The sequence below is a fragment of the Bradyrhizobium sp. 2TAF36 genome, assembly GCF_052114925.1.
In the GTDB taxonomy this organism is placed as follows: domain Bacteria; phylum Pseudomonadota; class Alphaproteobacteria; order Rhizobiales; family Xanthobacteraceae; genus Bradyrhizobium; species Bradyrhizobium barranii.
Window position 1 is genome coordinate 112,680 of the sequence record NZ_JBFRFR010000001.1, and the last position, 112,641, is coordinate 225,320.

Consider the following 112,641-nt stretch of genomic DNA (forward strand, 5'->3'; position numbering starts at 1 on the left):
GCGCAACATCGAGATCGCCTTCGCCCCCATTGCGGGCACGCGCATCCTGGTCCCGTTCTGGCTCAAAGTGCCGACGCCGCTCGGCCCGGCCATGCTGGAAGCCACCAGCTTCATCACCTCGGCCCAGCCGCCAAAGGTCGCCAAGACGCAGTAGGGGCTTTAGCCGCGTACTCCCTCCTTAGACCGTCACCCTGAGGTGGCCGCTTCTTCAGCGGCCCTCGAAGGGCGACAGCCCGCCTGTTTCCGCAGGGGCATGCCCGCCGCATCCGGGCCGTCCATCCTTCGAGGCTCCCGGCGCGATGCTGCGCACCGCGCCACTCGCACCTCAGGATGACGGGGAGGCAGTTTGGCTGGAAAAAAATGTAATTCTTTCAACGGCATGTCTACTGTGCATGGGGTTGTTTTCGCGAAAATGAGTTTGGGGGGGCGTGATCCCGGGAATCCATTTGACTCCTGCCCGATTCTGATTCGACTCCGCGTCGTCCCCAATTTTAAGGAACCGGTCATCGAAACGCTGCTTGTGCGGCAGGGTAAAACTCCATCTAGTGCACAACCAATAAGAGTCCCGCGACATGTGGCGTGAACGGAACAGGCTTCAGCGGGAGTCAGCGATTCGGCCGCGATTCGTTCTAGAGTCGTTCCGAAGCTTAAAGCCAACGGGAAAAGCGTCGCAAAGTGAGACAGTTGCGCGAGGTTTGGGGAGTGCGCTCCCACACGCTCGGTGTCATCGCCCGGCTTGACCGGGCGATCCAGTACGCCGAGGCCGTTGTGGTTGAGCGGACAGGCCGCGGCRTACTGGATGCCCCGGGCAAGCCGGGGCATGACAGCGGAATGCTTGGCTGCAGCGTAGCGTTCGGAGACATGGCCGACACCTCCCAGCCCTCAACACACCCCAAAACAGCACTGACATTCGCCCAAATCGCCACTACCTAATCCCCAGACATGGCCTTCTCCTCTTCCCCCTTCGCCTCCGAGCGCGCACCTGGCGCGGGCGTCACCGCGGTGCTCGGGCCGACCAACACCGGCAAGACCCATCTCGCCATCGAGCGGATGCTCGCGCATCCCTCTGGCGTGATCGGGCTGCCGCTGCGGCTGCTCGCGCGCGAGGTCTATAACAAGATCGCCGCACGGGTCGGCAGCGAGGCCGTCGCGCTGATCACGGGCGAGGAGAAGATCAAGCCGAAGAACCCGCGCTATTGGGTCTCCACCGTCGAGGCGATGCCGCGCGACCTCGACGTCTCCTTCCTCGCCGTCGACGAGGTCCAGATCGCGTCTGACCTGGAGCGCGGCCACGTCTTCACCGACCGCATCCTCAACCGCCGCGGCCGCGACGAGACGCTGCTGTTGGGCGCGGCCACGATGCGCCCGATCATCGAGCGGCTGCTGCCCGGCGTGTCTATGATCACGCGGCCGCGCCTGTCGCAGCTGGAATTCGCCGGCGACCGCAAGATCACACGCCAGCCGCGCCGCACCGCCATCGTCGCCTTCTCCGCCGATGAGGTCTACGCCATCGCCGAGCTGATCCGCCGCCAGCATGGCGGCGCGGCCGTGGTGCTGGGATCGCTGTCGCCCCGCACGCGCAATGCGCAGGTGGAGATGTTCCAGAACGGCGACGTCGATTACCTCGTCGCCACCGACGCTGTCGGCATGGGCCTCAATCTCGACGTCGACCACGTCGCCTTCGCCTCGGACCGCAAGTTCGACGGCTACCAGTTCCGCCGCCTGACGCCGGCCGAATTCGCGCAGATCGCCGGGCGTGCGGGCCGCGCCACCCGCAACGGTACTTTCGGGACGACGGGCCGCTGCGGGCCGTTCGAGCCCGAGCTCGTCAACGCGCTGCAGAACCACACCTTCGACAATGTGAAGATGCTGCAATGGCGCAATGCGAAGCTGGATTTCGCCTCGCTCGGCGCGCTCCAGGTGTCCCTGAACCAGTCGCCCGGCCATGAGGCGCTGACGCGCGCGCCGATCGCCGAGGACATGCGCGTGCTCGACCATGCCGCCCGCGACGTCGAGGTGCGCGATATCGCGCATGGCAAGGCGGCGGTGGAACGGCTGTGGGAGGCCTGCCAGGTCCCCGATTACCGAAAACTGTCGCCGGCCGCCCATGCCGAGCTCGTGACCACGCTCTACGGCTTCCTGATGCAGAAGGGCTGCATCCCCGATTCCTGGTTCGCGGCCCAGGTCGACCAGGCCGACCGCATCGACGGCGACATCGACACGCTGTCGGCCCGGATCGCCCAGATCCGCACCTGGACCTTCGTCGCCAACCGCCCGGACTGGCTGAAAGACCCCGAACGCTGGCAGGGGATCGCCCGCGAGGTCGAAAATAAATTATCGGATGCGCTCCATGAACGCTTGACTGAGCGTTTCGTTGATCGCCGGACCAGTGTATTGATGCGCCGCCTGCGGGAGAACACGAGCTTGAATACTGAAATCGGCAAGACCGGCGAAGTCATCGTCGAAGGCCATGTCATCGGCCGCCTCGATGRCTTCACCTTTGCACCGGATGCGGCGGAAGCAGGCTCCGATGCGAAAGCCTTGCAGGCTGCAGCGCAAGCGGTGCTCGCCGGCGAGATCAACGCGCGGGCCGAAAAACTGGGCAATGCGCCGGACGATCAGTTCGTGCTGACCTCGGAAGGCACCATCCGCTGGACCGGCGATGCCGTGGCGCGCCTGTCTGCCGCGGAGGAGGCGCTGCATCCGCGCATCCGCATCATCTCCGACGAGCGCCTCACCGGTGCGCCGCGTGAGAAGGTGCAGGCCCGGCTCGAGCTTTGGCTCAAGACCCATATCGAAAAGCTGCTTGGGCCGATGTTCGAGCTGTCGAAGGCCGAGGACGTCACCGGCATTGCCCGCGGCATCGCCTATCAGCTGGTCGAGGCGCTCGGCGTGCTCGAGCGTCCCAAGATCGCCAACGAGCTGAAGGATCTCGACCAGCCCTCGCGCGCCGTGTTGCGCAAATACGGCGTCCGTTTCGGCGCCTATCACATCTATTTCCCCGGCCTCTTGAAGCCCGCCGGACGCGCGCTGGCAGCACTGCTGTGGGCGCTGAAGCAGGACAATGTCGATCTGTCCTCGCTGTCGGGCGCGCAGCATCTGGCATCTTCGGGCCGCACCTCGTTCCCGGTCGACAAGCAGCTGCCGCGCGATGCCTATCGCGTGCTCGGCTACAAGCAGGCCGGCGAGCGCGCCGTGCGCGTCGACATTCTGGAGCGGCTCGCCGATCTGATCCGCCCGGCGCTGGCCTGGCGCGAGAACTCGCCCGGCGAAAAGCCCGCCGGCGCGTTCGACGGCCGCAGCTTTGTGGTGACGCAGGCGATGACCTCGCTCACCGGCTCGGCCGGCGAGGATTTCGCCTCGGTGCTGCGTGCGCTCGGCTATCGCATGGAGAAGCGTGCGCCGCTGCCGCCGAAGCAGGTGGCTGCCGCTGCGGAGACGCCGGCTGCCGAAGCAAGCGCAGAGGCTCCGACTGAACCGACCGCGACCGATGACGCCGCCGCAAGCGCGGACACCGCCGCAAGCGCGGACACCGCGATCGAAGCCGCCGCCGAGCCTGTCACCGTCGAAGACGCGCCCGGCATGGAGCAGCACGACGAGCCCGCGCATGAAGAGCCGGCGCTTGAAGCATCGCCTGATGCCCCCGTCACGCCCGAGGATGCCCCCGGCATCGCGCCGCCGGCGGAAGAGGCTGCCGCGCCCACCGAGGCGGTGGAAGCCGCTCCCGCCGAGGCCGCTGCAACGGAAGCCGCTGCATCCGCCGATGCCGCCGCGCCGGTCGAGGCTGCCGCTGCGCCTGGCGAGCCCGAGCTCGTCGAGGTCTGGCGTCCCGGTGGCCGTCACGACGATCGCAAGCCGCGCCACGAGCGCCATCGCCATCAGCGTCACCACAATCAGCGCCCGCAGCAGGCCGGTGCCGAAGCTGGCGCCGCCCCCGCCGAAGGCGAGGCCGCGCAGTCAGCCGACGGCGAGAAGCGCAATGAGCGCCATCGTCACGGCGGTCATCGCAGGGATGGGGCCAGGGATTTCCGCAAGCCGCGCGAGGGTGGCGGTGAAGGTGCGCCGCGTCCAGAGGGGCGCGACGACAAGAACCGCCGCTTCGAGGGCAAGGATCGCGACAACAAGGATCGCGATCGCAACAAGGGCAAGTTCGGCGGCGATCGCGACAAGGGCCGCGACAATCGCGGTCGTGACCGCGACAAGGGCCGCGACCGCCAGGGCGGGCCGTCGCTGCGCCCCTACGCCTCGAGCGCGAACCCGCGCGAGCGCGATCGTCCGGCCGATCCGAACTCGCCCTTCGCAAAGCTCGCTGCGCTGAAAGAGCAGCTGTCCGGTCGCAAGGAGTGATCCCACGACCGAGCGGCAGCGTCTCGACAAATGGCTGTGGCACGCGCGGGTGGTGAAGGCGCGCACCTCCGCGGCCGAGCTCGTTGAGTCCGGCCACGTTCGCATCAACGGCACACGCGAGAAGTCRCCGGGCCATGCGATCAAGATCGGCGACGTGATCACCATCGCGCTCGATCGCACCGTGCGCGTGTTGAAAGTAACCGCTTTCAACGAGCGCCGCGGCGATGCCGCCTCGGCCCGAGTGCTCTACGAGGAGCTGAGCGAAGCAAAGCGCAATTAATTGCGCTTTGAATTCATTTCTTGGTCGATCAAACGCGTAAAGCCGTCATGATCGGCCGTTCCCGACCTTGCGGCGCCGGGCCATCCGCGCTACGCAAGCCGCGACTTTTAAAAGAGCTTTTCGGAGCGTTGGATGACTTACGTCGTCACTGAAGCCTGCATCAAGTGCAAGTATACCGACTGCGTCGAGGTCTGCCCGGTCGACTGTTTCTACGAGGGCGAGAACATGCTCGTCATCCATCCTGACGAATGCATCGACTGCGGCGTGTGCGAGCCGGAATGCCCCGCCGACGCCATCAAGCCGGACACGGAACCGGGCCTCGAAAAGTGGCTCCAGGTCAACGCCGACTACGCCAAAAGCTGGCCGAACATCACCCAGAAGAAAGAATCACCCCCCGACGCGAAGGAATTCGACGGCCAGGAAGGAAAGTTCGAGAAATATTTTTCTCCGAACCCGGGCTCAGGAGACTAATTCTCGCCCAAACTTAACCCTAATACCTTCGTCAGCGCCGAAAACCAGCCCTCAAGACCCCTAAATCATTGATTTTTGCGGGAAATGTGCTATATTGAGCACATTAAGCTGAACCCCCGTCAGCCCAGTTGGCCCCGTTGGGTTCCCGTGAAACCAAATGTCGAACAGGGGCGTGGCAGTTTCCGCGCGCAGGCTGTGTCACAGAAAACGCGTAAAAAGAGTACTTCAGCGAGGGCTTCCCATAAGGAGGCCAAAAAAGTCGCCGCGGCCAGCCGTAGCGCATCCAAGGGTCGGACCGCGACTAAGGCACCGGCTGCAAAGTCCTCGAAGAACAAAAGAAGCGCAATGCCTCACAAGACTGCCAAACCGGCCGCGAAAGCGACCGTTGCCAAGCCTGCTGCTGCCAAGGCTTCCGCTGCCAAGCCCGTTGCTCCGAAGGCTCCTGTTGCTGCCGCCCCTGCCAAAGCCCCCGTTGCTGCTGCGAAGCCGGCCGTGAAGGCTGCTGCACCCGCGCCGAAGGTCGAGGAAAAGAAGGTCGTGACCCAGCGCCAGGGCTTCAAGGCCAACGAATTCGTCGTCTATCCCGCTCACGGCGTTGGCCAGATCCTGGCCATCGAGGAGCAGGAGATCGCCGGTGCGAAGCTCGAGCTGTTCGTCATCAATTTCATCAAGGACAAGATGACGCTGCGCGTGCCGACCGCCAAGGTCGCGAATGTCGGCATGCGCAAGCTGTCCGACCCCGCGCTGGTGAAGAAGGCGCTGGAGACGCTGAAGGGCCGCGCCCGCGTCAAGCGCACCATGTGGTCGCGCCGCGCCCAGGAATACGAAGCAAAGATCAATTCGGGCGACATCGTCGCGATCGCGGAAGTCGTGCGCGACCTCTACCGTTCCGAGTCGCAGCCCGAGCAGTCGTACTCTGAACGCCAGCTCTATGAAGCGGCGCTCGATCGTCTCTCCCGCGAGATCGCGGTTGTGCAGCACTCGACCGAGACCGAAGCGGTCAAGGAGATCGAGGCCCAGCTCGCCAAGAGCCCGCGCCGCACCAACGCCAAGGCGGAAGCCGCCGACGGCGAGGGCGAGGCGGATGCCGACGGCGATACCGATGGCGACGACACCGCCGTCGCTGACGAGGCCGCGTAAGCGTCTCGCGTCGATCGCAAGCAATCAAAAGCCCGGCCGGTTGGCCGGGCTTTTTTGTTTTGAGTGGATCAGGCTTTGCGACGGTGCGACCCGTGCGTTGGCACGGCCACGGGTGTTCAGGCCCAGTGTTAAGGGCATCGCGTCGAGGGAGAGTGTGACGAACTTGTCTCGAGTCACTTCCTGATCAGCGGAATCTGCAAATTGGTTGGCCGGTTCTGCTCGGTGTCAAAGCCACGGCCGTCGATGTTGCGGGCGCCCCAGAACAGGAGGTCGCCCCTGAGATAGACGAGATCATATTCCATGAAGTTCGTGGCCTCGGCGAGACCGAAGGGAGCGAAGGTCTTGCCGAAGATGCTCTGGGGCGCGCCTACGTCCCACGGTGCATATCCGACCGCGGCGACCTTGTTGAGCACATCGGCAAATCCCTGCGCCAGCGGCGTAACCTCGTAGGTCTCGTCGGCAATGAAGTCGACCTTCTGCGCGCCCGGAGCGATGGGATGCGCACCCTTCCACAGCATATGGCCGCCAATCCTGATCCGCGCGAGCGGCACGGCGCTGTAGGGATCGGCCGAGTTGACGATATCGAGCTCGAAACGGTCGGAGGGGAGATATTTGAAGGCCCGCTTGAGATAGAACGGCTTGAGCGTGCCATCGGCGTTCTTCGCCGCGCTCGGGCGCACCTCCGGTGCGATGCTTTCCCAGTCGCCGAGCAGCGCCTGCTTCAATCCTGTCACATCCAGTTCCATGTTGTTTGCCTTTGCCTGCGTGTTGGAGGATTGCGCAGCCGCTTCGCCAGATCCCGCCAGTGCCAGGATCAGCAGAGACGTTTGAATGCACTTGAGCATGTGAAGCTCGCTCCCCTGCGCCTCTGCCTGCCAGGCAGACCTGGTTCACGCCGGCTATACGGGCAGCTGGCCGCCTGGAAAAAGACTTTGTAAGCTGGCCCCATGCCTGCGAGATATGGGAGATCGCGATGGAGCTTCGGCATCTCCGCTATTTCGTCGCCGTTGCCGATGCAGGCAGTTTGACTGTTGCGGCCGAGCAGAAGCTGCACACGTCGCAACCGTCGCTCAGCCGGCAAATCCGGGATCTCGAACGGGAGGTCGGCGTTCCCTTGATGAACCGCAGCGCCCAAGGCATCGCGCTGACGGCGGCCGGCAAGGCCTTTCTCGAGCACGCCAGAATGGCGCTGCTTCAGGCGGAGGCTGCCAAGGAAGCGGCGCTCCGTGCCGCGCAGCCCCCGCAGCCCGCTTTCTCGTTGGGCTTTCTGTCGGGCGCCGAAATCGACCTGCTGCCCGAGGTGGATCGCATTCTGCGCGACGCATTTCCCGGCATCGATATCCGCCTCTCGAGCGATTATTCGCCCTCGCTTGCCAAGGCCCTGATGCGGCGAAAGCTCGATGCTGCCTTCATCCGGCCGGAGGAGCACATGGAAGATCTGGTCTGCCGGCGCGTGCGCACCGATCCGCTGGTCTTCGTCTTTCCGAGCGACCATCGGCTGGCTTCTCAAGCCGCGGTGGCGCCCGAGGAAATCAGGGACGAGACCTTCTACCTACCGTCCAAATCCGCTCCCGCGGTTCGCCGTATCGTTCTGGATTATTTCAGCCGGACCGGAATCGACCTCAAGCCCGACCGCGAAGTCCACAATGTTGTTCACGCGATCTCCATGATCGCGTCCACGCGCGGCGTCATGATGCTGCCGGCCTACACGAAGCGATATCTGCCGGAGACGATCACCACCCGGCCGGTGCGGGGTGAAGCACCCAAGCTTGATCTCGTTGTCGCCTATCACAAGGCGAATCAATCCCCGATCCTGAAGTTGCTTCTCTCCGAGGTCGGCAAGCTCGCCACGGCGTCGTCCTAGGCTCACTTCACCGGCCGCTTCTCGAGCTTCCTTGCCAGTGTGCGGCGGTGCATGCCCAGCCTTCTCGCCGCTTCCGAGATGTTGAAATCGGTCTCGATCAGCGTCTGGTGGATGCGCTCCCATTCCAGCGTCTTGATCGAGGTCGGCCGTGCATCGAGGGCGACTTCGGCGTTGCCTTCGGCCTTGTTGAAGGCGGCTTCGATATCGTCGGTGTTCGACGGCTTTGCCAGGTAGTGGCAGGCGCCGAGCTTGATCGCCTCGACGGCGGTGGAGATGCTGGCAAAGCCGGTCAGCACCACGATCAGCATCTCCGGATCGTGCGTGTGCAGCAGTTCCACGCAGGCGAGGCCCGAGGCGCCGCCGAGCTTGAGATCGACCACCGCGTGTCCAAAGGATCGCTCCTCCAGCACCTTCCGCACCTCTTCGATCGAAGCTGCGAGGACGACGTCGTAGCCGCGGCGCTCGAACGAGCGTTTCAGCGTGCGCGCGAAGCCGGCATCGTCCTCGACGACGATGAGCGAACGGTCAGGCGTCAAAATTTCCTCCGATCGCGAGCGTTGCGAGCGGCAGCGTCAGGCGGACGGTGGCGCCACGCTTCCTGTGGTTCTCGGCGGTCACGCTGCCGCCGAGCTTGCGCACGACGTTCACGACCAGGAACAGGCCGAGCCCGCCGCCGGCGCGGCCCTTGCTCGAGTGATAGGGTTTTCCGAGCTGCGCCAGCATCTCCGGCGCAAAGCCCGGGCCGCGATCGCTGATCGACAGCACGAGATTGTCGCCCTCGCGCTCGGCCAGCAGCTCCACCCATTCGCGCGAGACCTCATAGGCATTGTCGAGCACGTTGAAGATCACTTGCTTCAGCGCGATGTCAGAGACGATCGCGACGTCCTCGCCGAACGTGTTGACGAAATAGAGCGTGCGGGCCGAGCGTGCGTCGCGCCACTCGTTCACCAGCGCGGTGACGAAGGCCGTCACCGTCGTCGGCGAGGAGCCTTCGCCGCGCGCTTCGCCCGCCGACACCAGGATGCCCGTCACGATGGTCTTGCAGCGTTGCAGAGAGGTTTCCATCTCCGCGAGATCCTCGGCAAGTTCCTGATCGGCAGCGAGATCGGGCATGCGGCGCCAGTCGCTGAGGATGACCGACAGCGAGGCGAGCGGCGTGCCGAGTTCATGCGCGGCGCCGGAGGCGAGCAGGCCCATGCGGACGATGTGGTCCTGCTCGGCCGCATGCTGGCGCAATGCCGCCAGATGCGCATCGCGCTCGCGCAAATTCCTGTTGATGCGGGTGACGAACACGACCAGCAGCACGGCGTTGAGGACGAAGCCCAGCAGCATGCCGGTTACGGTGAGACTGTAGGCCTCGCTGATCGGGTTCGGCGGTAGGTCGAGCGGCCGGTAGGCCATGGTCAGCCAGATGAAACTCGCGCAGGTCAGTGCGACCAGCGACCAGGTCGAACGGGCATTAAGCAGCACCGCGCCCAGCGTCACCTGGAGCAGGAACAGCGAGGTGAAGGGATTGGTGGCGCCGCCGCTGAGGTAAAGCTGCGCCGTCAGCGCGGCGACGTCCAGCATCAGCGCGACCAAGAGCTCATTGTTGGTGATCGCGGCGCGATGGCGCACCCAGACCAGGCTCGAGATATTGAGAAAGACCAGCGCGCCGATCACCGCGCTCATCCGGGTCAGCGGCAGCGGAATGCCGAGCCAGAAATGCACGCCGCCGATGGTCACGATCTGCCCGACCACCGCGGTCCAGCGCAGCTGGATCAGCAGCGCCATGTTCTTGCGGTTGGTCTCGTCGTCGGTCGGCGCAACGCCGATCAGCTCGCTGCGCGCGTCCGCCTGCGATTGCAGCGTGACGGCGTCATGCGTCATTCCGTCGTCAGGTAGATTCGACGATCGTTCCAGCATCTGATCCCGTCCTGCGGGCGGTGGCATCCGAGCCGCCGGCCGGTTCGTGGACGAAGCGCTTGCGGCGGAACAGCCCGCCGCCGAATGTGACGAAAAGTTTACCCGCCAGCATGAAAGCCAGGGCAAACCACGTCAGCGCGTAGATCAGGTGGTTATTGGGAAAGCTGATCACGGTCAATCCGCCGATCGGGCCGCCGGTGGTTTGTGATCCGGCGTCAGCATCGACGAAAAAGGGTGCGACATGGTCGAGGCCGCGCGCTGCCGCAATCGCGGCGACATCCCGCGAGTACCAGCGGTTGTGCTGGGGCACGTTGTTCCGCAAGAATCCGCCTTTCGGCTCGGTCATGCGGAGCAGGCCCGTGATCTCGACCTGCTCGTCCGGATTGCCGCTCTGGCGCGTCGATGCGTCGCGCCGCTCGGACGGCACGAAGCCGCGATTGACCAGCACCAGCGAGCCGTCGCCGCGCTGAAGCGGCGTCAGCACCCAATAGCCGGGGCCTTCCTCGGTGACCGCCTGAACCAGCGTCTCGCGGTCATGCAGGAAGCGGCCGGTGAGGCTGACGTGCCTGTATTCGTCGTTTGCGGTGGAGACGGTCGGCCAGGCCGCGGGCGACGGGACCGGCTGGGCCGGGGCATGGACGCGCTGCTCGACGCGGTCGATCAGCGCCAGCTTCCAGGCGCGTCGCTCGATCTGCCAGACGCCGAGTGCGATCAGAAGTGCAAAGGCCGCGAGCGAGAGGACCGTGAGCCACAGGCGCGGACGCGCAGCCTTGCGACGCGCGTCCTTGTCGTTGCCTGTCACGGTCCAAGCCTTGCTCACTTTCAAGCCTTGCTCACTTCCAAGCCTTGCTCACTTCGGAGTCGCGCTCACTTCATTCCCGTCATCTGGTGCATCGGCATCATGTTGCTGTTGAGGTGGTTCATCACCCACAGCGAGCCTGACAGCGCGATCACCACCATGACGATGGTGAAGATCAGCGCCATCATGCTCCAGCCGTTCTCGGACTTGGTGTTCATGTGCAGGAAGTAGATCATGTGCACGACGATCTGCACGACAGCGAAGGCCATGATGACGAGCGCGGTGATCTGCTTGCTCGGCAGCGCGCCGCTCATCACCAGCCAGAACGGGATCGCGGTCAGCACGACCGAGAGCACGAAGCCGAGCATGTAGGTCGAGAACGTGCCGTGGGCGTGGTCGTCGCCGTGGTGATGGCCGTCCGCGTGGGCGGCGTGGGTATCGGTGTTCATCGCAGAACTCCCAGGAGATAGACGAAGGTGAASACGCCGATCCAGACCACGTCCAGGAAGTGCCAGAACATCGACAGGCACATCAGGCGGCGGCGGTTGGCTTCGATCAGGCCGAACTTCCAGACCTGCACCATCAGCGTCACCAGCCAGATCAGGCCGCAGGAGACGTGCAGGCCGTGGGTGCCGACCAGCGTGAAGAAGGAGGACAGGAAGGCGCTGCGCTGCGGGGTCGCCCCTTCATGGATCATGTGGGCGAACTCGGAGAGCTCGATGCCGATGAAGGCGAGGCCGAACAGGCCGGTGATCGCCAGCCACATCTGGGTCTGGGCGATCTTGTTCTGCTGCATCGTCAGCATGGCAAAGCCATAGGTGATCGACGACAGCAGCAGCATCGAAGTGTTCACCGCGACCAGCGGCAGCTCGAACAGGTCCTTCGGGGCCGGGCCGGCGGCGTAGTTACCGCCGAGCACGCCGAAGGCGGCGAACAGCATCGCGAAGATGAGACAGTCGCTCATCAGGTAGATCCAGAAGCCGAGCGAGGTGCTGTAGCCTTCCGGATGCGGGTGTTCGTCGGCGAGATAGAAGAGCGGCTCGCCAGTTTGGGTAGGATTGACAGCGACAGTCATTTACTTGGCTCCGGCGAGCAGTTTGGTGCGCGCGTCCTCGGTCCGGATGACGTCGTCGGCCGGGATGTCGAAGTCGCGGTGATAGTTGAAGGTGTGACCGATGCCGACGGCGAGCATCGCGATGAAGCTCACGGCGGCAAGCCACCAGATGTACCAGATCAGGCCGAATCCCATCGCGGTGGCGAGGCCGGCGAGGATGATGCCGGTGCCGGTGCTGCTGGGCATGTGGATCGGCTTGAACCCCAAGAGCGGACGCTGATAGCCGCGCTTCTTCATGTCCCACCACGCGTCATTGTCGTGAACGACGGGGGTGAAGGCGAAGTTGTAGTCCGGCGGCGGCGAGGAGGTCGCCCATTCCAGCGTGCGTGCATCCCAGGGATCGCCGGTGACGTCCTTGAGCTGCTCGCGCTTGAGGAAGCTGACTGCGAACTGCATCAGCATGCAGAGGATGCCGAGGAAGACCAGGCCGGCGCCGATCGCGGCGATGACGAACCAGATCTGCAAGGACGGATCGTCGAACACGCGCAGGCGGCGGGTCACGCCCATCAGGCCGAGCACATAGAGCGGCATGAAGGCCATGTAGAAGCCGGTGACCCAGAACCAGAACGACAGCTTGCCCCAGAACGGATCGAGCTTGAAGCCGAACGCCTTCGGGAACCAGTAGTTGATGCCGGCGAACGCGCCGAACACCACGCCGCCGATGATCACGTTGTGAAAGTGCGCGATCAGGAACAGGCTGTTGTGCAGGACGAAGTCGGCCGGCGGCACTGCGAGCAGCACGCCGGTCATGCCGCCGAGCACGAAGGTCAGCATGAAGGCGATCGTCCACAGCATCGGCAGCTCGAAGCGGATGCGGCCGCGATACATCGTGAACAGCCAGTTGAACATCTTCGCGCCCGTCGGGATCGAGATGATCATCGTGGTGATGCCGAAGAACGAGTTGACGCTGGCGCCCGAGCCCATCGTGAAGAAGTGGTGCAGCCAGACCAGGTACGACAGGATGGTGATGACCACCGTGGCGTAGACCATCGAGGTGTAGCCGAACAGCCGCTTGCCGGAGAAGGTCGAGGTGACTTCCGAGAAGATGCCGAAGGCGGGGAGAACCAGAATGTAGACCTCGGGATGACCCCAGATCCAGATCAGGTTCACGTACATCATCGGGCTGCCGCCGAAATCGTTCGTGAAGAAGTTGGTGCCGACGTAGCGGTCAAGCGAGAGCAGCGCGAGCACGACGGTCAGGACGGGGAAGGAGGCGACGATCAGGATGTTGGTGCAGAGCGCGGTCCAAGTGAACACCGGCATCTTCATCATGGTCATGCCGGGACAGCGCAGCTTGACGATGGTGCAGATCAGGTTGATGCCGGATAAGGTCGTGCCGACGCCTGCGACCTGCAGCGCCCAGATGTAATAGTCGACGCCGACGTCAGGACTGTAGCCGATGTTCGACAGCGGCGGATAGGCCAGCCAGCCGGTGCGGGCGAATTCGCCGATGAACAGCGAAGCCATCACCAGCACTGCGCCGCCGACCGTCATCCAGAAGCTGAAATTGTTCAGGAACGGGAACGACACGTCGCGCGCGCCGATCTGCAGCGGCACCACGTAGTTCATCAGGCCGGTGACCAGCGGCATCGCCACGAAGAAGATCATGATCACGCCGTGGGCGGTGAAGACCTGGTCGTAGTGATGGGCGGGAAGGAAGCCGTCGGAACCGTTGAACGCGAGCGCCTGTTGCGCGCGCATCATGAGCGCGTCGGCGAAGCCGCGCAGCAGCATCACGATGCCGAGGATCATGTACATGATGCCGATGCGCTTGTGGTCGACGGTGGTGAACCACTCGCGCCACAGATAGCCCCAGAGGCGGAAATAGGTGATGCCGGCGAACAGTGCGCCGCCGCCGAGCGCGACCATCACGAAGGTGCCGACCAGGATCGGCTCGTGCAGCGGCAGCGAATCGAGGCCGAGACGGCCGAAGATGAGCTTGAGAAGATCAGGAGACATGCGAGCTCTCTTTAGGAGTCTGACTTCAGGAGTCTGACTTGGGACGTTGTCCGAGGAAGAAGGACGAGGACTTCAGCGGCGTGAAGATCGGCCGCTTCAGGCCGGCACCGAGCAGCGGCGCGGTGTCGGCGGGTGCCGTGATGGAGGCGGTGGTCCTGCCCTGCGGCGCATCGGGCGTGCAGGTGCCGGCGACGAAGGTCGGCTCCGGCCCGAGCGGGCTGCCGCGGCGGGCGTACTTGTCGTAGGCCAGCGGCAGTGTGTTGTTCAGGCCCTCATGGCCGTTGCCGCCCTTGGCGTCGATCGCCATCATCTCGCTCTGGCACATCTTGCCGGTCTCGACGCACATGTTGAGGATCAGGCGGTAGAGGTCGGAATCGACGGTGCCCCAGCGGCGCACCGGCTCGTTCTCGCTCGGCTTTTCGAGCTGGAGATATTCGGCGCGGCCGAGCGAGCCGCCGGCTGATTTGGCCTGCGCGATCCAGGCGTCAAAGCCCTTGTCGTCGAGGCCCTTGAAGTTGAAGTGCATGCCAGAGAAGCCGGCGCCGCTGTAGTTCGCCGAAAAACCCTTGTAGGTACCGGCGTGGTTGATCACGGCGTGGAGCGACGTCTCCATGCCCGGCATTGCGTAGATCTGACCGGCGAGTGCGGGGATGTAGAACGAGTTCATCACCGAGGAGGCGGTGATGTGGAAGTTGATCGGGCGGTCGACCGGCGCGGCGAGCTCGTTGACGGTGGCGATGCCGTAATCGGGGTAGATAAAGAGCCACTTCCAGTCGAGCGCGACGACATCGACGTCGAGCGGAGCCTTGGACTGGTCCACGGCGCGTTCCGCATGGATGCGGCCGATGTTGCGATAGGGGTCGAGCAGATGCGTGCCCATCCAGGTCAGCGCGCCCAGGCAGATGATGATCAGCAGCGGCGCCGACCAGATCACCAGCTCGAGCTTGGTCGAGTGGTCCCAATCCGGCTCGTAGCGGGCCGAGGTGTTGGACTGGCGGTAGCGCCAGGCAAACAGCACCGTCAGCGCCATCACGGGGACGACGATCAGGAGCATCAGGACGGTGGAGATGATGACGAGGTCGCGCTGTTGCGCTGCGATATCGCCGGCAGGCGCCAGCACGACGTAGTTGCAGCCGCTGAGCGCAGCTGCCAGAGGTAGCAGCGCCAGGATCTTGAGACGGGACACGGGCCGAGCCTTATGAGAATGAGTTTCCTTTGCGGGCCCAAGGGGTAGCTGCGGCGCAGCAATCCGGACATTGGACAATTTGTCCAATGTTGCACTGCGGAATGTTGGGTCAGACAGGGGCAGATTGCCTGGCGCCCCGCCGGGCGGTCGGCTTTGGTTTTCAGGACGTTAAGGGCGCACGAATGGCGACGGCACAGACCCCCGCAATGGCAGACCTCCACTCGGGCGAGCACGGCCACGACCAGGCCAGTCCCGGCGAGATCGCCATCGGCGTCATCATCGGCCGCACCTCGGAATTCTTCGACTTCTTCGTCTACGCGATCGCCTCGGTGATCGTATTCCCGCGCCTGGTGTTCCCGTTCACCAGCGAGCTGACCGGCACCCTCTATTCCTTCATGATCTTCGCGCTGGCCTTCGTGGCCCGGCCGATCGGAACCGTCATTTTCATGACGGTCGATCGCGAGTACGGCAAAACCGCCAAGCTGGTCTCGGCGCTGTTTCTGCTCGGCACCGCCACCGTCGCGCTCGCGTTCCTGCCCGGCTATCACGACATCGGCAGCGCCGCGATCTGGCTGCTGGCGCTGGCGCGTATCGCGCAGGGTCTGGCCTGGGGCGGGGCCTGGGACGGCATGGCTTCGCTCCTGGCCCTGAACGCGCCGCCCTCCAAGCGCGGCTGGTACGCGATGGTGCCGCAATTAGGCGCCCCGCTCGGCCTGACCGTGGCGAGCGCGCTGTTCGCCTATTTCGCCGGTAACCTCTCGGCCGACGACTTCTTCGACTGGGGCTGGCGCTATCCGTTCTTCGTCGCCTTCGCCATCAACGTCGTGGCGCTGTTCGCGCGCCTGCGCATGGTGACGACGGAAGAATATGCTTCGTTGTTCGAGACCCGCGAATTGCAGCCCGCGCGTATCTCCGAGACCGTCGCGCGCGAAGGCCAGAACATCATGCTCGGTGCATTCGCGCCGCTCGCAAGCTTCGCGCTGTTCCACATGGTCACGGTGTTTCCGCTGTCCTGGGTGTTCCTGTTCACCCGCGAAAGCCCGGTGCGCTTCCTGATCATCGAGATCGTCGCCGCCGTGTTCGGCGTCGCGGCGATCGTGGCCTCCGGAATCATCGCCGACCGCGTCGGCCGCAAATCGCTGCTGATGGGATCGGCCATCGCGATCGCGATCTACAGCGGTTTTGCTCCGCAGCTGCTCGATGCCGGCGCGTTCGGTGAGACCATCTACATGGTGATCGGTTTCATCCTGCTGGGTCTCTCCTTCGGCCAGTCCTCGGGCGCGATCGCCTCGAACTTCCGGCAGGCGTACCGCTACACGGCTTCCGCGCTGACCTCGGATATGGCCTGGCTGTTCGGTGCCGGCTTCGCGCCGCTGGTGGCGCTTCTGCTCGCCACCAATCTCGGCGTCATCGCGTCGGGTGCCTATCTGCTGTCAGGCGCGTTCTGGACGCTGCTCGCACTCTGGCTCAGCGGCCAGCGCGAGGCGGGCGACATGGACGCGGGCGCTTAAACCGCGTCCCGCGGACGGGAATAAAATTCAGGCCGGACGATCCTGTTTGCGGCGACGCAAGCAGGAGATCTCATGAACGTCCGGTCCAATCCCGTCCACCAGCAAAGTTTTGCAAGCCTAGTCCTCACCGTAAGCCTGGTCCTCACCATCGTCGCGATCGTTTTCTCGACCGGGCTTGCCCACGCCACCGGCAACGTCGCGCGCGGTCAAACGCTCTACAAGGGCTGCGCAGATTGTCACTCCATCAATGAGAACGCTGTCGGCCCGATGCACAAGGGCGTGGTCGGTCGCAAGGCGGGCAGCGTGCCCGGCTATGATTATTCGGCCGATCTGAAGAACTCAGGGATCGTCTGGACCGAGGACAATCTCGACAAATGGCTGGCCGGACCGCAGGCCATGGTGCCGGAAACCAAGATGTTTTTCGACGTCCCGGACGCGCGGGATCGTGCTGACATCATCGCGTTTCTGAAGGAAAGGGCGCGGTAGGTCGGCAGAGCAGGTCTCGTAGGGTGGGCAAAGCGAAGCGTGCCCACCATCTGTCGCTATCATTACTGATCGTGGGCACGGCGCTACGCGCCTTTGCCCACCCTACGGCACTGTCTTTGTGGCCCGAGATCCCGGGTTCGCGCTAAGCGCACCCCGGGATGACGCGCGCTTTGCGCGCGTCAATCCGCCACGACCTTCACGCGATCCCGCACCTTCACCTGAGCGGTGCGATCGAGCCCGTTCAGCACGCGGAAGCGTTCGGCGGGATGATCGACGCCGGCCATGCGGTGGGAGAGCGATTCCACGGTGTCGCCGGGCTGCACGGTGATGACCTTGATGCGCAGGGGGCGCGCGGCCTGGATTTCGTCGAGCGTCAGGCGGCGGAATGAATTGACGGTCTCGCGCGCGTTGCGCTCGCTCTCGGTCGATTTCTGCCGAGCCGCGAAGATGAAGCGATAGACGTCGCTGCCGAAGCGCAACGCATAGACCTTGAACTGCCACTGATCGCCCTTGGCGGTGGCGGACGCAGYCGGAAAACCGTTGATGGTGATGTCTTCGGTGGAGGCCTTCTCGACGCCCTCCATCCAGCCGGAATTCAGGTAATCGCCGAGCGACTGCTCGGCCGGCACCCTCACGACGTCGAAGCGCATCGCCTGCGAGCCGCCGTCGCGCACGCCGATCACCGCCTGCGCGGTGTTGTCGAGCGTGAAATTGTCCGGCGCCTGGAAGGTGAAGCCGAGTTTCGGGTGCAGGAAGCGCCGGCCGCGGACAAAACCTTCGCTGGGATCCTCGCCATAGACGAGGTTGTCGATCGCGGCGAGGTAGGTCTCGCGGTCACGCTCGGCGCCCTCGGGCGCCGCATATTGCCGTGCGATGGTCTGCGCATTCTGCACGCGCTCGGGGGTGGCCGGATGCGACGAGGTGAAATCCTGCGCGCGCGGATCGAGCGAGGTCTTGCCGACCTTGAGTTCGGCATTGCGCTCCATCGCCGAGAGGAAACGGGCGGCACCATAGGGGTCGAAATGTGCCTTGGCGGAAAGGCCGACGCCGATGCCATCGGCCTCGAACTCCTGGTTGCGCGAAAAGCTCGCCATGGTGAGCTTGGTCTTGGCCAGCGCAAGCGCGGTGAGATCGGGATCGTTGCTCATGTCGGTGACGACGCGGGTGACGATCGCGGCCTGGCGGGCCTGGTCCTCGCGCATCGCGGCGTGCTTGGACAGCACATGCGCCATCTCATGGCTGAGCACGGAGGACAATTCCGAAGTGTCGCTGGCGAGCGCGAGCAGGCCGCGGGTGACATAGAGCTGGCCGTTCGGCAGCGCGAACGCGTTCACGGCGCCGGAATTGAGAATGGTGACCTTATAGCCCTGGTCGGGGCGGTCGGACGCCGCGACGAGCCGGTCGACGGTCTTGCTGACGAGCGATTCGAGCCTGGGGTCGTCATAGGTGCCGCCATAGCTCGCCAAGATGCGCTCGTGCTCCTTTTCGGTGGCGGGGGTCTGCGCGACGGCCGGTTTCGGCTTGGGCATCGCCACGGTCGGCGGGGCCGCTGCGGTCTGGAACCGGTTCATGTCGCCGCAACCGGCAAGGGCTGAGCCCAGCACGAGGCACAGCGCCGCCGGCGCAGCCCGCAGGCGGCGGCGTTCACTCGATACGTGCCGTTCTAGCACCCCATCCACGTCGCTTAACCCGTGCCTGGCCCTCTTTAGGGCCTTACCCCTGTCGGCTCGTTTGCGCCCAGCAACTCGACCTGCCCCGCAAGGCGCACATCGATGCGCGGCCCTGTATTCCCCTCGACCCAGCCCCGGACGCGAATGCGTCGATTCTCCAGGGACTTAAGAGTGATCCCGGCATTCTCGAACGCGGGTTGCGTACGCTTTGAAATAGTCACGGCAAAGCCGCGTGTCCAGTTCCGTCCGAAGTTGAGGTAGGTGATTGCCCCAGCTTGCCGGACCGACAGGACTTTGCCCTCGACCACCATAAAGCGCCCTATCCCGGCCAAAATATCGTCCGGACTTTCCGCGTTTTTTATGGCCGACGCGTCAGCCCAGTTGCCCTTTTTTTGGCGCCGTGCCTCGGTCTCCGCCGCCATCAGGGCCGCCGCGCAGTCCTTGTCCGCGATCTCGGCGGAGACGAGTGCGTCGCCCTGGGCGAGCAGCACAGCCTGGATGGGGGCCTCGCTTTCGCCGACGAAGATGAGTGCGCCCTGACGGCCGTAGCGGTCGGGCGTGTCGTCGGTGCCGCGCAGCGTGACGTCGCGTCCGGTGAGCAGCGACGTCAGCGCCTGCTTCGTCGTTGCGGTTGGCTCGATCCCGGCGAGGCGCACCTCGCGGCCGTCATCGAGACGCACGCCACGCGCGTCGACGATTGCGGCGACGCGGCCGTCGCCCTGGGACTCGAACTGGCACGGTGCGGCGAACGCGGTGTGACCGGCGACGAGAGGAAGTGCGACGATGAGATGAAGCAGTCGCGTCACGGTGCCCGGAAAGGTTGCGTTGTGCTCTAGTTCTAACGCAAACGTGGCGAACCGCGAAGGCTATCGTAGGGTGGGCAAAGCGAAGCGTGCCCACGTCTTTGATTTGTCGCGCGGGCTCGTGGGCACGGCGCGAAGAGCGCGCCTTTGCCCACCCTACGGCAGTTCGCGTGATGCGTCGCCATTGCCTCACACTCGATCAGCGAATTAATGAACTTGCACAGCAATGACGGTGGAAACATTTCGCCGCAACATGCCATTCCGCTTTGCGGAAAACATGTGCGGCAATCATGCGCCCGCAACGCCCTCGCGCTTGCTGCGCACTTGCGCATGCGGCATGATTGCGGCAACAGCTTCAACCAAGAGCAATAACCAAGCCGCCATCAGAGTACGGCGCGATAAGGGAGGTCTTTTTCGATGAAGCATATTTTGTCGGGCATTTTTGCCGCAGCGTTTGCCCTGAGTGCGAGCGCCGCCGCGCAGGCCCAGGACAAGCCGCCGCTGAAGATCGGTGGCATCCTCGACATGTCGAGCCTCTATGCCGACATCACCGGTCCCGGCAGCGAGACCGCGGCCAAGATGGCCGTCGAAGATTTTGGCGGCGAGGTGCTGGGACGCAAGATCCAGGTGCTGGCGGCCGACCATCTCAACAAGGCTGACCTGTCCGCCAACATCGCCCGCGACATGCTCGACAACCAGGGCGTCGAGATGATCTACGACGTCGCGGCCTCGGCCACTGCGCTCGCCGCCGGCGAGATCGCGAAAGCGCGCAACAAGATCATCATGTTCAACGGCCCGGGCTCGATCCGTCTCACCAACGAGGCCTGCGGTCCCTACACCATTCACTACGTGTTCGACACTTACGGCCAGGCCAACGTGACCGGTCTTGCCGCCGTGAAGTCCGGCCTCGACAGCTGGTTCTTCCTCACCGCCGACTACGCCTTCGGCCAGGACCTGGAGAAGGACACCAGCGCCGTCGTGACCAAGACCGGCGGCAAGGTGCTCGGCGCCGTGCGCCATCCGCTCAACACCTCGGATTTCTCGTCCTTCCTGCTCCAGGCTCAAGCGTCCAAAGCCAAGGTGATTGGCCTTGCCAACGCCGGCGGCGACACCGTCAACGCCATCAAGCAGGCGGCCGAGTTCGGCATCACCAAGGGCGGCCAGAAGGTCTCGCCGCTGCTCGCCTTTGTCACCGACATCGACTCGATCGGGCTGGAGACCGCGCAGGGCCTGCTGCTGGCGGAAGCCTTCTACTGGGACCTCAACGATGACACGCGCGCATTTTCGAAGCGATTCGCCGAACGCATGAAGCGGCCGCCGACCTCGGCGCAGGCCGGCGTTTATTCGTCCGTCACGCATTACCTGAAGGCTGTGAAGGCCGCGGGCACGACCGACTCGGCCGCGGTCATCAAGGTGATGAAGGAGACACCGATCAACGACTTCTTCGCCAAGAACGGCAAGATCCGCGAGGACGGCCGCATGATCCACGACATGTACCTGTTTGAGGTCAAGAAGCCGTCGGAGTCCAAGGGCCGCTGGGACGACTACAAGCTGCTCGCCACCGTGTCCGGCAACGAGGCGTTCCAGTCGCTGGAGCAGTCGCGCTGCCCCCTGGTGAAGAAATAGAGATCGTCATTGCGAGCGAAGCGAAGCAATCCAGAGATGTTTCCGCAGAGACGGTCTGGATTGCTTCGTCGCTTCGCTCCTCGCAATGACGGGTGTGGCTGAGGCTCGAGCAAAACAACAACAAGGGAGACGTCCCATGAACGACATGGTCCTGCAAAAGCTCGAAGGCGGGCTGCTCACCATCACGATGAATCGCCCGGAGCGGAAGAACGCGCTCAACCCCGACATGGTCGCAGGGCTGGTCGAGGCCGCGCGGCGCGCGGCCGACGATCCCGAAGTGYGCGCGGTGCTGTTCAAAGGCGCAGGCGGCTCGTTCTGCGTCGGCGGCGACGTCAAGTCGATGGCGGCAGGCCGTGCGCCGCTGCCGTTCGAGGTGAAAATGGCGAACCTGCGACGCGGCATGGAGGTCTCGCGCATCCTGCACCAGATGCCGAAGCCCGTGGTGGCGCAGCTCGACGGCGCGGCAGCCGGCGCCGGCCTTTCCATGGCGCTGTCCTGCGACCTGCGCATCGCCAGCGAATCCTGCAAGATCACGACCGCCTTCGCCAAGGTCGGCTTCTCAGGCGACTACGGTGGCACCTATTTTTTGACGCAGCTGCTCGGCAGCGCGCGGGCGCGCGAGCTCTATCTGATGTCGCCGGTGCTGACCGCGAAGGAGGCGCATGCGATCGGCATGGTGACGAAAGTCGTTCCCGACGCCGAGATCGATGCCGCCGCGCACGAGCTCGCGCTGTCGCTGGCGCAGGGCCCATCGATCGCGCTCGGCTTCATCAAGCGCAACATCAACAACGCCGAGCATCTGGCGCTGGAAGATTGCTTCGACGGCGAGGCGATCCATCACACCCGTTGCAGCGACACCGAGGATCACAAGGAAGCCGCGAAGGCCTTTGTCGAGAAGCGCAAGCCGACCTTCAAGGGCGCATGACGATGGCGCCTTATATGCGGCTCCGGCAGATCTGCCTCGTCGCGCCGCAGCTCACGCCTGTGGTCTCCGACATCGCCGGGATCATGGGCCTCGACGTCTGCTACCGCGATGGCAATGTCGCCAAATACGGCCTGGAGAACGCGCTGCTCCCGGTCGACACGATCCTGCTGGAGGTGGTCGCGCCGTTCAAGGGCGGCACCACCGCCGGCCGCTTCATCGAGAAGACCGGCGGCCGCGGCGGCTATATGGCGATCTTCTGCTGCAACGATCCGGACGAACGCGGCCGCAACGCCAATGCGATGGGCGTGCGCACCGCCAACGTGATCGACCACGCGCCCTATCACGGCGTGCAGCTCCACCCCCGCGACTGCCGCGCCGCCTTCATCGAATTCAACCATACCAAAGGCAGCGACGATATTCTGGGGCCGTACCCGCCCGCAGGGCCGGACTGGCAAAAGTTCATCCGCAAGGATGTGACGCAGGCGCTGACGGGCGTGGAGATGCAGAGCCCGGATCCTCAGGGGCTCGCGGAACATTGGGGGAAGATCATCGGGGTCGTACCGAGTGGCGGCGCCGAATTGAAACTGCCCAATGCCACCTTCCATTTCGTGAAGGGCGCCAGCGAGATCATGAGCGCGCTGGAGTTTCAGGTGGCGGATGCCGCAAGCGTGCTGCATGCCGCGAAGGCGAAGGGGCTCGCGGTTGCGGGGAACGAGTTTTTGCTCGGCGGGGTGACGTTCCGGCTTGCGGCTTGAGCGGTTGCCTCACGCACCGCTGTCGTCCCGGACAAGCGAAGCGCAGATCCGGGCCCCATAACCACAGGGAGTGGTTTGGCGAAGACTCGTGTTGACCAGCTTCGCGCCACAACTCCTCCCTGTGGTTATGGGTCCCTGCTTTCGCAGGGACGACAGGGAGGTTGTGGCAACGCCAAAGTAATACGGCGAGACGCCGCCGCAATCACCTTCCCTTAAAATTCGCCGCGCGGCGCTCTTCCGTCGCCTTGACGCCTTCCTTGAAGTCTTCCGTCGCCCGCAAGCGCGTCTGCTCGGCGAGCTCATGATTGGTCGCGGCCATCACGCGGTCGGCGAGGTTGGCGCGCATCGTGGCGCGGGTGGATAGGAGGCCGAGCGGGGARCATTCGGCGATCTCGGCAGCGAGCTTCATCGCGCCGGCCTTCACCTGGTCCTGCGGCACCAGCTCGTTGGCGAGGCCCCACTTCACCGCCTCTTCGCCGGTGACGCGGCGGCTGGTGTAGAACATCAGCTCGGCGTTGTTCTTGCCGATCAGCTCGGGCAGCGTCACGGTCAGGCCGAAGCCAGGATGGAAACCGAGCTTCGTGAAGTTCGCGGAGAAGCGCGCTTCCGGGCAGGTGACGCGGAAGTCGGCCGACACTGCGAGACCGAGCCCGCCGCCGATGGCCGCACCCTGCACGGCCGCGACGATCGGCTTCTTGGCGCGGAAGATACGCACGGCCTGGATGTAGAGATGGTTGATCGGGCCGAGGTTGTCAGCCGGGTCGCCCTTCTTCTCGGCCTCGCGCGCTTCCTGCGCCTGGCGTGCCGGATCGCCAAAATTGGCGCCGGCGCAGAATGCCTTGCCTTGTGCCGACAGCACGGATGCGCGGATCTCGATGTCGCGATCGAACTCGTCGAGCGCATCCGCGATCTGGTTGATCAGCGAGATGTCGAAGAAGTTCAGCGGCGGGCGGCGGATCTCGATGGTGCCGACGTGGCCAACTTTTTCGACGCCGATATCTTTATAGGTGCTCATGACGATCCTCGATTGAATTAGCGCAAACCAAGTCCGCGCGACTAGCGCAGGCCAAGTCCGCGCGCGATGATGCCGCGCAGCACCTCGGTGGTGCCGCCCTGGATGGTGAGTTTCGGTGCGGTCTTGATGGCGAAGTCGAGTTGCCGCTCCAGCGTCTCGCGGTTGGTCGCGGTCTCCTCGACGAAGGCGGCGAGATCGCGCACGCGGTGCGGAAGCTGCTGCTCCCAGACCGTGCCGATGTCCTTGACGATGGAAGCTTCCACCACCGGCTCCTTGCCGGCCTGCAGCATGCCGGCAACCGAGACCGACATGCGCCGCATGGTGTGGAGCTGCGCCACGAGACGGCCGATGCCTTCGGCGCTGCGCGTATCCGGATTGGGGCCGACCGCGCGCACCAGCTCGGTCAGCACGTAATAGGTCTCCAGAAAACGCTCGGGGCCGGAACGCTCATAGGCGAGCTCGCTCGTCGCCTGCTTCCAGGCGCCGTCGACTTCGCCGAGCACATGATCATCGGGCACGAAGAAATCGGTGAAGACGACCTCGTTGAACTCGTACTGACCGGTGATCTGGCCGATCGGGTTCACCTGGATGCCCGGCTGCTTCATCTTGACCAGAAACTGCGTCAGGCCGTGACGGCGGTTTTCCTTGGTCGGCTGCGAGGTCCGGAAGATCGCGATCATGTAGTCGGCGATGTGCGCCGACGAGGTCCAGATCTTGGTGCCGTTGATGAGGTAGCCGCCGTCGGTCTTGGTCGCGCGCGTCTTGGCCGCGAACAGGTCGGAGCCGGAGTTCGGCTCGCTCATGCCGATGGCAAAGCAGATCTCGCCGCGGCAGATGCGCGGCAGGATATCCATCTTGATGTGCTCGGGCGCGTATTTGATCAGCACCGGCCCGCTCTGGCGGTCGGCGACGAAGAAACGCCGCGTCGGCGCGTTGGCGACGCGCATTTCCTCGGTCACCACGTAGCGTTCGAGGAAGGAGCGCTCCTGGCCGCCATATTTCTTCGGCCAGGTCATGCCCAGCCAGCCCTTGGCCCCGACTCGGCGGGAAAATTCCGGCGCGTCGGTGTCTTCGCGGTTGGGCTTGTGCGGATCGAAGGTGCCGGCCGCGATTTCCTCGGCGAGGAAGGCGCGCACTTCCTTGCGCAATTGCTCGCACTTCTCGGGCAGGCGGATCGGATCGAAACGGAGGGCAGCGGTCATTGTTGTCTCGTCCCCTGATCAGCGCGAAGCCACGAGCGGCCACAATTCGTCGGCGCCGCGGTTTGCCACCAGCTTGCCGAGCTCGACGGCCCAATGGCTCTCCGAACCGAAATCATCGCGCCAGGCCAGCGCCCGCAGCGAAAAGCGGTGCAGGATGTGCTCGCTGGTGAAGCCGATGGCGCCGTGCACCTGATGCGCGATGGCGCCGCCTTTCTCCGCGGCTTCCGCGCAGCGGATCTTTGCCGAGGCGGCTTCGAGGTAGACCTCGTCGTCGAATGACTTTGCGCTCGCGATGGCGTCGGCCGCCGACGTCGCGGCCGCAAGCGCCGCGGCGGATTCGCCGGCGAGACGGGCGAGGTTGTGCTGCACGGCCTGAAACTTCGAGATCTTCTTCTCGAACGCGACGCGCTCGTTGGAATAGCGCACGGAGATGTCGAGCATCGCTTCCAGCGCGCCCGCGATCTGAAGGCTGCGCGCGACGCCGCCCATCAGCATGAGCGTGGTCTGGTCGAAGCCCTTCGCGGGCTTGACGGTGACGGGCTGGACCTTGTCGAGCGTCACGGTATCGCTGTGGTCGTAGCCGACGTTGAGTCCGGATTCGATCCGGCCCTTGCTCGCATCGACCAAGGCAATCGAGATACCATCCTTGCCGTGCGCCAGCACCGCAAAGTGCTTCGCCGCCTTGGCAAAGGGCACGCCGCGGGCGCGGCCGGAGAGCGCGCCGTCGGCATCGAGCGTGATGCGGTCCTTCGGGCTCGCCGGCAGCACCGTCATCTCACCTTCCGGTGAGGCGATTTTCGCCTGCGCAAGCAGCCAGCCTGCGAGCATGGTCTCGGCCAGGGGAACCGCGACTGCGAAGCGGCCGGCGGCGTTCAGCAGCGCAAAACCGTCGGCAAGGCTGGCGCCGGAGCCGCCGAGATCGTCAGGCACCCAGGACAAAGGCAAGCCGGCTTCGCTCAGCGCCTGCCACAGCGGCGCCTGCCACGAACCCTTCTTGTCGTTGTTGATGGTCTGCGGATCGGCGAGATCGGCGAAGATTTTCTCCGCGGTCTCGACGACGATATTGTCACTCTCCGCCACAGCGTTCCCCGTGTTTTGCCATTGGCGCGTTCCGCCCGGTCGGTGCGGCGCGCGGTCTCTTCTTGCGCCCGATGATCTGAAAAAGCCATGGCCCTGACAAGCGTTGACCGCAGGCCCATCTGCGGCTCCGGCATGGGCGCAAGAGCTGCTATGGACTAATTCCGCTTAGCGGAGTTTGCTCGATTTGCAGGGCGCGGCAAACTCGCTAAACAGGGCCAGCTGCTTAAGGCTTGCATTCAATCAAGGGGAAGGAAATCCGGATGGCAAAAGACGGCTTGTGCGCAATCGTGACGGGGTCCGCATCCGGACTTGGTGCAGCGACCGCGGAAATTCTCGCGCGGAGCGGGGCGCGGCTCGTCATCAACTATTCCTCGAGCCAGAAGGAAGCCGAGGCCACGGCCGAACTCTGCCGCAAGGCGGGGGCGGCGGAAGTGCTGGTCGCGCAGGGCGACGTCTCGCGCGACGAGGATTGCCGCAAGATCGTCGCGGCAGCCAGCGGCTGGGGCCGGCTCGACGTGCTCGTCAACAATGCCGGCATCACCAAGCATGTTGCGCATGCCGATCTCGATGGATTGTCGGCTGAAGATTTCCAGCGCTTGTACGGCGTCAACACGATCGGCCCGTTCCAGATGGTGCGCGCGGCGCGCAGCCTGCTCGAGGCCGGCGCGAAGGCTTCGGAGCGGCCGTCCGCCGTGGTCAATGTGTCCTCGGTTGCCGGCATCAGCGGCGTTGGCTCGTCGATCGCCTATGCCGCGAGCAAGGGCGCGCTCAACACGATGACGTTGTCGCTGTCGCGCGCGCTGGCGCCGCTGATCCGCGTCAACACGGTGTGTCCCGGCTATATCGACACGCCCTGGTTCACCAAGGGCCGCGGCGAGGCCGGCGCCAAGCAGGTGCGCGACAGCGTGGTGGCGAAGGTGCCGCTGAAGGTCGCTTCATCCGCCAATGACATCGCGCAGCTCGTCTGCTTCCTGGCAACGCCGGCGTCGAGCAACATGACCGGCGAGGTCGTGCGGATGGATGCGGGGATGCATCTGATAACTTAATTCGTCATTGCGAGCGAAGCGAAGCAATCCAGAGAGCGTCCGCGCGGACAGTCTGGATTGCTTCGTCGCAAGGGCTCCTCGCAATGACGGAGTGCGAGGGCGGCGTCGTGCCCGACGTCCCGCACCGCTACCCTTTGATCACGCCGCTCGCGACCAGCCGGTGCCAGATGAACAGCACCACCACCGCGCCGATCGTGGCCATGATGAAGCCGGCGCCCTGGTCGGGGCTATAGTGCCCGATCGCCTGTCCGATGAAGGTCGCAAGAAACGCACCGGCGATGCCGAGGATGGTGGTGAGGATGAAGCCGCTCGGGTTGTTCGGTCCCGGCGCCAGCCAGCGCGCGATGAGGCCGGCGATGAAGCCGACGACGATGATCCACAACAGGCCGCCCATGCTCATGTCAGTGCTCCCCTTCCCGAGAATGCGTAGATCAAGGTTCGATTAAAGCCTGCCCGAGAGCTCGTTCTCGGTCGGCAGCCGTCCGTCCGGCGTCAGGTGGTCGATCACCTGTGGCAGATACTGGCTGAGGCCGGAGAGCAGCTCGTCGCGCGACAGGCCGCTCTGGGCGGACAGGCTTTGGATCTGGTCGGCGCCGAGGGCGCTGGCGAGATCGCCGGGCGCGATCGCCTTGTTCTCGCCCTTGCCGACCCAGGTGCTCGCGGTCTCGCCGTGGCCGCCCTGCTGGAGCTGGTTGAGGAGATCGCCGAGACCGCCGCTGAGCACGGTGCCGGCGGCGCCGCCCGCGAGCAGGCCGCCGAGGCCGCCCTTGAGCAGATCGCTGAGGCCGCCGCTACCACCGGGGCCGCCGGGAACAGCGCTGCTGCCCGTATTGACAGGCGTCGGAGGCGGCAGTGGCGAGCGCTGCTGCGGCGCTGGCGCTGCGTCGGGCTGGCCAGCCGTCAGATGCTTGAAGGCCTTCCAGGCGATCAGGCCGAGCAGCGCCATGGTCATTGGCGACATGCCGCCGGAGGATTGCTCAGAGCTGGGCGTGCTCGGGCCGCGGGGGCCGTTCTGCATGCCGTTGAGGACGTCGAGTAGACCCATGGTGCTCTCCTTTGGCGTTCTCGTCGGCGAGTTCTCGCCGGTGACAGCCCCCGGGGCAAAAACATATGAGGCTCTCATGACGGTTACAAGGCGAATGCACCGCAACCAATGGGCAGCCGGCGTTGCCTCTGCTATCGAGGGCAGGTCATTCAAGGGAGCAAGGTCAGGTGGTTGCGGATCGACCGATCGTGGTGGCCGGCGCGGGCGCCATCGGCTGTTTCGTCGGAGGCCAGCTGGCGGCCGGAGGGCGCCGCGTCGCGCTGCTGGTCAGGCCGCGGGTCAAAACCGAGATCGAGCGGTTCGGCCTGCGGCTGACCGATTTCGACGGCTCCGAGCAGAAGCTCGGCGCGGGCCAGCTCGCGTCGTCGGAGGATCCCGCGATCTTCCACAACGCCGGCATCGTGCTGGTCACGGTGAAGAGCGCCGACACCGCCGATGTCGCGGACCAGATTGCCCGGCACGCGCCGCAGGACGCCGTCATCGTCTCCCTGCAAAACGGCGTCGGCAATGTCGCGGTTCTGCGCGGGCGGCTCGGCGGCCGGCGCGTGCTCGCCGGCATGGTGCCGTTCAACGTGATCGCGATGGGCGAGGGACGCTTCCACCGCTCGACGTCCGGCGACATCCATGTCGGCGCGGATGAGGCGAATACGGCCGCAGCGCTGTCGGTGCCCGGCCTCGCCATGCGCGCAAGCCGTGACATCACCGGCGTGCAATGGGGCAAGCTGATCATCAATTTGAACAATGCGCTCAGCGCGCTGTCCGACATGCCGCTCGCCGCGCAACTGGCGAACCGCGACTGGCGACAACTGTTCGCCGACCAGATGGCCGAAGGCGTGACTGCGATGAAGGCCGCCGGCATCACGCCGGTCTCGGCGACGCCGATCCCGCTGAGGTGGACGCCGACCCTGCTGAGGCTGCCCGATGTGATCTTCAATGCGATCCTGGGGCGCACGATAAAGATCGATCCCGAGGCGCGCTCCTCGATGTGGCAGGACCTGAAGCAGGGCCGCAAGACCGAGATCGACTATCTCCAGGGCGCAGTCATCGCGCTCGCCGAGCAGAACAACGTCGACGTGCCGCTGATGCGCCGTATTGTTGCGCTGATCAAGCAGGCCGAGGCGGCAGGCAATGGTCCGCCGCGGCTGACGCCGCAGCAGATCCGCGGCGTGGCCTGAGGGCGAGCCGGGCGGCGGGAGGAGCAACGATGCGGCGTTATCTGGTGATTGGGCTCGCGCTGGCCGCGCTCTGCGCCGCGTCGACGCTGGCCTACGCAAGGCCACCAACGGTCGTGAGCTCGCCCAGCTATGACAGGCGGTTGCAGGAGAGCAGGTCGCAGTTGGGCAATTCGCCGACGACAGAGCCCACGCGTGCGCCGGTGGTCAAACCGAAGCGCAGCAAGAAGAAGCAGCCGAACTGACGCCACACTCTCGCTGTCGTCCCGGATCAGCGCTCCGCTTGTCCGGGACGACAGCGGAGTTTGCTGCGCGAGAAGCTTACCCCTTCTTCGCCGGCTTGCTTGGCGCCGGGGTGAACAGCTTCTTCAGATCGCTCAAGCTTTCCGACAGCCGCGGCCATTCGCAGGAGAACGAGCCCTTGGTGCAGGGCGCGCCCTTCGGTCGCGGGCTGACGGACTGCTGCACCTTCGGCCGCTCGACCGGGACAGGCACGCGCGCGACCGGGACGGACACGCGCTCGACCTCGGTTCGCAGTGCGACCTGCTGCTGCCGCGCTTGTTCCTGCTGCTCGCGCTGCTGACGCGCGGCAGCTTGGGCGGCTTCATTGCTGCGGCGCTGATTGGCGAGATAGGCAGTGTAGGATTCGTCGATCCTCTTCTGCTCCTCCGGCGTCGGATTGGGACCTGCGATGTCGAAGGTGCGGTCCTGGAGGAAATCGTAGTAGGAATAGCCGCCGCCTGGCTTGCGGCGGCCGGCGAACTTGGCGTTGCAATCGGCAAGCGCAGCCGTCTTCTCGGTCTTGTTCGCGGCCTTCTCGGCGGCGTCGGCGCATTCCTCGAAATCGACCGGCGCGCGCTTCCACCACTGGGCGTGGGCGTGCAACGGCGTCAGCAGAAGAAATCCTGCTGCGGCAACGACTAGCGCCGCACGACGCGATGCAACTACGTCCGACATTCTACGAGAGCATTCCTTGCAAAACTCAACCCGAACTGAGTCGGGTCCGATTTTTGCCCCTTTATCGCCGGCTTGTCACCCGTGGAACTCGGGAATTTCATGACTGCAATGCTGACATTTTTTGCTTGACGTGGCGCGGGAGTCACAGCCGCGCGGCACATGATCGGCTTAGACTTTATTGGTTTGAATTCGAAGGGGAATATCCGTCATGAGAGCGTTGGCCCGTCTCGCCGCAATCACATTGGCGTTCATTTCCAGCCATGCGTTCGCAGCGGACGAGGAGGCGCCCAACCGCAGGCCGGTGAGGGCGATCGCCGACGCGCGGCTCTCGGTCGGCGGCCAGGGAATGCTGCCGCTCTATCTCTCCAGCGACTGGTCGCTGCCGCTGCCGGCGATCTCGCGCGCCATCATCGTGCTGCACGGACGCCTGCGCAATGCCGACGAATATTACATGTCGGCCCATACTGCGCAGGTTGCCGCGGGCGACGACGGCAAGAGCGCGCTGATGATCGTCCCGCAGTTTCTGGCGGAGATCGATATCGACGCGCACAAGCTGCCCGCGGATACGCTGCGCTGGTCGCTGGAGGGGTGGGAGGGCGGCGACGCCGCGCTGGCGCCGAATCCGGTCTCATCCTTCGATGCGCTCGATGCGATCCTCGTAAAACTCTCGGACCGGCGCATCTTCCCGAATCTGAAGCAGGTCGTCGTCGCCGGCCATTCCGGCGGTGGCCAGGTCGCGCAACGCTATGCCATTGCCGGCAAGGGCGAGGCGGCGCTGTCGCGCCAGCATATCGATGTCCGCTACGTCGTCGCCAATCCCTCCTCCTACGCTTATTTCAGCAACACGCGGCCCGTGCCGGCGATCGCCGCATCCTGCCCGGGCTACAACAATTGGAAATACGGCATGGACGGGCGTCCGCCCTATCTTGCGAACGCAACGCCGATAGCGCTGGAGCAGCGCTATGTCGAGCGCGAGGTGATCTATCTGCTCGGCACGCTCGACACCAATCCGAAGCATCCCGCGCTGGACAAGAGCTGCATGGCCGAGGCGCAAGGTCCCACGCGCTACGCCCGCGGCCACGCCTATGCGGATGCGATGGCCAAGCGCGACCGCGGCACGCCCAATCACCGGGTCTGGGACGTCGCCGGGGTCGGCCATGACGGCGACAAGATGCTGACCTCGAAATGCGGCCTCGCGGCGCTGTTCGATATTCCGGGCTGCGGGGCCGAACGCTGATGCGGACGTCTTGAAGGCAGGTCCCTTGAAGCGTTGGCTCCGGCTGTTACACTTCGTCTCGCGACGCCTCATCCTGAGACGACGCCAAGAAGACGAAGTGGAAACACCTGATGCTGCTGCCCCTGTCCGACGTGCCTCGCTGGTATGCTCAACGCAAACCGCAAGGCACGATCGCCGTCCGTCACGGGCAGGACACGCTGACATGGGACGAGCTCGAACGCGGCGCCAATCGGCGCGCGCGGGCGTTCATGGCCAAGGGCGTCAAGCCCGGCGACTTTGTCGCAATCGGTTTGCCTAACGGCAACGCGTTCTTCGAGACCTCGTTTGCGGTATGGAAGTGCGGAGCGACGCCGACCTCGCTGTCGTGGCGGCTGCCGCGCGGCGAAGCCGCCGCGGTGCTCGACATCCTGAAGCCCGCGCTGGTGGTCGGCGGCGAGGCCGACTGGAACGCGCCGAACCGCCTGCCGGCGGATTTCGTGCCGGAAGGTTTTTCGGACGAGCCGCTCGATCCGCCGGTGGCGCGCTACTGGAAGGCCATGACCAGCGGCGGCTCGACCGGCCGGCCAAAGGTGATCCTCGATCATCAGCCGGCCGTGACCGACACGGTCGCCGCGCCGCCGCTCAACATTCCCTTCGGCGTTTCGCTGCTCAATCCCGGTCCGCTCTATCACAATGCGCCGTTCATCGTGTCGCACTACGCGCTGTTCACCGGCGGCCAGCTCACCGGCCTCGTCAAGTTCGACGCCGAGGAGACGCTGCGCCAGATCGCGCGCGAGCGCGTGCAATGGGTCAATTTCGTGCCGACCATGATGCACCGGATCTGGGCGTTGCCGGAGAGCGTGCGCAACGCTTACGACATGTCGAGCCTTCAGACCGTCTTCCACATGGCGGCTCCGATGCCGCCCTGGCTGAAGGAGAACTGGATCGCCTGGCTCGGCCCTGAGCGCGTCTGGGAGCTCTATGGCGGCACCGAGCGCCAGGGCTCCTGCATCATATCAGGCACGGAATGGCTGACGCACAAGGGCTCGGTCGGCAAAATCGGGGAGATGGCGCGCTTGCGCATCGTCGGCAAGGACGGCAACGACGTCGCGCCCGGCGAGACCGGCGAGATCTATTTCCTCAACAATGACGGCAAGGATGCCACCTATCATTATCTCGGCGCCGAGCCGAAGCGCCGCGCGGACGGCTGGGAGTCGCTCGGCGACATCGGCCGGCTGGACGCCGAAGGCTATCTCTATCTCGGCGACCGTCTCGCCGACATGGTGCTGCGCGGCGGCGCCAACATCTATCCAGCGGAGGTCGAGGCTGCGGTCTCTGAGAGCCCTGGCGTGCGCTCCTGCGTCGTCGTGGGATTGCCCGATCCCGAATTGGGCCAGCGCGTGCATGCCATCGTCGAGCCCGAATCTGGCGCGGATGGTCAGGCCATCGCCGACGGCATGGCGGACTTCTTGAAGGACAGGCTGAGCCGCTACAAGCACCCCGAGAGTTTCGAGATCGTCAGCGCGCCACCGCGCGATGATTCCGGAAAAGTTCGCCGCACCCTGTTGCGCGACGAGCGCGCGGCGTGGATGAAGGAAGGGCGCGCCTTTCCGGATTCGGCCGGCGAAGGCGCGGGCGCACGCCGAATAAGAAGAATACAGAAGGACTGAGACATGACGATCACCATCGCAGCGAACAGCGTGCCGAAGCCGCCGGCCGAGATCATTGAGGGCTTCCGCGGTGCGCCAACCTCGGTCATTTCAGACAATCTCGCCCGGCTGCCGGGCGCGGTGGGGCTGAAGCCCTATCATCGCGGCGGCAAGCTGGTGGGGACGGCCTTCACCGTGCGCACGCGTCCCGGCGACAATCTCGCCATCCACCGCGCACTTGAACTGGTCGGTCCCGGCGACGTCATCGTGGTCGACGGCGGCGGCGACGAGACCCGCGCGCTGGTCGGCGAGATCATGAAGAACATCGCGCAGTGGCGCAAAGCCGAGGGCTATGTCATCGACGGTGCGATCCGCGATGTCGCCGCCTTCGCGGCTGACGACTTTCCCTGCTACGCCCGCGCGGTGATCCATCGCGGCCCCTACAAGAACGGCCCCGGCGAAATCAACRTGCCCGTGACGATCGGCGGCAGCGTGATCTCGCCCGGCGACATCGTGGTCGGCGATGAGGACGGCGTGGTGTCGTTCCCCGCCGCCGGCGCCGCGGCGCTGCTGGAAGCCGTCCGCGCCCAGGTCGTGCGCGAGGAGGAGACCATGAAGGCGATCCGCGAGGGCCGCTACCAGGGCTCCTATGGCAAATCCTGATCAGATCAGAATGAAGGGGAGGGCGGCGTGAGCCAGAAGGACGAATTTCACAACATCGACGATGCCAGCGATGGCCTCTTCCGCGAACTCGCGGCGGGTGTGACCACGCGCATCTTCTCCGGCGAGCAGGCGATGCTGTCGGTGGTGACGCTGGCCCCGCATGCGCAAGGCACGCTGCATCATCACCCCGAGGAGCAATGGGGCGTGCTGCTCGACGGCTCCGCCATCCGCGTCCAGGGCGATGAGGAAATTCCGGTAAAGAAGGGCGATTTCTGGCGCACGCCCGGCAATGTGCCACACACGATGCGCGCCGGCCCCGATGGGGCCCGCGTGCTGGACATTTTCAGTCCACCACGGCCAGAATACAAGAAAGCGGGGTCGGGCTTCGGCACGACCTAAGCGCCAAAGAGCAAAAGCCAGGCGCAAAACCAAAGGGGAGGGGACTATGACGATCACACGACGCACGCTGCTGGCAGCGCCCGCTATTCTCGCAATCGCGCCAGCGGTGGCGCAGGCCGGCAAGATTACGCTGGTGGTGCCGTTTCCGCCGGGCGGATCGACCGACGCGATGGCGCGGCTGTTGCAGGCCAATCTGCAGACAAAGCTCAACCGCATCGTCGTGGTCGAGAACAAGTCGGGCGCGGCGGGCGCGCTCGGCGCGGCGCAGGTTGCCAAGAGCCCGCCGGACGGCTCGACGTTCCTGGTCACCTTCGATTCCCACGCGGTGATCCCGTCCATCCTCGACAAGCCGCCGGTCGATGTCGAGCGCGAGCTGATGCCGGTGCTGCTGGTGGGCACCGCGCCCTACGTGATCGCCGCCGGCGCCGGCCGTCCCTACAAGAGCTTTGCCGACGTGGTCGCCGCCTGCAAGTCGACACCCGGCGCGGTGAAATATGCCTCCGTCGGCATCGGCACGCTCGGCCATCTCGCCATGACGGTGCTCGGCACCAAGGCCGGCGTCGAGATCATGCACGTGCCCTATCGCGGCGGCGGCCCGGCGATGAACGACGTGCTCGGCGGCCATGTCGATCTGATCGCGGGATCGGCGGCGCTGGTCTCGGCCCAGCTCGGCACCAACATGCTGCGGCCGATCCTGCAACTCGGCCGCGAGCGCCTGCCGGCGCTGCCGGATACGCCGACTGCGATCGAGGCGGGCTTTCCGGACTTCGAGACGCTCGCCTGGTGGGGCATCTTCGCGCCCGCGGGCACGCCGCCCGACATCGTTTCGGCCATGGCGACGGCGTCCAAGGAGATCCTGAGCGAGCCCGCGACCGCCGCGCAGCTCAAGGAGACGCAGCAGATGACGCTGCTGCTCCAGGATGGCGCCGCCTTCAAGACCTTCTTCGACAAGCAGGTCGCCTATTGGGGCAAGGTGGTGAAGGACAACAATATCAAGGCGTAAGAGGCCTCTTCCCGGGATTGCCATCCCGGGTCCAGTGCGCTCGCACGGGCTTGAGCGTCAGAGCATCTTGCCGACGATCTTTGTCATATCTGCCGCCGAAAACGCGCGCAGCGTTTCGGTGCGGACATTGCCGAGTGCGCTGAGACTAAGGCTGAGCGACATCGCGGCAGCCTCATCTGGAGCCTCGAGAACGGTTACAATGTCATATCGTCCCTGCGTCCAGACAATCTCTTTCACGGTCACGCCGAACGTTTTGGCCATCTCCTTGAAGGCGTCGGCCCGCTTCGGCGAGTCCTTGACGTTGCGGACTCCCTGATCAGTGAAGTTCGCCAGCACGACATAGGTTACCATGGTCGTCCTCCCTGGTTAGAACCCAGATCCAATTCTCGCTTGAGGCAACCGCGCCGAGCTTGCCACGGCGACTGAGACAGCGCTACTGCGCGTTGGGAACGTCAGCGGATGTGACTTATTCGGTCAGGACAACGGCCGCGCGAAACTGAGCTCATGGCCGTCGGCGTCGGTGAGATGGAAGTAGCGCTCACCCCATTCTGCATCGCGCGGCGTGGTCGACGGCTGCCATCCGGCCGCGCGTGCGCGCTCGTAGGTCCCGTCGACATCGGCGACGTAGAAGATGATGCGGCCCCACCAGGACCAGCGCTTGTCGTCCGGCTGCGCCGTCAGGTTGAGATAGCCGGTGCCGGCGCGAAAGCTGGTGAATGCAGCGGCTTCGCCGCCATACAGGAGCTCAAACCCCAGCGAACGGTAGAAGTGCACGGCGCGCCCCATGTCATGCGTGCCGAGCGTGATGGCGCTGATGCTTTCGATCATGTGATCTGCTCCGCCGAGAGGCGCCTGGAAGCGATTGTATAGCCGCCCCGTTCAGGTTGACGATGGTCTGGCCCGCCTGACGGCTGGCGAACCGCATTTTGCTCTGCTATGACGGGATCGAACCCGTACCAGCGGGTTCCGCGGTCCCGTAGCTCAGCCGGATAGAGCGGCGGTTTCCTAAACCGTAGGTCGCATGTTCGAGTCATGCCGGGATCGCCATTTGCCGCGCGTCGCCATGGGCGTGTAGTGCCAATACCCCACTAATCGTTTTTCTATCGTGACGTGTACCTACGTCGGGTAGAATACGGCGAGTGCGGGGGCGTTGGCATGACGGATTTATGGTACTACGCGGACGGCGGGCAGCAGCGCGGCCCGATCTCGATTTCGGAACTCCTTACGCTCCTCGCTCGTATCGCCGATCCTCGGCGTGTGATGGTCCGGCGGCACGGCTTCGAGGATTGGAAGCCGGTCGAGGAGGTGCACCAGATCGCGCAGCAGCTTCTTCAATCGCCGCCGCAAGAGCCGGCATCGCCACCGGCGGCCGCTGTTCGGGAGCCCGCCGTTCTCGCCGAGGACGCTACTGCCTTCAAAGATGTCCGGCGCGAGATGACCGGCATCAGCGGTTGGCTCGCGCTTCTCGCGTTCGGCCAGGTGATGGGCATCCTGCGCCTGATCTTCAACGTCGGACAATATGTGCAATCGATCGACGACAAAGTCTGGACTTACTTTCCCACGGTGATCTGGAGTGAAATGCTGATAAACGCGGCCATGATCGGCTTCGCGATCTGGACAACGGTGCTCCTGTTCAGACACTCCTACAGGTTTCCAGCCTTCTTCATCGTACAAATGATCTGCGCGGTGCTGATGCCGCTCGTCGATCTCCTCTGCGTCGCATCGTTTTTTTCCGCCGCCCTCAATCGCCCGTTCAACGATTTTTTCATCGTCGAACCTCGACAGGTCGGACAAGCGGTTGTCGGTGCAATCAGTGCCACGATTTGGATAACGTACGTCCTTCGCTCCCGCAGGGTCGCGAATACGTTCACGAAGTAGACCCGCCTTATGACGCGCGTGGCGGAGGGGCTGTTCTCCTGGTTTTCCTGCCCGTCAAGTCCCCAATAAAAAAGGGACCAGGCTGCCCAGTTGCGAATTGTTCGGGCCGTGCGTCGTCAGCAATCTCAGGGATTCCCAAGGTGCCGGCGAGCACGGCTCGAAGATGTCATCCCATCGAGCTATGGGCAGGGGTGTCGCTTGCCATCGTAGCCGAGATACGTTCCCGAAGCCGGGTCGTACGAGCGATATTTTTGTTCGCAATAGGACGAGCCATCAGCAGAGTCGTCGTAATCGCCGTAGAAGCCGTCGTCGTAGCCGCCATAGTAAGGCCAGCCCGAATAGGCGCCCAATGCGTAGGCGCCGCCAAGGCCAAGACCCCCGCCGTAAGCCCATGCGTGGCGGTAGCGATGCCGGAACCCGGCATGATGGAATTGACCGCCATGGAAGCCGCCGGCGGCCCGGAAGTGACCAACTCCGCCGTGGAAGCCTCCGCCGCCTCCGAAGTGCCCGCCACCGTGAAATCCGCCGCCGCCTCCGAAATGTCCGCCACCGCCCCCATGTCCACCGCCCCCATGTCCGCCGCCGCGCGCAGAGGCAGCCGCTCCCGGCGCCAAGGCTGCGCAAAGGGCGATCACGCCAAGCAATTTCAGTCGTTCCATCGTTTTTCTCCAGCTACATGATGTCGGCCACGTCTCAACCTTTGCCGGACACTCATTGGTCCGAGACCTGCCGATGACTCCATGTTTGCCGGATGCGCTCTCGCCGTCTTTTCAATAGGCCGCGGATGTTTCAGCTTCGCACGTGTCTTCCCGGGATCGCCATTTTGTCATGGGCAATCGTCGCTGTTTGCCATACTCGTCGGCGCAAAAATTGCTAGAAGCGAAAGACTTTCTTCCTGGCCTTGCCGACGTGCCGGCCACGCCTCGCTGCCCTATCCGGAGATAACAATGCCTTTCGATTTGATCCTGCGCGGCGGCCGTGTGGTCGACCCGTCCCAGAAGCTCGATGCGGTGACCGATGTCGCCTTTGCGGGCGGCAAGGTCGCCGCCATYGGCACCGGGCTCAAGGCCGATCCGGGCACCGATGTGCGCGACGTCTCGCGTTACATCGTGACGCCGGGGCTGATCGATCTGCACACCCATGTCTATTGGGGCGGCACCTCGCTCGGCATCGATGCCGAGGAATTCTGCCGCCTCTCCGGCGTCACCACGGCGGTCGACACCGGTAGCGCCGGTCCGGGCAATTTCGCGGGCTTCCGCAAGCACGTGATCGAGCCGAGCCAGGTCCGCATCCTCGCCTATCTGCACGTCTCGCATGCCGGCATCTTCGGCTTCTCGCACCGGATCATGGTCGGGGAGAGCGAGGAGTTGCGGCTGATGAATCCGATCGAGGCGGCCAAGGTGGCCGATGCCAACCGCGACCTCATCGTCGGCATCAAGGTGCGCGTGGGGCTGCACTCCTCGGGCACGTCGGGGATCGTGCCGCTCGACATCGCGCTCGAGGTCGCGAACGAGGTCGGCATGCCCCTGATGGCGCATATCGACCATCCGCCGCCGAGCTACGAGGAAGTGCTGGGCCGCCTGCGTCCGGGCGACGTGCTGACCCATGCGTTCCGTCCCTTCCCCAATACGCCGGCGACCGCGCAAGGCACGGTGAAGAAGGCGGTGCTGGACGCGCGCGAGCGCGGCGTGCTGTTCGATATCGGCCACGGCAAGGGCTCGTTCGCCTTCAAGACCGCGCGCGCGATGCTCGCCAACGGCTTCTATCCCGACACCATCTCTTCCGACATCCATCAGCTCTGCATCGACGGCCCGGCCTTCGACCAGGTCACGACCATGTCAAAATTCCTGTGCATGGGCATGGAGCTGTCGGACGTGATCGCGGCCTCGACGGAGAATGCCGCGATGGCACTGCGCCGGCCCGAACTCGGCAGCCTCAAGCCGGGCAGCGTCGGCGACGCCACGCTTGTTACGGTCAGGCAGGGCCAGTTCGACTATGAGGACGTCGTCGGCGAGCACCTGATCGGGGATCGCAAGATCGTCTCCGAAGGCGTCGTGATCGGCGGCCGCTGGTGGCATCCGAATTAGGGCTTTGCCTCTTCCCGTGAGAACGGGGAGAGGAAGCTACTCGTTCTTGTCCACATTCCAGAACATCGGCGTCGCCGGGCCGTCGATCACGCCGGTGAGCGATTTGCGCCAGGCGCTCGGCGCCTGGAACTGGCCGAGCGGGACGTAGATCACCTGGTCGTAGGCTTCCTTCTGCACCTCAAGCGCGATCTTCTTGCGCTCCTCGGGCGAGGTCGCGCGGGCAAAGGAATCGCGCAACTCCTCGAGCTTGGGGTCCTCGGACCAGCCGTACCAGCCGCCACTCGTGCCCTTGCCGACCATCGGGACGTTGACCAGCGGGTTCAAGGAGTCGGCGGCGCCCTGGTAGGTAAAGAACATGTTCCAGCCACCTTCCTTCGGCGGCTTCTGGATTGCCCGGCGGGTGACCACGGTCTGCCAGTCCATCGCCTGCAGATCGACCTTGAAGCCGGCGTCGCGCAACAGCTGTGCGACCACGACCGGCTGCGCCTTCAGCAGGATCTGATCGGTCGGCGCCAGGATCACCACGGGCGTGCCGTCATAACCGGCCTCGGCCAACGCCTTCCTGGCGTCCGCCATGCCGTTGCCCTTGATCAGGGTCTCGCCGCCGGCGTCGCTGGCGAGCGGCGTGTCGCAGATGAAGAACGCGCCGCACAGCTTGTAGTATTTGGGATTGCCAATTTGCGCGTCGAGCACGTCCTTCTGGTTGATCGCCAGCATCGCGGCGCGGCGGATCTTCACATTGTCGAATGGCGGATGCAGAAAATTCATCCGGCCGAACGACTGGAAGCCGAACTTGTTCAGGATGGATACGTTGATGTCCGGATTGGACTCGAGCGCGGGCAGCATGTCGAACGGCGGCGTCTCGACGAAATCGACATCGCCTGACTGCAGCGCGTTGAGCGCGGTCTGCGCGTCCGGCATCGTGATCCACTCGACCCGGTCGACCTTGGCCACCTTGCCGCCCGAGGTCCATTCGGCCGGCTCCTTGCGCGGCACATAGGCGGTGTTCTTTTCGTAGACGGCCTTTACGCCGGGCTGGAATTCGGCCGCGACGAATTTGAACGGGCCGGAGCCGATCTGCTCGGGAATCTGCTTGGTGATCGGGGTCTCCGCAAGCCGCTTGGGCATCATGAAGGCGCAGACCGACGATGGCTTGGCGATCGTCTCCAGCACCAGGCCATAGGGCTCCTTCAGCTTGAAGACGATTGTTTTGGTGTCCGCGGCTTCGATACCGGCCGTGAAGTCCATCAGCTTGCGCGCCATGCCGTCGACGCTCGTACCCCAGCGCTTCAGCGAGGCGACGCAATCCTCGGCCGTCACCGGTGCACCGTCATGCCACTTCAGGCCGTCGCGCAAGGTGAAGGTGTAGGTCAGCTTGTCCGCGGACACCGTCCAGTCGGCCATCTGCGGCTGCACCTTGAAGCTGGAATCGATGCCAAGCAACGTATCGTAGACCATGTAGCCATGGTCGCGGGTGATGATGGCTGTCGTGAAGCCAGGGTCGGTGACGCGAAGGTCCGATTGCATCACCGCGCTCAGGGTCTTCTTTCCGGTCGCGGCAGATACAACCGAGGTCCAGGCCAGAGGAAGTGCCGATGGCGCAACAGCCGCAAGCTGAAGCAGTTTCCGTCGCGAGACGTGAACCATTCGCTTCTCCTGACTTGACGCAAAACGAAACCAGATGGCGGTTGCCGAACACGGGCAGCGTATGGCGGGGAGCCACACGTGACAAGCAGGGGTTGCTTCTACCGATCTGGATTCGTCAGCGGACAAGCAAGGGCTGTGCCGCCGAAGCCGGCGGTAGGAGCAATCGTCGAAAGTCGTCGCGCTCTTGACGGACGCTGCTCAGTCGCGCCCCGCCTCCATGATCGCCTTGGCCAGCCGCGCCGGATCGGAGAAGCAGAGCTCGTGGCTTCCCGGCACCTGCACCAGACGGAACAGGCCGAGCTTCTCCGAGAGCCGCGGATGCCAGGGATGGCTGTGCGGCATCGCGACGTCCTCGGTGCAGTTGATATAGGACTTTGCCAGCGGCATCTCCGCCGGATTGGTCTTGAGCGCGATCTTGTCGGTGAAAGTCGCGAACGGATGCGGGTTGAGCACGTCATAGGCGCGCTGCGCGGTCTCGAGATCGGCATCGTTGATGAAGGCTTCGCGCCAGATCGGGAAGGGCAACACCACAGAGCTGTCGCCGCGTTCGGCCGCGATGGCATCGAACAGCCCGATAAAGTGCGGCGGCACCATGTCGTTGAGGCATTCGCCGTTGTTGGGCACGAAGGCATTCCAATACACCAGGCGGCGAATGCGCTCGGGCGCGAGGTCGGCGACGCCGGTGATGATCATGCCGCCATAGGAATGGCCGAGCAGGACGATGTCCTTCAGATTGTTTTCGGCGAGATAGTCGGCAATCGACTGGATCGCGTCCTTCAGCCCGGTCGTCTTGGCATCGCCGGGGCGATTGCCCTTGATTGTCGGCGTATAGACCTTGTGGCCGGCGGCGCGGATCGGGGCCGCGACGGGTTCGAACTCGGCACCGGTGTGCCAGGCGCCATGGACGAGAACGTAGGTCGACATGTTGTAGCTGCTCCCGAGGGTGTGGTTAGATCGGCATGACGTGGGTCCTTTGCGGCGCTCGCGAGGCGCGGCGGACAATTCTTGTTGTGCGAAGTGTGAACCGGCCGGCCATTTTCCGCTTGGCTGGCGCTGAACCGGATTGGTCTCGGAGCGAACTGATGGAGCAGGTCAATCCCGTAAGCCGGCCGCGGCACGTCATCTGGAACACCGCAGTGACCCCGCCGGACGAGCAGTTTTCCTATTACCGCGAGGCGATCTGCCAGGCATTCATGAACCTGACGCCGGAGTCGGCGACGACGTCACGCTTCCCTGCCAAGGTGGAGACGATCGGGCTCGGCGCCGGCGCAATCAACCGGGTGATGTTTCCCGAGCATACCGTCAATCGCTCGCGCGCCGATATCGCAGCATCGACCGAGAGCTGCTTCTATCTCAATTTCAAGCTCGCCGGGCGCTGCCGCATGCTCCAGGGCGACAGCGAGGTCAGCTTGTCGCGCGGCCAGGTCGGCATCGTCGACAGCGACCGCGTGGTGACGTTGCTGCACGATCGCGGTCCGATGCTGGAGGTCGCTTCGTTCTGGGTGCCGTCGCGCGCCCTGCGCGACCGGCTGCCGCCGTCGTTCGATTTCAGGGCCGAGCGCGTCTCCGACGATCCCCATGTCGGTCACCTCATCGTCGAGACCGCGCGCTCCCTCAACGCCGGCGCATTGCGGATGGCGGAAGAGGACAGCATTCGGCTGTTCGACGTGCTGCTCGATCTCGTTGCGCTCAGCCTGTCGCGCCGCTCGCGGGCGCAGACGGCGGAAGCCGCAAGCTTTGCAGACGCGACCGTGCTGGCGCTGCGCCGCGCCATTCACGAGCGGCTGCGCGAGCCGGGACTGACGGTCGCAGCGGTCGCCGGCTCCGTCGGCATCAGCGAGCGCTATGTCCACAAGCTGTTCGAACGCTCCGGCACGACATTTTCGGACTACGTGATCGATCGCCGCCTCGTGGGCGCGGCGGCCGACCTGAAGGATCCGGCATCGGGCGGCCGCGCGATCGGCACCATCGCCTTCGACTGGGGCTTCTCCGATCTCTCCCACTTCGCGCGGCGCTTCAAGCAGCGCTTCGGCTGCCGCCCACGCGATTGGCGTGCGCGATGAACAGAGCTACAGCGACCTCGCGATCAGCAGCTTCATGATCTCGTTGGTGCCGCCATAGATCTTCTGGATGCGGGAATCGATGAAGATGCGGGAGATCGGGTATTCCTGCATGTAGCCGTAGCCGCCGAACAGCTGGAGGCATTCGTCGGCGGTCTGGACCTGCTTGTCCGAGCACCAGTATTTCGCCATCGACGCCGTGACGGTGTCGAGATCCCCGGCGACGAGGCGCTCGATGCACCAGTCGACGAAGACGCGCGCGATCATCGCTTCGGTCTTGCGCTCGGCGAGCGTGAAGGCGGTGTTCTGGAAATCCATCAGCGGCTTGCCGAACGCCTTCCGCTCCTTGGTGTATTCGGTGGTGAGCCTGACCGCGCGCTCCATCGAGGCGACCGCGCCGACCGCAAGCGCGAGGCGCTCCTGCGGCAATTGCTGCATCAGCTGGACAAAACCCTGGCCTTCCTCCTTGCCGAGCAGGTTTTCCGGCGGCACCGTGACGTTGTCGAAGAACAGTTCTGACGTGTCGGAGGCGTGCAGGCCGATCTTGTCGAGGTTGCGCCCGCGCTTGTAGCCGTCCGCGCCTGATGTCTCGACCACGATCAGCGAAATGCCCTTGGCACCCACATCGCCGGTGCGCGCGACCACGACGACGAGATCGGCAGCCTGGCCGTTGGTGATGAAAGTCTTCTGGCCGTTGATGACGTAGGAATTGCCCTGCTTCTTCGCGGTGGTCTTGACGGCCTGCAGGTCCGAGCCGGTGCCGGGCTCGGTCATGGCGATGGAACCGACCATCTCGCCGGAAGCCATCTTCGGCAGCCAGCGCTTCCTCTGCTCCTCCGAGCCGTAATTGAGGATGTAGTGCGCGACGATGGCGCTGTGCACGGAAACGCCGGTGGTGAGCTCCGGCACCGTGCTTTCGAGATCGTCCAGCACGGCGGCGTCATAGGCGAAGGTGGGGCCGAGGCCGCCATATTCCTCCGGCACGCTGGCCAGCAGCGCGCCCATCTCGCCGAGCCCGCGCCAGGCGAAGCGGTCGACCATCTTCTGCTCGCGCCATTTCTCGGCATGCGGCGCCAGATCCTTGGCCAGATATTTCCGGAACTGGTCGCGGAAGATTTCGAGCTCTTCGGTCATCCAGGAGGAGCGGTAGGACATGGTCACCTCGGTCAATGCGGCTTTCCGGCTTGGTAGGCTGGTCGGCGGCGGCAATTATTGTGTTTTCAGGCTGCGCCGGTGACGCTACCAAGGCGGCCGGAAAACGCGTCCGTCGGGATGGCTGATTGTGGCGACCAAAACCAAAGAGCTCAAGCTCGACATCGAGCGCATCGGCACGGTCTCGGCGATCCTGACGCAGCCGGACAATGCGCGCGCCTGCTACGTCCTGGCGCACGGCGCGGGCGCGGGCATGCGGCATGCATCCATGGACAAGATTGCGGAGGGCCTCGCGGATCGCGGCATCGCGACGTTCCGCTTCAATTTTCCCTACATGGAAAACAAGCAGGGGCGTCCCGACCAGCCAGCGGTGGCGCACGCCGCCATCCGCGCGGCGGTCGAGGAGGCGGCGCGGCTTTGCTCCGGAATGAAGCTTGTCGCCGGCGGAAAATCCTTCGGCGGGCGCATGACCTCGCAGGCGCAGTCCAAGGCGCCGCTGCCTGACGTCAAAGGGCTCGCCTTCCTCGGCTTTCCCCTGCACGCCGACAAGAAGCCGTCGACGGAGCGCGCCGAGCACCTGGCCCATGTCGAGATCCCGATGCTGTTCCTGCAAGGCACGCGCGACGGGCTTGCCGATCTCGACCTCCTCAAGCCCGTGATTGCGCAGCTCGGCCCGAAGGCGACGCTGCACGAGGTCGCCGGCGGCGATCATTCCTTTGCGGTGCTGAAGAAGTCCGGCCGGACCAATGAAGAGGCCCTCACAGAGGTGCTCGATACGCTGGCGGCCTGGATCGACGGGCTCGCTTAAGGCTCAAGCGGAATAAAGCCCCTTGTCCCGCGCCTTCTGGATCGCGAGCGCGGCGATCAGGTCGAGCGTCGGCGTCGACAGGCCGGCGGTGCGGGCGAAGGCGGCGGGCGCCTTCACCAGCACGTCGATCTCCATGGCGCGGCCGAGCTCGTAATCCTGGAGCAGCGACGGCTTGTGGTTGGGGGCGGGGCCGCTGCGCGTCACGCGCTTGACCTCGGGGATGAAGTGCTGCGCGATGTCGTTGGCCTCGTTCAGCATGCGCGGAATGACCTCGGCAAAGGCCGGGTCGTCACGCACGCCGCGCGCGGTCTGGCCGGTGAGCAGGCACAGCACCGACAGTGACATGTTAGTCAGGAGCTTTGACCAGATCGCCTCGCGGATCTCCGCCACCGGCGGCGATTCCAGCCGAGCATCGTTGAGAACGCCGCGAAGCCTGGTGATGCGCTCGCAATTGCGGTCGTCGCATTCGCCGATCAGCAGGCGGTTGCGGTCCGGCGTCAGGTTCTGCACCACACCGGGCGCGGTGACCTCGTTGGAGGAGAAGACGACGCCGCCGACGATCCGCTCTTTCGGGATGCAAGCGCGCAAGCGCCCGCCGGGGTCGAGGAAGGAAATGTCGGGCGGCGTCGGATGCCGCGGCGGCAGGCCGATGCCGTACCACCAGGGAATACCGTTCTGCGCAAAGACGATCGCGGTGTCGTCCTGGAGCAGCGGTTTTATGCTGGCGACCAGCCCCGTCAGCGCGGTCGCTTTGAGCGTGCTGATCACGACGTCCTGCGGGCCGAGCTGGGCCGCATCGCCGGAGGCGTTCACCTTGGCGGTGACCTCGGAATCGCCGACGCGCAGCTTCAGGCCATTGGCGCGGACCGCCTCCAGATGGGCGCCGCGCATCACGCACGAGACCTCATGGCCGGCGCGGGCCAGCCTGACCGCGATATGGCTGCCGACGGCGCCCGCGCCGAAAATGCAGATGCGCATGGTGTGATGTCCCGTCCCTGATCCCGTGATGTCGCCCGGCAGCAGCATGACACAAGCCGCCATGCGATGGACGCGGCCGCCCTACGCCGGAAAGATATGGATCGGGATGAGTTGCCTCAGCCATAGTGGGCGGCAAACAAGATGCCCGGAGGATCGCCGATGACTGCCAACCCCGTCCTGTGGACCCTCGATGAGCGTGGGGTTGTGACCGTCACGTTGAACCGGCCTGAAGTGAACAATGCCTATGACGGCGCATTGATCGCAGGCGTGCTCGCGGCCATGGACGATCTCGGCAGGAAGTCCAACCTTCGCGTCGTCGTGCTCCGGGGCAATGGCAAGCATTTCCAGGCCGGCGCCGACCTCAAATGGATCAACGGCGTGCGGCCGCAATCGGCCGAGGCGAACGAGGCAGCGTCGCGGGCGACCTTCGAGGCCGTGCAGCGGCTCAATACCTTGCCAATCCCGACCATCGCGCTGGTGCAGGGCGGCTGTTTTGGCGGCGGCACCGGCGTGATTGCCGCTTGCGACGTCGTGATCGCGGCGGACAATGCGCTGTTTTCGATCACGGAGGTGCGCTGGGGGCTGACCGCCGCGATCATCATCCCGCAGCTTTGCGATGCCATTAGTGTACGGCAAGTCCGCCGTTACGCGCTGACAGGCGAACGCTTCGGCGCCGAAGACGCCCGCCGCATCGGCCTCGTCCACGAGGTCGTCCCGCTCGCCGAGCTGGAGGCTGCCGGCGCCAAGGTGGTCGAGCAGCTCCTTGCCAACGGACCGGAGGCGATGGCCGAGACCAAGCGGCTCGCGCTGGAGAGCTCGTTTGGCGGGATGGCGGTGGACGATGCCGCGTACAAGCGGCTCGTGCACCTGCATTCGGTCAAGCGTCAGAGCGCGGAGGCGGCGGAGGGCCTAGCGTCGTTCGCCGAAAAGCGCGCGGGGCGTTGGAGCAACCAAGGGTAGATTTTGCTCCGGCGATGTGCTGGATGGCCACCACTATCGAGAGTGTGGGGGCTGAGAGGTCATGCGTCGGAAGTTCATTCTTGCACTGCCGTTGCTCGTCGCAATCTGGCCCGGTCATGCAAGCTCCGATGACAGCGTCGTCTGCAATGACGAGAAGGTTGCCTCCAACATACGCATCGAGATCTGCACAAGACTGCTCGATCAGGAGAAGAACAAGGAGAGCCGATCCCGACTGCTGGCCCGCCGCGCCGATGCCTATTTTGACAAGGACGACTTCGCACATGCGTTGACCGATTTCGACGAAGCGATTGCAAGTCATCCGGGGAATGCTGACGCCTTCATGCATCGCGGTTTCCTGCACTGGTACCGTCTCGAAGATGACGCCGCGTTCAAGGATTTCGATGGGGCGCTCCGGCTTGATCCGGCGCCATCGCGCCTGTTGTCCCGGGGGCGGAGATACGTTTTGCTGCGACAGTTCGATGCTGGGATCGCCGACATGACACGGGCGATCAAGCTCGATCCTCGTTCCAGGGACGCCTATGCGGATCGCGCATGGGCTTACAGCCGGAAAAAGGCATTCGATCTCGCGATCGCGGACTATGACCGGTTGCTCAAGCGTGACCCGAGCGACGGCCGCAGTACGCTGGCGCGTGACAATGTGCGCGCGGCGAAGGGCGCAGGTGTGAAATCCATCGATGAATACGGCCGCATGTTGGTTGCGCGGCTGCAAATCGAAAAGTCCTACCCGCGGCAGGCCGTCAGCGACAGGGTCGAAGGGGTGGCGGAGCTTGCATTCAGCATCACCCGCTGGGGATTGCTCGCGGCGAGCAGCGTGAAAACCAGCTCAGGCTCGGCCATGCTGGATGAGGCGGCGCTCAATACCCTCAGGCAGGCACAACCGTTCCCGCCATTGCCTCCCGGCAGCAGGTCGATCGAGGCCTTCGTGATCTCACTGATCTATCGAAATCAGTCGGAACGTTAGGCGCCTTGAGCTCGGTTGCGAGCTCAGCAACCGCGGCAGATGTTGTTGATACTGCGATAGACGGCATCGTCGTCCTGCCGCATCTGGCGCATCGATTCGAGCGTCTTGCTTTCCGCGCTGGGCTCCGGCTTGCGCTTGGCGGCCAGCGCCGCTTCCTGACGTTGGTAACACGCTTCGCGCTCCGGCTTGGCCTGGATGAACCGGCATTGCGCGACCTCGGCGCGGGCCGGGGCCGTACCGCCCATGATGCCGATCGCGATGGCGGCAGCCACGCATATTCTTGATCCCATCGTCATTCCCTCGAACCACACATTATCCCACAGCAACCCGATACCATCTGCATCGGACCTCCGTCCCAATTCTCGTCGGCGGCGGTTCGAAGCGAATCTCCGTAATTCCGCGGGGCCTTCCTTAAGGGTTCAATCATTCCCCGCCATTAGGGTTACGACAATTGTCACGCCATGGTGTCGAATGCACAGACAAGTTTTGGGACTTTGGAAAGCCGGATCGATCGTCGCCGCGGCGGCAGGGTTGCTGGTTCTGCAACCGGCTGCCGCTTCACCGCGATTGATCTCTCTGGCATTCAATTCCCAGCTGGGGAGCCCGCAGCAAATCGGAGCCGATGAGTTTCGCCAGAAGCTGGTGGCATCGGCCGGCAAGCGCATCGTGATCGACGAGCGCGCCACCAACGCGCTCGGCAGCGAGAACGCCATCCTGGCGGCGACCCGGGCCGGCTCGGTCGATATGGCGGTGCTGTCGGGGTCTGTGGTCAGTTCGGTCGTCCCCGAACTTGGCGTGTTCGACATTCCCTTCCTGTTCCGCGACACAGCCCACGCGAAGGCCGTGGCGCAAGGTCCGGCCGGCGCGGCGATCGCCACTAAATTCGCGGACAAGGGGCTGACGCTGCTGGCGATCGGCCGACAGGGATTTCGCAACGTCACGAATTCCAAACGGCCGGTTCGCTCGCCCGAGGATATCAAAGGGCTCAAGATTCGCGTCATTCCGAACGAGATCTACCAGATGACGTTCAAGGCGCTCGGCGCCGAAGTGGTCCCGATGGAATTTCCGCTGGTCTACACCGCGCTGAAGGACGGCCGGCTCGATGGGCAGGAAAATCCGGTGCCGACCATCGCCGGCTCCCGGCTCTACGAAGTCCAGAAATACCTCACGCTGACCGGTCACTTCTTCGCGCCGATCGCATTCGTCGCCAACCGTGCCATGTTCGAACAGCTTCCGCCGGCCGATCAGGCCATGCTGATCGCGCTGGCGAAGGAGGGAGCGGAGGCGACCTGGCAGGCGAAGCTCGATGCCGCGTCGCTCGAGCAGGTGCGTAGCGGCGGCATGGACGTCATCGAGACATTCGATCGCCAGCCCTTCGTCGACGCGGTCAAGCCGCTCGATCAGGAATTCGAGAAGCGGTTTGGCAAGGATCTGCTCGCCGCCATCCGCTCCACCCGTTGAAGAATTTCGGATTTGCCATGAAATTATCGCACATGATGTCCCGCGTCGGCGTTCGTCCGCGCGTGTTCGGCGGCTTCGCGCTGGTTCTCAGCTTTCTGGTCCTGCTCGCGGGCTTCGCCATGGTCCAGGTCGAGCGGATCGGCGGAACGGTCAATGAGCTCGTGACCAGCGCTGCCGGCGACGCCGGCATGTCGCAGGCACGGGCCGCGCTTCTGGAGGCGAACTCGGCAGTCGAGAAATTCATCCGAACCTGGAATGTCGGCGACAAGGATGCCGCGGCCAAGGCGATCGACGGCGTCGGCAAACTGGCCGATCAGGTCGACCGGCAGTTCGGCAAGCTGCAAGCGATCGCGGAAGGCATCGGCCCGGTCAAGACCGCGCTGGAAACCTATCGCTCGTCGTTCACCGCGGCAGCGGAGGCGGCGGATCGGCTGCGCGCCGCGACCACGAAAACCGACGCGCAAGGTGCAGCCGCCGGCCTCAATGTCAGCGGCATCCAAGTTGCGCTCGCCAACCGGTCCGAGGACGCGGAACGGCTGGTCAACCCGATGCGCCTGGCCGGCGTCGTTGACGCGCTGCGGATCACCGTGATGCGCTATGGCTCCACTTTGTCGACGGGCGATGCCGACGACGCCAAGCAGGCGTTGTCCTATGCCCAGCTGGCGATCGCAGACACCGAAGCTGAGCTGGCGGGGGCGAGCGACGCGAAGCTGAAGGCACTGGTCGCAGCGCTCAAGACTGCGATCACTGCCGACGCGGCCGCGCTGGACGAGGTCATCAAGGTGGCCGCCGATCTGCGCGCCAGGCAGGCCGAATTGAAGAAGGCCAGTGCGGCAATCGACGACCACGTCAACAAGATCAACGCGAAGCTCGGCACCGTGCGCGCCGAGCAGGGCGACAAGACCGCGGCAGCGGTCGATCAGACCAAGCAGACCGTCATCGCGACCGCGGCCGGCGCGCTGCTGCTGGGAGCGGTGCTGGCGTGGTTGATCGGCGCCAGCGTGTCCGGTCCGATTCGCAGCATGACCGACCGGATGCAATCGCTGGCGGCGGGCGAGCTCGATGAGCCGATCCCCGGCGGCGACTCGCGCGACGAAATCGGCCGCATGGCGCGCGCCGTCGAGGTGTTCCGCGAAAACGCGCTGGCGGTTCGCCGCATGGAAGGCGAGGCGACGGCACAGCGCGAAGCCAGCGAGGCTGACCGCGCCCGCATGATGTCGGATCTTGCCGGCCGCTTCGAGCAGGGCATGCAGGGAGTCATTTCCGGTGTCGGCGGCCGTGCCGACGACATGGGGCGCAGCGCCGAGGAGTTGGCAAAGGTCGCCGAACGCGGACGCGGGCTCGCCGAAGCGGTCGCGACCCGCGCCGAGCAGGCATCGATGAATGTGCAGACCGTCGCCTCCGCCACCCAGCAACTCGCGGCCTCGATCCGTGAAATCTCGAGCCAGGTGCACCGCTCCGTCGCGGTCTCGAACAGGGCGACCGACGAGACCAACCGCACCTCAGAATTGATGCATGGGCTGTCGGATGCGGCTGAGAAGATCGGCACCATCATTCAGCTGATTCAGGCCATCGCCAGCCAGACCAATTTGCTGGCGCTGAATGCGACCATCGAAGCGGYGCGCGCCGGCGACGCCGGACGAGGCTTCGCGATCGTCGCCAGCGAGGTCAAGAGTCTCGCCACCCAGACGGCGCAGGCGACCGAGCAGATCGCGAGCCAGATCGCGACGATCCAGAGTGCGACCGGCCAATCGGTTCAGGCGATCAGGCAGTTCGGCTCCACCGTCAAGGAAATGGCCGACATCGCCACGGCGATTGCCGCGGCGGTCGAAGAGCAGGGCGCGGCCACGGGCGAAATCGCGCGCAACGTCGAGGAGGCGGCCAACGGCACCACGGCGGTGACGCAGGAAATCGGTCAGGTGCGCGCCGTGGCGGGCGAGACCGACGCCGGCGCCGAAGCCGCCCTCACGGTCGCAGCCGCCCTCAAGCAGCAGGCGGATTCGATGAGGTCGAACGTCGACGATTTCCTCCACACCATCCGCTCGGCGGCCTGAACCCGGAGAAGCCGGCGACGCCACGAGGGCGCACGAGGCGGTCTTACAGCACCGGTAGCAGCGCGCTCTTCAATTCGCGCAAGAGAGCCTGCACCGCGGCGGCGTTGCGCCGCCGCTCGGGGATCGCGGCCTTGACCCACAGCTCGGGAATTGGAAAGTCGCGCAGCACCGGCTTGAGCGTACCGTCGCGCAGGGCATCCGCCACGAGATAATGAGAGATCAGCGCGATGCCGTTGCCGGCGGTCGCGCTGCGCGCCAGCACATGGCCCTCGTTGGAGGAGAGCAGCGGGCTGACCTGGACGCTGATGCGTCCGCGCGGGCCGTCGAAGATCCACTCCGGTCCCGTCGGCAGGAAGCTGAGGCAGCGATGGTCGACAAGGTCGCGCGGGTGCTTTGGCGCGCCGTGCTTCTTCAAATAGGCCGGTGAGGCGCAGAGCAGCCGTTTCAGCGGACACAGCGGCTCGTCGACCACACCGCCGAAGGAATGAGGGAAGGCGCCGATGGCGATGTCAAAGCCTTCGGTGACGGGATCGACCGGGCGGTCGATCAGCACGATCTCGAGTTTCAATCGCGGGTTCTGCGTCTGGAAGGCGCTGAAGGCGTCGGCAAGGCGCGCCACGGTGAGCGAGGTCGGCGCCTTGATGCGGAGGTGATCGACGAGATCGTGTCCCTTCTCGCCCATCCGCGAGAGCAGGTCGGTGGCATCGGCGACGACACTGCGGGCGCGATGCACATAGCGCTGGCCGGCTTCCGTCAGGCGCAATTGCCGGGTCGAGCGATGGAACAGCGGCGCGCCGATCCGCGCCTCCAGTTGCGTGACGCGCTTGGCCACGACCGAGGTCGAGACATTGAGCTTGCGCGCGGCGGCAGAGAATCCGGCCGCATCCGCGGTGGCGAGGAAGGCCTGAAGGTTCACCAGGATGTCCATGTCGACCTTTCTCGATTCGAGAAAGCTGATCGCATATTTTGGTGGATTGTAGCTCGCCCTGCGTTAATTCATAGTCGGCTTCAAGCAAGAGATTTTGGGAGCGGACGCGCATGCGGGCCATGATGATCGAAGAACCGGCACGCCAGGTGCCGCTCTACGGCGAATATGAAGTCGTCGTTCTCGGCGGCGGCCCTGCCGGCATCGTGGCGGCGGCGTCAGCGGCGCGCGCCGGACGAAAGACGCTGCTGATCGAGCGCTACGGATTCCTCGGCGGCATGGGCACGGCTGCCGGCGTCACCAATTTCTGCGGCCTGCATGGCAATGTCTACGGCCAGGCCCACCGGCTGGTGCAGGGCATGGCGTCCGATCTGCTGGCGCGGATCGATCATTTGAACGGCCTCAACGCGCCGCATCTGATCCTCGGCAAGGTCTTCGCCCAGGCCTATGACACCGCGGCCTACAAGATCGCGGCCGACGAACTGCTCGCAAGCCACAAGGTGCACCTCCTCTTCCATGCGCTCGGCGCCGGCGTCGTGATGGGCGATAACAGCCGCATCGATGCGCTGATGGTCGAGACCAAGGCCGGACGGCAGGCGGTCCGCGCCGAGATCTTCATCGATTGCTCCGGCGACGGCGACCTCGCGGTCTGGGCCGGGGCGCCGTTCGAGGTCGGCGATGAGCACGGCCATCCGATGTACCCCTCGATGATGCTCCGTCTCAACGGCATCGATCCCGAGAAGGCTGGCGATGCCTGGCGGACCATCCCGCAATTGATGGAGAAGGCGATCGCCGCCGGCACCCACACATTCCCGCGCAAGAGCGCGATCGTGCGACCGCAGAAATCAGGCATCGAATGGCGGGTGAATTTCACCCAAGTGGCGCGCGAGGACGGCCATGCCATCAACGGCATCGAGCCCGACGACCTCACCCGCGGCGAGATCGAGGGCCGCAAGCAGGCGCTGGCCGCATTCGAGTTCCTGCGCAGCACCGTGCCGGGCTTCGAAAAGTGCTACATCGTCGATTTGCCGCCGCAGCTCGGCATCCGCGAGACCCGCCGCATCAAGGGCGGCTACCAGCTCAGCGGCGAGGACGTGCTCGGCTGTGCCTCGTTCGCGGATTCGATCGGCGTCAATGGCTGGCCGATCGAGGCCCATGTTCCCGGCGACGTCGTCTTCACGTTCCCGCCAATCCCGGAATCGCGCGGCTATAACGAGCTGCCTTACCGGATGCTGGTGCCCGAGGGCGTCGACAATCTCCTCGTCGCCGGCCGCTGCGCCTCGATGACCCATGAGGGGCAGTCGGCGGCGCGGGTTTCCGGTGCCTGTTTCGTGATGGGGGAGGCCGCCGGTTCCGCCGCGGCGCTGGCGCTCTCAGGAAACCGCATCCCGCGCGACATCCCCATTGAAAAATTGCAGGAAACGTTGAAACAACAGGGCGCCTTCATCGGGCGGGACCAGCCCGTGCCCGAAGGTTTGTGACGGTTGTAACATTACGACCGAGAGAACGACGACGGAGGACACGGGATGATCGGGATTGCGCGGCTCGCACTGGCTGGCCTGATGACGATCACAGCGATGGGCACGGCCCGGGCCGAAGACGCGCTGAAGGCCAGGATCGGCGTGCTCCGCCTGTCGTCGTCCGCGCCCGTCTTCATTGCGCAGGACAAGGGCTATTTCCGCGAGGCCGGTCTCGACGTCGAGCTGAAGTTCTTCGATGCGGCGCAGCCGATCGCGGTCGCGACGACCTCGGGCGACATCGATTTCGGCGTCACCGCCTTCACCGCCGGTCTCTACAATCTCGCCGGCAAGGGCACGCTGAAAGTGATCGGCGGCATGAGCCGCGAGAAGGCCGGTTATCCCCTGATCGGCTATTTCGCCAGCAACAACGCCTATGCCGCCGGGCTGAAGACGCCGAAGGACCTCGCGGGCAAGCGCGTGGCCGTGACGCAGGTTGGCTCGTCCTTTCACTATTCGCTGGGGTTGCTCGCCGACAAATACGGTTTCAAGCTCACCGACGTGAAGATCGTGCCGCTGCAATCGCTGTCGAACGCGGCCGCCGCACTGAAGGGCGAAACCGTGGATGCGGCGCTGCTGCCGATCTCCACCGCGCGAAAGCTGATGGACGAGGGCGGCGCGAAGTTTTTGGGTTGGGTCGGCGACGAGACGCCCTGGCAGCTCGGCGCAGTGTTCGCCTCGCCCAAGACGCTGACCAACAAGGTGCTGGTGACAAAATTTCTCGGCGTACTCGCGAAAGCCGACCGCGAATATCACGACGTCATCCTCGCCGCGATGAAGGACGGCGTCGCGCCCATCAACGACAAGACAAAACCGTTGCTGGAGATCATCGCAAAATACACCAATTTGCCGGTCGAGCAGGTGGTCGGCAATTGCGCCTATATCGATCCCGACGGCAAGCTGGACGTCAAGAACGTCGACAACCAGATCAAATGGCTCCAGGAGCAGGGCTTTGCCGACAAGGGCTTTGATGCGAACGCGATCATCGCCAAGGATTTTGTGAAGACGGATTGAGAGTAGAACGCAGCTTATGGACCTGATCGCCAACCACATCAGCCACCGTTTCGGCGACCTCGCCGTGCTCGACGACGTTTCCTTCACCGTCGGCGCTGGCGAGGTGGTGGCGATCGTCGGTCCGTCCGGCTGCGGCAAGAGCACGCTGCTGTCGATCCTCGGCGGGCTGTTGCAGCCGACCTCGGGCGCGCCGGAGCTGCGCGGGACGCCGCCGGCGGACAGCCTCAATCCGCTGACCTTCGTGTTCCAGGATTTCGCGCTGCTGCCCTGGGCGACGGTGGAGGAGAATGTCGAATTCCCGCTGCTGCATACCCAGCTCTCGGCCGTGCAGCGCCGCGCGCTGGTCGACGACGCCTTGCGCCGCACCGGCCTGACCGACTTCCGCACAACCTATCCGAAGCAGCTCTCCGGCGGCATGCGCCAGCGCGTCGGCATTTCGCGCGCGCTTGCGGTCAAGCCCGCCATCCTGCTGATGGACGAGCCGCTCTCGGCGCTGGATTCGCAAACCCGCGAATTGCTGATGGAAGACTTCGTCCGCCTGCTCGCCGATGGCGGCATGGGCGCGGTCTATGTCACCCACAATCTCGAGGAAGCCGCACGGCTCGCCGACCGCATCGTGGTGCTGTCGCGGCGGCCGGGCCGTATTCGCGAGGTCGTGACCGTACCGATGACGCGCACCGAGCGCGGCGAGATCGCTGCGCGTGAAAAGCTGCTGGCGCTTCAGAACCAGATCTGGTCGCTGATCCGCAACGAGGCGATCGACGCCGAGCGCGAGGTCCAGCATGCTTGATCGCGCGGGGACGTCTGCGAAGGATGACACGACGCGGCGCGTCCGTTTTCGCGGCGCCGGGTTCGTGCCCGCCAGCAGCCGCTTCGGCGGCTGGATCGCGCTCGCCCTCGTCATCGCGATCTGGCAGGCGGCCGGCAGCGCGGGGCTCGTCAATCCGCTGTTCCTGCCGGCGCCGGCTGCGATCGCGCGGGCGATCTACGAGCTCGCGATGTCAGGCGCGCTCTGGCAGCATCTGTCGGCCTCGATACTGCGCATCGGCGTCGGCTGGGTGCTGGGAACGGCGGCCGGCGTCGCGGTCGGCTTCGCCATCGGCCTGTCGCGGCTTGCGCGCAGCGTCGGCATCACCTTCATCTCGGCGCTGTTCCCGATCCCGAAGATCGCACTGCTGCCATTGCTCATTCTCTGGCTCGGCATCGGCGAAGAGCCGAAGATCGCGACCATTGCGCTCGGCGTGTTCTTCTCCACCGCGATCTCGGTCTATAGCGGCGTCGATGCGGTGCCGCGCAACCTCATCCGCATGGCGCAGAGTTTCAACGTTCCCTTCGCCACCATCGTGCGCAAGGTGATCTGGCCCGGCGCGCTACCCGCCATCCTCGCCGGCTTCCGCATCACCGCGTCCGTCGCGCTGCTGCTCGTCGTCAGCGCCGAGATGATCGGCGCCCAGTACGGGATCGGCGCCTTTGTGCTTCAGGCCGGCAATCTGATGCAGACGGACCAGCTGCTCGCGGGCGTGGTGATCCTGTCGGTGTTCGGGCTTGTGGTCGGGAAGGTGATCGGCTGGCTGGAGGTTAAATTATTGCACTGGCGGTGAGGCATACTCCCGTCATTGCGAGGAGCGAAGCGACGAAGCAATCCAGACAATCTCCACAGAAAGATTCTGGATTGCTTCGCTTCGCTCGCAATGACGATGTGGCTAGCAGCGTCGCCTACGCGTTCCCGCGATCCTCGCGGAACAGATCCAGCTTCTGCTGCACCGGGCGATCCGAGAAGCTGAACAGCACGGCGTCGTCTTCGGCCTCGTGCGTCACCCACTGCCAGCTCGGCACCACGAACAAGTCTCGTGGGCCCCATTCGAAAACGGCATCACCGATCCGGCTGCGTCCCTTGCCCTCAATCGGACAGAACACGGTCGCATCGGTCGCGCGGTAGCGTGCGGTCTTGAAACCCTTCGGCAGCAATTGGATGAAGGTGCCGATGGTCGGCATTGCGAAATCGCCGGTCTCGGGGTTGCTGAATTTCAGCTTCAAGCCGTGGCAGGCGTCCCACTCCTGGCTCGCGCGTGCCTTCTCCAGCGCCTCGCGGGTGTAGGCATAGGGATAGCTGAAGATCGGTGAGGTCTTGGACGATCGCTTTGCGTCGACCGGCAGCAGATTGTGGCCGTAGCGTGCGAAGCTGTCGCCGGCGGGCTTTGTGATCCTCTGCTGGTCGTCCTTGGAACCTTCCGCAAAAGAACAGTCGAGGAACTGCACCAGCGGGATGTCGAGGCCGTCGAGCCAGAACATCGGCTCATCGGTCTCGTTGGAATGATCGTGCCAGGTCATCGACGGCGTGATGATGAAATCGCCGGGCTCCATCGCGGTGCGCTCGCCGTCGACCGCGGTGTGGGCGCCCTTGCCTTCGAGCACGAAGCGCAGCGCCGACTGGCTGTGGCGGTGCGCGGGCGCGACGTCGCCGGGCACCACCATCTGCACGCCGGCATAGAGCGAGGTCGTGATTTTCGACTGGCCGCGCAGGCCGGGGTTCTCCAGCACCAGCACGCGCCGCTCGGCTTCCTTGGCCGTGATTAGTCGGCCCGCTTCCGTCATGTAGTCGCGGATGACGTCGAATTTCCACAGATGCGGGCGGCAGGCGCTCTTCGGCTCCGGCGTGATCAAATCGCTCATCACCGTCCACAGCGCGGTGAGGTTTTCGCCGTCGATCTTCCGGTAGAACGCCTCGCGTTCCGGCGTCTTGGTCACGGCTTCCATGGTGCGGCTCCCGTTCGTTTTGTTGATTGACAGTATACTGACGATCTAGGTAGCGTCAACGTGACGAACGGCCTACAAAGCCGCTGTCATTCCGGGGCGCGCCGAAAGGCGCGAGCCCGGAATCCATACTCCCGATCGTGGTTATGGATTCCGGGCTCGACGCTAGCGCGTCGCCCCGGAATGACGAATAAAATACAGGGAGGGTTCCGATGAAGCTGCACGGCTATTTCCGCTCCAGCGCCGCCTATCGGGTGCGGATCGCGCTGAACCTCAAGGGCCTCGGCGCCCAGCACCTGCCGCATCATCTTCGCAAGGGCGAGCAATGTGCGCCCGCCTATCTCGCCATCAATCCGCAAGGGCTGGTGCCGACGCTGGAGAACGATGCGGGAGCGGTACTGACCCAATCCGTCGCCATCATCGAATGGCTCGACGAGACGCACCCCAATCCGCCGCTGCTGCCGAAGGATCCGCTGCCACGCGCCAAGGTCAGGGCGTTCGCGCTGGCGATCGCCTGCGACACCCACCCGGTGCAGAATTTGAAGGTGCTGGCGCGGCTGCGCGAGCTCGGGCTCGCCGAGGAGAAGGTTCAGGACTGGGCGGCGTGGGTCAACCGCGAGGGGTTGTCGGCCTGCGAGACGCTGGTCAGGGACGAGGCGGGGCCGTTCTGCTTCGGCGATGTGCCGACGCTCGCCGATCTCTGCCTGGTGCCGCAGCTCGCCAATGCGCGCCGTTTCGGCGTCGATGTGTCGGCATATCCGCGGCTGCTGAAGGCGGAGGCTGCGGCAAAGGCGCTGCCGGCCTTCGCAAGCGCCGCCCCGGAGAAGCAGCCCGATGCCGAGTAAGCCCGCCCCTCCGATCACGATAGACGCGGTCTATGCCGCGCCGGGCTATCTGTTCCGGCGCATGCAGCAGATCGCAGTCTCGATCTTCATGGAGGAGTGCAAGGCGTTCGATCTCACGCCGGTGCAATACGCCGCACTGATCGCGATCCACACCCATCCCGGCATCGACGCGACACGGCTGTCGGCGGTGATCGCTTTCGACCGCTCCACGCTCGGCAGCGTGATCGAGCGGCTGCAGGCCAAGGATTTTATCGAGCGCAAGCCGGCACCCGAAGACAAGCGGATCAAGCTGCTTTATCTGACGAAATCAGGCGCCGCGATCCTGCGCGAGATCATCCCCGCCGTCGAGCGCGCTCAGGCGCGAATGCTGGAGCCGCTGAAACCCGCCGACCGCAAGGCGCTGATGGGGCTTTTGGTGCAGCTCGTCGACCTCAACAACGAGGCCTCGCGCGTGCCGCTGCGCGCGGAGGACGCGCTGGAGCATCTGGGGAAGGGTGGGTGAGGGGGGCGTCTCTCGTGTTTAGTGACGCCGTTGCCCCAGTCTCAACTGTCATTCCCCGCGAAGGCGGGGAATCCAGTACGCCGCGGCTTCTCCGCATCCCTCGCCGTCTCGGAATACTGGATCGCCCGCCTTCGCGGGCGATGACAGCGAGTTTGGGACTGCTACATCCTCAACAACGCCTGCCGATCAATCTTCCCCGTCCCCGTCTTCGGCAGCTCGTCGATGAAGATCACCTCGCGCGGATATTTGTAGGGAAGCAGCTTGCCCTTGACGTAATCCTGTAGCCGCCGCGTTGCCTCATTCTGATCGGTCGCGCGGTTGTTCATCACCACCACCGCCTTCAGCGTCATGCGGCGGTCCGGCAGCTCGGCAGCGAACACGGCGCATTCGCGGATGTCGGGGTGGTCGGCGAGGCACAGCTCGACTTCGAGCGGGTAGACCCACTGGCCTGAGATCTTGATGAGGTCGTCGGCACGGCCGCGGAAGAAGTGGAAGCCGTCGGCATCGCGCACGAAACGGTCGCCGGTGTAGATCCAGCCGCCCTCGCGGATGGTCTCGGCGGATTTGTCCGGCCGGTTCCAGTACAGCGGCGTGTTGGAATCGCCGCGCACCCACAAGATGCCTTCCTCGCCGTCGGCGACGTCGCGGCCGTCCTTGTCGCGCAGTGCGACCTCGTAGCCCGGCACGCRCAGGCCGGCGGCGCCGAGCTTCTTCTGCGCGGGGCGGTTGGAGAGATAGATGTGCAGCACTTCGGTCGAGCCGAGGCCTTCGACGATTTCGAGGCCGGTGAGCGTCTTCCAGCCGTTGAAGACGTCCGCAGACAAGACCTCGGCCGCGGAAAGCGACATGCGCAGCGACGAGAAGTTGGTCTTGTCTGCTCCCTCCGCTTTGGTCAGTGAGGTGTACAGCGTCGGCAGGCCGAAGAAGACCGTTGGCTTGTATTGCTCGATCGCGGCAAAGATCGATGCAGGCTTCGGCTGGCCCGGCAACAGCAGCGTCGCGGCACCCGCGGAGAACGGGAAGGTGACGGAATTGCCGAAACCGTAGGCGAAGAAGATCTTCGGCACCGAGAAGCAGATGTCGCCGGGCGTCAGCTTCAGCACGTTCTGCGCAAAGGCGGCATCGCTGTAGGCCATGTCGTGCTGGAGATGCACGATGCCCTTGGGCCGGCCGGTCGAGCCGGAGGAGTACATCCAGAACGCCATCTCGTCGCGATGGGTGTCCGCTTCCGCGAGCTCGGCCGGGAACTGCGCGAGCCAGCCGGGCGCCGCGATCGCCGCAGGCGCGGCGTGGTCGCGCGCTTCGCCGTTGACGACGATCAGCGTGCGCAGGCAGGTCGCCTTGCAGGCCTCCGCATCGAAGCGCGTCGCGAATTCGGCATCCGCCACCGCGACCGCCGCGCCGGAATCGGCGAGATAGAATTGCAGCAGGTCCGGCGGCGTCAGCGTGTTGATCAGCAACGGCACGAAGCCGGCGCGCACCGCGCCGAAGAAGGCGGCCGGATAGGCCGGTGTGTCGTCGAGGAACAGCAGCACGCGGTCGCCGCGCTTCAGGCCGAGCGATGCGAACCCGTTGCCCCAGCGGCAAGCTTCCGCGCAAAGCTCGGCATAGCTGCGCGTCCCCGCGGGCCCGATCAGCGCGGGCTTGTCGCCGCGGCCCTTGGCGAGCTGGTCGAACAGCACGCGGCTGGCATTGTAGGTTTGCGGAATGGCAAAGCCGATTTCGCGGGCGCCCGGGCTGTCGGCGGGCACCTGATCGCGGATCTCGCTGCTCATGCGGCATCTCCGCCGTTCTTCTCGGCCTCGTAGCGCGTCATGAAGGCGGGCGACATCGTGCGCAGCCGGGGGTCGTCGATGCGGCCGGAGCGGGTGATGTAGCTGTAGGCGAAGTCCATCAGGCCGAGCTGCATGTGCTGGGCGAAGTGCTCGTACCAGAAGGCCGAGGTGCGCGCGGCATTGACGAGCTTCTGCACCACCGGTTTTCGCGCGGCCTGATAACGGTGCAGCGCGGTCGACAGATGCGCATCCGACTCCAGCGCCTTGACCAGCGCAATGGCGTCCTCGATCGCGAGCCGCGTCCCCGAGCCGATGGAGAAATGCGCCGAGTGCAGGGCGTCGCCGAGCAGCACCATGTTCTTGAACGACCAGTGCTCGTTCCAGACCCAGGGAAAGTTGCGCCAGACCGACTTGTTGGAGACCAGGCAGTGGCCGCCCAGCGTGTCGGCAAAGACCTCCTCGCAGACGCCCTTGCACTGCTCGGCATCCTTGTAGGCGAAGCCATAGGCCTGCCATGTCGCGTGGTCGCATTCGACCAGGAAGGTGCTCATGGTCGGGGAGTAGCGATAGTGATGCGCATTGAAGGCGCCGCGGTCCGTCTTCACGAAGGTCTGCGACAGCGTGTCGAAGCGTTTCGAGGTCCCGTACCAGACGAACTTGTTGGAGGAGTAGGACAGCGACGTGCCGAAATCGCCCTCATAGGCGCGCCGCACCAGCGAATTCAGCCCGTCGGCCGCGACGATCAGGTCGTGGCCGTTGAGCTGGTCGATGGCGTGGATCTGCGTGTCGAAGCGCGGCGTGACGCCGGCGTCGAGCGCGCGCCGCTGGAGGAACTGCAGGAGCTCCAGCCTGCCGATCGAGGAGAAGCCGACGCCGTCGATGGCGACGCTGTCGCCGTGAAGGTTCAGCGTGATGTTCTCCCAGCTCTCCATATGCGGCGCGATCGCATCGACCGTTTCGGGGTCGTCGGCGCGCAGGAATTCCAGGGCCTGATCGGAGAACACGACGCCAAAGCCCCAGGTCGCGTCGGCCGGGTTCTGTTCGAACAGGTCGACTTGATCCTCGGGGTGACGCTTTTTCCAGAGATAGGCGAAGTAGAGCCCACCGGGCCCCCCGCCAATCACGGCGATCCGCAACGTCTGCCTCCCTAATTGACAGTATACTTACTATCTAGGGGTACACTAATGTGCTCCGGCCGTCCGCGCCAGCGGAATTATCGAAGGCGGGGCGCGTCGAAGCTTACTCCCGGACACGCGCCAGGCGCGTGTCCGGGGCAGTGACGTTGCGAACCATAGCCAAACCGCGCGAGCTTGGCCATCCGGGGTCAGACGCAGCGCTTCACGTAGACGCCGTTCACCAGCACCCTGGTACAGCGGACCGCGGGAACCGGCTTGCGCACCACGACGGCCGCATTCGGCCCGGCACAGCCGGCGCGGTAGACGCCGCGGGCGCACACCACCGCGTTGGCATCGGTAGACTCAAAGGTCATGCTCGCGCCGAAGGCGAGGAGCGCGGCAGCAATAAGCAGAAATGAACGCATGTCTTTCTCCGGTCTTGTCGTGATCGAAATCGGTTACTTGCAAAGGGTTTGTCGCGGCAGGCGCGCGAAAATTCATTCGCGCGCGGCCGGTCGGTGGCGCGCGCTTGGCGCGCAATCCCGCGCCGCTTATCGCGCCGCGAATGGCGCCAGCACTTCCTTGCAGGCGGGTGACAGCGACGCGGCATTGCTGGAGATGCATTGCACGATGCGGCCCCCGCCCGGCGCGACGCCGGCGCAGAGCGTGCGGATGTCGGCACCGCAGGCCGAGCGCACGATGAACAGTTCTTCGCGCGGCCGTAGCGGGCGCAGAACGATCACGGCCGGCGCCGCCGCCGGTGCTGCTGCCGGAGGAGCTGCGCCCGCAGGTGCTACTGTCGCAGCAGCGCCGCCGCCACCAGTTGCGGCGCTCACCGCCTTCTCACAGGCCGGCGAAACCTTGGCCTTGTTCTTCTCGAGACATTCGAGGGCGGGGGCGCCACCCGGCGGCACGCTGGCGCACACCTTGGGATAATCGGCGCGGCACGCGCTCTTGACCGCGGCAATCTGCGTGCTGCTCGGCTGCTTTGACGCCGCCGCTTTCGGAGCGGCTGCGGCGGCGGGGGCCGCTTCGGTCTTTGCCGGTTCGGACTTGGCGGGTGCAGCTTCAGTCTTCGGCGCCGCAGCGGGCTCGACCGCGCGAACCGCGGTCTGGCATCCCGATGACAGGCTGGACATGTTCTTCTGGAGACATTGATACGCCTCCACGCCGCCGGGCGTGACACTCGCGCAGTGCGCCATGAAGTCCGAGCGGCATGCGGAGCGGATGGCGCTCTTCTGAGCGTCGGTCGGCGCTTGCGCGAATGCGCCTGTTGCAGTTGCGAAGAGCGTTGCCGCCAGCAGCGCGCGACGCGTTGATGCATGTTTCAACGTGTTGAACATTTGGGTAAATTCCCTGCCCTGTCGGTCACGCCGACGACTTTTAAATGTAATGCAAGCAATCATTGCGGGTGATGCCGCGTGCATCATCATTGGCTGCCTCGGCCTCTACCGCAAGTAGATTATACGGGCGCAATTGCGACGTAACTAGAGCACAGCACGATCCGGAAAAGTGTGCCGCGGCTTTCCCTCGCGACAAACGCGGAATGCGTTGGCGCGGAGATCATGCTCAAACAATACGGCGTCAGAGCTTGACCATGCGCTTGCCGCGGTTCTCTCCCGCCAGCAATCCGATCAGCGCCTTCGGCGTATTCTCCAATCCGTCGATGATGTCCTCCTGCACCTTCAGCTTGCCGGATGCGACCCAGCCCTGGAGGTCGGCGAGCGCGCGCTGGCTCTCCTTCATGTAGTCCATCACGATGAAGCCCTGCATGACGAGCCGCTTCACCACGATCAGGCCGGGCACGCCGCGCGGGCCGTGCGCGGCAGGTGCGCCGTCATATTGCGAGATCGCGCCGCAGCAGGCGATGCGGCCGTAATTGTTCATCTGCGGCAGGCAGGCTTCCAGAATGTCGCCGCCGACATTGTCGAAATAGACGTCGATGCCTTTTGGCGCCGCCGCGCGCAGGGCCTTGAACACCGCGCCGTCCTTGTAGTCGACGGCGGCATCGAAGCCGAGCTCGGAGGTCAGCCAATTGCACTTGTCTGCGCCGCCGGCGATGCCGACCACGCGACATCCCCTGATCTTGGCGATCTGCCCGACGATCGAGCCGACGGAGCCGGCCGCCGCGGACACCACGACGGTCTCGCCCTCTTTGGGCTTGCCGACCTCCAGTAGGCCGAAATAGGCGGTGAGGCCGGCGATGCCGTACACGCTGAGCAGATGCGTCATCGGCTCCAGCTTCGGCATTTTCGTGAGATGCTTTGCCGGCACCGCGGCAAACTCCTGCCAGCCGGTGTCGCCGAACACGATGTCGCCGGCAGCCAGCCCCGGCGCCTTCGAGCTGACGACCTCAGCGATGCCGCCGCCGGCCATCACGCTGTTGGCCTCGACCGCGGAGCGATAGGTCGCGCCGTGCATCCAGGCGCGGTTGGCGGCGTCGAGCGAGATGTAACGCACCTGCAGCAAGGCCTCGCCGTCCTTCGGCTCCGGCATCGCACCCTCGACCATCTTGAAGTGCTCGGCACCGAGCTTGCCGCTGGGCTTTTCGACCAGAAGAATCTGGCGATTGATGCTGCTGCTCATGGCGTTTCCTCTTCGTTTGCTTGACGATTATTGATGCAGCCGCCGCAAAGAAAACGTGCAAGCCGCATTCGTTGTGCGCTGCATGAAGGCTAGATCGCGCCGACCCGTTTCGCAACGGGAACATCAGGCCATCGCGCGAGCACGCCAAGCGTGTTGCGTCGTCGTCATATCTGCGACATCATGAAGCGCCGGTGTAGGTGGGGGTAAGCGATGTCGAACAAGTTTACGCAATACATTCTGGCCGCGATGGTGCTGGGCATCGTCATGGGGGCGGCGATCTTCAACTTCCTGCCTGACACCAGAGCCGAATGGGCTTCCTCCATCAACCTGATCGCCATGATGTTCCTGCGCTTGATCAAGATGATCATCGCGCCGTTGGTGTTCGCGACCCTGGTCGGTGGCATCGCGCATATGGGCAGCGGTTCGCGGCTCGGGCGCATCTTCGCCAAGACCATGGGCTGGTTCGTCAGCGCGTCCTTCGTGTCGCTGCTGCTCGGCCTCGTCATGGTCAATCTGCTCCAGCCCGGCGCGAACTTCCCCGGCACGCTGCCGCAGGCGGGGCAATCGACCGGCTTGCCGGTCTCGGCCTTCTCGATCGAAAAATTCCTGACCCATCTGATCCCGACCTCGATCGCAGACGCCATGGCGCAGAACGAGATCCTGCAGATCGTGATCTTCGCCGTGTTCTTCTCGGTGGCGATGGGCTCGATGCCCGAACGGTCGAAGCCGATCCTGGCAATGATCGACGACGTCGCTCACATCATGCTCAAGGTGACGAGCTATGTGATGCTGTTCGCCCCGCTCGCGGTATGGGCCGCCATCACGGCCACTGTCGCCAAGAACGGCCTCGGCGTGCTGTGGAAGCTCATCGTCTTCATGGGTGGCTTCTATCTCGCGCTTGGGATCCTGTGGGTCATCCTGATGATCGTTGGCTTTATGGTGATCGGGCCGCGATACAGCCATCTGTTGAAGCTGATCCGCGAACCCCTGATGATCGCGTTCTCCACCGCGAGCTCGGAAGCGGCCTATCCGAAGACGCTGGAGGGGCTGACCAAGTTCGGCGCGTCGTCACGGATCTCGAGCTTCGTGCTGCCGCTCGGTTACTCCTTCAATCTCGACGGCACGATGATGTACTGCACCTTCGCGAGCATATTCATCGCGCAGACCTACCACATCGAGATGTCGCTCGCGACGCAGCTGGCGATGCTCGCGACGTTGATGATTACCTCCAAGGGCGTTGCCGGCGTACCGCGCGCATCCCTCGTGGTGATCGCCTCGACGCTGTCGCAGTTCGGCATCCCCGAGGCAGGCCTGCTGATGATCATGGGCATTGACACGTTCCTCGACATGGGACGCAGCGCCACCAATGTCATCGGCAATTCGCTCGCGACCGCCGTGGTCGCGAAGTGGGAAGGTGAGCTCGGGCCCGAGCACGAGCTCGGACCCGGCGAAGCGACGACGCCGGACATGGTTCCGGGCGAACTGCCCGCGATGGCCGGCCATTGACGGGAGTGCATCATGCGCCTTTCAACGGCGATATCGGGTGGCCTGTTGCTGGCGGCGTGCCTGCTGGCAACCGGCGCCTCCGCCCAGACCGGCGGCAGCGAAGGGCTTAGCCCGACGCTGTCGGCCATCAAGAACAGGCACACCGTGCGGCTCGGCTATCGCGAAAGCTCGCCGCCGTTCTCCTTCCTCGACCAGTCGGGCCGTCCGATCGGCTACAGCCTCGAACTCTGCGAGGCCATCGTCGAGGAGATCGGCGTCGAGGTCGATGATCCCGATCTGAAGATCGATTACGTCAAGGTCACCTCGGACGACCGCATCGACGCCGTGCTCCAGAACAAGATCGACCTGGAATGCGGTTCGACCACCGCCAATGCCGAGCGTGGCAAGCGCGTCGCGTTCTCGCCTTTGATGTTCGTCGCCGGCACCAAGCTGATGGTGCCGAAGGCGTCAAAGGTCCAGTCGTTGACCGATCTGAAGGGCAAGACCGTGGTGGTGACGAAGGGCACCACCAACGAGCAGGCGATCCAGGCGGCCGACAAGAAGTCCTCGCTCGGCCTCAACATCGTCACCTCGCCGGATCACGAGCAGTCATACCAGATGCTCGTCGACGGCAAGGCCGATGCGTTCGCGACCGACGACATCCTGCTCTCCGGCCTGATCGCGCGCCACAAGGCGCAGGACAAGTTCCGCGTCACCGGCGACTATCTGTCCTACGATCCCTACGGCATCATGTTCAGGAAGGGCGAGCCGCAACTGTCGGCGGTGGTCGAGCGCACCTTCCGCAAGCTCGGCTCCAATCGCGATCTCGTTCCGCTCTACAACAAATGGTTCAACGCGCGGCTGCCCACCGGCGAACGCCTGAACGTGCCGATCTCCCTGCAGCTGGAGGAAGCCTTCAAGGCGATGGACGACTCTGCCAGCGCGAATAATTAGCGGCGGCTTCTCTTACCCTCCCCCTCCAGGGGAGGGTGGGGATCTTCGCCGTGGCTATTGCGTTTCGTTCCCAAACACCCGATCCAGCGCCGCGTCRTACGTCGCCTGCACCAGCTCCGGATGCAGCTTCGCCAGCGCTTCCATCATCACGCCGGAATTGATTTCCAGCACCCGCCACACGCCATCGACACGGACCACGTCAATCGACGCAAAGGCGATGCCGATGGCGCTCGCGGCATCGGTCGCGAGCTTCACGCAGGCCGTACGAACCTTGTCGTCCTCCAGCAGCACCGGCTTTGCGCCGGCATCGAGATTGTGTCGCCAATCCGACCCACGCTGCTTGCTGTAGACGACGAGTGGCGCATCATCGAGCAGGATCACGCGCACCTCTTGCTCGATCGCGACATAGGGCGAGATCACGAGTCCGGCGCTCATCGAAAAGACCTCGGCAACCGCGTGGTCGAGTTCCGCCTCTGTCGTCACCTTGAACACCGAGCGCCCCGATGTCCCCTCGTTCGGCTTCACCACCACGCCTTGCGGATGGTCGTGAAGCAGCTCGAGCATTGCGTTTCGCCAATTGGGGCCAACAACGTTCTTGCCCAGCTTCGGGTTGAGGAAGAGGCGATGCGGAATGCATGGCACGCCCTCAAGCGCCAGCACCTCGGCAGTGGCCGATTTGTCGTTGGCGAGGCGGTGCGCGATGGCGCTGTTGAGGCCGATGTCGTAGCCGAACGCGAAGTGGCGCTTTACGCGGCTGCGCATCGCGAGCAGCCAGCCGCCGGCGCGGACATCGAGCGCGATGCCATGGGTTGCGCAATAGCGCCTGATCGCCTGGACGAAGATCCGCTCGCCGCTTGCCATGTGTTCAGTCGTTCCTGTCGCCAAAAGCCGCAAAAATGCGGGAAACGGCGCCAAACCGGGGTGAAAGTCAGAGCTATTCTTAATGAAATTCTCGCGAGCGCGACGGAAATTAAGTGCTGCAATCAGGCCCTGAAGGGAAAAGAAATTGCCCGCCGCGCATGCCCGGCAGCAGATTCATTAATGATGTGGCCATTTCCGCCGCAAATGCCGGTTTGAGCGGCATCAATTGCATCCGGAACGAGGTTGATTATTGGCCTCAATGGCGTAGATCACACACGCGAAATCCTCCGCCATGGCAATGGTGTCCGCCCCGCTTTCAGGGGCCGGGCAATGCTTTTGCCCTAAAACCGCAATTATTCGGAATATCGAAAATCATGAGCGCGTTTTACCGAGAGAAGGTTCTTTCCGTCCAGCACTGGACCGATACGCTGTTCAGCTTCCGCGCCACGCGCGACACCGGCTTCCGCTTCCAGAACGGCCAGTTCGCCATGATCGGCCTCGAGGTCGACGGCCGTCCGCTGCTGCGCGCCTACAGCATGGCGAGCGCCAACCACGAGGAAGAGCTCGAGTTCTTCTCGATCAAGGTTCAGGACGGTCCGCTGACCTCGCGCCTGCAGAAGATCAAGGAAGGCGACACCATCCTGGTCGGCCGCAAGGCGACCGGCACGCTGATCACCGACAACCTCATTCCCGGCAAGCGGCTGATGCTGCTCTCGACCGGCACCGGTCTCGCGCCCTTCGCCAGCCTGATCAAGGACCCCGAGGTCTACGACCAGTTCGACAGCATCGTGCTGGTGCATGGCTGCCGCCAGGTCTCCGAGCTTGCCTATGGCGAGAAGCTGGTTGCTTCCTTGCGCGAGGACGAGCTGTTCGGGGAGCTGCTGGCGGACAAGCTGATCTACTATCCGACCRTGACCCGCGAGCCGTTCAAGAACCGTGGCCGCATCACCGACCTCATCAACTCCGAGCAGATCTTCAACGATATCGGACAGGGCCCGCTCGACATCGAAACCGACCGCATCATGATGTGCGGCAGCCCGGCGATGCTGGAAGAGCTGAAGGTGATGTTCGAAGGTCGCGATTTCATCGAGGGAAGCGGCAACAAGCCCGGCCATTTTGTGATCGAGAAGGCGTTCGTCGAGCGGTAAGCGCCGTTCGGCTTTTGATTGACGCTCCGTAGCCAAAACATCGGTGTCGTCCCGGGGCGCGCGACTTGTCCGCCGTAGCTCGAAGAGCGAAGGCGGAAGCGCGAGCCCGGGACCCATAACCACAGGAAGTGGTTTGGCGACGGCTAGTGGTTATCAGCTCGCGCCATAACCTCTCCCTGTGGTTATGTGGCCCCGCGTTCGCGGGGACGACGGCGGAGAGTTTGGCTGGCATCCCGCCGCACACTCGCCAGCCATCCACGTCCCTCACCATCCTCCCCCGACTTTGTTATTGGCGCGTCTCGCGCGCCCCTTGTTATAAGCTCGCGCCAAAATCTCGCCGCGATGTTGCAATGCGAGAGCTGGGGAGCTGCGCAAATCTTGTCCGTGATCGACCATGGTCCGCCGAAACCGACTGCCTTCGTGCTGGCGGGCGGCGGCAGTTTTGGAGCGATCCAGGTTGGCATGATGCATTCACTGGCGCGGCACGGGGTCGTCGCCGATCTCGTCGTCGGCTCCAGCGTCGGCGCGATCAACGGCGCCTATTATGCCGGCGACCCCTCGCTCAAGGGCGTGCTGGGGCTGGAGGCGGTCTGGCGCGGCCTGAAGCGTCATGATGTCTTCCCGGTCACCTGGAAGAGCCTCGCCGGATTCATGTGGCGGCGCGATTTCCTGATTCCCCATGACGGCATCCGCAAGCTGGTCGAGGACCACATCCCCTATCGCAACCTCGAAGATGCCGCGCTTCCGGTGCACATCGTCACCACCGATTTCGTCTCCGGAGAGAGCGTGGTGTTGTCGGAGGGGGCGACGGTGGACGCGATCCTGGCGTCCACTGCGATCCCCGGCGCGTTCTCGCCGGTCTACTACCGCAATCGTTTCCTGGCCGACGGCGCGCTCTCCTCGAACACGCCGGTCCGGGTCGCGATCAAGAAAGGCGCAAAACGGCTGGTCGTGCTGCCGACCGGACACGCCTGCGCGGTGAAGGACCCGCCGGTGGGCGCGGTTGCCAATGCCCTGCATGCGCTGACGCTGCTGATCGCCCGGCAATTGGTGGCGGAGCTCGAGGGGGTGGCGTCCGACATCGAATATGTCGTGGTGCCGCCGCTCTGTCCGCTGGTGGGATCGCCCTACGATTTTTCGCGGACCGACGACCATATCGAGCGTGCGGTCGCGAGCACCGATGCCTGGCTGGCGCGAGGCGGCCTCGAGCAGCACGGCGTCATTCCGCACGAGGCGCAGCCTCATGGTCACTGATTTGTCATTTCATTTGAATCTATTGCACTGCGAAGCCCGCCGCGGGATGGATTGATTTGCGGCATCCGGATTCGGTAGCCTCAAGGCGGGGTCCGCGTCATAACCATGGACGTGGCGCGGGCGTATCATGCCCTGTCAGACTGACGAGAGGGATGTGGTCGTGGCCAACGATAACAAGACGCAAGCTTCGCCCGAAGGGCTGATGGAAACCCTGCTGCTGCCGTTCTCGCCGCGCTTCATCGTGCTGACCATCTGCGCGGTCGTCACCGCGCTGCTGATCGGCATCGGTCTCGCCGATGGCAAGATCTTCGACATCCTGCTGATCCCGATCCTGATCTTCGGCGCTCTCACGCTGCTCGGCGTCCGCGATCTCATGCAGAAGAGTCACGCGGTGCTGCGCAACTATCCGATCTCGGCGCATATCCGTTTTCTGCTTGAAGAGATACGCCCCGAGATGCGGCAGTATTTCTTCGAGAGCGAGAAGGACGGCATGCCGTTCTCGCGCGATACCCGCTCGCTGGTCTATCAGCGCGCCAAGATGGAGCTCGACAAGCGCCCGTTCGGCACCCAGGAGGACGTCTACCGCGAGGGCTACGAGTGGATGCATCACTCGGTCTCGCCGAAGACGCATGCCGAGGAGAAGTTTCGCGTCCCCATCGGCGGCCCCGATTGCGCAAAGCCATATTCGGCATCGGTGTTCAACATCTCCGCGATGAGCTTCGGCGCGCTCAGCCCGAACGCCGTGCGCGCGCTCAATGCCGGCGCTAGGAAGGGCGGCTTCGCGCATGACACCGGCGAGGGCGGCTTCAGTCCCTACCATCGCGAGATGGGCGGCGACATCATCTGGGAGATCGGCTCCGGCTATTTCGGTTGCCGTCATCTCGACGGCACGTTCGATCCGGAGGCATTCGCGCGCGTCGCGAGCCAGGACCAGATCAAGATGGTCGAGCTCAAGATCAGCCAGGGCGCCAAGCCCGGCCATGGCGGCGTGCTGCCGGCTGCGAAGGTGTCGGAGGAGATCTCAAAAATCCGCGGCGTCACGATGGGCGAGGACTGCATTTCGCCGGCCTCGCACCGCGCCTTCTCCACGCCTGTTGGCATGATGCAGTTCATCGCCGAGATGCGACGCTTGTCCGGCGGCAAGCCGGCCGGCTTCAAGCTGTGCATCGGTCATCCCTGGGAATTCCTGGCGATCTGCAAGGCGATGCTGGAGACCGGCATCTATCCGGATTTCATCGTCGTCGATGGCAATGAAGGCGGCACCGGCGCCGCGCCGCTGGAGTTCATGGACCATCTGGGCATGCCGATGCGCGAGGGCGTCAATTTCGTCCACAACGCACTGGTCGGCATCAATGCGCGCGACCGCATCAGGATCGGCGCATCCGGCAAGATCGCGACCGCCTTCGACATGGCGCGGGCGATGGCGATTGGCGCTGACTATTGCAACTCGGCGCGCGGCTTCATGTTCTCGCTGGGCTGCATCCAGTCGCTGAGCTGCCACACCGACCGCTGCCCGACCGGGGTTGCGACCCAGGACCCGACACGTGCGCGTGCGCTCTATGTGCCGCTCAAGATCGACCGCGTGCATAATTATCACCATGCCACACTGCACTCGCTCACCGAGCTGATCGCCGCGGCCGGCCTCGAACATCCGCAGCAGCTGCGCCCGATCCACTTCAGCCAGCGGACATCGACCACCCAGGTGCGATCCTTTGCGCAGCTCTATCCGTCGCTGCGTCCGGGCGAGCTGCTCGAAGGCACCGAAGATCCGCGCTTCCGCGATGCCTGGCTGATGGCGCGGGCGGAGACGTTCCAGCCGGCGCCGTAGGGGCCACCGCATGATCCGCCGCATCCTGCGGCGGTAAAAATTCATCGGGATTGTGGTTGTGTTTTAACGTCTGTGTCAGCTTGGGGTGTAAATTGGCCCCATGGACGAGCGACGCGACAAAGCCAGGCACCGCGTGCTGAAAGCCGGAACCATCGAGTTCGGCGGCGGCGCGATCGACTGCACCGTCCGCAATTTCTCCGATACTGGTGCCGCGCTCGATGTCACCAGTCCGGTCGGTATCCCCGAGCGCTTCACTCTGGTCATCCAGGCCGACGGAACGCATCTCGCCTGCACGGTCGTCTGGCGCAAGGAGAAGCGGATCGGCGTGCGGTTCGGGTGAGCGGTCTGCGTTTGATCGGCGCGCGCTTAGGGCGCGCTTGTCCGGGACGACGGGTGGAGGGTTGGGTGCGCAATCACCCCGTCTAGACCTCACTCAACCGGCCCGCCAGAATCTTGTCGATCCTGCGTCCGTCGAGATCGACCACCTCGATATGCCAGCCGGCGAAGTCGAAGGCATCGCCGACATTCGGCAGCACGTTGAACTGTTGCAGCACCAGGCCCGCCACCGTGTTGTAGCGGTGCGGCGGCAGCTCGACGCCGAGCAACTCGCCGAACTCGTCGACCGGCATCCAGCCGGAGACCAGCAGCGAGCCGTCATCGCGCCTGACATAGGCCGGCTCCGGCGGTCCCTCCTCGGAATGGAAGGCGCCGACGATCGATTCCAGAATGTCAGCCGTCGTCACGATACCCTCGAAGGCGCCGTATTCGTCGTAGACCAGACCGACATGAACCGGAGCGGCTTTCAGGATCGCCAGCACGTCGCGGGCGTCGGCTGATGCCGGAATGCCGGGCGCCTCGCGCACCAGCGCTCGCAGATCCGGCGTGCGCTCGTTCATGTAGGCAACCAGCAGGTCCTTGGCCTGGAGCACGCCGATCGGCTTGTCGCGATCGCCGTCCGAGACGGGAAAGCGCGAATGCGGGCTCTTCGCGATGATCGCTTGAATGGCCTCCGGCGCATCGTTCAGATCGATCTCGTTGACCTCCGTGCGCGGCGTCATGATCGCGCCGACCGGCCGGTCGCCGAGCCGCATGACGCCCGCGATCATCTCCTTTTCGCCCGACTCCAGCACGCCCGCGTTCTCGGCTTCGCTGACGAGGTGATGGATCTCGTCCTCCGAGACCTTCTCCTCGGCCTTGCCGCCGCGCCCGAGCAGCGTGAGGATCAGCTTGCCGGAGAGATCGAGCAGGAAGACGAGCGGCAGCGAGATACGCGCCAGAACGTGCATCGCGGGCGCGACCTTGACCGCGATGCTCTCGGGGTCGCGCAGCGCCACCTGCTTCGGCACCAGCTCGCCGACGATCAGGGTGGCGTAGGTGATGAGCGTGACGACGATGCCGACGCCGACGATGTCGGCAATCCCTGAGGACAGGCCGAGCTCGACCAGCCATTGCGTCAGCCGCTGTCCGAGCGTCGCGCCGGAGAACGCGCCCGAGAGCACGCCGACCAGCGTGATGCCGATCTGCACCGTCGAGAGGAACTTTCCGGGATCGGCCGCCAGCGTCAGCGCCCGCTCGGCGCCGCGCACACCCTTGGCTGCGAGCAGCGACAGCCGGGCCGGGCGGGACGAGACCACGGCCAGCTCGGACATGGACAACAGGCCGTTAATGACGATCAGGACGACGACGATGATGATTTCGACGGACAACATTGTGCGCAAGGAGAAGGGATACTTGACCCGGCGAACGCCGGACCAAGCCCCTTATATATGAACTCGATGCACAATTTGTCCGGTTCCCGACCAAATTGCCGCAGGCGGGATCAAGCGCTCTCGCCCGGGTTTTCGAGGCTGAACGTCTCCGACTGCTCGTCATATGCGAACAGCTCGCCATAACGTCCCCAGGACACCACGGTCCTGAGCGTCTCGTCCGCATAGTCCTCGGACATGTAGTCTTCGAGCTCGTTGCGGAACCGTGCCGCGGGGGCGGTATGGGAGGGACGTTCGTCGAGCACGCGGCGAATCAATCCCATCACCGGCACGTAAGTGACGAGATGTTCGGCGAACAGCTTCTTGCGTGCGTCGGTTTCGAGATGGGCAAAACGCTTGCCCGTGTCGGTGAGCATCAGGTCACCTTCGCTCAGCTGGGCGAAGCGCAGCAGTTGCAGGGACTCGCCGAGGTGGAGGATCTCGTCGGCCTCGAGCTGGAGCTGGCTTGCGAGCACGGGCAGGTCGGCGTGTCCGTGATAGGGCGGCCCCGCCAGCGTCTCGATCAGGCCCGACAGCACGTTGGACGATACGTGGTGCAGGGTCATGCCGACACCGGAGCCCAGGATGCCTTCGACGGGGGGCGCCTTCGGTTCGGCGCGTTGGGTCATGCGCGCGTAGATGTTGTCGACGAGCTGCCGGAAATGGGGGTCGAGCCGGTTGCGCGGATGCGGCATGTCGACCTTGATCTCGGCGGCGACACGCCCTGGATTGGATGAGAACACCAGGATGCGATCGCACATCAGGACCGCCTCCTCGATATTGTGCGTCACCATCAGGATCGATTTGATCGGCAACCGGCCCTCGATCCAGAGGTCGATCAGGTCCGTGCGCAGTGTCTCGGCCGTGAGGACGTCGAGTGCCGAGAACGGCTCGTCCATCAGCAGGAGGTCCGGATGCACCACCAGCGCGCGGGCGAAGCCGACGCGCTGCCGCATGCCACCCGACAGTTCCTTCGGGAAGGCGGACTCAAACCCGTCAAGGCCGATCAGGTCGATCGCAGCAAGAGCGCGCTTGTGGCGCTCGGTGGCATCGACGCCCAGCGCTTCGAGCCCGAGCTCGACGTTCTGGAGCACGGTCAACCAGGGAAACAACGCGAATGACTGGAACACCATGGCGACGCCGTTCGGTGGCCCGACGATGATCTCGCCGCGACAGGTCGCCTGTCCCGCAGACGGGCTGACCAGACCGGCGATGATCCGCAGCAAGGTGGACTTGCCGGAGCCGGAGCGGCCGAGCAGGCCGACGATCTCGCCCGAGCGGATCGTCAGGTCGACCTTGTCCAGCACCAGGAGCTGTTCGCCGCTGCCTTTCGGGAAAGATCGGCAGACACCGCGGATGTCGATGAGCGCAGAGGGTTGATCGAGCATGATGGTCTCCTCGTCAGCCGAGCCGCAAGCGACGCTCGCCGAAGGCATAGAGYGGCCGCCAGACCAGACGATTGAACAACGTCACCAGGATGCACATCGTGGCAATTCCGAGCACGACGCGCGGGAAGTCGCCGGCTTCCGTGGCGGAAGCAATATAGGCGCCGAGTCCGGTGGCCTTCAGATGCGTGTCGCCCCAGCTTGCGACCTCCGCGACGATCGACGCATTCCAGGAGCCGCCGGACGCCGTGATCGCGCCGGTGATGTAATAAGGAAAGACGCCGGGCAGTATCACCTTAAACCACCATCGCCATCCCCGGAGATGGAAGCTGCCGGCGGCTTCGCGCAGATCGCTCGGGAAGGCGCTGGCGCCCGCGATCACATTGAACAGGATGTACCACTGCGTGCCCAGGATCATCAGCGGGCTCAGCCAGATGTCTGGATTGAGCTTGAAGCTGACAATGGCGACGACAAAGACGGGGAAGGCGAGATTGGCCGGGAAGGCCGCCAGAAACTGGGCCAGCGGCTGGATTCGTTCGGCGAGCTTCGGGCGAAGCCCGATCCACACGCCAACCGGCACCCAGATCAGCGTGGCGAGGGTGATCAGGATGGCGACGCGCAACAACGTGATGAGCCCGTCCCTGATGACGACGAGAACGTCGGACATTCCGAGACTGGCCGAGAGATAGCGATAGGTCAGCCAGGCGGCATAGGCCGTGCCGGCGAGGATCAATGCGATCCAGACCGTATCGACGAGGCGTGACGTCTGGTCTTGACCTGGTGCCGCGGGCGGCAGCTTCGGCAGCGGAATGCGCAAGTTCGAGATCGCGCGGTTCAGCGCCGCGAAAGGAAGGGTCAGCGCACGCAGCGCCCGAGTCCGGCGGAACAGGTCGAGCATCCAGGAGGCCGGCGCCTCGCCTGAGGCGGTCTGCTCGAAGCGGAATTTGTCGGCCCAGGCGACGATGGGGCGGAACAGCAGCTGATCATAGGCGATGATCACGAGCAGCATCGCCAGCATGGCGTAGAGGATCGCCGGCAAATCCTGCTGCTGAATTGCCATCGCGACATAGGAGCCGATGCCCGGCAGCGTCACCGTGGTGTTGCCGACGGTGATCGCCTCCGAGGCCACCACGAAGAACCAGCCGCCCGACATCGACATCATTGCGTTCCAGATCAGGCCGGGCATCGCGAAGGGGACGTCGAGGCGCCAGAAGCGCTGCCAGCCGGACAAATGGAAGCTTTGCGTGGCCTCTTCCAGATCCTTCGGAACGTTGCGGATCGACTGGTACAGGCTGAACGTCATGTTCCAGGCCTGGCTGGTGAAGATCGCGAACACCGAGGCGAGCTCGGCGCCGAGCACCTGCCCCGGAAACAAATTCATGAAGAACACGACGGTGAAGGTGAGGAAGCCCAGGATCGGGACGGATTGCAAAATATCCAGCAGCGGGATCATCACCAATTCGGCTCGCCGGCTCTTGGCTGCGATCGCCGCGTAGATGAAGGTGAAGACCGTCGAACAGACGATGGCGAGCAGCATCCGTAAGACGGTGCGCAAGGCGTAAAGCGGAAGGTTTGCCGGATCGAGCGTGACCGGTGCGCGCTCGAGCTCGGACAGCGGCGCCGTGGTCTGCTCGCCGCCATAGACGATCAGGACCATGGCGCCGATCACGAGGATCAGCGCCGCGACATCCCAGACATTGGGGAGTAGCGCCCGGCCGATCGCGGCCGTGCGGATATCTCTCGGCTTCATAGGCCCGCCCTTGGGCTGGAATTTTGGGCTAGAACTCTGCGTGCAGGCGGCCCGAGAAGATCGAGACCGGCCCGCGGTCGGCGTTATAGGCCGGGTTTGTGATCAATTGATAGTCCGCGGTCAGCGTGACGTTCTTGTTCACCGAATAGGCATAGTAGGCCTCAAGGATGCGCTCCTTGCGGTAGTTGAGAGCGCCGTCGCCGATGAGAACACCGAGGCCGCCGGCGGCCAGGAAGTCGCGATAATCCTGCGAGATAGCATTGACCGCGCCGCCGATGCCGACGACGTCGTCAGGCCGGCCCCATTTCGTGCCCTTGATCGACAGTCCGCCGGCTAGGCTGCTGTTGATGTCGGTGAAGGCGAGTGTTTCGGTCTTGCCGTCGTTCCAGCTCCAGCGGCCGAACAGCCCGATATCCTCTGTGATCGCCTGCTCGAGGTTGACGACGTAGCCGACCTTGAGGCGGCCGCGGCGGGTCTGCGCGATGTCGAGATTGAGCGCAGGATTGTCCAGCGTCTCGCGGAAGCTGCCCATGTTGGCGCTGTCGACCCAGCCCATGGTCCTGAGCTTGCCAGGTTGGCCGAGCAGCGAGAACCGCGTCTCCAGCTCGATCGCGTACTGACCGCGTTCCCCGACCCTGGTGTCGAAATGATTCGAATTGGACTCCGCGACCATCAGGAAATAGCCGCCGCGCAGCGCCCATTGCTTCTGGTTGAGCTCGGCGGTGACGCCATAGGTGAGACCGACCTTGTCGGCGGAATAGTCGAAGGCGCCCGGCGCCCACAGCGACCAGTTCATGAAATCCTTGCGGGTGTCCTTGGCAAAGGCATTGCCGTCGAACACGTCGATCACCGCGAACTTGCCGGCTTGCACTGTGAGCCGGGAAATGTCGACCTTCTGCGCAAGCTGCAATTGGCCGCTCGCGAGCTCTTCCTGCTCGCCGCCAAAGCCGAACGTCTGGCGCACGAACAGCCGCGAGGTGTTGTAATGCGGATAGGGGAAGTTCGACTTCTGCGCTTCGCCGTTGGGAAAGCCTGCCGCGCCCACCGTGTCGTTCAGTCCAAATCCCTGGAGCAGTTCGGGATTGTAATAGACCTCGCCGCCGTCCCACAGCCGCGCGTTCAGGAACAGGCTGTTGCTCCAGGTCGCCTTGGCCTGGGTTGAAGGCGAGAGCGAGTTTGTTCCGCTGTAGAGAGCGGGGAACGACGGATAGCCTTGCGGCAGATAAGTGCTCTGACCGTGAATCTCCCAGCGATCCGATTCCGTGTCGATCAGGGAGCTCTTCGGATTGTAGCTCGGCATGCCCGGCCAATCGACCTTGCGGTTGAGCCCGAGCCTGATCGACTGGAAGTCGAGCGGCGAGGAGGTGTATTGGGCCCCCGTGGAGAAGGCGACGTTGGCGCCGTCGAAGCGGCTATGGAGATATTCGAGCCGTGCGCTCCAATGCGGCGCGAAGCCGTATTCGATGCCGGCACCCGCGATCCAGCCGGGCCGCGTGTTCAGGATTTTCGGGACGTCGCCCGCGGCCGGCGTGTCGAAATAGCGCTCGCCCATCCACGCAAAGCCGCCGGTGGCATAGACGAGCCATGGACCGCTGGTGTAGCCGACGCGGCCGCGCAGGCTGGCGGTGTAGTCCCACTGCTGGATGACCGTGTTGGCAGGTGTCGCGAGGAAGGAAACGATCGAGTTGGAGGTGATGTAATTGGGAAACGAAAAATCGCCTTCGACGCCGACGAGCCAGCCGGAGTTGAGCCGGTAGTTGTAGCCGGCCTGCACGCCGCCGATCATGCCGCTGAAGACGCCGCTGCCGTTGATCGCGGTGCCGTCGTTCAGCGCGAAGCTGGACGAGCCACGGCTGTAGCCGGCATGCGCGCCGATATAGAGGCCGGTCCAGTCATAGACCGCTTTCAGCGCCGGCGCCTTCAGCGGCAGATCGGCCGCGTGTACGGCGGCGGGAAAAGCCAGCACGCCCGAGGCAATCGCCGCGGCCGTTCGCAAATACCGGTGTCGGTGACCTCTCAACTTCAAAACGCACGCCCCCAAACGCGAATGTGTCCTATTCGCCGCGATATCCCTGCAGATTCGCGGCGACCCTGTCACGAAGTCTTGGTTGTTCACGCGATCGGACCAGACGATCCCGATTCGACGCGATTTCTTCCCAAGCCCCTGTGCTTGTTACAAACCTTATTGCGATTAATTCGCAATAGCAACTGGCACGGATTGCCGCAGCGGATGGTTCGCACTCTTGTGTGACGAAGCTGCAACAAATTCTCAGGTCCAAAATGAATGACCCGCCCGGGGGGACAGCCGGGCGGGTCGGGGGCACGACACGGGGTGGATGAGGCGCCCGTGTCGAACGCGGGATCCACGTGAGATCGGCCTCAGGTACTCAAATCAGTAGCAAGTACGAACGCGGCCGACGTACTGGCCGAAGGCGTTGTACTGGGCGACCCAGCCGCAGCGGTGATAGCCGTAGTAATAGGGGTCGTTGCTGGCGGCGATCGCGGAGCCGACGACGGCGGCGGTGGCGATGCCGGCACCCACACCCCAGACCCAGCCGGGCTGCTTGGCTTCGGCCGAGGAGGTGGTGGACACGATGCTGCCGGTGACGGCGAGGGCAGCGAGCGCGACGGCGGCAATCCTGGTCTTGATCGACATGTGAAACTCCATCCGGGTTGAGGCGGTCCGTTGTGGTCCGCGTGCCCAGTTGGACGGAGGCTTGTCGCGTCCGGTTCGAATCCCGCAAAAGCGGGCGTGCAGCCAGGATGTTTCCTGAATGATTCCAGTCGGATGCGAGCTAGCCGAGAGGCCCTTTGGCGAGCCTGTTCACGTCGAAGTTATCGACCTCGGCCAGCAGCTCGCAGAAAGCCGCCGCGCCCTGATCGAGCAGCTGCGCACCCTTCTCGGGGACGGCCAGCGTCGCGTTGCCGATCGCGCCGCTCGTGTGGAGATCCTGCGCCTGCCAGGCGAACGGCGCGGGCCGCTGTGTCGACAGCCAGCGATACTGCTTTTCCATGGCGATGCTGCTCGCGGGAAAATCCGCGATCGCATCCTTGCGCACCTGATCGGGATAGCGTGCCAGCATGATCGACGTCTCGACGGCGCCGCCGTGAATGCCGTGGCGCACCTCATCGGCCGGGAACAGTTTCTCCGCGCCCGACAGCCGCGACCACGACGTCGTCACCACAAAGAGCTTGTGATGCGCGCGAAGATCCTGCGCGACCAGCATCATTGCCGCGCTGTTGCCGCCATGGCTGGTGATGATGACGAGCTTCTTCACGCCGCGCCGCGCGATGTCCTCGCCGATTGCGGTCCATCGCTTCAGCGCCACCTCGGTCGGCAGCGTCTGCGTGCCCGGATAGTCGATATGCTCGGTGGAAATCCCGACCGGTTCAACGGGCAGGAACGTCGCCGGAACATTTGCGGGCAACAGCTCGCGCACGCGCGCGAGATACGCGTCCGCGATCAGCACGTCGGTCTCGAGCGGCAGATGCGGGCCGTGCTGCTCGGTCGCCGCCAGCGGCAGCACCGCGATCCAGCGCGACACGTCCGCAAGGCTCCCATCGGCCCAGTTGATGTCGATCCAGTCGCGAGACGGCGTCATCGTGGTTTCTTTGCCCGAATTTGTCGCGTATTTTGGGGTTATCAGGGGACGCGGGCCTGGCCGGCTCGCGTCCCCGAACTTCATGCGGTTCTATCGCGTTGCCTTCACATCGGCCAGCCACGATCGACGGAGTGCCATCATGACCCCCTCTCATCTGCGGCGAGCGTTAACGGCGAGCTTGATGGCCGCTTTCGTCTCTCTCGCGCCGGTGCGCGCCGAGACGCTGGACAAGGTCACCTTCGGCACCAACTGGGTCGCCGAGGCCGAGCATGGCGGTTTCTTCCAGGCGGTCGCCGACGGCACCTACAAGAAATACGGGCTCGACGTCACCATCGTTCCCGGCGGTCCGAACGAGAACAACCGGATGCTGCTGATCGCCGGCAAGATCGATTTCTTCATGGCCGCGAACACGCTGATGTCGTTCGACGCGGTGGCGAATAACGTCCCCGTCGTCACCATCGCAGCGGTCTTCCAGAAGGATCCGCAGGTGATGCTGACGCAGCCGGACGCCAAGGTCGCCAAGATCGAGGATCTCAAGCCGCTGACCTTGTTCGTCTCCAAGGAGGGCATGACCAGCTACTTCCAGTGGCTGAAGTCCGAATACGGCTTCAACGAGAAGAACGTCCGTCCCTACAATTTCAATCCGCAGCCCTTCATCGCCAACCCCAAGAGCGCGATGCAGGGCTACGTCACCTCCGAGCCCTTCGCGGTCGAGAAGGCCGCCGGCTTCAAGCCGAATGTGCTGCTGCTTGCCGATTACGGCTTCAACACCTATTCGACCCTGATCGAGACGCGCCGCGACATGGTCGAGAAGAAGCCGGACCTGGTGCAGCGCTTCGTCGATGCCTCCATGGTCGGCTGGTACAATTACATCTACCGCGACAATTCCGCGGGCAATGCCATGATCAAGAAGCTCAACCCGGAGATGACCGACGAGCTGCTCGCCTATTCCGTCGCCAAGATGAAGGAATACGGCATCGTCGATTCCGGCGAGTCCTTGAAGAACGGCATCGGCGCGATGAGCGACGAGCGCTACACGTCCTTCTTCAACAAGATGGTGAAGGCCGGCGTCGTGAAGGCGGATCTCGACTTCCGCAAGTCCTATACGCTGCGCTTCGTCAACAAGGGCGTCGGCGTCGAGCTGCGCCCGAGCAAGCCGTAGCGCAAGGTCCATGTCATCCGTCAAAAGCTCGTCCGGGGTCGAGGCCGGACTGACGGCTCTCGCCGTCAGCCTGCGCGGCGTGACGAAGGCGTATGACAATGGCGTCATGGCGCTCGGCCCGCTCGACCTTGCCGTTCGCAAGGGCGAGTTCATCTCGCTGCTGGGCCCGTCCGGTTGCGGCAAGTCCACTGCGCTGCGCCTGATCGCAGAGCTCAGCGCGCCATCGTCCGGCATCGTGCGGGTGGCGCGCCACGAGGGCGATGTGCTGCCGGGTCATGGCATCGGCTTCGTGTTCCAGGAGCCGACGCTGATGCCCTGGACCAGCGTGCGCGAGAATGTGCGGCTGCCCTTGAGGCTCGCAGGCGTTCCGAAGGCGGAGGCGCGCGCGCGGGCCGATGAGGCATTGGCCAGCGTGGGTCTTGCCGATTTCGCCGATGCTTTCCCACGCGAGCTCTCCGGCGGCATGAAGATGCGGGTGTCGCTGGCGCGTGCGCTCGTCACCGACCCTGATATCCTCCTGATGGATGAGCCGTTCGCCGCGCTCGACGAGATCACGCGCTTTCGCCTCAACAACGACCTGCTCGCGCTGTGGCGAGCCCTGGGCAAGACCGTCATCTTCGTCACCCATTCGGTGTTCGAATCCGTCTACCTGTCGCAGCGGGTCGTGGTCATGACCGCGCGGCCCGGCCGCATCCAGGCCGATATCCGCATCGAGACGGTCGAGCCGCGCGGTGAGGAGTTTCGGACCTCGGCCGCCTATTCCAATTATTGCCGGAAAGTGTCGGCCGCGCTGGCGCCGTCCTATTCGGGGCAATCGATGCTATGAACGCGCAAGCTGCCGTTACCGCAAAACCATCCGGCGCGCAACGCGCGATGCGCTTCGTGCTTCCCGTCATCGTGTTCGCGGCCGGACTCGCGGCCTGGGAACTGGTCGTCCGCATCAAGGACATCCCGCCTTACGTTCTGCCAGCACCCTCCGTCATCTTCCTGACGCTGATCAAGGACTGGGCGGTGCTGTCACAATCGCTCGCGACCACGCTGCTGACCACGCTCGAAGGTTTTGTCGCCGCCAGCATCGGCGGCATCGCGCTGGCGCTGCTGTTCAACCAGTCGAAATGGGTGGAATATTCGCTATTCCCCTATGCAATCGTCCTCCAGGTGACTCCTGTCATCGCGATTGCACCGCTGCTCCTGATCTATCTGGAGCAGCAGACCGCGGTCGTCGTCTGCGCCTTCATCGTTGCCTTTTTCCCGGTGCTGTCCAACACCACGCTCGGGCTGAATTCGGTCGATCGCAACCTTGCCGGCCTGTTCCAGCTCTATGGCGCCTCGCCGCCGCAAACCCTGCGCTTCCTGAAGCTGCCAGCGGCGCTGCCCTATATCCTCGGGGGCCTGCGCATTGCCGGCGGCCTGTCGCTGATCGGCGCGGTTGTGGCCGAAATCGCGGCCGGCACCGCCGGCGCGGGCTCCGGGCTCGCCTACAGGATCGCCGAATCCGGCTATCGATTGAACATACCCCGCATGTTCGCAGCGCTGCTGCTGTTGTCGTTGGCCGGGATTGTCATCTATGGGGTGCTGGCGCTAGTTTCCCACCTCGTTTTACGGCGCTGGCACGAGAGYGCGCTTGGAAAGGAAAACTGATGACTACCGGTTCGATTTCGTCCGAAAAGATCGACCTTCTGATCTATGGGCCGGTGCGGCCAATTCTCGACAACGGTTTTTCCGATCATTTCGTCGTGCACAAGGCGGAGACCCGGGGCGATCTCGAGCGGCTGACACCGGCGATCCGCGAAAAGATCCGCGGCGTGGCGGTGACCTATCACACCGTGCGTGCCGACAGGGACTCGCTGTCGCAATTGCCCAAGATCGAGATGGTGGCGAGCTTCGGCGTCGGCTACGACCACGTCGACGCCAAATACGCGGCCGAGCACAACATCATCGTCACCAACACGCCCGACGTGCTGACCGAGGAGGTCGCCGACGTCGCGATGGGTCTTCTGATCTCCACCGTGCGTGAGTTCATCAAGGCCGACCGCTACGTCCGCTCCGGCCTCTGGCAGACGCAGAACTATCCGCTCAGCGTCGGCTCGCTGCGCGACCGCAAGGTCGGCATCGTCGGCATGGGCCGGATCGGCCAGGCCATTGCGCGCCGGCTCGATGCCTCGCTGGTGCCGGTGGTCTACCACTCCCGCAATCCGTCGAAGGACGTCTCCTACAAGCACTATCCCGATCTGATCGAGATGGCGAAGGCGGTGGACACGCTGATGGTGATCGTGCCCGGCGGCGCCTCGACCAACAAGATGATCAATGCCGAGGTGCTGAAGGCGCTCGGTCCGCGCGGCGTGCTGGTCAACGTGGCGCGCGGCTCGGTGGTCGACGAGGCGGCGCTGGTCCAGGCGCTCAAGTCCGGCACCATCCTCGCCGCCGGCCTCGACGTGTTCGCGGCCGAGCCGAGCGTGCCGGACGAGCTCAAGACCATGCAGAACGTCGTGCTGCTGCCGCATATCGGCTCCGCGTCGGTGGTGACGCGCAACGCGATGGATCAGCTCGTGGTCGACAACCTCAAGTCCTGGTTCGCCGGCAAGGCGCCGTTGACGCCGGTTGCGGAAACGCCGTTCAAGGGGCGCTGATGAGAGGTCTTCGGGTCGTTGCATTCGCCGTCGCGGCCTGCGTGGCCGCGATCGGCATCGCGCATGCGCAGGATGCGACGACCCTGAAGAAGACGATGCCTGGGCAGTGGGAGCTCTCGACCACCGAGCGCAGCAAGACCTGCGTCGTCACGATGAAAGGCGATGCCGCGGGGCAGGGGTTCAAGCTGGAGCTGGAGCCGGCCTGCAAGACCACGCTGCCCTTTACGAAGGACATCGTCGCCTGGAGCGTCAGGGGTCTCGACATCGTTCGTTTGCAGGACGCGACCGGTGAAGCCGTGATCGACTTCACCGAGGTCGAGGCCGGCATCTTCGAAGGCCTGCGGCAGGGCGAGGGCGTCTACATCCTCCAGGACCTCGCCGCCGCCCGCTCGATGGCCAAGTCGATGGACCAGATGATCGGCGACTGGTCGATGGTGCGCGGCAACGGCCAGCCGGTGTGCGGGCTGACGCTGACCAACACCGAAGCCGGGCCGGACAATTTCCAGGTCTTCGTCAAGCCGAAATGCGATCCGGCGATTGCTCAGTTCAATCCGGCGCAATGGCGGCTCGAGCGCGGCCAGATCGTCCTGATGTCGAAATCAGGCGAGGCCTGGCAGTTCGAGGCCGATGACAACGCGCAATGGCGGCGCGTCCCCGATACCGCCGATCCCCTGATCATGCTGCGGCAATAATTCTTCCGGTCGATGTCGATTTAGCCAAGGCTCAATCGTCACATCCATAGCGAGCCGGTTTGCAGCCGGAGCGGCTGCTGCTCGCCAAGGGAGTTTTTCATGCGCTTCATGTACATCGTCACCTCCAGCCAGCCGATGGCTGCCCCGAGCCCGGCGCTGATGGAGGCTATGCAGAACATATCCGAGCGGGAGATCAAGGCCGGTCGAATGATCGACAATGGCGGCCTGATGCCGCTTGCGACCGGCGCACGGGTGCGAATCGTCGACGGCGAACTCAGCGTCATCGACGGCCCCTTCGTCGAGGCCAAGGAAGTCATCGGCGGCTATGCCATTTTCGAGCTGCGCGACAAGGCTGAAGCCGTGGCCATGGCGAAGGAATTCATGCAGCTGCATCTCGATCACATGCCGGGCTGGGAGGGGACCTGCGAATTACGGGCATTCGCCACGCCGGGCGCCGACATGGCCTGCGAGGTCGACGCGCAGTCCAGGGTGGCTGCCCACGCCTGATGGACACCACCGCTCGTCCTGGAGCGTTTTCTCGCGAAGTGAATACCGTTTCGCGTCAAGAAAACGCGTCAAAACAAGAATCTAGAGCCCCGTTCCGATTCCATCGGAACGGAAAGGGCTCTGGTCGGCGGCGATGACGACCGCCGACATCGATCACGCGATCCGCGCCGCGATTCACGCAACCTGGCGCGTCGCGCAGCCACGGCTGATCGCCACGCTGTCGCGCATGCTGCGCGACGTGCCGCTGGCGGAGGAATTGACCCAGGACGCTCTGGTCGCAGCGCTGGAAGCGTGGCCGCACAGCGGGGTGCCGGACAATCCCGGCGCCTGGCTGGTTGCGACGGCCAAGCGCCGCGGGCTCGATCATCTGCGCCGGGCAAAAATGCTCACCCGCAAGCAGGACCTGCTGACGCACGAGCTGATGCAGGAGCAGGACGCGATGCCGGATTTCGACGCCGCCCTCGACGACGATATCGGTGACGAATGGTTGCGGCTGATCTTCACGGCCTGTCACCCGCTGCTGCCGCGGCAGGCCCGCGCGGCGCTGGCATTGCGCATGATCTGCGGCCTGACCACCGACGAGATCGCGCGCGCCTTCCTGGTCACGGAGGCAACCATCGCCCAGCGCATCGTCCGCGCCAAGCGCACGCTGTCGCGGTCGGGCCTGAGCTACGAGATCCCGGGCGGCGAGGCGCTTTCGGAGCGTCTCGCCTCGGTGCTCGAGGTCGTCTATCTGATCTTCAACGAGGGCTATTCGGCCTCAGGCGGCGAGGAGTGGCTGCGGCCGCAGCTCTGCGACGAGGCTCTGCGCATGGGGCGGGTGCTGGTCGGGCTCGCGCCCCTCGAGCCCGAGGTCCACGGTCTGATGGCGCTGATGGAGCTGAATGCCGCGCGGAAGCAGGCGCGCACCGGCATCGATGGCGAGCCCATCCTGCTCATGGACCAGGACCGCAGGCTCTGGGACCGGCGCCAGATTGGTGGCGGCCTTCGCGCGCTCGATCGCGCGCGCGAGCTCGGTGGTGCCGGCCGGTTCTACACGCTGCAGGCCACGATCGTCGCGTGTCACGCGACGGCGGAGACGGCCGCTGCCACCGACTGGCGCCGCATTGCGGAGCTCTATGGCCAGCTTGCGGCGCTGGTGCGCTCGCCGGTGATCGAGCTCAACCGGGCGGTCGCGCTTGGCATGGCCGAAGGGCCGCAGGCCGGTCTCGATCTCGTGGACATGATCGCTGACGAACCGGCGCTCGGGGCCTACCACCATCTCCATTCCGTCCGCGGCGACCTCCTGGAGAAGCTCGGCCGCTTCGCCGAGGCGCGATTATCGTTCGAGACCGCCGCACGTCTCGCGAACAATGCGCGCGAGCGCGTGTTGATGGAGCGGCGTGCGGCAGCTATTGCCAATGCCGACGGCTGAAGACGCAAACGGCTTTACGTCGTCGGCTTCGGCGGCGGCGCGGTGCCTTGCGCCCACTTCTCGAACTTGCCGAGCACGCCCCAGGCCGTGAGCGCCAGCGAGATCGGCATCGCGAACTGGCCGAGGCCCGGCACCGCCGATACGATCGTTCCGAGCAGTCCGGCAATACCGCCTGCATTCGGGCTCGCGGTCACCGAAGAGAGCAGCGCAGTGAGCACCGAGCCGCCGATGCCAAGTGCCGTCTTCTTGCCGTCGAGCAGCTTGCCGATGGTCTCGCCGAGCGCGCCGTTGACCTGGCCGAGCATGGGCTTGCCGTCCTTGTTGAGCAAGGTGCTGAGCAGGTCGACGACCTGCTTCAACTGATCGACGGGGGCCGGGTTGGTCGGACTGACCGGTCCTGGCACGGGCGCCGTCTTGTTGATGAGGGAGAAGAGCCGTTCGAACAGGCTGATCGGATCGTTGGTGGCGGGCAGCGTATTGCCCGGTGTCGTCGTTCCCGGTGTTACGCCGCCGGCTGCCGGTCGCAGCAACTGTGCGAGGTCTTCCAGCCGCTTCAGGACCTTGGAAATATCGCCACTCGGCAGGGAGCCTCCCGCCTGCGTTGCACGCGTGAGCGCCGCGACCGTGGCCCCGTCGAGAAGCCCGGTATCCCTCAGGCCGTTCTGCTGCTGAAACTGYGAGACCGCGGCCCCGGTCTTCGGTCCACTGATGCCGTCCTCGACGAGCGGCGGATTGGCGCCGAGCTTGTTGAGCGCCTGCTGCATCAGAACAATCGTCGACGCGGCATCGTCCTCGGGCTCGGTGCGGCCGGCGAATTGCGGGCTACCGTCGAGGGTGATCGAGGAATCGAGCGACATCATCGCATGCAGGATCACCGCCGTGCCGAGTTGGGAATCGACGTGGTTCGAGTCGAACACGTGGTCGCGGACGAATTTGCCGGCCCTCGCCTCGGGCGGGCCGTACAGTGTCGAACCGCCATAGAGGTAGGGCGAATTGCAGCCCTTCGAGTGATAGCCGAAGCCGTTGAACGCCTCGAGCCGGAACAGCATCCGCGCGATGCCCCAGTCGTGGGCGCCGATGAAGTTCTCGATTCTGAACGCGTCCACGGCGCCGTCCACGAACGTGGTAAAGGGGCCGCGCCCCYTCGGAACGATGGTCGTCACGCGATGAAGCGTTTCGCCGTTGCCGAGATAGGTGTCGAAATCGAAGTTGGATTCGCGGTAGTGGCAGAGCGCGGCAAAATACCAGGGGACTCCGGTCAACCRCTCGATCTGCTGATAGGTCGCCTTGCCGTTGATCGCCTTGCGCGCGACGCCATTCGCGTCGCCGAGGCGGGAAGGCCGGATCTCGAGATCGGCCCAATTCCGCTCGTACTCGCTTTTCAGACTCTCGAATGAGACCATCTTCCGCTCCCGAAAATTGATGAATTATCGAAATTTCGTGCAAGTCAGATATGGACCAGGTGCCGTGATCGGGTGTGACTCCAACGTGATCTTCCGGCAAATGTGGCAGGTTGCCGGCCCGGCGCATGTGAAATGGCTTACAGCCTGGGCGGGAAAATGTGCCGCAGGATCGGACCCGCGCCTTCGCCGGCAGCGCGCCCCGGCAGTGGGGGAACCGGCATGGTCGTTCGTCCGTTAGCATTTTAGACGATGCGGTAGGGAGCCCTGCATGGCCAAGCGCGTCCTCGCGATCGGCATCGAACCCGGCAGTGCGGATTACAGCGCATTTCCGCAGCTCACGCCGGAGCTCGTGCGCCATCATATCGAAGCGCAATTGCTGCGCCTGCGTGATCTCGGTTACGAGGTCACGAGCTGCCTGATCGATCTCGACGCGACCGCGGAAGCCGGCGTCACGGCCGCGATGCGCGACGAGCGCTTCGACTGCATCGTGATCGGCGCGGGCCTGCGCGAACCGAAGGAGCGCCTGCTGCTGTTCGAGAAGGTGCTCAACCTCGTCCATCAACTGGCGCCTGACGCCGCGATCTGCTTCAACTCCACGCCGGCCGATACCGCCGAGGCCGTGCAGCGCTGGATCTATCCCTGACGTCCGATTGGCCGGCCTGTGCATCGCTCGCGGCATGGTTTGAGCCGTCTTCGCGCTGCGCCTCCGGCGCCATCGCGCAGCGTCGTGAGCCGCGCCGCCGGCTATTTGTCTGGTCCGAATCCGCTTCCGTCGCTATGACTGGCTCATCACAGGGAGAGCGAGCATGCTTCGAGGTCTTCGCATTGGAAGTTTTGGAATCGCGGCATGTCTGACGGTCGCGATGGTGATGCCGGCGCATGAGGCTGCGGCCCAGGATGCCATCGGCGGCGCGATCATCGGCGGTGTCGGCGGGGCGATCCTCGGCGGCGCGATCGGCGGCGGACGCGGCGCTGCAATCGGCGCGGTCGTCGGTGCCGGCACGGGCGCTGCGATCGCCTCCGAGGGCGAGCGTCGCCGCTCCGGCTACTACGCCTATCAGCGCGGCTGCTACATGCAGCGTCCCGACGGCTATTACGTCCGGGTCAGCCAACGCTATTGCTATTGATCGATCAGCCGCCGGCGTCGCAGGATCGATGGCGGCCGGCAGTAGATTGGACGCGGAGGGGTGAGTATCGGCCGGCGAGCCGCTCTCCCGAGCCGGTGGTTCGCATGAGCATCCGATCTCGCATATGCCGGTGGCTGATCGCCGCGGTCGTGGCCAGCGATCTGGTCGGGGCCGGGACTGCCCGGGCGCAACAGATTCCAGCCGACGAACCGGCGTTTACGGCTTTCGTGGCCGAGCGCATCCGCGCCGAGATGCGTGACACCCCGGTCGTGATCAAGGGACCGCTGACGCTGTCGGTCGGCCCTCTGCAAACCAACCTCGACCGCATCTACGCCTTCTGCAAGGCCAACACCGGCGGCTGCGCCAGGGAGATCGGCGCCTATGTCAGCGGCGTCAAGGCAACGGCGAGCAGCCGGAACGATCCGCCGACCCGAGCAGCCCTTCGCGTGGTCGTACGCTCGGCTGACTACATGCGGCAGGCGCTTCGGGAGGTCGATGCGCGCGGCCCGGCGCTGACGCGGCCCCTGGCGGAGGGGCTGGTGATCGTCCCGGTGCTGGACTCGCCGCGGGCGGTCAGGGTGTTCAACGACAAGGATCGTGCCGCGCTCGGCTTGACGCAGGACCAGGTCTTCGACATCGCCATCGCCAATCTGCGCAGCAGCGTGAAGCCGCTCACGACGGTCGCAAAAGCGGTCCCGTCAGGACAATTCGGCACGCTGACGGGGGACTATTATCAGACCAGCCGGCTCGCGCTGGTCGACAGCTGGGCGCCGCTCGCGCAGGCCCAGGGCGGTGTCCTGATCGTCGCGGCGCCGTCGGCCGATCTCGTGCTCTATGCAAGCGAAGACAGCAGTGCCGCGATCGACGCGCTGCGGACGCTGGCCAGGAACATGATGGCGCGCGCGCCGAAGCCGCTGTCCGGCACGCTGCTGCGCTGGACGCCGAAGGGGTGGCAGTTCGTCCGGTGAGATGCTCTCTCGCGGGGCAAGCCGCTCTGCTCAACTCTTGCCGGGGTCTGCCGGCATGATCTGGAGCAGCGGCTCCGGTTGGATCGAGATCTGRCCGGCGAACGGCCGGTCGTGCGCAGCGATGAGCAGCACGGAGGTGGCGACGCCGGTGGCGAACAGGCCCATCGCGATCGCCGATCCCAGCCGGTTGTCGCAATGAACAAGGCCGATCACCAATAGGGCGCAGGCCGCCTGGAGATACAGGCACCACCATTTGACCGGGTTCACCGCGGCGAGGCTGACGATGATCCGCTGCCGCCGCGCGTCCAGCGCCTGCTCCAGCGCGGCGATGAGCTCGCGCTGCACATTCGCCTGCCCCGGGCCTTGCGGCGTCATCGCGACGACGAACTGCAGGGCTTCGGCAAGTGCCGGCGGCGTGACCTTCAGCGACACTTCCTGATGCGCCATCATCGGCCATTCCACCGCGACGGCCTGGCCGACATAGTCGTGCACTAGGCCGCGGAGCTTCGTCTCCTGCTCCGCCGGCAAGCCGGCGGCCAGCAGCACGGCGCTGCGTAGCGCACTGGCCTCGCGGCTCACCGCGGCGCTGGCGCGGTCGCTGTCGCCCCAGACCTGCGCGGCGATGAAGGCGACGAACAGGCCGAAGATGATGCCGAGCACCGGCAGCATGCCCGGCGAGATCGCCTTCAGCGACTTCGCGCGCTTCTCCGTCGCAGCCCTCGCGATGCCTGCGAAGATGGCCGCCGCGAGCAGGTACGTGAATCCAAAGATCACCAGCGCCATCACGGGCACCGGCAGATTGTGCAGCCAGTCGCTCATTGTGTCCTTGTCATCTGATTTGAGGCTCTAGATCAACCGCATCCCGCGCAGGCTGGCATGCCCGCTTCTGCCGACGATGATGTGGTCGTGCACCGCGATGCCGAGCGGCTTTGCGATGTCGATGATGGCTTTCGTCATCTGGATGTCGGCCTGCGAGGGTGAGGGATCGCCCGAGGGGTGGTTGTGGATGAATCTATCGCTTCACGTAATGCGTTGAACACACAATAGATTTTTTAGGTGGGGTAGTAGCAGGGGACGTAGACAGGGGACTGTAAGCAGTGATCGTTCGTGATGATCACGTTAACACGTGGAAGCGCCTTTATAAGCCATTTCACTCACTAGGGACCATCAGCGGACTTCAGCTCTCACCTCAGTGGCGGACATTCTGCTTCGGCGTCGTGAGGTCCGAGACGGGCCAGAAGCGGAAGTCGCCGTAAACAGATCAGCGCAAGTGATGCTTCAGTCCGACGCGCACGATGCAGCCCGGAATTGTCGTCATTTGAGCTGCGCGCAACAATTAGCACGGCGCGGCTGCGGCTTTATCCGGTGGCAATATAGCCGCGTGCGCCTCGTCGAGATGCAGAAACAGCTATTTCTGATCCAGACCAACAGCGCTGAAATCCCGGAAGCGGATGGCAACGTCAGCAGTTCTGACGGAGCTAGTGATCGGGTTAGTGGCTTAGGCGACTGGCAGAACGAAGACCGCCGCCCGAGGCCAAGCTGAACGGTCTCAGAGAGCCGCTCCAAAGAGAGCCCCGACCTTACCAGCCGGGGCTCCAGGCCAGATCCGCGCGGCCGGGAGAGCAAGCCGCGCAATTTCGGAGTATGCCTGAGTCCATGCTGCCTCCTGTGATGGAAGTGCGGCGGTCCACAGGAAAGGCTGCTCAAAGCAATCCGCTCGCCACGAACCTGCAACGAGTGGCCGCCACCGCGTAACAAGTGAGGTGAACTCCAGAACGCCACTGCCGCGCCACCAAATCGCCTAACGACTCAACGACGCATGTTGCATCGGGCCGGGGCGATGCGCATGGGTGGTGTAGTGATGCGCAATTGGTACAATGTTTATGTGACTGCGTCCGTGAGCGGGCTGATGGTCACGATGCTTTTGCTTGGCGCGATCCTCGCTCGAAATGTCGGACTGGCGGAGAAGAAAGGCGACCGGGTCATCGCTGTGTCAGCGCACAGCGAGGCCCGCACCCAGACGACTTCTGAGAACGGTGGCGGAGCCACGGTAGATTTTGGTGTCGCGGACCTTAGAGGGTCGCTGCCGTAAGGAAGTGATCATCGGCCCGCCCTGCCGAGCTCGCTGAGAGACCTTCCGGCTGGCCAGTCATCTTGCCTAAAGCGCGATGAGATTGGGATGAATCGTCATCGCGCTTTAGGTTGTTGTTTGAGCATGATCTCCGCGCAAACGCGCTCCGCGTTTGTCGCGAGGGAAAACCGCTGCGCACTTTTCCGGATCATGCTTTAGCCGAGGCGATCGGCGCGTTGTAGGCTGCCATTCCGGGTCATTCGTGACCAAGCGAAGACGGCCGCATGGAAGCGGCCTGCCTTGTGCGCTGGCCACTTCCGGTCTTCCTCGGTTCGCGGACATTCTCAAGGTCGGTCGGCATGTCTCAAACAGGGCCGCATCCGGACATGCACATAGTGTATACGGCAGGCCGCGGAATGCGGGCCTCGCTGCGCGTAGAGATCGCAAGCAGCTTGATGGAACCATATTCACCAGCTGTAGCGTATGCCCGCGGTGCCTTTGGCGCCTTGCGGGCCCGCGTTGACCGTGCTGCCGACGTCGAATTGATAACCGAATTGAGCATAGACGCTATAGCTCTTGTCGAGCTTGCCGGTGAAGCCGACGAAGGTTTCGACCGTCTGCATCTTCTGCAGCAGCAGCACTTGATCGATGCCAAAAGTGGTGTCCGCTCCCGCGCCCCAGCTGCGCCAGTAATTGATGCCTGCATAAGGCTGCCAGAGCATCCCGTTGCTGCTCGTGGTATTCCACTGCCCGCGCAGGCCGAGCCGTCCGATCGGACCCGACGTCGTGCCCAGCCCGACCGGGCCCAGACCGTCATTGGCTTCGTCGAACGAGACCCGTTGCCAGATGATCTGGGCCTGCGGCTCGAGCACGAAGCCTGGGCCAAGCGGCATCGGGATTGGATAGCCCGTCTCCAGCGAAGCAACGAAGCCGGCGCCCTTGAGCGGCAATTGCGTGAATTGCGTCGTCGCGTTGCCACGATAGAGCGTCCCCTGCAGGATCGCGTCGAGGTACCAGCCGGTCGGACCGTAGTGTGTCCAGTAGCCGCCGGCCGAGTAAGCCTGGATGTCGTTGGTCCCGGTGTGGGTGAGCATGTAGCCAGTGGCCGCCGGGTTTGTGACCAGCCCGGTCACGTCGGCCCGCGCCTGGATATAGGCGAAGTAAAGTCCAGCAGAGTCGCGGTGACCGGGGATGGTGCTGCCGCGCCAGAGATCGATTCCGCCTTGGAAGCCCGCCAGCCAGCCATCGGTGCGCGGGTCGGCGAAGGYCTGGTAGTGGCCGTTGATCTGCTGACCGAAAACGCGCGCCCAGTCTGACCGGCCCCAGCCATCAGGGTCGGTACCCGCATTCAACAATGTCATCGTGTCGCCGACTCGCTGGTTGAGCGTACCAAGCGTGGCGAGGCCGATTTGCCGGGCCATAGGTTGAACGGACCCGTAGGTTGCAAGTCCAGGCCCGATGATTGGGTAGGTGCCGGGCGGCAGCCCGTCCGGAGGCGGATCGGGCGGCAGGATCGGCGGCGGGATAATCGGCGGGTCCGGGGGTGTCGGCCCCGAATCGAAAGTCGAGCGCAGAAACCAATCCTGGGGCGCATTGCCGTTAATGCCGCCGCGAAACAGGAAGTAATCATAAGCGCCGCCGCGCACCTCGCCGGCGAGTGAGAAAGCGCCGGGCGCCGTGGTGGCGTTGTTGACGGTCTGCACCAAAAGGATGCCGTTCGCAACGGTCTGATCGCCGGGACCGGTCGTGTTCAATACTCTGAGCGCTGTCGAGCCCGTCGCTGCGCCGCCGTTAATGACCAACCTGTCGGATGGCGAAGTGTCGTTGCCGAGAAAAGTATTGAGCGTGATCGAGCCGCCTGCGCCCCCATAGTTATTCGCAATCAGCGTCTTGTAGCTCGACAGTTGTGTGGGGTCCGCGGTCGGCGGGGTGAAGATGATCTCACTGCTGTTGTTGGTCAGGTTGGTTGCGTTCGAATTGCCCGTCATCGTCCAGACGGTATTCTGCGCAAGGGTGACTGTGCTGATGCCGCCGGCCGCCGTCGTGATCACCCCTCGCAAGGTCGATGCCTGTGCGTTGAACGTCGTGCTGGCTCCAGACACCGTTTCGAGCAGGGTGTTGTTATTTGTTACTGCGACGGCATTACTAAGACTGATGTTGGCCGCGGCGCCCTGCACCGAGAAGGAGGCGGCGCTGGCCACGATGGTGGCGTTGCTGTACTGCAACGTGTTTCCGGTACCGTTGAACAGAAAGCCGAAGCCGCCATTTCCTGACGCGGTCGCGTCGGTTCCGGTCATAGTTACGTTGCCGCCGTTCTGCAGCAGCCCGCCCGCGCCGTTGACGACGGACACCGAGCCACCACTCGTCGTAACGGTGCCGCCAGTCGTCGCATTCACTCCAGCGTTTCCACCGCCTCCCGTCACGCTGACGACCACATCGTTTGCGGTAACCAGGCTGTTCGCCCCCGTCGCCCGAAGTCCTATCTCCCCGCCGCCAATGCCGGGAACGGTAACGGAGCCGCGCGTCAACGTCACCTGGCCCCCGGACGCGGCGTTCACACCGACATCACCACCGCCATTACCTACCGACAAGCTCAGATCGGTCGCCGTGATCGAACTGTTGGCCCCTGTTGCCGATAGGCCGGTATTCCCGCCGCCTCCGGCGAACGTGATGCTGCTGCCGCTCGCAAGCTGGATACTCCCCCCGTTCTGCGCCGTAGCCGCGGTCATGCCGCCCGAAGCACCCATGTTCACGGAAAGACCATTGGCGATGATTTGGCTTGTCGCACCGTCGGCGGTCATCAACTTGCCGAAGCCACCGCTGAGATTGATCGACGAGCCAGGTGTGAATTGAATCAGACCTCCCGCCGTGGCCTGCACTACCCCGCCCACCCCGACCGCGGCGCCGCCGTTCCAATTCACGGTCGTGCTATTTGCGATGATCGTGCCGGTGGTGGCGATCATGGCCGCGCCGCCGCCGCCAGAATTCGCCAGGGTGATCGCATTAATGATGATCGTGCCGCCGGTGTTCGCAATCAGGCCAGTGCTGGCGGCGGTTACATTTGCGTTTGCGGTGACCGTGGCGTTGGTGGTGGCCTGGATTCCTGTTCCACCACCATTGGCCGTCACCGTGCCATTGGTCGTCACGTTTGCGCCGTTCAACGCGCTGACCGCGATGTTGAAACCGGTGCTCACCGGACTATTGGCTACGCAGGTTCCGCCGTTCTGAAGGATGCCGCCGTTGACAGGATCAGTTGTACATTGAGCGCGGGCCGCTTGCGGTGCGGCGATGATAATCACGCAAGGCAGAACAACGGAAAGCACCCGTGCTCGCAGAGGGTGCCGACGCGGCGCCTGACCGGCAAGTAATCGCAAAGGCTTGCGCAGTTCCATTTTGTTGCGCCCGATCACACGCGATCGCGAAAGGCAACGAGCACCAGAATTGTTGTGCGAAGACGCCGCATCTGTGGCGATCGCGGCAGCAATCCATTATCCCGACCGCTGTCGCTTACGAGTCACGCATGGGACAACAATGCTGATCCAACGGATCCACGCCGTGCTCTCTGGACAACCTCGAGTTGCCGGCGGGATTGATGACTGCTCTGGGGCAATCGCGTCGTTTGGCGAGGTTCGCGGTAAGGTCCGCTTTAGCCCCCAAGAGGGGACGTCGTTTAGATCAGCTTCAGTCCCTTCAGACTGGCGTGACCTTGTTTGCCGACGATGATGTGGTCATGCACGGCAATTCCCAGCGGCTTGGCGATGTCGATGATCGCCTTCGTCATCTGGATATCGGCCTGCGACGGCGAGGGATCGCCTGAGGGGTGATTGTGCACCAGGATCAGCGCGGTCGCCGACAATTCCAGCGCGCGCTTGATCACCTCGCGCGGATAGACCGGGGTGTGGTCGACGGTGCCGGTCTGCTGCACCTCGTCGGCGATGAGCTGGTTGCGCTTGTCGAGGAAGAGCAGGCGGAATTGCTCCTTGTCGGCAAAGGCCATGCTGGAGCGGCAATAATCGATCACTTCGTTCCAGGACGACAGCGCGTTGCGGCTGTTGACCTCGCCCTTGGCGACGCGGTGCGTTGCCGCCGCGATCAGCTTGAGCTGGTGGATCGCGGCTTCGCCGATGCCGTCGACCTCGCGCAAGCGCGCCACCGGGGCGTGGACGACCTCGGCGAACGAGCCGAAAATCTTGATCAGCGTCTTGGCCAGCGGTTTGGTGTCGCGCCGCGGCAGCGCCGGAAACAGCGCCATCTCCAGCAACTCGTAATCGCTGAGCGCATCCGCGCCGGCGCTGTAGAAGCGCTCGCGCAGCCGTTCGCGATGGCCGTGATAGTGCGGCGCGTCCTCGGGCTTGCTCTTGTCGTGGTCGGTCTTGGCGGGCATCAGGCATAACCATGCCGTACGGCGCGTGTTTTGCAACCGGGAAGTGTCCGGCCCTGGCGGCTCGCTCATTGGCACGACGGCCGGTGCCTCGTCGTCCGCCTACGGCGAAAGCCCTCCCGGCGGGGTGCAGACCTCGACCAGGACATGGCCCGGCGCGGTGACATAGAAGTGCGGGACGCGCGCGCCGCCGCCACGGTCCATGAAGGCGATCCTGCTCGGGTTGAGGCCCGCGGCCTTTAGCTCGGCGTGCTTGGCTTCCACCTCGGCCGCCTCGTCGTAGTAGAAGCCGATATGGAAATTGGCGGGATAGTCGGCCGGCTCGCCCGTCCTGCCGCGCATCACGGTCAGGACGAAATCCTCCTTGTTGCGCAGGACGACGAGGGCTTCGCCACGCGAGGCATAGGGTGCAAAGCCGAAGAAGCGCTCGAAGAAGGCGGCAAGCGCGGTGACGTCCGAGGTCACGAGGTTGAGATGTTGCAGTCGCATAGGTGGGCTCCGTTCAGGTGAAGGAACGGACAGAACGAGATTCCACACTGAACGGCGGCCGAGATGACACGATGACATGACCCGCCGAGCAGCGTGACGATCGCGTCACTCTGTCCGGCCGTGGGTCCTACCGTGGAGACGGTGGCAGAATTCCTGGCAAGTCAGGAACAGGCCGGGCTTACCAATCCGGCCATGCCTTTTTCGGCGCGCTCCGGGTAGCAGAGTTCGCGCGCATCGGCAACGCCGGGAGCCGGTCAGGATGTTGCCGGCCCGGATTCCCGGCGCCGCCTACGCTCGGGGCGATTGAGCCGTCGAGAAAAAATTTCACACCAGCTGTCTTCGTTCTGCTGCCTCGTTCGTCTCAGCGCTGTTGGCCGGTCGAGTGGCCAGCCGATCTTCCGCAACAGGAGAATATCAATGTCCCGGACCAGACCTGAGCCGTCGCGTCGTGCCTTCGTTGCCACCGGCCTCGGAGCGGGCGTCTTGCTCGTCGCGCAAGCGGCGCCGTCCCACAGCCAGAACAGGAGTTCGAAAATGGAAGCGACCATTCGCACCGGCAGCGACGTCACGACCCTCGTCAACGTCTTCACGGTCGAGCCGGACAACCAGCAAAAGCTGGTTCAGTTGCTGAAGGAGGGCACCGAGGCCTTCTTCAGCAAGCAGCCCGGGTTCATCTCGTCCAGCGTCCACGCCAGCAAGGAGGGCCGGCGCGCGATCAACTACTCGCAATGGGCAAGCGCAGGGGACATCGAGAATTTTCGCCGGGATCCGCGATTTGCGCCGTACATCCGRAGCCTTGCGGCGCTGTCGAAGGCCGAGACGATCCTGTGCGAGGTCGTCGAGGTCAATCACGCCTGATCTGCAACGGCGACTCGGGGGCGGTCCAAGAGACCGCCCCGCAGGCACCGTCACTGTTCGAGACCACGGCGCTGCGCCGGCTGGGGCATCGTGATGGCGATGACCCCGGCGAGAATGAGCGTCATGCCTGTAAGGGCCGACCAGGTGAAGCGTTCGCCGAGCCATGCCGTGCCGAGCGCCACCGCAAAGCCCGCGCGCAGATAGCTGCCGCTGGTTGCGCCGAGTGGGCCGAGCGTGCGGATCAAGCGGAAATAGATCACCATCGCGAGCGCCGTGCAGACCACCGCGAGGCCGACGACGGCCGCGACCGCGTGCGAAGTCGGTGCCAGCGTCCAGGGTCGCTCGAGGACGAGTGCGGCAGGGACCATGAGGATCGCGGCACAGCTCATGGCGCCGGCCGCGGTGACGGTGGCGGGAAAGCCGGAGAACCGCTGCCCCCATATCGGTGCGAGCGCGTAGCAGAGGCTTGCGCCGAGCACGGCGGCCTGCGCCAGCGGGGCCGTCGTGCCCAAGGAGGACAGCGCATCGATTCCGATCGTGACCGCGACGCCCGCAAGACCAAGCGCGACGCCGATGATCTTCCGGCTGCTGATCGCCTGCCGCCCGCGTCCGGTCATCATCGCGATCGCGAGCACGAACATCGGCGGGGTCGCATTGAGCACGCCGGCGAGACCGCTTGCGATATGCATCTCGCCCCAACTGATCAGGGTAAACGGCAGCGCGCTCTGCAGCAGCCCCTGCACGAAGAAAGCCGCCCACACCGGTCCCCGGGCCGGAAGAGCGTGCCCCTGAGCGCGCGCGATCGCGATCAGGAGAATGGCCGCGATCGTCACGCGCGCGGCGACCATCGTGAACGGCGGGATCGTCGGGATTGCGACCTTGATCAGCGTGAACGAGCTGCCCCAGATCAGTGAGAGGAGGAGCAGGAGCCCGATCTCGAATGTGAGGGTGGTTTGTCCTGACGTCGTTTGTTGCGCCTGCGTGTGCATTGCGAATCTGCTCCGGGATGGACCGGGACCATGATCCGGCGTGGTGGCGCAGGCTGGCTGGATTCGGACCTCATCGCCCGATCGAGTCCGATTCCAGCTACTCGGCGGGCTGCGATGAAACTATTCTTCCGCCATGGCAACAGGCTCGGCACATCGGCAAACGCTGCCGCCGCATCTCGACTGGGACACCTGCGATCGGGCGCGGCTGGCGCGGGCACGCGCGTTCGACGGGCTGTTCTTCTCCGGCGTTCGCTCGACGCGCATCTATTGCCGGCCGGTCTGTCCGGTTCGCCCGGCGCGCTCGGAGAACGTCACCTTTTATGYGACCGCCGCTGCCGCCGAGCGCGCCGGATTTCGCCCATGCCTGCGCTGCCGGCCGGAAACCGCGCCGGGATCGCCGGCCTGGATGGGAACGGCCACCACCGTCGCGCGCGGGATGCGCCTGATCAATGACGGATTCCTAGATCGCGCGTCGATGATGGACCTTGCGGAAGTCCTGGGAGTCGGACCGCGCCATCTGCTCCGCCTGTTCATGCGCCACGCCGGTGCGAGCCCGAGCGAGATCGCCGCGACACGCCGTGTGCAGGAAGCCAAGCGTCTGATCGACCAGACCAGCATGACATTGGCGGAGATCGCCTTCGCCGCCGGCTTCGGCAGCGTTCGCAGATTCAACGATGCATTTGTCGCGACCTACAAGCGGCCGCCGTCGTCATTCCGGCGTCGCCACTAGGCCGCCGAGCCAGGCATCACCCGATCTGCTTCCCGCCATGTCGCGGGCAATGTCGCCGTATTTTATAATTGACTATTCGTTCCAGAATAACTATTGTCGTGTCATGGCAAGGACAAAGGAATTCGATCAGGACGAGGCGCTCGATGCCGCGATCGGTGCGTTTCGCGAGCACGGTTTCGAGGGAACCTCGACGCCGATGCTTGTTGACGCCATGGGGATCGGCCGCCAGAGCATCTACGATACGTTTGGCGACAAATGGCAACTCTATTGCGCCGCGGTGCGCCGCTACGCGGCCAGCGAGGTCGAAGCCCATCTTGCCGCGCTGCGGGCGCCGCCGCGCGCGATTGACGGCCTCAGGGCGATGATCGACCGCGTCGTTCGCGACGCGAACGAGGCTTGCCTGGGCATCGGCTCGATCAGCGAGTTCGGCCGCTCGCGGGATGACCTCACCAGCATCCATGCGGCGTCAGGCCGCGCGCTCCAGGGCGCCGTTTCGAAACGCTTGTGCGAAGCGCAGGCGGACGGCGACGTGGCGCGGGATCTCGACGCCGACGACGCAGCCGAGTTTCTGCTGGCGAATGTTGCCGGTATTCGAATCGCCGCGCGCGGTGGCGCCAGGCCGCGCCAATTACGGGCGCTCGGCGCCATCGCATTGCGCGCCCTCGGGTAATTTTTTTGGTCAAATCTGGAACGATCGTTCCAAATAAGGAGAGAGCAAATGAGCAGCAAAGTCGCGTTGGTGTTTGGTGGAGCGCGCGGCATTGGCGCCGCGATCGCGGTCCGTCTCGCACGGGACGGGTTCGATATCGCGCTAACCTACGTGTCGCGACCGGACAGTGCCGCCGAAATCGTGGCCGCGATCGAGAACGCTGGCCGCAAGGCCGTCGCGATCAAGGCCGATAGCGCCGATCCCGCCGCGATCCGCGCGGCCGTTGCCGAGACCGTGAGCCGGCTTGGGGTGCTTGATGCGGTCGTCGTCAACGCGGGCATTCTCCGCCTCGGTCCCGTCGAGCAGTTCAGCCTCGAAGACCTCGACCTCATTCTCGATGTGAATATCCGCGGCGTCTTTCTGGCCATCCAGGCGGCAGCCGGGCAGATGCGTGACGGCGGCCGCATCATCACGATCGGGAGCAACACGGCGATCCGGACAGGGACGCCGGGAGGCAGCGTCTATGCCATGACCAAGGCCGCCGTTGCCTCCTTGGTCCGCGGCGTTGCGCTCGACCTGGCGCCTCGCCGGATCACGGTCAACAACGTCCAGCCGGGCCCGACCGAGACCGACATGACGGCCACGATGGTGTCGCGGCTGAAAGAGATCGTTCCGTTGAAGCGCGTCGGTGAGCCCGGCGAGATCGCCGCGCTGGTGTCATATCTGGCGGGCCCGGAATCCGGCTATATGACCGGCGCCAGCCTCACCATCGATGGTGGCTACGTGCTGTAAGAGGTCCGCCTCTGACGACGGATCGTCGCCGGCGAACAGGATGGCAGGATCGCATCGCGGTCCTGCCGGGCCATCACCCGATCTGCGTCTCGCCGTGCCGCTTCGACAGCGTGAAGATCTCGACGCCCGTCGCGGTCACGCCGACGGAGTGCTCGAACTGCGCCGACAGCGAGCGGTCGCGCGTCACTGCGGTCCAGCCGTCGGAGAGGATCTTCACATGCGGCTTGCCGAGATTGATCATCGGCTCGATGGTGAAGAACATGCCGGGCTTGAGCTGAACGCCTTCGCCGGGCCGGCCGATATGGATGATGTTCGGCTCGTCGTGGAACATGCGCCCCAGGCCATGGCCGCAGAAATCGCGCACCACGCTCATGCCCTGCGGCTCGACGAAGCTCTGGATGGCGTGGCCGATGTCGCCGGTGGTGGCGCCCGGCTTGACCGCGGCGATGCCGCGCATCATCGCCTCATACGTCACCTCGATCAGCCGCTCGGCCTTGCGGGCGATCGGGCCGACCGCATACATCCGGCTGGAATCGCCGTACCAGCCGTCGACGATGAAGGTGACGTCGATGTTGACGATGTCGCCTTCCTTCAACGGACGGTCACCGGGCATGCCGTGGCAGACCACGTGGTTGAGCGAGGTGCAGGTCGAGTAGCGATAGCCGCGATACATCAGCGTCGCCGGATAGGCGCCGTGGCTGAAGGCGAAGTCGCGGACGAACTGGTCGATGCGCTCGGTCGGCACGCCGGGCCCGACGATATCGGTGAGCTCGTCGAGGCACTTCGCCACCAGCGCGCCCGCCTTGTGCATGCCGGCAAAGGCGCTCGGCCCGTGCAGCTTGATCTGTCCGGTCTTGCGCAGGGAGGTATCGGAGGCTTCGACGTAGCTCATGCGGGGCTGGTCTCGATGTCGGCGGAAGGGCTTGATTTCAGGGCCATAATCTAATGATCACGGGCCTTCATGCAAGTCAGGCGTGGCTCTTGCGCCCGAAACAGGGCCTAATTCGGGACTTCTACGGTGGTTTCCACCGGCAGGGCGCCGCCCCGGACGCGAATCTCGCGGACGGGATAGGGAACCCGGATGCCCTCGCGCTTGAAGGCCTCCCATAGCGCCAGCATCACATCGCTCTTGACGCCATCCATGCCGTCGGGGTCCGCGATCCAGAAGGTCAGCGAGAACTTCATCCCGGCTTCCGCGAACTCGGTCAGGATGCTGTTCGGCGGCTTGCCCTTCTGCGCGCGGGGATGGGCGGCCGCGGTCTCCGCGGCGAGCTTGCAAACCAGCCGCGGGTCGGCGTCGTAATTGGTGCCGAAGGCGATCTTCACCAGCGTGTTCTTGTCGGTATAGGTCCAGTTGACGACCTTCTGCGTCACCAGGTCCTCGTTCGGCACCAGGAATTCGCGGCCATCGCCGGCGGCGACGGAAATATAGCGCGTCTTCATCGCGCTGATGCGCCCGGTATTGTCGCCGATGGTGACAAGGTCGCCCGGCTTCACCGACTTGTCCGCAAGCAGGATGATGCCCGAGATGAAGTTGGCGACGATCTTCTGTAGGCCGATACCGATGCCGACGCCGACCGCGCCGGAGAACACCGCGAGCGCCGAGAGATCGATACCGACCGCGCCGAGCGCGATGACGATTGCGATGGCCAGCAGCCCGATCCGGATGATCTTGACCAGCAGCACCTGCACCGACGGGGTCAGATCGGTGGTCGAGTTGATCCGGCTCTCGGCGAAATTGCTGGCGATGTTGGTGGCCCAGAGCGCGATGAGCAGGAGCGCGCCGGCCTTGATCACCAGCAGCGGCGTCAGCCGCAGGCCGCCGAGCACGATCGCAAAGGAATCAAGCAGGTCGACCGTCGTGTCGAGCTGTCCGATGATGGACAGCGCCGCGACGAACCACGCCGAGATCGACACCAGCTTGACGATGAAGGCGTTGCGCAGCACCGAGGTCACGAGCCGGATCGCAAGCCAGGCCAGTCCCAGCTTGGCGGCGACCATCAGGAGATAGCTGCGGCTCGGCCAGGTCGCGTGATACATCACCACGCGGGAGAGGATCACCATCAGGGTGAACACCGCCGTCGAGGCGCTCGAGACCATCACCCGGGCGAAGTGCCGGAGCGGCAGCGGCCAGTGTATCGCCAACGATGTCATGTCGATGCGGTTGCGAACCCCGGCTTCCGCGGCATAGGCGATGCCGGCCGCGGCCAGGATCAGGCCGAATTGCAGGTAGAACCAGGGCGAGGAGATTTCCGCCCCGACGCTGCGCGCGGTGGTCTGCACGAACTCCATGAAGTCTTTGAGGTCCATGTCCATCGGTCTCGTCGGCAAGCAGGCGGGAGGATTTGATTCGAGGACGGCGCAGAATTCCACAAAGGGCGCCGCCGGGCCATCGATACACCGCTAAGTGAAGCGCGTTAAGGCCGCAAAATACGGGCAGATTGCCGCGAGCGGGAGAAAATGGGTTGGCGTGGGAGTCTGCCGACGATAAGGATGCAATCCCAGCGATTTTTACCCGGAAGGTGGATGGCTTCCCTCGACTCTGTCAGCCTCGCCATATTGCTCGGCGCCGTCCTCGTCATGGCCGGTATCCTGTCGAGCCTGCTTGCTCTGCGCTTCGGCGCGCCCTTGCTGCTCGTCTTCCTTGCCATCGGCATGCTCGCGGGGGATTCCGGCCCCGGGCAGCTTCAGTTCGACGACGTCCGCACCACCTATCTGGTCGGCTCGGTGGCACTCGCCCTGATCCTGTTCGACGGCGGTCTGAAGACGCGCTTTGCCAGCATCCGCACCGTGCTCGCGCCCTCCGTCGTGCTCGCGACCGTCGGGGTGCTTCTGACCGCGCTGATCACGGCGCCGTTCGCCAAATACGCGCTCGACCTCAACTGGACGGAATCGCTGCTGGTCGGTGCCGTCGTGGCCTCGACCGACGCGGCTGCGGTGTTCCTGCTGGTGCACACCCAGGGCCTGCGCCTGCGTCCGCGCGTCGGCGCGACGCTGGAGGCCGAATCCGGCACCAACGATCCCTTCGCGATCTTCCTCACCCTGATGCTGGTCGAATACATCTCGCTGGGATCGAGCTCGGCGGGCCATGTGGCGATGGAGTTCATCCAGGAGGCGGTGCTGGGCGCCGTCGTCGGCTTCCTCGGGGGTCGTCTCGTCGTCGTCGCGCTCAACCGGGTTGCGCTGCCGCAGGGATTGCATGCGCCGTTTGTCACGACCGCGGCGCTCGTGATCTTCGGCGGCTCGCAGATCATGCACGCCTCCGGATTCCTCGCGGTCTATCTCGCCGGCATCATCATCGGCAACCGCCCGACCCGCGCGCATAATTCGGTTGTGGCGTTCCTGGATGCCGCGACCTGGCTGGCGCAGATCGTGATGTTCGTGCTGCTGGGCCTGCTGGTTTCGCCGAGCCGGCTCGGCACGAGCGTGCTGCCGGCGGTCGGGGTTGCGTTCGTCCTGATGCTGGTCGCGCGGCCGATCGCGGTGTTCGTGTGCCTGGCGCCGTTCCGCTTCAACTGGCGCGAAAAGATCTTCATCGCCTGGACCGGCCTGCGCGGCGCGGTCGCGATCTTCCTGGCGTCGATCCCGATGCTGGTCGGCCTGTCGAAGGCCTATCTCTATTTCGACGTCGCCTTCGTCGTCGTCATCATCTCGCTACTGCTGCAAGGCTGGACGCTGGCGCCGGCAGCGCGCAAGCTGCACGTGGCGCTGCCGCGCGCCGAGCGTGGTCCACGCCGCGTCGAGCTGGATCTGCCCGGCCAGCTCGAGCAGCAACTCGTCGGCTATCCGGTGCGGCCCAAGAGCCTGTATTTCCGCCGCGGTCTGATCCCATCCTGGTCCAAGCCGACGCTCGTCATCCGCAATGAGAACATTTTGACCCCGACAGAAGCCGATCCGATCGCGCCCGGCGACTACATCTATCTGCTGGCCCCGCCGGAAAAGGCCGAGTCGCTCGACCGCTTCTTCGTCGACATGCAGCCGAGCTCGGCGCCGGATCCGCATTTGCTCGGCGACTTCATGGTCTCCGGCGAGCACACGCTGGCCGAGCTTGCCGAAATCTACGGCGTGAAGGTCGGCGAGGATGACGGCAAGCTGACCCTCGCCGACTATTTCGACGTCCATCTCGACCGCGCGCCGAAGGAGGGCGCCGAGCTGCCGCTGGACGAGATCGTGCTGGTTGCACGCAGCATCTCCGGCGGCCGCGTCAACGTCGTCGGCCTGCGTCTGCCGGAGGACGAGGAAACGCCCGCGCCGCTGACGCGCCGGCAGGCGCTGCGGCGCAAGCTCGCGGATTTGTGGACGTCGGTGGCGGGGGTTTAGCGCCGCGCTCTCCGTTTTCAGTTTGGCGGGACGGAGCGGCCGCAAGCTCGTCATTGCGAGCGCAGCGAAGCAATCCAGTCTGCCTCCGCGAAAAGACTCTGGATTGCTTCGCTACGCTCGCAATGACGGGGAGGGGCCTCAACCCCTCACGTCAGCACCTTCACCCCGCCGAACGATGTCACCCGCCCCTGCTTCAGCATCACGATCTGCGTCGCGAGCTGGCGCAGCTCGGCGACGTCGTGGCTGACATAGACCATGGGGACATTGGCCTCATCGCGCAACCGCACCAGGTAAGGCAGAATCTCGAGCTTGCGGCCCTCGTCGAGCGCGCCGAGCGGTTCGTCGAGCAGCAGCAGGCGCGGCCTCGACAGCAGCGCGCGCCCGAGCGCGACGCGCTGGCGTTCGCCGCCGGAGAGCTTTCCTGGACGGCGATCAAGGAGCGCGCCGATGTCGAGCAGCTCGATGATGCGCTTGTGCTGGGCAGGATCGGGCGTGAGGCCGTTCATCCGCCGGCCGTAGTCGAGATTTTGCGCGACGTTGAGATGCGGAAACAGCCGCGCGTCCTGGAATACGTAGCCGATGCGGCGGCGCCAGGTCGGGACATGGATGCCGGCGGCGGTATCGTCGACGGTCTCGCCGTCGATCACGATGGTGCCGCGGTCGGGCCGCAGCAGGCCTGCGATCATGTTGACCAGCGAGCTCTTGCCGGCGCCCGACGCGCCGAACAGGCCGATGACACGGCCTTCGCTGGTGAAGGTTGCGGAGAGCGAGAATTCGCCGAGCTGTTTTTCGATGTCGACGCGCAGCATGGTCAGTTCCCGTGCAGGCGTTTTGTGGCGCGGCGGGCGAACCATTCGGCGGCGATCAGCGCGCCGAGCGCGAGCACGATCGAGATGATCACCAGTCGTCCCGCGGCCGCGTCGCCATCGGGCGTCTGGATCAGCGAGTAGATTGCCGAGGAAATCGTCTGGGTTTCGCCGGGAATGTTGGAGACGAAGGTGATGGTCGCGCCGAACTCGCCRATCGCTTTGGCAAAGCCCAGCACCATGCCGGCGAGCACGCCGGGCAGCGCCAGGGGTAGCGTCACCGTGAAGAACACTTTCCAGGGCGCCGCTCCCAGCGTCTCGGCAGCCTGCTCGAGCCGGCGGTCGATCGCCTCGATCGACAGCCGCATCGGGCGCACCAGCAGCGGAAACGACATCAGGCCGCAGGCGAGCGCCGCCCCGGTCCAGCGAAACGCGAAGACGATACCGAGATAGTCGGCCAGAAATCCGCCGACGAGTCCCTTGCGACCAAAGGTGAGGAGCAGGAGATAGCCCGTAACGACAGGCGGCAGCACCAGCGGCAGATGCACGAGCGCATCGAGCACCGATTTGCCCCAGAAGTCATGGCGGGCAAGCAGCCATGCCAGCGCAATGCCGAATGGCGTTGCGACCAGCGTCGCGATGACGGCGACCCTGAGCGAGAGCAGGATCGCCGTCCATTCGGCGGGAGAGATCTCGAGCATCAAGTCGTAGATATCAAGTCGTCGGGCTGATCAGGAACTTGAAGCCGTATTTTTCCAGAATGGTCTTGGCTGCGGTCGAGCGCAGGAAGGCGAGATAGTCGTTGGTCTCGGCCTTCGCGGTGGTGGTCGCGGCGACGGGATAGATGATCGCCGGATGCGAGTCCGCCGGGAAGGTGCCGACGACCTTCACGCCGGGCTCGACCTTGGCATCGGTCGAATAGACGATGCCGAGATTGGCCTCACCACGTGCCACCAGCGTCAGCGCGGCGCGCACGCTCTCGGCCATGGCGAATTTCGGCTCCGCAGCCTGCCAGGCGCCCAGCTTCTCCAGCGCCGCCTTGGCGTATTTGCCGACCGGCACCGACTTGACATCGCCGGTCGCGATCTTGCCGTCGCCCGCGAGCTTGGCGAGGTCGAAACCCTGCGCGATCGTGACGTTGTCGATCTTGGAGTCCTTCGGCGCGATCAGGACGATGCTGTTGCCGAGCAGGTTGACGCGGGTCGGCTCGTTGATGGTCTTCTTCGAGATGGCGTAGTCCATCCAGTCGGTGTCGGCGGAGACGAACACGTCGGCCGGCGCGCCCTGCTCGATCTGCTTGGCGAGCACCGAGCTTGCGGCATAGCTGACGCTGAACTTGACGCCGGTCTTGGCGGTGTAGGCGGCGTCGATCTCGTCGAGCGCGTTCTTCATCGAAGCGGCGGCGAACACGGTGATGGTCTTGTCCTCGGCGGCGGCAGGCGAAAGGCTCGCGCTCGCGAGGAGGACGAAAGCGGTGAAAAGTCCGGCAATACGAATCATGGAGTGCGCTCCGTGCGAGTTCGCGCGCGCGAATGCCCGCGTAAATCTGGCGTTGGGTGGGTTGGCGTGCGACGGGCGGAAGCGCTGTTCCACGTGTCCCCGCAACGGCTTACGGCCGGCGGGGATATCGCAGGTGCGAAGATAGCAGGCTAAGCCTTCAGGTCAAAGGCGGCCGTTTGTCCAACCAAGCGACTTATTGTGCCGGCAGGATCGCGATCGACAGCGAATTGTCCTTGGCGCCGCTGATCTGGAGCACGAAAGGCTGCGCCGACAGCTCGTATTTCATGGTCTTGCGGATGCCGTCGCAATCGGTCGCGCCGCTGAAGGCCACGGGCTTGAGGAAATGCCCGTCCTGGACCACGTCCACCCAGGCCCCGCTGGACAGGCTGACGGTGTAGAGCCCGGCCTTCGGCGCCTTGATGCTGGTGAAGCCCGCGAAGGTGCCGTCCTTCGGCGCCCTTTCCGGCGGTGTCGGCAGCTTCGCGTCCGCGGGGGCAACCAGCCCCAGCGTGATGGCCGACGACGGCAGCGCCGCCTGTTCGCTTCCCGTGGCGAGCCTGGCACGGTCCGGCGCGGTGAGCGCGGCGCGCTCACGCTCGATCGGCCATTTGAACTTGTCGCAGCCGCTGGGCTCTTCGGCAGCCAGAGCGGTGGTCGCACCGAGCGAAAGCGCAGCGAGGAAGGTGAGGACGCGCATGTCAAATCTCATCGTTGGCCACGCGAAGATGCGGGGCTTGCGGTCATTGCTGAAAGGCGGGATGCGCGTCCCGACAGGGCCGCTCGGCTTACGGCAGAGCGGCAAGGCGATCCTAGCGCATTTCAGAGGATGGGAGCCAGTAATGACTCTGTCATGCCGGACAAGCGCAGCGAAGCGGAGCGAAGATCCGGGATCCATAGCCCCAGGGAGGAATTTGACGAAGACTCGGAGTTACCGCTTCGCTCAACCACCGCTCCCTGTGGTTATGGATCCCGGGGCTCGCTTCGCGCGCCCCGGGACGACAGCGGTGGGTGAGGCGGCAGCTTGCCCAGCCAGCCGCCTATTGCTTCGCATCCGCCGCGTGCAGCACCGCTTTGCAGGCCGCCGGCATCTGCGCCAGCGTCATCGGCGGCTTTGGCTTCGGCGGCTCCGGCGGAGGCTTCGGGTGCAGCACGGCGTCGCTGAACCAATAGGCGAGGTCGGACGGCTTGCAGCCTTCGTCCTCGGATTGCGACGACTGGCCTTCGCATTCGCTCGAGCCCGCCGGGCAGCGCATGCGGATGTGGAAGTGATAGTCGTGGCCCCACCACGGCCGGATCTTCGACAGCCATGAGCGGTCGCCCTTGGCCTCGCGGCACAGCGCCTTCTTGATCGCGGGATTGACGAAGATGCGCTGCACTGCCGGCTCCTGCGCTGCGTCGCGCAGCACCAGCACATGAGCAGGCGTGAACACCTTGGGGTCGATGTCGAGCCGGTCCTGGCGCACCATCATCACCGCCGACATGTCCTCGCGCTCCTCGCGTGACAAACGACGGTCCGGCATCGGCGTCAGCCAGATGTCGGCATCCAGGCCAATTTGATGGCTGGCATGGCCTGACAGTGCCGGCCCGCCGCGCGGCTGGGCGATGTCGCCGACCAGAATGCCCGGCCATCCCGCGTCCTTATGCGCCCTGGCCGCGAGCCGCTTGATCAGCGCGATTATGTCGGGATGACCGTAATTGCGGTTACGCGACAGCCGCATCACCTGCCAATTGTCGCCGTTGAGCGGCATCTGCATGGCGCCGCCGATACAGCCCTTGGTGTAGGAGCCGATGACATGAGCCGTTCCCTTCGACGGCAGCAGCTTTCGCGCGAACAGCTCCTTGGCGCCGATGCTGGGATCGTTTGGGTTGGCGAGCGGCGGTAGCGGTTTTGGGTTAACGCTGCCCTTGTCCTGGGCCAGCGCGGCGCCGGCGGTCAGGAACGTCATGACAAGCAGGAGAGGAGCGAGGCGGCGGGGACTCATGCTGTCATCCTTATAACGCAACGCGGCGTCAGGGTTAAGAAACAGTCCTTCGGCCGAAATATTGTCCGAAAGTCGCAGTTCCCTACGCGCGGCCGGCCGATTCTTAACGACGCGATAACCCTCTCGTGCATTGACCAAAATTCGTGCGTGGGAGGCGTGCTCCCAGCCCTCTGTATGCATTCGCGCGCGATCTCGGAAATGATTCAAGGCAGCGCGCAATTTTGCGCCATCGCGTTCTCCGATGACGACGATGTGATGGGCTTGGCGCGCCCGGCGGCGCTGCCGCGCCGCGCAAAGCGGCAATGAGGGCTGCTTTTCTGCGGCCACCAGACTGTGCGACCGACCGACAAGCCACCCAAGATTACTTTTTTTTCAGACACTTGCCCCAAAACTTGCGGCCACTGGGCGCGACTGGGACGTATCAAGTTGAGTTTGGGGTTTCGAAAAACAACAAAGCGAAAGGGAGGCGTGCTCGCCCGGGCTCGCCGACAGCCGCGCAAGCCGCGCTTCGCGCGCGCGCCTCAATCCGTTTCCGAACGCGACGAACTCCTGCGCCGCCGCGCCGAGGCGGAGGCCGCGATTGCCGAGGCCCGCAAATCCCATGAGCGCCTGCGCCAGGCCATCGACATCCTGCCGCAAGGCATCGTGTTTCTCGATGCCGAAGGCCGTTACGTGCTCTGGAACAGGAAATACGCCGAGATCTACAGCAAGACCGCCGATCTGTTCGAGGAAGGCGCGCGCCTCGAGGATACGCTGCGCATCGGCGTCGCGCGCGGCGACTATCCCGAGGCTGCCGGCCACGAGGACGAATGGATCGCCGAGCGGCTGCAAAAGCTCTATCAGCCCGGCGCGCGCCACGAGCAGATGCTCGCGGACGGCCGCGTCATCCTGATCGACGAGCGGCTGACCGACGACGGCGGCGTGGTCGGCCTGCGCGTCGACATCACCGAGCTGAAGCAGCGCGAGGCCTCATTCCGCCTGCTGTTCGACGGCAATCCCGTCCCGATGATCGTCTGTGCGCTCGACGACGAGCGCATCCTCGGCGTCAACGATGCCGCGATTTCCCATTACGGCTATAGCCGTGCCGAGTTCGAGAAGCTGAAGATCCGCTCGTTGCAGGCTTTCGACAGCGAGCCGCCCTGGACCACCGATCGCTCCAGCGAGGAGCAGGCCGCACGCACCTGGAAGCACGTCAAGGCCAACGGCGCGCTGATCGACCTTGCGATCTATTCGCGCGAACTGACCTATGCCGATCGGCCCGCGGTGCTGCTCGCGCTGATGGACATCACCGAACGCAAGCGCGCCGAGGCGCGGCTCGCCTTCATGGCCCAGCATGACGGGCTGACCGGCTTGCCGAACCGCAACCTGCTGCGCCAGCAGGTGGACGAGATGCTGCTGCATATGCGGCGCAGCTCCGACAAGGTCGCGCTGCTGATGCTGGGGCTGGACAATTTCAAGGCGGTGAACGACACGCTGGGACACGCGGTCGGCGACAAGCTGCTGCGCGGCGTCGCCAAGCGGCTGCGCTCGACCTTGCGCGAGGAGGACGCGCTGGCGCGGCTGAACTCCGACGAGTTCGCGATCGTGCAGAGCGGGCTGACGCGTCCCGAGGATGCGGTGATGCTGGCCAAGCGCCTGCTGGAAGCCATCGCCGATCCCTATCTGCTCGACGGCCATTCCGTGGTGATCGGCGCCTCCATCGGCATCGCGATGGCGCCCGGCGACGGCGATGATTCCGAAAAACTGCTCAAGAGCGCCGACATGGCACTGTCGCGCGCCAAGGCCGATGCCCGCGGCACGTTTGCGTTCTTCGAGGCCGCGCTCGACGCCAAGGCGCAGAGCCGCCGCAAGATCGAGGTCGAGCTGCGCGACGCGATCCAGAACGACGTGCTGCGCCCTTATTACCAGCCGCTGATCGACCTCCAGAGCGGCCGCATCACCGGCTTCGAGGCGCTGGTGCGCTGGCCGCATGCCGAGCGCGGCGTGGTCTCGCCGGCCGAGTTCATTCCGGTCGCCGAGGAAACAGGATTGATCAATCCGCTCGGCGGCCTGATGCTGCGCCGCGCGTGCCTGGATGCCGCGACCTGGCCCGACGATGTCCGCGTCGCCGTCAACCTGTCGCCGCTCCAGTTCCGCAGCGGCAATCTGCTCTCGGTGGTGACGGACGCGCTGAAACATTCCGGCCTGCCGGCGCGGCGGCTGGAGCTCGAGATCACCGAGACGTTGCTGCTCGAAAAGAGCGCGCAGGTGCTGGCGACGCTGCATGCGCTGCGCGCGCTTGGCGTCCGCATCTCCATGGATGATTTCGGCACCGGCTATTCCAGCCTCAGCTATTTGCGCAGCTTCCCCTTCGACAAGATCAAGATCGACCAGTCCTTCGTGCGCGATCTCGGCGCCAACCGCGAGGCCCAGGCGATCATCCGCTCCATCGTTAGCCTCGGCAAAGGCCTTGGCGTCACCATCACCGCCGAGGGCGTCGAGACCGAAGCCGAGCTGAGCTGCCTCCGCGCTGAGGGCTGCGACGAGGGCCAGGGCTTTCTGTTCAGCAAGGCCCGGCCGAATGCCGAGATCATCAGCCTGCTCGCCGCCCAGCGCGGCATCGATGGTGGCGAGAAGGCTGCGATGGTGGCGTAAGGCGCGCTGCCCCTTACCTCGCCCCGCTTGCGGGGAGAGGTCGGATCGCTCTTGCGATCCGGGTGAGGGAGTACAGGTCCCTCGACGATCTCAGGTGTGTAGAAGAGAGGCCCCTCACCCCAACCCTCTCAGCGCGA

Annotated in this window: 105 protein-coding genes, 1 tRNA gene and 3 pseudogenes (1 of these 109 cut by a window edge); 57 read left to right on the forward strand and 52 right to left on the reverse strand. The window is 64.6% G+C overall.

The genetic code is table 11. From position 1 onward, the window contains the following. The 5 genes and pseudogenes from AB4Z51_RS00530 to AB4Z51_RS00550 all read left to right on the forward strand — a co-directional run. Window positions 1-154: the 3' portion of a DUF3108 domain-containing protein gene (locus AB4Z51_RS00530; protein ID WP_441496798.1), read on the forward strand. It extends 689 nt beyond the left edge of the window; the window shows 154 of its 843 coding nt (coding positions 690-843); its start codon lies beyond the left edge, outside the window; it ends in the stop codon at window positions 152-154. Between the two features lie 788 nt (window positions 155-942). Beyond that, window positions 943-4,347, forward strand: a complete 3,405-nt coding sequence (locus AB4Z51_RS00535) for a helicase-related protein (protein ID WP_441496799.1) — start codon at window positions 943-945, stop codon at window positions 4,345-4,347. Window positions 4,348-4,357: 10 nt separating this feature from the next. Beyond that, window positions 4,358-4,627: pseudogene (locus AB4Z51_RS00540) on the forward strand (RNA-binding S4 domain-containing protein); the annotation flags it as partial. A gap of 132 nt (window positions 4,628-4,759) precedes the next feature. Further along, on the forward strand, window positions 4,760-5,098 hold the full coding sequence (gene fdxA, locus AB4Z51_RS00545) for a ferredoxin FdxA (protein ID WP_063980643.1): 339 nt from the start codon (window positions 4,760-4,762) through the stop codon (window positions 5,096-5,098). A gap of 345 nt (window positions 5,099-5,443) precedes the next feature. Further along, window positions 5,444-6,238: a CarD family transcriptional regulator gene (locus AB4Z51_RS00550; protein ID WP_084794942.1), complete on the forward strand. Its 795-nt coding sequence runs from the start codon at window positions 5,444-5,446 to the stop codon at window positions 6,236-6,238. Window positions 6,239-6,411: 173 nt separating this feature from the next. Here AB4Z51_RS00550 and AB4Z51_RS00555 read toward each other — a convergent pair whose 3' ends face one another. Further along, complete coding sequence (locus tag AB4Z51_RS00555; RefSeq protein ID WP_441496800.1) at window positions 6,412-7,083, reverse strand: hypothetical protein; 672 nt, start codon at window positions 7,081-7,083, stop codon at window positions 6,412-6,414. 128 nt (window positions 7,084-7,211) lie between these two features. Here AB4Z51_RS00555 and AB4Z51_RS00560 point away from each other — a divergent pair, with 128 nt between their 5' ends. Then, window positions 7,212-8,102 (forward strand): LysR substrate-binding domain-containing protein, encoded by an 891-nt coding sequence (locus tag AB4Z51_RS00560; protein WP_135216446.1) that lies wholly within the window; start codon window positions 7,212-7,214, stop codon window positions 8,100-8,102. A gap of 2 nt (window positions 8,103-8,104) precedes the next feature. Here the strand turns inward: AB4Z51_RS00560 and AB4Z51_RS00565 are convergent, their stop codons facing one another. The 7 genes from AB4Z51_RS00565 to cyoA are packed head-to-tail and all read right to left on the reverse strand — an operon-like array spanning window position 8,105 to window position 15,065. Further along, complete coding sequence (locus tag AB4Z51_RS00565) at window positions 8,105-8,638, reverse strand: response regulator transcription factor (RefSeq protein ID WP_014490373.1); 534 nt, start codon at window positions 8,636-8,638, stop codon at window positions 8,105-8,107. Beyond that, window positions 8,628-10,007 carry an ATP-binding protein gene (locus AB4Z51_RS00570; protein ID WP_441496801.1) on the reverse strand — a complete coding sequence of 460 codons (1,380 nt, stop codon included), beginning with the start codon at window positions 10,005-10,007 and terminating at the stop codon, window positions 8,628-8,630. The genes AB4Z51_RS00565 and AB4Z51_RS00570 overlap by 11 nt, the downstream gene beginning before the upstream one ends. Beyond that, on the reverse strand, window positions 9,979-10,827 hold the full coding sequence (locus AB4Z51_RS00575) for an SURF1 family protein (protein WP_441496802.1): 849 nt from the start codon (window positions 10,825-10,827) through the stop codon (window positions 9,979-9,981). The genes AB4Z51_RS00570 and AB4Z51_RS00575 overlap by 29 nt, the downstream gene beginning before the upstream one ends. Before the next feature lie 47 nt (window positions 10,828-10,874). Next, a complete protein-coding gene (gene cyoD / locus AB4Z51_RS00580) occupies window positions 10,875-11,255 on the reverse strand; it encodes a cytochrome o ubiquinol oxidase subunit IV (protein WP_085399178.1) in 381 nt (126 codons plus the stop codon). Then, window positions 11,252-11,881 carry a cytochrome o ubiquinol oxidase subunit III gene (cyoC, locus tag AB4Z51_RS00585; RefSeq protein WP_441496803.1) on the reverse strand — a complete coding sequence of 210 codons (630 nt, stop codon included), beginning with the start codon at window positions 11,879-11,881 and terminating at the stop codon, window positions 11,252-11,254. Before cyoC ends, cyoD begins: the two co-directional genes overlap by 4 nt. Then, window positions 11,882-13,879, reverse strand: coding sequence for a cytochrome o ubiquinol oxidase subunit I (gene cyoB, locus AB4Z51_RS00590; RefSeq protein ID WP_441496804.1), 1,998 nt, complete (start codon window positions 13,877-13,879; stop codon window positions 11,882-11,884). It lies immediately after the preceding gene. A 25-nt stretch (window positions 13,880-13,904) separates the two neighbouring features. Further along, window positions 13,905-15,065 carry a ubiquinol oxidase subunit II gene (cyoA, locus tag AB4Z51_RS00595; RefSeq protein WP_071908450.1) on the reverse strand — a complete coding sequence of 387 codons (1,161 nt, stop codon included), beginning with the start codon at window positions 15,063-15,065 and terminating at the stop codon, window positions 13,905-13,907. 182 nt (window positions 15,066-15,247) lie between these two features. Here cyoA and AB4Z51_RS00600 point away from each other — a divergent pair, with 182 nt between their 5' ends. Beyond that, complete coding sequence (locus AB4Z51_RS00600) at window positions 15,248-16,576, forward strand: MFS transporter (RefSeq protein ID WP_441496805.1); 1,329 nt, start codon at window positions 15,248-15,250, stop codon at window positions 16,574-16,576. Between the two features lie 72 nt (window positions 16,577-16,648). Continuing rightward, window positions 16,649-17,062 (forward strand): c-type cytochrome, encoded by a 414-nt coding sequence (locus tag AB4Z51_RS00605; RefSeq protein WP_441496806.1) that lies wholly within the window; start codon window positions 16,649-16,651, stop codon window positions 17,060-17,062. A gap of 179 nt (window positions 17,063-17,241) precedes the next feature. Here the strand turns inward: AB4Z51_RS00605 and AB4Z51_RS00610 are convergent, their stop codons facing one another. Continuing rightward, window positions 17,242-18,633, reverse strand: coding sequence for a M48 family metalloprotease (locus AB4Z51_RS00610; protein WP_441496807.1), 1,392 nt, complete (start codon window positions 18,631-18,633; stop codon window positions 17,242-17,244). Window positions 18,634-18,767: 134 nt separating this feature from the next. Further along, complete coding sequence (locus tag AB4Z51_RS00615; protein ID WP_081369088.1) at window positions 18,768-19,538, reverse strand: thermonuclease family protein; 771 nt, start codon at window positions 19,536-19,538, stop codon at window positions 18,768-18,770. 414 nt (window positions 19,539-19,952) lie between these two features. Here AB4Z51_RS00615 and AB4Z51_RS00620 point away from each other — a divergent pair, with 414 nt between their 5' ends. From AB4Z51_RS00620 to AB4Z51_RS00630, 3 genes are all read left to right on the forward strand, one after another. Then, window positions 19,953-21,161 (forward strand): ABC transporter substrate-binding protein, encoded by a 1,209-nt coding sequence (locus AB4Z51_RS00620; protein ID WP_247316421.1) that lies wholly within the window; start codon window positions 19,953-19,955, stop codon window positions 21,159-21,161. 136 nt (window positions 21,162-21,297) lie between these two features. Then, window positions 21,298-22,086 (forward strand): enoyl-CoA hydratase, encoded by a 789-nt coding sequence (locus AB4Z51_RS00625; protein WP_441496808.1) that lies wholly within the window; start codon window positions 21,298-21,300, stop codon window positions 22,084-22,086. 2 nt (window positions 22,087-22,088) lie between these two features. After that, on the forward strand, window positions 22,089-22,841 hold the full coding sequence (locus tag AB4Z51_RS00630; RefSeq protein ID WP_441496809.1) for a hypothetical protein: 753 nt from the start codon (window positions 22,089-22,091) through the stop codon (window positions 22,839-22,841). A gap of 202 nt (window positions 22,842-23,043) precedes the next feature. Here AB4Z51_RS00630 and AB4Z51_RS00635 read toward each other — a convergent pair whose 3' ends face one another. Genes AB4Z51_RS00635 through AB4Z51_RS00645 form a run of 3 tightly spaced genes read right to left on the reverse strand, consistent with a single transcriptional unit; the run spans window position 23,044 to window position 26,138 of the window. After that, a complete protein-coding gene (locus AB4Z51_RS00635; protein ID WP_063980654.1) occupies window positions 23,044-23,856 on the reverse strand; it encodes an enoyl-CoA hydratase/isomerase family protein in 813 nt (270 codons plus the stop codon). 41 nt (window positions 23,857-23,897) lie between these two features. Further along, window positions 23,898-25,058 carry an acyl-CoA dehydrogenase family protein gene (locus tag AB4Z51_RS00640; RefSeq protein WP_008133127.1) on the reverse strand — a complete coding sequence of 387 codons (1,161 nt, stop codon included), beginning with the start codon at window positions 25,056-25,058 and terminating at the stop codon, window positions 23,898-23,900. Window positions 25,059-25,076: 18 nt separating this feature from the next. After that, on the reverse strand, window positions 25,077-26,138 hold the full coding sequence (locus AB4Z51_RS00645) for an acyl-CoA dehydrogenase family protein (RefSeq protein WP_441496810.1): 1,062 nt from the start codon (window positions 26,136-26,138) through the stop codon (window positions 25,077-25,079). Between the two features lie 260 nt (window positions 26,139-26,398). Here AB4Z51_RS00645 and AB4Z51_RS00650 point away from each other — a divergent pair, with 260 nt between their 5' ends. Beyond that, complete coding sequence (locus tag AB4Z51_RS00650) at window positions 26,399-27,184, forward strand: SDR family NAD(P)-dependent oxidoreductase (RefSeq protein ID WP_038934418.1); 786 nt, start codon at window positions 26,399-26,401, stop codon at window positions 27,182-27,184. 127 nt (window positions 27,185-27,311) lie between these two features. On the opposite strand, the gene AB4Z51_RS00655 is transcribed toward AB4Z51_RS00650, so the two are convergent. Continuing rightward, a complete protein-coding gene (locus AB4Z51_RS00655) occupies window positions 27,312-27,584 on the reverse strand; it encodes a GlsB/YeaQ/YmgE family stress response membrane protein (protein WP_080586664.1) in 273 nt (90 codons plus the stop codon). Between the two features lie 42 nt (window positions 27,585-27,626). Then, window positions 27,627-28,229, reverse strand: a complete 603-nt coding sequence (locus AB4Z51_RS00660) for a YidB family protein (RefSeq protein ID WP_441496811.1) — start codon at window positions 28,227-28,229, stop codon at window positions 27,627-27,629. Between the two features lie 167 nt (window positions 28,230-28,396). Between AB4Z51_RS00660 and AB4Z51_RS00665 the strand changes: the two genes are divergently transcribed. Both AB4Z51_RS00665 and AB4Z51_RS00670 read left to right on the forward strand, forming a co-directional pair. Then, window positions 28,397-29,404 carry a 2-dehydropantoate 2-reductase gene (locus AB4Z51_RS00665; RefSeq protein WP_441496812.1) on the forward strand — a complete coding sequence of 336 codons (1,008 nt, stop codon included), beginning with the start codon at window positions 28,397-28,399 and terminating at the stop codon, window positions 29,402-29,404. A 29-nt stretch (window positions 29,405-29,433) separates the two neighbouring features. Beyond that, window positions 29,434-29,646: a hypothetical protein gene (locus tag AB4Z51_RS00670; protein WP_441496813.1), complete on the forward strand. Its 213-nt coding sequence runs from the start codon at window positions 29,434-29,436 to the stop codon at window positions 29,644-29,646. Between the two features lie 76 nt (window positions 29,647-29,722). Here AB4Z51_RS00670 and AB4Z51_RS00675 read toward each other — a convergent pair whose 3' ends face one another. Beyond that, on the reverse strand, window positions 29,723-30,358 hold the full coding sequence (locus tag AB4Z51_RS00675; protein WP_441496814.1) for a hypothetical protein: 636 nt from the start codon (window positions 30,356-30,358) through the stop codon (window positions 29,723-29,725). A gap of 208 nt (window positions 30,359-30,566) precedes the next feature. Between AB4Z51_RS00675 and AB4Z51_RS00680 the strand changes: the two genes are divergently transcribed. The 5 genes and pseudogenes from AB4Z51_RS00680 (at window position 30,567) to AB4Z51_RS00700 (ending at window position 35,288) form a co-directional block, all read left to right on the forward strand. Then, entirely contained in the window at window positions 30,567-31,595 is a 1,029-nt protein-coding gene (locus AB4Z51_RS00680; protein ID WP_441496815.1) for an alpha/beta hydrolase, read from the forward strand. A 110-nt stretch (window positions 31,596-31,705) separates the two neighbouring features. Next, a pseudogene (locus tag AB4Z51_RS00685) lies at window positions 31,706-33,224 on the forward strand (AMP-binding protein). 23 nt (window positions 33,225-33,247) lie between these two features. Beyond that, entirely contained in the window at window positions 33,248-33,886 is a 639-nt protein-coding gene (locus tag AB4Z51_RS00690) for an RraA family protein (protein WP_441496816.1), read from the forward strand. A 27-nt stretch (window positions 33,887-33,913) separates the two neighbouring features. Further along, entirely contained in the window at window positions 33,914-34,285 is a 372-nt protein-coding gene (locus tag AB4Z51_RS00695; protein ID WP_035708285.1) for a dimethylsulfonioproprionate lyase family protein, read from the forward strand. Between the two features lie 46 nt (window positions 34,286-34,331). Continuing rightward, entirely contained in the window at window positions 34,332-35,288 is a 957-nt protein-coding gene (locus AB4Z51_RS00700) for a tripartite tricarboxylate transporter substrate-binding protein (RefSeq protein WP_441496817.1), read from the forward strand. A gap of 57 nt (window positions 35,289-35,345) precedes the next feature. On the opposite strand, the gene AB4Z51_RS00705 is transcribed toward AB4Z51_RS00700, so the two are convergent. Beyond that, window positions 35,346-35,639, reverse strand: a complete 294-nt coding sequence (locus AB4Z51_RS00705; RefSeq protein ID WP_085399163.1) for a GYD domain-containing protein — start codon at window positions 35,637-35,639, stop codon at window positions 35,346-35,348. 123 nt (window positions 35,640-35,762) lie between these two features. Next, window positions 35,763-36,116, reverse strand: a complete 354-nt coding sequence (locus tag AB4Z51_RS00710; RefSeq protein WP_441496818.1) for a VOC family protein — start codon at window positions 36,114-36,116, stop codon at window positions 35,763-35,765. Between the two features lie 142 nt (window positions 36,117-36,258). Between AB4Z51_RS00710 and AB4Z51_RS00715 the strand changes: the two genes are divergently transcribed. Next, window positions 36,259-36,335, forward strand: a tRNA-Arg gene (locus AB4Z51_RS00715). Between the two features lie 108 nt (window positions 36,336-36,443). Continuing rightward, on the forward strand, window positions 36,444-37,166 hold the full coding sequence (locus AB4Z51_RS00720; protein ID WP_441496819.1) for a DUF2569 family protein: 723 nt from the start codon (window positions 36,444-36,446) through the stop codon (window positions 37,164-37,166). Window positions 37,167-37,345: 179 nt separating this feature from the next. Here the strand turns inward: AB4Z51_RS00720 and AB4Z51_RS00725 are convergent, their stop codons facing one another. After that, on the reverse strand, window positions 37,346-37,825 hold the full coding sequence (locus tag AB4Z51_RS00725; protein WP_441496820.1) for a BA14K family protein: 480 nt from the start codon (window positions 37,823-37,825) through the stop codon (window positions 37,346-37,348). A gap of 288 nt (window positions 37,826-38,113) precedes the next feature. On the opposite strand from AB4Z51_RS00725, the gene AB4Z51_RS00730 reads away from it, so the two are divergent. Then, window positions 38,114-39,253 (forward strand): amidohydrolase/deacetylase family metallohydrolase, encoded by a 1,140-nt coding sequence (locus AB4Z51_RS00730; protein WP_441496821.1) that lies wholly within the window; start codon window positions 38,114-38,116, stop codon window positions 39,251-39,253. 36 nt (window positions 39,254-39,289) lie between these two features. Here AB4Z51_RS00730 and AB4Z51_RS00735 read toward each other — a convergent pair whose 3' ends face one another. Together AB4Z51_RS00735 and AB4Z51_RS00740 are read right to left on the reverse strand one after the other, a co-directional pair. Further along, the gene (locus AB4Z51_RS00735) at window positions 39,290-40,900 is read right to left on the reverse strand and encodes an ABC transporter substrate-binding protein (protein WP_441496822.1); all 1,611 of its coding nucleotides are present in this window, start codon (window positions 40,898-40,900) and stop codon (window positions 39,290-39,292) included. 198 nt (window positions 40,901-41,098) lie between these two features. After that, the gene (locus tag AB4Z51_RS00740; RefSeq protein ID WP_135215897.1) at window positions 41,099-41,824 is read right to left on the reverse strand and encodes an alpha/beta fold hydrolase; all 726 of its coding nucleotides are present in this window, start codon (window positions 41,822-41,824) and stop codon (window positions 41,099-41,101) included. A 158-nt stretch (window positions 41,825-41,982) separates the two neighbouring features. Between AB4Z51_RS00740 and AB4Z51_RS00745 the strand changes: the two genes are divergently transcribed. Continuing rightward, window positions 41,983-42,963, forward strand: a complete 981-nt coding sequence (locus AB4Z51_RS00745; protein ID WP_441496823.1) for a helix-turn-helix domain-containing protein — start codon at window positions 41,983-41,985, stop codon at window positions 42,961-42,963. 6 nt (window positions 42,964-42,969) lie between these two features. Here AB4Z51_RS00745 and AB4Z51_RS00750 read toward each other — a convergent pair whose 3' ends face one another. After that, entirely contained in the window at window positions 42,970-44,115 is a 1,146-nt protein-coding gene (locus AB4Z51_RS00750; protein WP_441496878.1) for an acyl-CoA dehydrogenase family protein, read from the reverse strand. 127 nt (window positions 44,116-44,242) lie between these two features. On the opposite strand from AB4Z51_RS00750, the gene AB4Z51_RS00755 reads away from it, so the two are divergent. Then, the gene (locus AB4Z51_RS00755; protein ID WP_441496824.1) at window positions 44,243-44,920 is read left to right on the forward strand and encodes an alpha/beta hydrolase family protein; all 678 of its coding nucleotides are present in this window, start codon (window positions 44,243-44,245) and stop codon (window positions 44,918-44,920) included. 3 nt (window positions 44,921-44,923) lie between these two features. On the opposite strand, the gene AB4Z51_RS00760 is transcribed toward AB4Z51_RS00755, so the two are convergent. Then, complete coding sequence (locus AB4Z51_RS00760) at window positions 44,924-45,898, reverse strand: ketopantoate reductase family protein (RefSeq protein WP_166353464.1); 975 nt, start codon at window positions 45,896-45,898, stop codon at window positions 44,924-44,926. A 159-nt stretch (window positions 45,899-46,057) separates the two neighbouring features. Between AB4Z51_RS00760 and AB4Z51_RS00765 the strand changes: the two genes are divergently transcribed. Both AB4Z51_RS00765 and AB4Z51_RS00770 read left to right on the forward strand, forming a co-directional pair. Continuing rightward, entirely contained in the window at window positions 46,058-46,858 is an 801-nt protein-coding gene (locus AB4Z51_RS00765; protein ID WP_441496825.1) for an enoyl-CoA hydratase-related protein, read from the forward strand. Window positions 46,859-46,919: 61 nt separating this feature from the next. After that, on the forward strand, window positions 46,920-47,840 hold the full coding sequence (locus AB4Z51_RS00770; RefSeq protein ID WP_441496826.1) for a TonB family protein: 921 nt from the start codon (window positions 46,920-46,922) through the stop codon (window positions 47,838-47,840). A gap of 23 nt (window positions 47,841-47,863) precedes the next feature. On the opposite strand, the gene AB4Z51_RS00775 is transcribed toward AB4Z51_RS00770, so the two are convergent. Continuing rightward, window positions 47,864-48,112: a hypothetical protein gene (locus tag AB4Z51_RS00775; RefSeq protein WP_441496827.1), complete on the reverse strand. Its 249-nt coding sequence runs from the start codon at window positions 48,110-48,112 to the stop codon at window positions 47,864-47,866. A 199-nt stretch (window positions 48,113-48,311) separates the two neighbouring features. Here AB4Z51_RS00775 and AB4Z51_RS00780 point away from each other — a divergent pair, with 199 nt between their 5' ends. Then, the gene (locus AB4Z51_RS00780) at window positions 48,312-49,301 is read left to right on the forward strand and encodes a TRAP transporter substrate-binding protein (protein WP_028148334.1); all 990 of its coding nucleotides are present in this window, start codon (window positions 48,312-48,314) and stop codon (window positions 49,299-49,301) included. A gap of 17 nt (window positions 49,302-49,318) precedes the next feature. Next, the gene (locus AB4Z51_RS00785; protein WP_441496828.1) at window positions 49,319-51,355 is read left to right on the forward strand and encodes a methyl-accepting chemotaxis protein; all 2,037 of its coding nucleotides are present in this window, start codon (window positions 49,319-49,321) and stop codon (window positions 51,353-51,355) included. A 43-nt stretch (window positions 51,356-51,398) separates the two neighbouring features. On the opposite strand, the gene AB4Z51_RS00790 is transcribed toward AB4Z51_RS00785, so the two are convergent. Beyond that, window positions 51,399-52,283 (reverse strand): LysR family transcriptional regulator, encoded by an 885-nt coding sequence (locus tag AB4Z51_RS00790; RefSeq protein WP_441496829.1) that lies wholly within the window; start codon window positions 52,281-52,283, stop codon window positions 51,399-51,401. Window positions 52,284-52,393: 110 nt separating this feature from the next. On the opposite strand from AB4Z51_RS00790, the gene AB4Z51_RS00795 reads away from it, so the two are divergent. Genes AB4Z51_RS00795 through AB4Z51_RS00810 form a run of 4 tightly spaced genes read left to right on the forward strand, consistent with a single transcriptional unit; the run spans window position 52,394 to window position 56,412 of the window. Continuing rightward, entirely contained in the window at window positions 52,394-53,761 is a 1,368-nt protein-coding gene (locus tag AB4Z51_RS00795) for an FAD-dependent oxidoreductase (RefSeq protein WP_441496830.1), read from the forward strand. Between the two features lie 45 nt (window positions 53,762-53,806). Next, window positions 53,807-54,811 carry an ABC transporter substrate-binding protein gene (locus AB4Z51_RS00800; RefSeq protein ID WP_441496831.1) on the forward strand — a complete coding sequence of 335 codons (1,005 nt, stop codon included), beginning with the start codon at window positions 53,807-53,809 and terminating at the stop codon, window positions 54,809-54,811. A 16-nt stretch (window positions 54,812-54,827) separates the two neighbouring features. Then, the gene (locus AB4Z51_RS00805; RefSeq protein WP_028159948.1) at window positions 54,828-55,601 is read left to right on the forward strand and encodes an ABC transporter ATP-binding protein; all 774 of its coding nucleotides are present in this window, start codon (window positions 54,828-54,830) and stop codon (window positions 55,599-55,601) included. Then, on the forward strand, window positions 55,594-56,412 hold the full coding sequence (locus tag AB4Z51_RS00810) for an ABC transporter permease (RefSeq protein ID WP_441496832.1): 819 nt from the start codon (window positions 55,594-55,596) through the stop codon (window positions 56,410-56,412). Before AB4Z51_RS00805 ends, AB4Z51_RS00810 begins: the two co-directional genes overlap by 8 nt. A gap of 115 nt (window positions 56,413-56,527) precedes the next feature. Here AB4Z51_RS00810 and gtdA read toward each other — a convergent pair whose 3' ends face one another. Continuing rightward, window positions 56,528-57,568, reverse strand: coding sequence for a gentisate 1,2-dioxygenase (gene gtdA / locus AB4Z51_RS00815; protein WP_441496833.1), 1,041 nt, complete (start codon window positions 57,566-57,568; stop codon window positions 56,528-56,530). A gap of 209 nt (window positions 57,569-57,777) precedes the next feature. Here gtdA and maiA point away from each other — a divergent pair, with 209 nt between their 5' ends. Together maiA and AB4Z51_RS00825 are read left to right on the forward strand one after the other, a co-directional pair. Further along, the gene (maiA, locus tag AB4Z51_RS00820) at window positions 57,778-58,410 is read left to right on the forward strand and encodes a maleylacetoacetate isomerase (protein WP_354118633.1); all 633 of its coding nucleotides are present in this window, start codon (window positions 57,778-57,780) and stop codon (window positions 58,408-58,410) included. Then, window positions 58,400-58,912, forward strand: coding sequence for a MarR family winged helix-turn-helix transcriptional regulator (locus tag AB4Z51_RS00825; protein WP_212485708.1), 513 nt, complete (start codon window positions 58,400-58,402; stop codon window positions 58,910-58,912). Before maiA ends, AB4Z51_RS00825 begins: the two co-directional genes overlap by 11 nt. A 161-nt stretch (window positions 58,913-59,073) precedes the next feature. On the opposite strand, the gene AB4Z51_RS00830 is transcribed toward AB4Z51_RS00825, so the two are convergent. From AB4Z51_RS00830 to AB4Z51_RS00850, 5 genes are all read right to left on the reverse strand, one after another. Then, a complete protein-coding gene (locus AB4Z51_RS00830; RefSeq protein WP_441496834.1) occupies window positions 59,074-60,687 on the reverse strand; it encodes a benzoate-CoA ligase family protein in 1,614 nt (537 codons plus the stop codon). Further along, complete coding sequence (locus tag AB4Z51_RS00835) at window positions 60,684-61,823, reverse strand: FAD-dependent monooxygenase (RefSeq protein WP_441496835.1); 1,140 nt, start codon at window positions 61,821-61,823, stop codon at window positions 60,684-60,686. The genes AB4Z51_RS00830 and AB4Z51_RS00835 overlap by 4 nt, the downstream gene beginning before the upstream one ends. 188 nt (window positions 61,824-62,011) lie before the next feature. After that, a complete protein-coding gene (locus AB4Z51_RS00840; protein ID WP_028148322.1) occupies window positions 62,012-62,227 on the reverse strand; it encodes a hypothetical protein in 216 nt (71 codons plus the stop codon). A gap of 126 nt (window positions 62,228-62,353) precedes the next feature. Then, window positions 62,354-63,145, reverse strand: coding sequence for a cysteine rich repeat-containing protein (locus AB4Z51_RS00845; RefSeq protein ID WP_441496836.1), 792 nt, complete (start codon window positions 63,143-63,145; stop codon window positions 62,354-62,356). 241 nt (window positions 63,146-63,386) lie between these two features. Then, entirely contained in the window at window positions 63,387-64,388 is a 1,002-nt protein-coding gene (locus AB4Z51_RS00850; protein ID WP_441496837.1) for an NADP-dependent oxidoreductase, read from the reverse strand. A gap of 210 nt (window positions 64,389-64,598) precedes the next feature. On the opposite strand from AB4Z51_RS00850, the gene AB4Z51_RS00855 reads away from it, so the two are divergent. Together AB4Z51_RS00855 and AB4Z51_RS00860 are read left to right on the forward strand one after the other, a co-directional pair. Next, on the forward strand, window positions 64,599-65,894 hold the full coding sequence (locus AB4Z51_RS00855; protein ID WP_166074360.1) for a dicarboxylate/amino acid:cation symporter: 1,296 nt from the start codon (window positions 64,599-64,601) through the stop codon (window positions 65,892-65,894). 12 nt (window positions 65,895-65,906) lie between these two features. Next, on the forward strand, window positions 65,907-66,827 hold the full coding sequence (locus AB4Z51_RS00860) for an amino acid ABC transporter substrate-binding protein (protein ID WP_441496838.1): 921 nt from the start codon (window positions 65,907-65,909) through the stop codon (window positions 66,825-66,827). A gap of 54 nt (window positions 66,828-66,881) precedes the next feature. On the opposite strand, the gene AB4Z51_RS00865 is transcribed toward AB4Z51_RS00860, so the two are convergent. Continuing rightward, on the reverse strand, window positions 66,882-67,688 hold the full coding sequence (locus tag AB4Z51_RS00865) for an ATP-grasp domain-containing protein (protein WP_441496839.1): 807 nt from the start codon (window positions 67,686-67,688) through the stop codon (window positions 66,882-66,884). A 374-nt stretch (window positions 67,689-68,062) separates the two neighbouring features. On the opposite strand from AB4Z51_RS00865, the gene AB4Z51_RS00870 reads away from it, so the two are divergent. The 4 genes from AB4Z51_RS00870 to AB4Z51_RS00885 all read left to right on the forward strand — a co-directional run bounded on the left by AB4Z51_RS00870 (window position 68,063) and on the right by AB4Z51_RS00885 (window position 72,258). Further along, window positions 68,063-68,836, forward strand: coding sequence for a ferredoxin--NADP reductase (locus tag AB4Z51_RS00870; RefSeq protein WP_441496840.1), 774 nt, complete (start codon window positions 68,063-68,065; stop codon window positions 68,834-68,836). A 342-nt stretch (window positions 68,837-69,178) separates the two neighbouring features. Further along, window positions 69,179-70,090 carry a patatin-like phospholipase family protein gene (locus tag AB4Z51_RS00875; RefSeq protein ID WP_441496841.1) on the forward strand — a complete coding sequence of 304 codons (912 nt, stop codon included), beginning with the start codon at window positions 69,179-69,181 and terminating at the stop codon, window positions 70,088-70,090. A gap of 202 nt (window positions 70,091-70,292) precedes the next feature. Continuing rightward, window positions 70,293-71,918, forward strand: coding sequence for an FMN-binding glutamate synthase family protein (locus tag AB4Z51_RS00880; protein WP_441496879.1), 1,626 nt, complete (start codon window positions 70,293-70,295; stop codon window positions 71,916-71,918). 100 nt (window positions 71,919-72,018) lie between these two features. Beyond that, entirely contained in the window at window positions 72,019-72,258 is a 240-nt protein-coding gene (locus AB4Z51_RS00885; protein WP_028159962.1) for a PilZ domain-containing protein, read from the forward strand. 82 nt (window positions 72,259-72,340) lie between these two features. On the opposite strand, the gene AB4Z51_RS00890 is transcribed toward AB4Z51_RS00885, so the two are convergent. From AB4Z51_RS00890 to AB4Z51_RS00915, 6 genes are all read right to left on the reverse strand, one after another. Continuing rightward, window positions 72,341-73,627: a hemolysin family protein gene (locus tag AB4Z51_RS00890; protein ID WP_441496842.1), complete on the reverse strand. Its 1,287-nt coding sequence runs from the start codon at window positions 73,625-73,627 to the stop codon at window positions 72,341-72,343. Between the two features lie 110 nt (window positions 73,628-73,737). After that, on the reverse strand, window positions 73,738-75,051 hold the full coding sequence (locus AB4Z51_RS00895; protein WP_063986036.1) for an ABC transporter ATP-binding protein: 1,314 nt from the start codon (window positions 75,049-75,051) through the stop codon (window positions 73,738-73,740). Window positions 75,052-75,064: 13 nt separating this feature from the next. After that, window positions 75,065-76,798, reverse strand: coding sequence for an ABC transporter permease (locus AB4Z51_RS00900; RefSeq protein ID WP_441496843.1), 1,734 nt, complete (start codon window positions 76,796-76,798; stop codon window positions 75,065-75,067). A 28-nt stretch (window positions 76,799-76,826) separates the two neighbouring features. Next, window positions 76,827-78,794, reverse strand: a complete 1,968-nt coding sequence (locus AB4Z51_RS00905; protein ID WP_441496844.1) for a carbohydrate porin — start codon at window positions 78,792-78,794, stop codon at window positions 76,827-76,829. A 396-nt stretch (window positions 78,795-79,190) separates the two neighbouring features. Next, entirely contained in the window at window positions 79,191-79,466 is a 276-nt protein-coding gene (locus AB4Z51_RS00910; protein ID WP_354097903.1) for a hypothetical protein, read from the reverse strand. 127 nt (window positions 79,467-79,593) lie between these two features. Beyond that, window positions 79,594-80,400, reverse strand: a complete 807-nt coding sequence (locus AB4Z51_RS00915) for a creatininase family protein (RefSeq protein ID WP_354118643.1) — start codon at window positions 80,398-80,400, stop codon at window positions 79,594-79,596. 139 nt (window positions 80,401-80,539) lie between these two features. Between AB4Z51_RS00915 and AB4Z51_RS00920 the strand changes: the two genes are divergently transcribed. The 7 genes from AB4Z51_RS00920 to AB4Z51_RS00950 all read left to right on the forward strand — a co-directional run bounded on the left by AB4Z51_RS00920 (window position 80,540) and on the right by AB4Z51_RS00950 (window position 86,805). Then, window positions 80,540-81,562 (forward strand): ABC transporter substrate-binding protein, encoded by a 1,023-nt coding sequence (locus AB4Z51_RS00920; RefSeq protein ID WP_085402695.1) that lies wholly within the window; start codon window positions 80,540-80,542, stop codon window positions 81,560-81,562. Window positions 81,563-81,572: 10 nt separating this feature from the next. Further along, window positions 81,573-82,388: an ABC transporter ATP-binding protein gene (locus AB4Z51_RS00925; protein WP_063980698.1), complete on the forward strand. Its 816-nt coding sequence runs from the start codon at window positions 81,573-81,575 to the stop codon at window positions 82,386-82,388. Then, window positions 82,385-83,203 (forward strand): ABC transporter permease, encoded by an 819-nt coding sequence (locus tag AB4Z51_RS00930; protein ID WP_038942786.1) that lies wholly within the window; start codon window positions 82,385-82,387, stop codon window positions 83,201-83,203. Before AB4Z51_RS00925 ends, AB4Z51_RS00930 begins: the two co-directional genes overlap by 4 nt. Continuing rightward, the gene (locus AB4Z51_RS00935; protein WP_085402676.1) at window positions 83,203-84,192 is read left to right on the forward strand and encodes a 2-hydroxyacid dehydrogenase; all 990 of its coding nucleotides are present in this window, start codon (window positions 83,203-83,205) and stop codon (window positions 84,190-84,192) included. Before AB4Z51_RS00930 ends, AB4Z51_RS00935 begins: the two co-directional genes overlap by 1 nt. Further along, window positions 84,192-84,884, forward strand: coding sequence for an AprI/Inh family metalloprotease inhibitor (locus tag AB4Z51_RS00940; RefSeq protein ID WP_441496845.1), 693 nt, complete (start codon window positions 84,192-84,194; stop codon window positions 84,882-84,884). Before AB4Z51_RS00935 ends, AB4Z51_RS00940 begins: the two co-directional genes overlap by 1 nt. 99 nt (window positions 84,885-84,983) lie before the next feature. Beyond that, a complete protein-coding gene (locus AB4Z51_RS00945) occupies window positions 84,984-85,391 on the forward strand; it encodes a YciI family protein (protein WP_441496846.1) in 408 nt (135 codons plus the stop codon). Between the two features lie 133 nt (window positions 85,392-85,524). Next, window positions 85,525-86,805: an RNA polymerase sigma factor gene (locus AB4Z51_RS00950; protein WP_085402673.1), complete on the forward strand. Its 1,281-nt coding sequence runs from the start codon at window positions 85,525-85,527 to the stop codon at window positions 86,803-86,805. Window positions 86,806-86,819: 14 nt separating this feature from the next. Here AB4Z51_RS00950 and AB4Z51_RS00955 read toward each other — a convergent pair whose 3' ends face one another. Continuing rightward, complete coding sequence (locus tag AB4Z51_RS00955; protein WP_441496847.1) at window positions 86,820-88,208, reverse strand: peptidoglycan-binding protein; 1,389 nt, start codon at window positions 88,206-88,208, stop codon at window positions 86,820-86,822. Between the two features lie 268 nt (window positions 88,209-88,476). Between AB4Z51_RS00955 and AB4Z51_RS00960 the strand changes: the two genes are divergently transcribed. The 3 genes from AB4Z51_RS00960 (at window position 88,477) to AB4Z51_RS00970 (ending at window position 90,303) form a co-directional block, all read left to right on the forward strand. Continuing rightward, window positions 88,477-88,851: a hypothetical protein gene (locus AB4Z51_RS00960; protein ID WP_441496848.1), complete on the forward strand. Its 375-nt coding sequence runs from the start codon at window positions 88,477-88,479 to the stop codon at window positions 88,849-88,851. Window positions 88,852-89,014: 163 nt separating this feature from the next. Continuing rightward, window positions 89,015-89,335, forward strand: a complete 321-nt coding sequence (locus AB4Z51_RS00965) for a hypothetical protein (RefSeq protein ID WP_441496849.1) — start codon at window positions 89,015-89,017, stop codon at window positions 89,333-89,335. Window positions 89,336-89,439: 104 nt separating this feature from the next. Continuing rightward, complete coding sequence (locus tag AB4Z51_RS00970; protein WP_441496850.1) at window positions 89,440-90,303, forward strand: hypothetical protein; 864 nt, start codon at window positions 89,440-89,442, stop codon at window positions 90,301-90,303. Window positions 90,304-90,333: 30 nt separating this feature from the next. On the opposite strand, the gene AB4Z51_RS00975 is transcribed toward AB4Z51_RS00970, so the two are convergent. Next, a complete protein-coding gene (locus tag AB4Z51_RS00975) occupies window positions 90,334-91,122 on the reverse strand; it encodes a bestrophin-like domain (protein ID WP_441496851.1) in 789 nt (262 codons plus the stop codon). A 27-nt stretch (window positions 91,123-91,149) separates the two neighbouring features. Beyond that, window positions 91,150-91,311 (reverse strand): annotated as a pseudogene (locus tag AB4Z51_RS00980) (JAB domain-containing protein); the annotation flags it as partial. 838 nt (window positions 91,312-92,149) lie between these two features. Here AB4Z51_RS00980 and AB4Z51_RS00985 point away from each other — a divergent pair. After that, on the forward strand, window positions 92,150-92,395 hold the full coding sequence (locus AB4Z51_RS00985; RefSeq protein ID WP_441496852.1) for a hypothetical protein: 246 nt from the start codon (window positions 92,150-92,152) through the stop codon (window positions 92,393-92,395). Between the two features lie 446 nt (window positions 92,396-92,841). On the opposite strand, the gene AB4Z51_RS00990 is transcribed toward AB4Z51_RS00985, so the two are convergent. The 3 genes from AB4Z51_RS00990 to AB4Z51_RS01000 all read right to left on the reverse strand — a co-directional run bounded on the left by AB4Z51_RS00990 (window position 92,842) and on the right by AB4Z51_RS01000 (window position 97,244). Beyond that, entirely contained in the window at window positions 92,842-95,766 is a 2,925-nt protein-coding gene (locus AB4Z51_RS00990; protein ID WP_441496853.1) for an autotransporter family protein, read from the reverse strand. 278 nt (window positions 95,767-96,044) lie between these two features. Beyond that, a complete protein-coding gene (gene radC, locus AB4Z51_RS00995; protein WP_441496854.1) occupies window positions 96,045-96,758 on the reverse strand; it encodes a RadC family protein in 714 nt (237 codons plus the stop codon). A gap of 99 nt (window positions 96,759-96,857) precedes the next feature. Beyond that, window positions 96,858-97,244, reverse strand: a complete 387-nt coding sequence (locus AB4Z51_RS01000) for a VOC family protein (protein ID WP_441496855.1) — start codon at window positions 97,242-97,244, stop codon at window positions 96,858-96,860. A 417-nt stretch (window positions 97,245-97,661) separates the two neighbouring features. Between AB4Z51_RS01000 and AB4Z51_RS01005 the strand changes: the two genes are divergently transcribed. Then, a complete protein-coding gene (locus AB4Z51_RS01005) occupies window positions 97,662-98,102 on the forward strand; it encodes an antibiotic biosynthesis monooxygenase family protein (protein ID WP_441496856.1) in 441 nt (146 codons plus the stop codon). A gap of 50 nt (window positions 98,103-98,152) precedes the next feature. Here AB4Z51_RS01005 and AB4Z51_RS01010 read toward each other — a convergent pair whose 3' ends face one another. Beyond that, entirely contained in the window at window positions 98,153-99,091 is a 939-nt protein-coding gene (locus tag AB4Z51_RS01010) for a DMT family transporter (RefSeq protein ID WP_441496857.1), read from the reverse strand. Window positions 99,092-99,224: 133 nt separating this feature from the next. Here AB4Z51_RS01010 and AB4Z51_RS01015 point away from each other — a divergent pair, with 133 nt between their 5' ends. From AB4Z51_RS01015 to AB4Z51_RS01025, 3 genes are all read left to right on the forward strand, one after another. Continuing rightward, on the forward strand, window positions 99,225-99,821 hold the full coding sequence (locus tag AB4Z51_RS01015) for a bifunctional transcriptional activator/DNA repair enzyme AdaA (RefSeq protein ID WP_441496858.1): 597 nt from the start codon (window positions 99,225-99,227) through the stop codon (window positions 99,819-99,821). A gap of 103 nt (window positions 99,822-99,924) precedes the next feature. Further along, on the forward strand, window positions 99,925-100,491 hold the full coding sequence (locus AB4Z51_RS01020; RefSeq protein WP_441496859.1) for a TetR/AcrR family transcriptional regulator: 567 nt from the start codon (window positions 99,925-99,927) through the stop codon (window positions 100,489-100,491). Window positions 100,492-100,539: 48 nt separating this feature from the next. Continuing rightward, window positions 100,540-101,262, forward strand: a complete 723-nt coding sequence (locus AB4Z51_RS01025) for a 3-oxoacyl-ACP reductase family protein (protein WP_441496860.1) — start codon at window positions 100,540-100,542, stop codon at window positions 101,260-101,262. A 73-nt stretch (window positions 101,263-101,335) separates the two neighbouring features. Here AB4Z51_RS01025 and map read toward each other — a convergent pair whose 3' ends face one another. Both map and AB4Z51_RS01035 read right to left on the reverse strand, forming a co-directional pair. Continuing rightward, complete coding sequence (map, locus tag AB4Z51_RS01030; RefSeq protein ID WP_063980716.1) at window positions 101,336-102,154, reverse strand: type I methionyl aminopeptidase; 819 nt, start codon at window positions 102,152-102,154, stop codon at window positions 101,336-101,338. A 107-nt stretch (window positions 102,155-102,261) separates the two neighbouring features. After that, on the reverse strand, window positions 102,262-103,578 hold the full coding sequence (locus AB4Z51_RS01035) for a mechanosensitive ion channel family protein (RefSeq protein WP_071916939.1): 1,317 nt from the start codon (window positions 103,576-103,578) through the stop codon (window positions 102,262-102,264). 210 nt (window positions 103,579-103,788) lie between these two features. Between AB4Z51_RS01035 and AB4Z51_RS01040 the strand changes: the two genes are divergently transcribed. Beyond that, entirely contained in the window at window positions 103,789-105,582 is a 1,794-nt protein-coding gene (locus AB4Z51_RS01040) for a potassium/proton antiporter (RefSeq protein ID WP_063980718.1), read from the forward strand. Window positions 105,583-105,728: 146 nt separating this feature from the next. Here the strand turns inward: AB4Z51_RS01040 and modC are convergent, their stop codons facing one another. From modC to mepA, 5 genes are all read right to left on the reverse strand, one after another. Beyond that, window positions 105,729-106,391, reverse strand: coding sequence for a molybdenum ABC transporter ATP-binding protein (gene modC / locus AB4Z51_RS01045; protein WP_038934484.1), 663 nt, complete (start codon window positions 106,389-106,391; stop codon window positions 105,729-105,731). A 2-nt stretch (window positions 106,392-106,393) separates the two neighbouring features. Continuing rightward, the gene (gene modB, locus AB4Z51_RS01050) at window positions 106,394-107,089 is read right to left on the reverse strand and encodes a molybdate ABC transporter permease subunit (protein ID WP_166075717.1); all 696 of its coding nucleotides are present in this window, start codon (window positions 107,087-107,089) and stop codon (window positions 106,394-106,396) included. A 13-nt stretch (window positions 107,090-107,102) separates the two neighbouring features. Beyond that, on the reverse strand, window positions 107,103-107,888 hold the full coding sequence (gene modA, locus AB4Z51_RS01055) for a molybdate ABC transporter substrate-binding protein (RefSeq protein WP_071916937.1): 786 nt from the start codon (window positions 107,886-107,888) through the stop codon (window positions 107,103-107,105). 193 nt (window positions 107,889-108,081) lie between these two features. Continuing rightward, window positions 108,082-108,585 carry a hypothetical protein gene (locus tag AB4Z51_RS01060; protein WP_441496861.1) on the reverse strand — a complete coding sequence of 168 codons (504 nt, stop codon included), beginning with the start codon at window positions 108,583-108,585 and terminating at the stop codon, window positions 108,082-108,084. Window positions 108,586-108,925: 340 nt separating this feature from the next. Then, on the reverse strand, window positions 108,926-109,870 hold the full coding sequence (mepA, locus tag AB4Z51_RS01065) for a penicillin-insensitive murein endopeptidase (protein WP_441496862.1): 945 nt from the start codon (window positions 109,868-109,870) through the stop codon (window positions 108,926-108,928). A 468-nt stretch (window positions 109,871-110,338) separates the two neighbouring features. On the opposite strand from mepA, the gene AB4Z51_RS01070 reads away from it, so the two are divergent. After that, the gene (locus AB4Z51_RS01070) at window positions 110,339-112,504 is read left to right on the forward strand and encodes a putative bifunctional diguanylate cyclase/phosphodiesterase (RefSeq protein WP_441496863.1); all 2,166 of its coding nucleotides are present in this window, start codon (window positions 110,339-110,341) and stop codon (window positions 112,502-112,504) included. Window positions 112,505-112,641: the final 137 nt, after the last annotated feature.

Bases quoted from the DNA above. Each gene is read 5' to 3' on its own strand.
- fdxA (WP_063980643.1), top strand. From the start codon at position 4,760: ATGACTTACGTCGTCACTGAAGCCTGCATCAAGTGCAAGTATACCGAC.
- AB4Z51_RS00550 (WP_084794942.1), top strand. From the start codon at position 5,444: ATGCCTCACAAGACTGCCAAACCGGCCGCGAAAGCGACCGTTGCCAAG.
- AB4Z51_RS00555 (WP_441496800.1), bottom strand. From the start codon at position 7,083: ATGCTCAAGTGCATTCAAACGTCTCTGCTGATCCTGGCACTGGCGGGA.
- AB4Z51_RS00560 (WP_135216446.1), top strand. From the start codon at position 7,212: ATGGAGCTTCGGCATCTCCGCTATTTCGTCGCCGTTGCCGATGCAGGC.
- AB4Z51_RS00570 (WP_441496801.1), bottom strand. From the start codon at position 10,007: ATGCTGGAACGATCGTCGAATCTACCTGACGACGGAATGACGCATGAC.
- cyoD (WP_085399178.1), bottom strand. From the start codon at position 11,255: ATGAACACCGATACCCACGCCGCCCACGCGGACGGCCATCACCACGGC.
- cyoB (WP_441496804.1), bottom strand. From the start codon at position 13,879: ATGTCTCCTGATCTTCTCAAGCTCATCTTCGGCCGTCTCGGCCTCGAT.
- AB4Z51_RS00600 (WP_441496805.1), top strand. From the start codon at position 15,248: ATGGCGACGGCACAGACCCCCGCAATGGCAGACCTCCACTCGGGCGAG.
- AB4Z51_RS00605 (WP_441496806.1), top strand. From the start codon at position 16,649: ATGAACGTCCGGTCCAATCCCGTCCACCAGCAAAGTTTTGCAAGCCTA.
- AB4Z51_RS00620 (WP_247316421.1), top strand. From the start codon at position 19,953: ATGAAGCATATTTTGTCGGGCATTTTTGCCGCAGCGTTTGCCCTGAGT.
- AB4Z51_RS00630 (WP_441496809.1), top strand. From the start codon at position 22,089: ATGGCGCCTTATATGCGGCTCCGGCAGATCTGCCTCGTCGCGCCGCAG.
- AB4Z51_RS00640 (WP_008133127.1), bottom strand. From the start codon at position 25,058: ATGACCGCTGCCCTCCGTTTCGATCCGATCCGCCTGCCCGAGAAGTGC.
- AB4Z51_RS00650 (WP_038934418.1), top strand. From the start codon at position 26,399: ATGGCAAAAGACGGCTTGTGCGCAATCGTGACGGGGTCCGCATCCGGA.
- AB4Z51_RS00655 (WP_080586664.1), bottom strand. From the start codon at position 27,584: ATGAGCATGGGCGGCCTGTTGTGGATCATCGTCGTCGGCTTCATCGCC.
- AB4Z51_RS00660 (WP_441496811.1), bottom strand. From the start codon at position 28,229: ATGGGTCTACTCGACGTCCTCAACGGCATGCAGAACGGCCCCCGCGGC.
- AB4Z51_RS00670 (WP_441496813.1), top strand. From the start codon at position 29,434: ATGCGGCGTTATCTGGTGATTGGGCTCGCGCTGGCCGCGCTCTGCGCC.
- AB4Z51_RS00675 (WP_441496814.1), bottom strand. From the start codon at position 30,358: ATGTCGGACGTAGTTGCATCGCGTCGTGCGGCGCTAGTCGTTGCCGCA.
- AB4Z51_RS00680 (WP_441496815.1), top strand. From the start codon at position 30,567: ATGAGAGCGTTGGCCCGTCTCGCCGCAATCACATTGGCGTTCATTTCC.
- AB4Z51_RS00700 (WP_441496817.1), top strand. From the start codon at position 34,332: ATGACGATCACACGACGCACGCTGCTGGCAGCGCCCGCTATTCTCGCA.
- AB4Z51_RS00705 (WP_085399163.1), bottom strand. From the start codon at position 35,639: ATGGTAACCTATGTCGTGCTGGCGAACTTCACTGATCAGGGAGTCCGC.
- AB4Z51_RS00710 (WP_441496818.1), bottom strand. From the start codon at position 36,116: ATGATCGAAAGCATCAGCGCCATCACGCTCGGCACGCATGACATGGGG.
- AB4Z51_RS00720 (WP_441496819.1), top strand. From the start codon at position 36,444: ATGACGGATTTATGGTACTACGCGGACGGCGGGCAGCAGCGCGGCCCG.
- AB4Z51_RS00725 (WP_441496820.1), bottom strand. From the start codon at position 37,825: ATGGAACGACTGAAATTGCTTGGCGTGATCGCCCTTTGCGCAGCCTTG.
- AB4Z51_RS00735 (WP_441496822.1), bottom strand. From the start codon at position 40,900: ATGGTTCACGTCTCGCGACGGAAACTGCTTCAGCTTGCGGCTGTTGCG.
- AB4Z51_RS00740 (WP_135215897.1), bottom strand. From the start codon at position 41,824: ATGTCGACCTACGTTCTCGTCCATGGCGCCTGGCACACCGGTGCCGAG.
- AB4Z51_RS00745 (WP_441496823.1), top strand. From the start codon at position 41,983: ATGGAGCAGGTCAATCCCGTAAGCCGGCCGCGGCACGTCATCTGGAAC.
- AB4Z51_RS00750 (WP_441496878.1), bottom strand. From the start codon at position 44,115: ATGTCCTACCGCTCCTCCTGGATGACCGAAGAGCTCGAAATCTTCCGC.
- AB4Z51_RS00760 (WP_166353464.1), bottom strand. From the start codon at position 45,898: ATGCGCATCTGCATTTTCGGCGCGGGCGCCGTCGGCAGCCATATCGCG.
- AB4Z51_RS00765 (WP_441496825.1), top strand. From the start codon at position 46,058: ATGACTGCCAACCCCGTCCTGTGGACCCTCGATGAGCGTGGGGTTGTG.
- AB4Z51_RS00770 (WP_441496826.1), top strand. From the start codon at position 46,920: ATGCGTCGGAAGTTCATTCTTGCACTGCCGTTGCTCGTCGCAATCTGG.
- AB4Z51_RS00780 (WP_028148334.1), top strand. From the start codon at position 48,312: ATGCACAGACAAGTTTTGGGACTTTGGAAAGCCGGATCGATCGTCGCC.
- AB4Z51_RS00790 (WP_441496829.1), bottom strand. From the start codon at position 52,283: ATGGACATCCTGGTGAACCTTCAGGCCTTCCTCGCCACCGCGGATGCG.
- AB4Z51_RS00795 (WP_441496830.1), top strand. From the start codon at position 52,394: ATGCGGGCCATGATGATCGAAGAACCGGCACGCCAGGTGCCGCTCTAC.
- AB4Z51_RS00800 (WP_441496831.1), top strand. From the start codon at position 53,807: ATGATCGGGATTGCGCGGCTCGCACTGGCTGGCCTGATGACGATCACA.
- AB4Z51_RS00805 (WP_028159948.1), top strand. From the start codon at position 54,828: ATGGACCTGATCGCCAACCACATCAGCCACCGTTTCGGCGACCTCGCC.
- AB4Z51_RS00810 (WP_441496832.1), top strand. From the start codon at position 55,594: ATGCTTGATCGCGCGGGGACGTCTGCGAAGGATGACACGACGCGGCGC.
- gtdA (WP_441496833.1), bottom strand. From the start codon at position 57,568: ATGGAAGCCGTGACCAAGACGCCGGAACGCGAGGCGTTCTACCGGAAG.
- maiA (WP_354118633.1), top strand. From the start codon at position 57,778: ATGAAGCTGCACGGCTATTTCCGCTCCAGCGCCGCCTATCGGGTGCGG.
- AB4Z51_RS00825 (WP_212485708.1), top strand. From the start codon at position 58,400: ATGCCGAGTAAGCCCGCCCCTCCGATCACGATAGACGCGGTCTATGCC.
- AB4Z51_RS00840 (WP_028148322.1), bottom strand. From the start codon at position 62,227: ATGCGTTCATTTCTGCTTATTGCTGCCGCGCTCCTCGCCTTCGGCGCG.
- AB4Z51_RS00845 (WP_441496836.1), bottom strand. From the start codon at position 63,145: ATGTTCAACACGTTGAAACATGCATCAACGCGTCGCGCGCTGCTGGCG.
- AB4Z51_RS00850 (WP_441496837.1), bottom strand. From the start codon at position 64,388: ATGAGCAGCAGCATCAATCGCCAGATTCTTCTGGTCGAAAAGCCCAGC.
- AB4Z51_RS00855 (WP_166074360.1), top strand. From the start codon at position 64,599: ATGTCGAACAAGTTTACGCAATACATTCTGGCCGCGATGGTGCTGGGC.
- AB4Z51_RS00860 (WP_441496838.1), top strand. From the start codon at position 65,907: ATGCGCCTTTCAACGGCGATATCGGGTGGCCTGTTGCTGGCGGCGTGC.
- AB4Z51_RS00875 (WP_441496841.1), top strand. From the start codon at position 69,179: ATGTTGCAATGCGAGAGCTGGGGAGCTGCGCAAATCTTGTCCGTGATC.
- AB4Z51_RS00880 (WP_441496879.1), top strand. From the start codon at position 70,293: ATGGAAACCCTGCTGCTGCCGTTCTCGCCGCGCTTCATCGTGCTGACC.
- AB4Z51_RS00885 (WP_028159962.1), top strand. From the start codon at position 72,019: ATGGACGAGCGACGCGACAAAGCCAGGCACCGCGTGCTGAAAGCCGGA.
- AB4Z51_RS00890 (WP_441496842.1), bottom strand. From the start codon at position 73,627: ATGTTGTCCGTCGAAATCATCATCGTCGTCGTCCTGATCGTCATTAAC.
- AB4Z51_RS00895 (WP_063986036.1), bottom strand. From the start codon at position 75,051: ATGCTCGATCAACCCTCTGCGCTCATCGACATCCGCGGTGTCTGCCGA.
- AB4Z51_RS00910 (WP_354097903.1), bottom strand. From the start codon at position 79,466: ATGGAGTTTCACATGTCGATCAAGACCAGGATTGCCGCCGTCGCGCTC.
- AB4Z51_RS00915 (WP_354118643.1), bottom strand. From the start codon at position 80,400: ATGACGCCGTCTCGCGACTGGATCGACATCAACTGGGCCGATGGGAGC.
- AB4Z51_RS00920 (WP_085402695.1), top strand. From the start codon at position 80,540: ATGACCCCCTCTCATCTGCGGCGAGCGTTAACGGCGAGCTTGATGGCC.
- AB4Z51_RS00925 (WP_063980698.1), top strand. From the start codon at position 81,573: ATGTCATCCGTCAAAAGCTCGTCCGGGGTCGAGGCCGGACTGACGGCT.
- AB4Z51_RS00935 (WP_085402676.1), top strand. From the start codon at position 83,203: ATGACTACCGGTTCGATTTCGTCCGAAAAGATCGACCTTCTGATCTAT.
- AB4Z51_RS00940 (WP_441496845.1), top strand. From the start codon at position 84,192: ATGAGAGGTCTTCGGGTCGTTGCATTCGCCGTCGCGGCCTGCGTGGCC.
- AB4Z51_RS00945 (WP_441496846.1), top strand. From the start codon at position 84,984: ATGCGCTTCATGTACATCGTCACCTCCAGCCAGCCGATGGCTGCCCCG.
- AB4Z51_RS00950 (WP_085402673.1), top strand. From the start codon at position 85,525: ATGACGACCGCCGACATCGATCACGCGATCCGCGCCGCGATTCACGCA.
- AB4Z51_RS00960 (WP_441496848.1), top strand. From the start codon at position 88,477: ATGGCCAAGCGCGTCCTCGCGATCGGCATCGAACCCGGCAGTGCGGAT.
- AB4Z51_RS00965 (WP_441496849.1), top strand. From the start codon at position 89,015: ATGCTTCGAGGTCTTCGCATTGGAAGTTTTGGAATCGCGGCATGTCTG.
- AB4Z51_RS00970 (WP_441496850.1), top strand. From the start codon at position 89,440: ATGAGCATCCGATCTCGCATATGCCGGTGGCTGATCGCCGCGGTCGTG.
- AB4Z51_RS00985 (WP_441496852.1), top strand. From the start codon at position 92,150: ATGGGTGGTGTAGTGATGCGCAATTGGTACAATGTTTATGTGACTGCG.
- radC (WP_441496854.1), bottom strand. From the start codon at position 96,758: ATGCCCGCCAAGACCGACCACGACAAGAGCAAGCCCGAGGACGCGCCG.
- AB4Z51_RS01000 (WP_441496855.1), bottom strand. From the start codon at position 97,244: ATGCGACTGCAACATCTCAACCTCGTGACCTCGGACGTCACCGCGCTT.
- AB4Z51_RS01010 (WP_441496857.1), bottom strand. From the start codon at position 99,091: ATGCACACGCAGGCGCAACAAACGACGTCAGGACAAACCACCCTCACA.
- AB4Z51_RS01020 (WP_441496859.1), top strand. From the start codon at position 99,925: ATGGCAAGGACAAAGGAATTCGATCAGGACGAGGCGCTCGATGCCGCG.
- AB4Z51_RS01025 (WP_441496860.1), top strand. From the start codon at position 100,540: ATGAGCAGCAAAGTCGCGTTGGTGTTTGGTGGAGCGCGCGGCATTGGC.
- map (WP_063980716.1), bottom strand. From the start codon at position 102,154: ATGAGCTACGTCGAAGCCTCCGATACCTCCCTGCGCAAGACCGGACAG.
- AB4Z51_RS01035 (WP_071916939.1), bottom strand. From the start codon at position 103,578: ATGGACATGGACCTCAAAGACTTCATGGAGTTCGTGCAGACCACCGCG.
- AB4Z51_RS01040 (WP_063980718.1), top strand. From the start codon at position 103,789: ATGGCTTCCCTCGACTCTGTCAGCCTCGCCATATTGCTCGGCGCCGTC.
- modC (WP_038934484.1), bottom strand. From the start codon at position 106,391: ATGCTGCGCGTCGACATCGAAAAACAGCTCGGCGAATTCTCGCTCTCC.
- modA (WP_071916937.1), bottom strand. From the start codon at position 107,888: ATGATTCGTATTGCCGGACTTTTCACCGCTTTCGTCCTCCTCGCGAGC.
- AB4Z51_RS01060 (WP_441496861.1), bottom strand. From the start codon at position 108,585: ATGCGCGTCCTCACCTTCCTCGCTGCGCTTTCGCTCGGTGCGACCACC.
- mepA (WP_441496862.1), bottom strand. From the start codon at position 109,870: ATGAGTCCCCGCCGCCTCGCTCCTCTCCTGCTTGTCATGACGTTCCTG.